The sequence below is a fragment of the Streptomyces sp. NPDC050085 genome (assembly GCF_044460595.1).
In the GTDB taxonomy this organism is placed as follows: Bacteria; Actinomycetota; Actinomycetes; order Streptomycetales; family Streptomycetaceae; genus Streptomyces.
Map to the genome: position 1 here is coordinate 1386828 of NZ_JBITJZ010000001.1, position 115343 is coordinate 1502170.

Annotated in this window: 91 protein-coding genes (1 of these 91 only partly in view); 50 read left to right on the forward strand and 41 right to left on the reverse strand. The window is 71.6% G+C overall.

Annotated elements, in window-relative coordinates; translation table 11 throughout:
• Positions 1-26 precede the first annotated feature (26 nt).
• The 6 genes from ACIBUY_RS06050 (at position 27) to ACIBUY_RS06075 (ending at position 5725) form a co-directional block, all read left to right on the forward strand.
• On the forward strand, positions 27-1007 hold the full coding sequence (locus ACIBUY_RS06050) for a helix-turn-helix domain-containing protein (RefSeq protein WP_399151900.1): 981 nt from the start codon (positions 27-29) through the stop codon (positions 1005-1007).
• Between the two features lie 69 nt (positions 1008-1076).
• The gene (locus tag ACIBUY_RS06055; RefSeq protein WP_399151901.1) at positions 1077-1559 is read left to right on the forward strand and encodes a DUF456 domain-containing protein; all 483 of its coding nucleotides are present in this window, start codon (positions 1077-1079) and stop codon (positions 1557-1559) included.
• 167 nt (positions 1560-1726) lie between these two features.
• Positions 1727-4036, forward strand: a complete 2310-nt coding sequence (locus ACIBUY_RS06060) for a glycosyl hydrolase family 95 catalytic domain-containing protein (RefSeq protein ID WP_399151902.1) — start codon at positions 1727-1729, stop codon at positions 4034-4036.
• Positions 4037-4205: 169 nt separating this feature from the next.
• Complete coding sequence (locus ACIBUY_RS06065; protein WP_399151903.1) at positions 4206-4892, forward strand: DedA family protein; 687 nt, start codon at positions 4206-4208, stop codon at positions 4890-4892.
• A 26-nt stretch (positions 4893-4918) separates the two neighbouring features.
• The gene (locus ACIBUY_RS06070) at positions 4919-5047 is read left to right on the forward strand and encodes a hypothetical protein (RefSeq protein ID WP_365567441.1); all 129 of its coding nucleotides are present in this window, start codon (positions 4919-4921) and stop codon (positions 5045-5047) included.
• 3 nt (positions 5048-5050) lie between these two features.
• On the forward strand, positions 5051-5725 hold the full coding sequence (locus ACIBUY_RS06075) for a 4'-phosphopantetheinyl transferase family protein (RefSeq protein ID WP_399151904.1): 675 nt from the start codon (positions 5051-5053) through the stop codon (positions 5723-5725).
• Positions 5726-5775: 50 nt separating this feature from the next.
• Here the strand turns inward: ACIBUY_RS06075 and ACIBUY_RS06080 are convergent, their stop codons facing one another.
• The 6 genes from ACIBUY_RS06080 to ACIBUY_RS06105 form a co-directional block, all read right to left on the reverse strand.
• Positions 5776-6258, reverse strand: a complete 483-nt coding sequence (locus ACIBUY_RS06080) for a methylated-DNA--[protein]-cysteine S-methyltransferase (RefSeq protein WP_399152162.1) — start codon at positions 6256-6258, stop codon at positions 5776-5778.
• A gap of 26 nt (positions 6259-6284) precedes the next feature.
• Positions 6285-7685, reverse strand: a complete 1401-nt coding sequence (locus tag ACIBUY_RS06085; RefSeq protein ID WP_399152163.1) for a DNA-3-methyladenine glycosylase 2 family protein — start codon at positions 7683-7685, stop codon at positions 6285-6287.
• Positions 7686-7950: 265 nt separating this feature from the next.
• On the reverse strand, positions 7951-9108 hold the full coding sequence (rsgA, locus tag ACIBUY_RS06090; RefSeq protein ID WP_399151905.1) for a ribosome small subunit-dependent GTPase A: 1158 nt from the start codon (positions 9106-9108) through the stop codon (positions 7951-7953).
• 313 nt (positions 9109-9421) lie between these two features.
• A complete protein-coding gene (locus ACIBUY_RS06095; RefSeq protein WP_399151906.1) occupies positions 9422-10549 on the reverse strand; it encodes a serine hydrolase domain-containing protein in 1128 nt (375 codons plus the stop codon).
• Positions 10550-10637: 88 nt separating this feature from the next.
• Positions 10638-12218, reverse strand: a complete 1581-nt coding sequence (locus tag ACIBUY_RS06100) for an alpha/beta hydrolase (RefSeq protein ID WP_399151907.1) — start codon at positions 12216-12218, stop codon at positions 10638-10640.
• Between the two features lie 101 nt (positions 12219-12319).
• The gene (locus ACIBUY_RS06105; RefSeq protein WP_399151908.1) at positions 12320-12673 is read right to left on the reverse strand and encodes a DUF4190 domain-containing protein; all 354 of its coding nucleotides are present in this window, start codon (positions 12671-12673) and stop codon (positions 12320-12322) included.
• Positions 12674-12819: 146 nt separating this feature from the next.
• Between ACIBUY_RS06105 and ACIBUY_RS06110 the strand changes: the two genes are divergently transcribed.
• Both ACIBUY_RS06110 and ACIBUY_RS06115 read left to right on the forward strand, forming a co-directional pair.
• Positions 12820-14094 carry a sensor histidine kinase gene (locus ACIBUY_RS06110; protein ID WP_399151909.1) on the forward strand — a complete coding sequence of 425 codons (1275 nt, stop codon included), beginning with the start codon at positions 12820-12822 and terminating at the stop codon, positions 14092-14094.
• A complete protein-coding gene (locus ACIBUY_RS06115; RefSeq protein WP_399151910.1) occupies positions 14091-14822 on the forward strand; it encodes a response regulator in 732 nt (243 codons plus the stop codon). The genes ACIBUY_RS06110 and ACIBUY_RS06115 overlap by 4 nt, the downstream gene beginning before the upstream one ends.
• A gap of 46 nt (positions 14823-14868) precedes the next feature.
• On the opposite strand, the gene ACIBUY_RS06120 is transcribed toward ACIBUY_RS06115, so the two are convergent.
• Positions 14869-15384 (reverse strand): hypothetical protein, encoded by a 516-nt coding sequence (locus tag ACIBUY_RS06120; RefSeq protein WP_399152164.1) that lies wholly within the window; start codon positions 15382-15384, stop codon positions 14869-14871.
• The gene (locus tag ACIBUY_RS06125) at positions 15384-17099 is read right to left on the reverse strand and encodes a PHP domain-containing protein (RefSeq protein WP_399151911.1); all 1716 of its coding nucleotides are present in this window, start codon (positions 17097-17099) and stop codon (positions 15384-15386) included. Before ACIBUY_RS06125 ends, ACIBUY_RS06120 begins: the two co-directional genes overlap by 1 nt.
• A gap of 236 nt (positions 17100-17335) precedes the next feature.
• Here ACIBUY_RS06125 and ACIBUY_RS06130 point away from each other — a divergent pair, with 236 nt between their 5' ends.
• The gene (locus ACIBUY_RS06130; protein WP_399151912.1) at positions 17336-18682 is read left to right on the forward strand and encodes a jacalin-like lectin; all 1347 of its coding nucleotides are present in this window, start codon (positions 17336-17338) and stop codon (positions 18680-18682) included.
• A 66-nt stretch (positions 18683-18748) separates the two neighbouring features.
• Positions 18749-18946 (forward strand): hypothetical protein, encoded by a 198-nt coding sequence (locus ACIBUY_RS06135; RefSeq protein WP_399151913.1) that lies wholly within the window; start codon positions 18749-18751, stop codon positions 18944-18946.
• 167 nt (positions 18947-19113) lie between these two features.
• Here ACIBUY_RS06135 and ACIBUY_RS06140 read toward each other — a convergent pair whose 3' ends face one another.
• On the reverse strand, positions 19114-20334 hold the full coding sequence (locus ACIBUY_RS06140; RefSeq protein ID WP_399151914.1) for a sensor histidine kinase: 1221 nt from the start codon (positions 20332-20334) through the stop codon (positions 19114-19116).
• Positions 20331-20993: a response regulator transcription factor gene (locus tag ACIBUY_RS06145; protein WP_399151915.1), complete on the reverse strand. Its 663-nt coding sequence runs from the start codon at positions 20991-20993 to the stop codon at positions 20331-20333. The genes ACIBUY_RS06140 and ACIBUY_RS06145 overlap by 4 nt, the downstream gene beginning before the upstream one ends.
• A gap of 148 nt (positions 20994-21141) precedes the next feature.
• Between ACIBUY_RS06145 and ACIBUY_RS06150 the strand changes: the two genes are divergently transcribed.
• From ACIBUY_RS06150 to ACIBUY_RS06160, 3 genes are all read left to right on the forward strand, one after another.
• Entirely contained in the window at positions 21142-22581 is a 1440-nt protein-coding gene (locus tag ACIBUY_RS06150) for an ABC transporter permease (protein ID WP_399151916.1), read from the forward strand.
• Between the two features lies 1 nt (position 22582).
• A complete protein-coding gene (locus ACIBUY_RS06155) occupies positions 22583-23269 on the forward strand; it encodes an ABC transporter ATP-binding protein (protein WP_399151917.1) in 687 nt (228 codons plus the stop codon).
• A gap of 241 nt (positions 23270-23510) precedes the next feature.
• A complete protein-coding gene (locus ACIBUY_RS06160) occupies positions 23511-26843 on the forward strand; it encodes a S8 family peptidase (protein ID WP_399151918.1) in 3333 nt (1110 codons plus the stop codon).
• Between the two features lie 48 nt (positions 26844-26891).
• On the opposite strand, the gene ACIBUY_RS06165 is transcribed toward ACIBUY_RS06160, so the two are convergent.
• Positions 26892-27341 carry an Lrp/AsnC family transcriptional regulator gene (locus tag ACIBUY_RS06165; RefSeq protein ID WP_399151919.1) on the reverse strand — a complete coding sequence of 150 codons (450 nt, stop codon included), beginning with the start codon at positions 27339-27341 and terminating at the stop codon, positions 26892-26894.
• A 146-nt stretch (positions 27342-27487) separates the two neighbouring features.
• Here ACIBUY_RS06165 and ACIBUY_RS06170 point away from each other — a divergent pair, with 146 nt between their 5' ends.
• Positions 27488-28516, forward strand: a complete 1029-nt coding sequence (locus tag ACIBUY_RS06170; RefSeq protein ID WP_365566868.1) for an asparaginase — start codon at positions 27488-27490, stop codon at positions 28514-28516.
• A gap of 171 nt (positions 28517-28687) precedes the next feature.
• Here ACIBUY_RS06170 and ACIBUY_RS06175 read toward each other — a convergent pair whose 3' ends face one another.
• From ACIBUY_RS06175 to ACIBUY_RS06190, 4 genes are all read right to left on the reverse strand, one after another.
• Positions 28688-30019: a radical SAM protein gene (locus ACIBUY_RS06175; RefSeq protein ID WP_365566869.1), complete on the reverse strand. Its 1332-nt coding sequence runs from the start codon at positions 30017-30019 to the stop codon at positions 28688-28690.
• A 76-nt stretch (positions 30020-30095) separates the two neighbouring features.
• Positions 30096-30776 (reverse strand): pyridoxamine 5'-phosphate oxidase family protein, encoded by a 681-nt coding sequence (locus ACIBUY_RS06180; protein ID WP_365566870.1) that lies wholly within the window; start codon positions 30774-30776, stop codon positions 30096-30098.
• Between the two features lie 36 nt (positions 30777-30812).
• Complete coding sequence (locus tag ACIBUY_RS06185; RefSeq protein WP_399151920.1) at positions 30813-32375, reverse strand: glycosyl hydrolase 53 family protein; 1563 nt, start codon at positions 32373-32375, stop codon at positions 30813-30815.
• A gap of 173 nt (positions 32376-32548) precedes the next feature.
• The gene (locus tag ACIBUY_RS06190; RefSeq protein WP_399151921.1) at positions 32549-34546 is read right to left on the reverse strand and encodes a beta-galactosidase; all 1998 of its coding nucleotides are present in this window, start codon (positions 34544-34546) and stop codon (positions 32549-32551) included.
• A gap of 201 nt (positions 34547-34747) precedes the next feature.
• Between ACIBUY_RS06190 and ACIBUY_RS06195 the strand changes: the two genes are divergently transcribed.
• From ACIBUY_RS06195 to ACIBUY_RS06210, 4 genes are read left to right on the forward strand one after another with little or no spacing between them, the layout of a single operon-like run.
• Positions 34748-36091, forward strand: coding sequence for an extracellular solute-binding protein (locus tag ACIBUY_RS06195; protein ID WP_365566873.1), 1344 nt, complete (start codon positions 34748-34750; stop codon positions 36089-36091).
• A complete protein-coding gene (locus ACIBUY_RS06200) occupies positions 36088-37014 on the forward strand; it encodes a sugar ABC transporter permease (protein WP_365566874.1) in 927 nt (308 codons plus the stop codon). The genes ACIBUY_RS06195 and ACIBUY_RS06200 overlap by 4 nt, the downstream gene beginning before the upstream one ends.
• Complete coding sequence (locus ACIBUY_RS06205; RefSeq protein WP_365566875.1) at positions 37011-37916, forward strand: carbohydrate ABC transporter permease; 906 nt, start codon at positions 37011-37013, stop codon at positions 37914-37916. Before ACIBUY_RS06200 ends, ACIBUY_RS06205 begins: the two co-directional genes overlap by 4 nt.
• Positions 37913-38971, forward strand: a complete 1059-nt coding sequence (locus tag ACIBUY_RS06210; protein WP_399151922.1) for a LacI family DNA-binding transcriptional regulator — start codon at positions 37913-37915, stop codon at positions 38969-38971. Before ACIBUY_RS06205 ends, ACIBUY_RS06210 begins: the two co-directional genes overlap by 4 nt.
• A gap of 166 nt (positions 38972-39137) precedes the next feature.
• On the opposite strand, the gene ACIBUY_RS06215 is transcribed toward ACIBUY_RS06210, so the two are convergent.
• Positions 39138-40367 (reverse strand): serine hydrolase domain-containing protein, encoded by a 1230-nt coding sequence (locus ACIBUY_RS06215; RefSeq protein ID WP_365566877.1) that lies wholly within the window; start codon positions 40365-40367, stop codon positions 39138-39140.
• Positions 40368-40665: 298 nt separating this feature from the next.
• Between ACIBUY_RS06215 and ACIBUY_RS06220 the strand changes: the two genes are divergently transcribed.
• Together ACIBUY_RS06220 and ACIBUY_RS06225 are read left to right on the forward strand one after the other, a co-directional pair.
• Complete coding sequence (locus ACIBUY_RS06220) at positions 40666-41925, forward strand: FAD-binding protein (RefSeq protein WP_399151923.1); 1260 nt, start codon at positions 40666-40668, stop codon at positions 41923-41925.
• A 159-nt stretch (positions 41926-42084) separates the two neighbouring features.
• A complete protein-coding gene (locus ACIBUY_RS06225; protein WP_399151924.1) occupies positions 42085-44913 on the forward strand; it encodes a glycoside hydrolase family 2 TIM barrel-domain containing protein in 2829 nt (942 codons plus the stop codon).
• On the opposite strand, the gene ACIBUY_RS06230 is transcribed toward ACIBUY_RS06225, so the two are convergent.
• The gene (locus ACIBUY_RS06230) at positions 44891-45622 is read right to left on the reverse strand and encodes a VWA domain-containing protein (protein WP_399151925.1); all 732 of its coding nucleotides are present in this window, start codon (positions 45620-45622) and stop codon (positions 44891-44893) included. The two genes, ACIBUY_RS06225 and ACIBUY_RS06230, sit on opposite strands and share 23 nt — an antisense overlap.
• A gap of 84 nt (positions 45623-45706) precedes the next feature.
• Between ACIBUY_RS06230 and ACIBUY_RS06235 the strand changes: the two genes are divergently transcribed.
• Positions 45707-46702: a phosphotransferase family protein gene (locus ACIBUY_RS06235; RefSeq protein ID WP_399151926.1), complete on the forward strand. Its 996-nt coding sequence runs from the start codon at positions 45707-45709 to the stop codon at positions 46700-46702.
• Positions 46703-46813: 111 nt separating this feature from the next.
• Here ACIBUY_RS06235 and ACIBUY_RS06240 read toward each other — a convergent pair whose 3' ends face one another.
• Positions 46814-47377, reverse strand: coding sequence for a CGNR zinc finger domain-containing protein (locus tag ACIBUY_RS06240; RefSeq protein ID WP_399151927.1), 564 nt, complete (start codon positions 47375-47377; stop codon positions 46814-46816).
• Between the two features lie 93 nt (positions 47378-47470).
• Between ACIBUY_RS06240 and ACIBUY_RS06245 the strand changes: the two genes are divergently transcribed.
• Positions 47471-48379, forward strand: a complete 909-nt coding sequence (locus tag ACIBUY_RS06245) for an alpha/beta fold hydrolase (RefSeq protein WP_399151928.1) — start codon at positions 47471-47473, stop codon at positions 48377-48379.
• Here ACIBUY_RS06245 and ACIBUY_RS06250 read toward each other — a convergent pair.
• The gene (locus tag ACIBUY_RS06250; RefSeq protein WP_399151929.1) at positions 48349-49446 is read right to left on the reverse strand and encodes a DUF4037 domain-containing protein; all 1098 of its coding nucleotides are present in this window, start codon (positions 49444-49446) and stop codon (positions 48349-48351) included. The genes ACIBUY_RS06245 and ACIBUY_RS06250 overlap by 31 nt on opposite strands.
• A 6-nt stretch (positions 49447-49452) precedes the next feature.
• Complete coding sequence (locus ACIBUY_RS06255; RefSeq protein ID WP_399151930.1) at positions 49453-50892, reverse strand: MFS transporter; 1440 nt, start codon at positions 50890-50892, stop codon at positions 49453-49455.
• Positions 50893-51008: 116 nt separating this feature from the next.
• Here ACIBUY_RS06255 and ACIBUY_RS06260 point away from each other — a divergent pair, with 116 nt between their 5' ends.
• The 3 genes from ACIBUY_RS06260 (at position 51009) to ACIBUY_RS06270 (ending at position 53849) form a co-directional block, all read left to right on the forward strand.
• The gene (locus ACIBUY_RS06260) at positions 51009-51575 is read left to right on the forward strand and encodes a TetR/AcrR family transcriptional regulator (protein ID WP_365567006.1); all 567 of its coding nucleotides are present in this window, start codon (positions 51009-51011) and stop codon (positions 51573-51575) included.
• Between the two features lie 91 nt (positions 51576-51666).
• Positions 51667-53712 (forward strand): NAD(+) synthase, encoded by a 2046-nt coding sequence (locus tag ACIBUY_RS06265; RefSeq protein WP_365566886.1) that lies wholly within the window; start codon positions 51667-51669, stop codon positions 53710-53712.
• Positions 53694-53849 carry a hypothetical protein gene (locus ACIBUY_RS06270; protein WP_399151931.1) on the forward strand — a complete coding sequence of 52 codons (156 nt, stop codon included), beginning with the start codon at positions 53694-53696 and terminating at the stop codon, positions 53847-53849. Before ACIBUY_RS06265 ends, ACIBUY_RS06270 begins: the two co-directional genes overlap by 19 nt.
• Here ACIBUY_RS06270 and ACIBUY_RS06275 read toward each other — a convergent pair whose 3' ends face one another.
• Positions 53850-54821, reverse strand: a complete 972-nt coding sequence (locus ACIBUY_RS06275) for a GlxA family transcriptional regulator (protein ID WP_399151932.1) — start codon at positions 54819-54821, stop codon at positions 53850-53852.
• 70 nt (positions 54822-54891) lie between these two features.
• Here ACIBUY_RS06275 and ACIBUY_RS06280 point away from each other — a divergent pair, with 70 nt between their 5' ends.
• Positions 54892-55842, forward strand: a complete 951-nt coding sequence (locus ACIBUY_RS06280) for an NADP-dependent oxidoreductase (protein WP_365566889.1) — start codon at positions 54892-54894, stop codon at positions 55840-55842.
• A gap of 50 nt (positions 55843-55892) precedes the next feature.
• Here ACIBUY_RS06280 and ACIBUY_RS06285 read toward each other — a convergent pair whose 3' ends face one another.
• Positions 55893-56501: a TetR/AcrR family transcriptional regulator gene (locus ACIBUY_RS06285; RefSeq protein WP_399151933.1), complete on the reverse strand. Its 609-nt coding sequence runs from the start codon at positions 56499-56501 to the stop codon at positions 55893-55895.
• A 156-nt stretch (positions 56502-56657) separates the two neighbouring features.
• Positions 56658-57866 carry a Cmx/CmrA family chloramphenicol efflux MFS transporter gene (locus tag ACIBUY_RS06290; protein WP_399151934.1) on the reverse strand — a complete coding sequence of 403 codons (1209 nt, stop codon included), beginning with the start codon at positions 57864-57866 and terminating at the stop codon, positions 56658-56660.
• Positions 57867-58101: 235 nt separating this feature from the next.
• Between ACIBUY_RS06290 and ACIBUY_RS06295 the strand changes: the two genes are divergently transcribed.
• The gene (locus ACIBUY_RS06295; protein WP_399151935.1) at positions 58102-59415 is read left to right on the forward strand and encodes a hypothetical protein; all 1314 of its coding nucleotides are present in this window, start codon (positions 58102-58104) and stop codon (positions 59413-59415) included.
• 38 nt (positions 59416-59453) lie between these two features.
• Positions 59454-60197 (forward strand): hypothetical protein, encoded by a 744-nt coding sequence (locus tag ACIBUY_RS06300; RefSeq protein WP_399151936.1) that lies wholly within the window; start codon positions 59454-59456, stop codon positions 60195-60197.
• A 13-nt stretch (positions 60198-60210) separates the two neighbouring features.
• On the opposite strand, the gene ACIBUY_RS06305 is transcribed toward ACIBUY_RS06300, so the two are convergent.
• Entirely contained in the window at positions 60211-60627 is a 417-nt protein-coding gene (locus ACIBUY_RS06305; protein ID WP_365566894.1) for an NUDIX hydrolase, read from the reverse strand.
• An 82-nt stretch (positions 60628-60709) separates the two neighbouring features.
• Positions 60710-61753 carry a rhamnogalacturonan acetylesterase gene (locus ACIBUY_RS06310; RefSeq protein ID WP_399151937.1) on the reverse strand — a complete coding sequence of 348 codons (1044 nt, stop codon included), beginning with the start codon at positions 61751-61753 and terminating at the stop codon, positions 60710-60712.
• A gap of 237 nt (positions 61754-61990) precedes the next feature.
• Between ACIBUY_RS06310 and ACIBUY_RS06315 the strand changes: the two genes are divergently transcribed.
• Positions 61991-63688 (forward strand): rhamnogalacturonan lyase B N-terminal domain-containing protein, encoded by a 1698-nt coding sequence (locus ACIBUY_RS06315; RefSeq protein ID WP_399151938.1) that lies wholly within the window; start codon positions 61991-61993, stop codon positions 63686-63688.
• Positions 63689-63701: 13 nt separating this feature from the next.
• On the opposite strand, the gene ACIBUY_RS06320 is transcribed toward ACIBUY_RS06315, so the two are convergent.
• The 3 genes from ACIBUY_RS06320 to ACIBUY_RS06330 form a co-directional block, all read right to left on the reverse strand.
• Positions 63702-65120: an RICIN domain-containing protein gene (locus ACIBUY_RS06320; protein WP_399151939.1), complete on the reverse strand. Its 1419-nt coding sequence runs from the start codon at positions 65118-65120 to the stop codon at positions 63702-63704.
• A gap of 106 nt (positions 65121-65226) precedes the next feature.
• On the reverse strand, positions 65227-66228 hold the full coding sequence (locus ACIBUY_RS06325) for a family 43 glycosylhydrolase (RefSeq protein ID WP_399151940.1): 1002 nt from the start codon (positions 66226-66228) through the stop codon (positions 65227-65229).
• Between the two features lie 140 nt (positions 66229-66368).
• Complete coding sequence (locus ACIBUY_RS06330) at positions 66369-67118, reverse strand: TioE family transcriptional regulator (RefSeq protein WP_399151941.1); 750 nt, start codon at positions 67116-67118, stop codon at positions 66369-66371.
• A gap of 68 nt (positions 67119-67186) precedes the next feature.
• Between ACIBUY_RS06330 and ACIBUY_RS06335 the strand changes: the two genes are divergently transcribed.
• The 3 genes from ACIBUY_RS06335 (at position 67187) to mmuM (ending at position 70051) form a co-directional block, all read left to right on the forward strand.
• Entirely contained in the window at positions 67187-68473 is a 1287-nt protein-coding gene (locus tag ACIBUY_RS06335; RefSeq protein WP_399151942.1) for an erythromycin esterase family protein, read from the forward strand.
• Positions 68474-68522: 49 nt separating this feature from the next.
• Complete coding sequence (locus ACIBUY_RS06340) at positions 68523-69050, forward strand: hypothetical protein (RefSeq protein WP_399151943.1); 528 nt, start codon at positions 68523-68525, stop codon at positions 69048-69050.
• Between the two features lie 77 nt (positions 69051-69127).
• On the forward strand, positions 69128-70051 hold the full coding sequence (mmuM, locus tag ACIBUY_RS06345; protein WP_399151944.1) for a homocysteine S-methyltransferase: 924 nt from the start codon (positions 69128-69130) through the stop codon (positions 70049-70051).
• Positions 70052-70120: 69 nt separating this feature from the next.
• Here mmuM and ACIBUY_RS06350 read toward each other — a convergent pair whose 3' ends face one another.
• Both ACIBUY_RS06350 and ACIBUY_RS06355 read right to left on the reverse strand, forming a co-directional pair.
• On the reverse strand, positions 70121-71197 hold the full coding sequence (locus ACIBUY_RS06350) for a LacI family DNA-binding transcriptional regulator (protein WP_365566903.1): 1077 nt from the start codon (positions 71195-71197) through the stop codon (positions 70121-70123).
• The gene (locus ACIBUY_RS06355) at positions 71194-75573 is read right to left on the reverse strand and encodes a glycoside hydrolase (protein ID WP_399151945.1); all 4380 of its coding nucleotides are present in this window, start codon (positions 75571-75573) and stop codon (positions 71194-71196) included. Before ACIBUY_RS06355 ends, ACIBUY_RS06350 begins: the two co-directional genes overlap by 4 nt.
• 216 nt (positions 75574-75789) lie before the next feature.
• On the opposite strand from ACIBUY_RS06355, the gene ACIBUY_RS06360 reads away from it, so the two are divergent.
• The 6 genes from ACIBUY_RS06360 (at position 75790) to ACIBUY_RS06385 (ending at position 85454) form a co-directional block, all read left to right on the forward strand.
• Positions 75790-77094, forward strand: coding sequence for an ABC transporter substrate-binding protein (locus ACIBUY_RS06360; RefSeq protein ID WP_399151946.1), 1305 nt, complete (start codon positions 75790-75792; stop codon positions 77092-77094).
• A 4-nt stretch (positions 77095-77098) separates the two neighbouring features.
• Positions 77099-78085, forward strand: a complete 987-nt coding sequence (locus ACIBUY_RS06365; protein ID WP_399151947.1) for a carbohydrate ABC transporter permease — start codon at positions 77099-77101, stop codon at positions 78083-78085.
• A gap of 41 nt (positions 78086-78126) precedes the next feature.
• Positions 78127-78984: a carbohydrate ABC transporter permease gene (locus ACIBUY_RS06370; protein WP_365567007.1), complete on the forward strand. Its 858-nt coding sequence runs from the start codon at positions 78127-78129 to the stop codon at positions 78982-78984.
• A 61-nt stretch (positions 78985-79045) separates the two neighbouring features.
• The gene (locus tag ACIBUY_RS06375) at positions 79046-80314 is read left to right on the forward strand and encodes a glycosyl hydrolase (RefSeq protein WP_399151948.1); all 1269 of its coding nucleotides are present in this window, start codon (positions 79046-79048) and stop codon (positions 80312-80314) included.
• 27 nt (positions 80315-80341) lie between these two features.
• On the forward strand, positions 80342-82369 hold the full coding sequence (locus ACIBUY_RS06380) for an endo-beta-N-acetylglucosaminidase (protein WP_399151949.1): 2028 nt from the start codon (positions 80342-80344) through the stop codon (positions 82367-82369).
• 61 nt (positions 82370-82430) lie between these two features.
• Complete coding sequence (locus ACIBUY_RS06385; protein WP_399151950.1) at positions 82431-85454, forward strand: alpha-mannosidase; 3024 nt, start codon at positions 82431-82433, stop codon at positions 85452-85454.
• Here the strand turns inward: ACIBUY_RS06385 and ACIBUY_RS06390 are convergent.
• Positions 85444-86097, reverse strand: coding sequence for a ThuA domain-containing protein (locus ACIBUY_RS06390; RefSeq protein WP_365566910.1), 654 nt, complete (start codon positions 86095-86097; stop codon positions 85444-85446). The genes ACIBUY_RS06385 and ACIBUY_RS06390 overlap by 11 nt on opposite strands.
• A 29-nt stretch (positions 86098-86126) precedes the next feature.
• Positions 86127-86786, reverse strand: a complete 660-nt coding sequence (locus ACIBUY_RS06395; RefSeq protein ID WP_365566911.1) for a DUF4389 domain-containing protein — start codon at positions 86784-86786, stop codon at positions 86127-86129.
• A gap of 98 nt (positions 86787-86884) precedes the next feature.
• On the opposite strand from ACIBUY_RS06395, the gene ACIBUY_RS06400 reads away from it, so the two are divergent.
• The gene (locus ACIBUY_RS06400) at positions 86885-87253 is read left to right on the forward strand and encodes a VOC family protein (protein ID WP_365566912.1); all 369 of its coding nucleotides are present in this window, start codon (positions 86885-86887) and stop codon (positions 87251-87253) included.
• Here ACIBUY_RS06400 and ACIBUY_RS06405 read toward each other — a convergent pair.
• The 5 genes from ACIBUY_RS06405 to ACIBUY_RS06425 form a co-directional block, all read right to left on the reverse strand.
• Positions 87232-87948, reverse strand: coding sequence for a DUF6250 domain-containing protein (locus ACIBUY_RS06405; protein WP_399151951.1), 717 nt, complete (start codon positions 87946-87948; stop codon positions 87232-87234). The two genes, ACIBUY_RS06400 and ACIBUY_RS06405, sit on opposite strands and share 22 nt — an antisense overlap.
• Positions 87945-89882: a hypothetical protein gene (locus ACIBUY_RS06410; protein WP_399151952.1), complete on the reverse strand. Its 1938-nt coding sequence runs from the start codon at positions 89880-89882 to the stop codon at positions 87945-87947. The genes ACIBUY_RS06405 and ACIBUY_RS06410 overlap by 4 nt, the downstream gene beginning before the upstream one ends.
• Positions 89879-90934: a GDSL-type esterase/lipase family protein gene (locus ACIBUY_RS06415; RefSeq protein ID WP_399151953.1), complete on the reverse strand. Its 1056-nt coding sequence runs from the start codon at positions 90932-90934 to the stop codon at positions 89879-89881. Before ACIBUY_RS06415 ends, ACIBUY_RS06410 begins: the two co-directional genes overlap by 4 nt.
• A gap of 236 nt (positions 90935-91170) precedes the next feature.
• The gene (locus tag ACIBUY_RS06420; protein WP_399151954.1) at positions 91171-91863 is read right to left on the reverse strand and encodes a helix-turn-helix domain-containing protein; all 693 of its coding nucleotides are present in this window, start codon (positions 91861-91863) and stop codon (positions 91171-91173) included.
• Positions 91860-92798, reverse strand: coding sequence for an AraC family transcriptional regulator (locus tag ACIBUY_RS06425; RefSeq protein WP_365566917.1), 939 nt, complete (start codon positions 92796-92798; stop codon positions 91860-91862). Before ACIBUY_RS06425 ends, ACIBUY_RS06420 begins: the two co-directional genes overlap by 4 nt.
• Before the next feature lie 80 nt (positions 92799-92878).
• Between ACIBUY_RS06425 and ACIBUY_RS06430 the strand changes: the two genes are divergently transcribed.
• Positions 92879-93796: an NAD(P)H-binding protein gene (locus ACIBUY_RS06430; protein ID WP_399151955.1), complete on the forward strand. Its 918-nt coding sequence runs from the start codon at positions 92879-92881 to the stop codon at positions 93794-93796.
• A gap of 55 nt (positions 93797-93851) precedes the next feature.
• On the opposite strand, the gene ACIBUY_RS06435 is transcribed toward ACIBUY_RS06430, so the two are convergent.
• The gene (locus ACIBUY_RS06435) at positions 93852-95003 is read right to left on the reverse strand and encodes a YihY/virulence factor BrkB family protein (protein ID WP_365566919.1); all 1152 of its coding nucleotides are present in this window, start codon (positions 95001-95003) and stop codon (positions 93852-93854) included.
• Between the two features lie 453 nt (positions 95004-95456).
• Between ACIBUY_RS06435 and ACIBUY_RS06440 the strand changes: the two genes are divergently transcribed.
• From ACIBUY_RS06440 to ACIBUY_RS06470, 7 genes are all read left to right on the forward strand, one after another.
• Complete coding sequence (locus ACIBUY_RS06440) at positions 95457-97862, forward strand: Pls/PosA family non-ribosomal peptide synthetase (protein ID WP_399151956.1); 2406 nt, start codon at positions 95457-95459, stop codon at positions 97860-97862.
• A gap of 4 nt (positions 97863-97866) precedes the next feature.
• Positions 97867-99930, forward strand: a complete 2064-nt coding sequence (locus ACIBUY_RS06445) for an amino acid adenylation domain-containing protein (RefSeq protein ID WP_399151957.1) — start codon at positions 97867-97869, stop codon at positions 99928-99930.
• A complete protein-coding gene (locus ACIBUY_RS06450) occupies positions 99927-100952 on the forward strand; it encodes a TauD/TfdA family dioxygenase (protein WP_399151958.1) in 1026 nt (341 codons plus the stop codon). Before ACIBUY_RS06445 ends, ACIBUY_RS06450 begins: the two co-directional genes overlap by 4 nt.
• On the forward strand, positions 100949-101986 hold the full coding sequence (sbnB, locus tag ACIBUY_RS06455) for a 2,3-diaminopropionate biosynthesis protein SbnB (protein WP_399151959.1): 1038 nt from the start codon (positions 100949-100951) through the stop codon (positions 101984-101986). Before ACIBUY_RS06450 ends, sbnB begins: the two co-directional genes overlap by 4 nt.
• Positions 101987-102038: 52 nt before the next feature.
• Positions 102039-103022: a 2,3-diaminopropionate biosynthesis protein SbnA gene (gene sbnA / locus ACIBUY_RS06460; protein WP_399151960.1), complete on the forward strand. Its 984-nt coding sequence runs from the start codon at positions 102039-102041 to the stop codon at positions 103020-103022.
• 51 nt (positions 103023-103073) lie between these two features.
• Positions 103074-104747 (forward strand): acyl-CoA dehydrogenase family protein, encoded by a 1674-nt coding sequence (locus ACIBUY_RS06465; protein ID WP_399151961.1) that lies wholly within the window; start codon positions 103074-103076, stop codon positions 104745-104747.
• A gap of 237 nt (positions 104748-104984) precedes the next feature.
• The gene (locus tag ACIBUY_RS06470; protein WP_365566926.1) at positions 104985-106271 is read left to right on the forward strand and encodes a GAF domain-containing protein; all 1287 of its coding nucleotides are present in this window, start codon (positions 104985-104987) and stop codon (positions 106269-106271) included.
• Positions 106272-106290: 19 nt separating this feature from the next.
• Here ACIBUY_RS06470 and ACIBUY_RS06475 read toward each other — a convergent pair whose 3' ends face one another.
• A complete protein-coding gene (locus tag ACIBUY_RS06475; protein ID WP_399151962.1) occupies positions 106291-107826 on the reverse strand; it encodes a right-handed parallel beta-helix repeat-containing protein in 1536 nt (511 codons plus the stop codon).
• 160 nt (positions 107827-107986) lie between these two features.
• Between ACIBUY_RS06475 and ACIBUY_RS06480 the strand changes: the two genes are divergently transcribed.
• Positions 107987-109366, forward strand: a complete 1380-nt coding sequence (locus ACIBUY_RS06480) for a hypothetical protein (RefSeq protein WP_365566928.1) — start codon at positions 107987-107989, stop codon at positions 109364-109366.
• A 98-nt stretch (positions 109367-109464) separates the two neighbouring features.
• Here ACIBUY_RS06480 and ACIBUY_RS06485 read toward each other — a convergent pair whose 3' ends face one another.
• Positions 109465-110496: a M4 family metallopeptidase gene (locus ACIBUY_RS06485; protein ID WP_365566929.1), complete on the reverse strand. Its 1032-nt coding sequence runs from the start codon at positions 110494-110496 to the stop codon at positions 109465-109467.
• 198 nt (positions 110497-110694) lie between these two features.
• Here ACIBUY_RS06485 and ACIBUY_RS06490 point away from each other — a divergent pair, with 198 nt between their 5' ends.
• Positions 110695-111282 carry a GNAT family N-acetyltransferase gene (locus ACIBUY_RS06490; RefSeq protein WP_365566930.1) on the forward strand — a complete coding sequence of 196 codons (588 nt, stop codon included), beginning with the start codon at positions 110695-110697 and terminating at the stop codon, positions 111280-111282.
• Here the strand turns inward: ACIBUY_RS06490 and ACIBUY_RS06495 are convergent.
• The gene (locus tag ACIBUY_RS06495) at positions 111242-114340 is read right to left on the reverse strand and encodes an NACHT domain-containing protein (protein WP_399151963.1); all 3099 of its coding nucleotides are present in this window, start codon (positions 114338-114340) and stop codon (positions 111242-111244) included. The two genes, ACIBUY_RS06490 and ACIBUY_RS06495, sit on opposite strands and share 41 nt — an antisense overlap.
• 413 nt (positions 114341-114753) lie before the next feature.
• Here ACIBUY_RS06495 and ACIBUY_RS06500 point away from each other — a divergent pair, with 413 nt between their 5' ends.
• Positions 114754-115343, forward strand: the 5' end (the start) of a protein-coding gene (locus ACIBUY_RS06500; protein WP_399151964.1) for a nitrite/sulfite reductase. 1108 nt of this gene lie beyond the right edge of the window; 590 of the gene's 1698 nt are visible here — the first part of the coding sequence; its start codon is at positions 114754-114756; its stop codon lies beyond the right edge, outside the window.

A 115343-nucleotide genomic window follows, 5' to 3' on the forward strand; every position in this document is an offset into this window, starting at 1 on the left:
TGCGGGACTGGGTGGAGGGGCGTCGCATGCTGGATGCGATAGGTCTGGACGAGGTGCACGAGTCGGCGTACCGCGCCCTGGTGTCGGTGGGCGCGGCCGACGTCTCCGATCTGGCGCGGCGGCTCACGCTCGCCGAGTACGACGCCGAGCGCACCCTGCGCCGCCTGGAGCGGCACGGACTCGCCGCCCAGTCGTCGGCGCGGCCGGGGCGCTGGGTGGCGGCCCCGCCGGGTGTCGCGCTCGGCGCGCTGCTCACCCAGCGGCGGCACGAGCTGGACCAGGCGGAGCTGGCGGCGGCGCTGCTCGCCGAGGAGTACCGGGCCCAGGCCGCCGAGCCCGCGGTGCACGACCTGGTCGAGGTGGTGACCGGGGCGGCGGCCGTCGCGCAGCGCTTCCTGCAGATCCAGCTGGGCGCGGCCGGTGAGGTGTGCGCCCTGGTCACCGGCAACCCGATCGCGGTGACGGGCCTGGAGAACGAGGCGGAGCCGCAGGCCGTGAGCCGCGGCGTCGCCTACCGCGTCGTCGTCGAGCGCGCGGTCCTCTCGCTGCCGACGGGCCTGACCGAGCTGTCCGCGGCGATCGGCCGGGACGAGCAGGTGCGGGTCATGGACAGCGTGCCCACGAAGATGGTGATCGCCGACGGCTCCATCGCGCTGGTGCCGCTGACCTCGCAGACATCCGAGCCCGCGGCGCTCGTCGTGCACGCCAGCGGCCTGCTCGAGTCGCTGACCGGGCTCTTCGAAGCGGTGTGGCGCCAGGCGCTGCCGCTGCGGCTCGGCGGGGGCGGGCAGGTGGAGGAGGCGGCCGGGGACGCCCCCGACGGCACCGACCTCGAGATCCTCTCGCTGCTGCTGGCCGGTCTGACCGACGTGAGCGTGGCCAAGCAGCTCGACCTGGGCCTTCGGACGGTGCAGCGGCGGGTGAAGCGGCTGATGGAGCTGGCCGGGGTGACGACGCGGCTGCAGCTCGGCTGGCACGCCTACGAGCGCGGCTGGGTCGCCCGCTGACGGACGGCGCCGCGTCTCGTTCGGTCCCGCTGATCTGCGCGTTCCGCGCGTCTGGGGGACCCTGGGCCAATGGGAGCGTGGGAACTCCTCCTGGTCGGGGCCGTTCTTGCCCTCGGCCTGTGCGGGGTACTGGTGCCGGGTGTGCCCGGGTCGTGGCTGGTGTGGGCGGCGGTCGCCGTCTGGGCGCTGCGCAGCACGGACGGCCTGGCCTGGGGCGTCCTCGTCGGCGCCACCGTCGTGCTGCTCGCTTCCCAGGTGCTGCGCTGGCAGCTGCCGCCGCGCCGCCTCCGGCAGGCCGGGGCGACCCGCAGGCTCGTGATCTGGGCGGGTGCGGGGGCGGTCCTCGGGTTCTGCGTGCTCCCGGTGATCGGCGCGATTCCCGGGTTCATCGGCGGGATCTACGTATCGGAGCGGCTGCGGCTCGGCCGCCACGGGGACGCGATGGCCTCGACGCGGACGGCGATGCGGGCCGGGGGCTCGAGCGTGCTGGTCGAGCTGTTCGCGTGCCTGCTGATCGCGGGGGCGTGGGCCGGAGCCGTGATCTGGGGCTGAGCCGCCACCCAACGTGGAGCATGCCAATCACGTCAATCACGTCAATCACGTCAATCCATCGGATCTTTGTCTTTCTATTGACGCGTCAGTGTCACATCTCTAGCTTTCAGCGCGGGATAGCTCCGATGAATCGGACTCTTGAAGCCGCTGAGCCGCCAGGAGGCGTGATGCCAAGCCCGTCCAGACGAACCGTGTTGGCCACCGGATCCGCGCTCGGCGGTGCGGCGCTCGTCGGCACCTTGCCCGTCCGGGCGAACGCGGCCACCCCTGCGATCACACCCGACGCGGACCCCTGGCGCACCGTCCTCGAAGACGCCGACCTCGTCTGGCGGAAGATGCCGACGACCTGGTACGAGGGCCCGTACCTGGGCAACGCCCACCTGGGCTCCGGCATCTACCAGGAGCCCGGCAAGAACGCGGTCCGCTTCAACATCCAGCACTCCGAGGTGCAGGACCACCGCCCCGAGTTCGGCTCGCTCTTCGGCCTGTGCCGACTGCCGATCGGCCACTTCACCCTCGAACCCGTGGGCACCATCACCGGCCTCGACTGGCGCCTGAAGCTGCGCGACGCCGAGCTGACCGGCACCCTCACCACCGACCGCGGCACCCTGACCCTGCGCGCCCAGGTCAACAACGCCCGCTCCGTGCTCGCCGTCGAGGTGACGCCGAGCGCGGGCGAGGCCGCCTTCCGCTGGGTGTTCCACCCTGCCGAGGCGATCAGCCCGCGGGCCGCGTTCAAGGAGCTGCCCGAGGGGTACACCGGCAATCCTCCGGCCGAGGTCGCCGCGTACGGCGGCGGGGTGTCCGCGTCCGTGCAGTCGCTGCTCTCCGGCGGCCAGCACGTCACGGCCTGGCGCGAGCGGACCCGCGGCACGAACCGCACGCTCTACGTCGACGTGGAGCACTCCTTCCCGAAGGCCACGGCCCGCGACAAGGCCCTCGCCACGGTCCGCGCCGTGTCGAACCTTTCGTACGACGCCCTCGCCGTGCCGCACCGCGCGTGGTGGCACGCGTACTACCGCAAGAGCTTCCTGTCGGTGCCCGACGCCCGCATCCAGCGCTTCTACTGGATCCAGCTCTACAAGATCGCCTCTGCCGCGCGCCGCGACGCCCCCGTGATGGCGACGAGCGGCCCCTGGATCGAGCCGACGCCGTGGCCCGCGACCTGGTGGAACCTGAACGTGCAGCTGGAGTACTGGCTGATCCACGGCTCGAACCACCTCGAACTCGACGCCGTGACACGGGCGTTGGGAGAGTTCCGCGACAACCTGACCGCCGAGATGGCACCCGCGTACAGGGCGGACTCGCTCGGCATCCCCCGCACCACCGACATCCACCTCGTCAACGGCGGCGCGACCAGCACCGCGCAGGGCTACGGCGTCGGCGTCCCCGGCCAGGACCCGCCCACCCCCGAGGTCGGCAACCTGACCTGGGCGCTGCACAACGTCTGGCTCAGCTACCGGCACACCATGGACGAGTCGATCCTGCGCGACGTCCTGTATCCGCTGCTGCGCAAGGCCATCACCTATTACCTGCACTTCCTGGAGCCGGGCGCGGACGGCAAGCTGCACCTGCCGGCGACCTTCTCGCCCGAGTACGGCGGCAACACCCGCGACTGCAACTACGACCTGATGCTGCTGAGCTGGGGCTGCCGGACCCTCCTGGAATCGGCCGAACTGCTCGGCATCGAGGACGAGTTGGCGCCGCGCTGGCGCGAGGTGCTCAGCAAGCGCGTCGCGTACCCGACCGACGCCAACGGTTTCATGATCGGCGCGGACATCCCCTTCGCGAAGTCCCACCGCCACTACTCGCACATGCTCGCCGTCTACCCGCTGTACGAGCTGACGGGCCGCACCGCGGACGAACGCGCCCTGATCGAGAGGTCGTTGGCCCACTGGGTCGGCTTCGAAGGAGCGCTCCAGGGCTATACGTTCACGGGCGCGGCCTCGATGTCGGCGCTGCTCGGCAAGGGCGAGGACGCCCTGAAGTACCTCGGCGAGCTGATGAGCCGCTTCATCCAGGCCAACACCATGTACAAGGAGTCGGGCCCGGTCATCGAGACGCCGCTCTCCGCGGCGCAGTCCCTGCACGACATGGTGTGCCAGTCCTGGGGCGGGATCATCCGCGTCTTCCCCGCGCTGCCCGCGGCCTGGGCGGACCTGACCGTCCACGACTTCCGTACGCAGGGCGCGTTCCTGCTGAGCGCCGTGCGCGAGAAGGGCGTCACGCGGTGGGTGCGGGTGGTCAGCGAGGCGGGTGCGCCCTGTGTGGTCCGTCACGGGATCGCGGGCGCGATCGAGGTCCGCGACGGACGCGGCCGGCGCCTCTCGTACGAGGACGCGGGCGACGGCGCGATCAAGATCGGGCTCCGCAAGGGCGAGTCCGCACTGGTCACGGCCGCGGGCGAGCGTCCCGACCTGGCGATCGCCCCGGTCACGCCGAACGCGGAGGCACCGCGCTGGGGCATGCCCGCGTAAGGACGAGGCGAGTCCCGAGGACCCTGCGGAAAACCGCGGGGTCCTCGGTGCGGATCACCGTACTTTGCCGAACGGTTACCCTCGTGGTGGCGCTGATCTGCGGTTTCTGGCCTGGGTGGAGTTCGGGCAGCAGCCTCGGACCCCGACCCGCCCACGCCTGGAGACCCGTATGCACCTCGTGACCCCGGCCGCCGCCCCGGCCGAGCCGACCGGCGGCATCGCGGGCTGGGCCGCGCACCTCGTCGACGTGCTCGGCGGCCCCGGCGCGGGCCTGGCGATCGCCCTCGAGAACCTCTTCCCGCCGCTGCCGAGCGAGGTCATCCTCCCGCTGACCGGTTTCGCGGCGGGCCAGGGAGCGATCACCCTCGTCTCGGCCCTGTTCTGGACGACGCTCGGCTCGGTCGTCGGCGCCGCGGCCCTGTACGGGATCGGCCGCGTCATCGGCCGCGACCGCATGTACGCGCTGTGGGCCCGCCTCCCCCTGGTCAAGGCCGGGGACCTGGAGCGGACGGAGGCCTGGTTCCTGCGGCACGGCACGAAAGCGGTGCTGCTCGGCCGGATGGTGCCGGTCTTCCGCAGCCTGATCTCGATCCCGGCGGGCGTCGAACGCATGCCGCTGCCCCGCTTCCTCGGCCTCACCGCGATCGGCTCGCTGATCTGGAACTCGGTGCTCGTGCTTGCCGGTTACTGGCTCGGCGACCAGTGGGACCTCGTCGAGACGTACGTCGGCGTGATCTCGAAGGTCGTGCTCGCGGCGGTCGTCGTAGCCGTGGCCGTCTGTGTCGTCGTACGGCTGCGGGGCCGCCGCAAGCACCGCGAGGCCGGCCGCCGTCCGACGGTGCGGCAGGGCCGGTAGGCTCGACGCCTGTGCAGGTGACGGGGGTGGGAACAGCGGTCGGCCGCAGGGCGCCCGGCGTTCTCCTCGGCTGCCTCACCGCGCTCGCCGGACTGCTGTACCCGGCGCTCGCAGGCACCGTCCTCGCCCCGTTCCTGCGCTGTCTGGAGGCCTGACTCATGGACCACGTACGGGAGTTGCCCCGGGCCGGAGCGGTCCGGGTGTGGCTGGTCGACACGGAGACGCCGTCCCGCATCGGGCCGATGGACGGGGCGGGTGTCCTCGACGCGGACGAACTGCGGCGGGCCGCGGCGTTCCGCTTCGACCGGGACCGGGAGCGGTACATGGCCGCGCACCTGGCGCTGCGCGGCATCCTCGGGGAGCAGCTCGGCCGCGCGCCCGGCGAGGTCCACTTCGTCCGTCAACCCTGCCCGGACTGCGGGAAGCCGCACGGCCGCCCGGCCCTCGCGGACGCCCCCCGGCTGCACTTCTCCCTGTCCCACAGCGGCGATCGGGCGCTGGTGGCGCTGGCCGCCGCGCCGGTCGGGGCGGACGTGGAGGAGGTGCCGAGCCGGACGATCGCCGAGGAGCTGGCGACCGTCCTGCACCCGCGCGAGCAGGCCGAACTCGCCTCCCTCGACGACCCGTTGGAGCGCCGCACCGCGGTGGCCCGCGTGTGGGTCCGCAAGGAGGCCTACCTCAAGGGCCTCGGCATCGGCCTCGCCCGCCGCACCGACCTCGACTACGTCGGCAGCGTGCCCGGCTCCCCCGTCGCCCCGGACGGCTGGACGGTGCACGACGTCCCGATGCCCGAGGGCTACGCGGCGGCGGTCGCGCTCAGCCCTCGGTCCTAGGGCGATCCACCTCCACCCGCGCACGGTCCACAGCCGGGCCCGGCGGAGCCCTACGCGCCCTCCAGCTCGAGCAGCGCGACCTTGCGCTCCAGGCCGCCGGCGTACCCGGTGAGGGAGCCGTCCGCGCCGATCACGCGGTGGCAGGGGCGCACGATGAGCAGCGGGTTGGCGCCGACGGCGCCGCCGACGGCCCGCACGGCCGCGCGGGAGGCGCCGATCCGGGCGGCGACGGCGCCGTACGTCGTGGTGGCGCCGTAGGGCACCTCGTCGAGCGCGTCCCACACCCGCCGCCGGAACTCGGTCCCCTCGGGCCTCAACTCCAGCTGGAACTCCTTGAGTTCACCGGCGAAGTAGGCGCCGAGCTGACGCGTGGCCGCGGCGAACCGCGCCGGATCGCGCACCCATCCCTCCTGGACCGTCCGCCCGCCCTTCTGCCCGGGGACGGACAGCGAGGTGAGGGCGCCGTCGGCGTCGGCGGTGAGCAGCAGTTCGCCGAGGGGGCTGTCGACGGTGGCGTAGTAGGTGGTGGGCATGGTGGGCGCGGTCTCGTTCAAGGGGCTCACAACTGTCCTTCTACGATGAGGTGTTGACGGGCGTACGACCTCCAGGGCCGCCACGCGTCCTCGGCGGCCGCGCCGTACGGATCGCCGGGTACGGCCACGTCCGGGTCGCCCAGGGCGCGCAGCCGGATCAGGGCGGCGGTGCGCGCGTCCATGCCGGGCAGCGCCCGCAGGGCCGCTTCGGCGTCGTCGCGGTCGGCGCCCGGGTCGAGGCGCAGCGAGCCGTCGGCGAGGGCGCGGGCGAGGGCGCCGACCGTGCCGGGTTCGTCGACGAGGGCGTCGGGCGCGGGGAACGTCCGGTCGAGGCCGCCGCACGGGGCGTCGAGCCGCGTGCCGTACCGCTCGACGAGCCGCACGGACCCGTCCGTCCCCGCGACGGTACGGACGGCCAGCTCGTCGGGGTCGGCGGCGCCGGGCGAGCGGAGGCCAGGACGGGCGGCGACCAGCGGGGCCAGACGCGGATCGGCGCCGAGCCGCTCGTCGATCGCGTACGGGTCGCTGTCCAGGTCGAACAGGCGGCGGAGCCGTCCGACGGCGGTGGTCAGGTCGCGCAGGTCGGTGAGGTGAATGCGGGCGTCGAGCCAGCCGCCGCGGTGCTCGGCCTGCGCGCCGGGCTGCTCGTGCCCGGCCTCGTCGACGGAGACGATGCCGGTGCCGTACGGCAGCCGCAGCGTGCGCCGGAACAGCCGCGTGCCGCGCTCGCCGGTCAACTCCTCCACCCCGTCGACCAGTTCACGTCCGATCAGGTCGAAGACGGGCCCCGCCTGATAGGCGCCGCGGTGGGCGAGGCGGAGCGGGATCCCGGCGGTGGCGGCGACGGCCTTCGTCGCGGCGGCCCGCCCTGGAGCGTCGCCGCGCAACTGCGTGGGCGTACGGGCGTACACCTCGCGGATCGTGTCGTTGAACTGCCGCACGCTCGCGAACCCGGCGGCGAACGCGATCTCCGTGACCGGCAGCGGCGTGGTCTGCAGCAGCACGCGCGCGGTGTGGGCGCGCTGGGCGCGGGCGAGCGCGACGGGCCCGGCGCCCACCTCCGCGGTGAGCTGGCGCTGCACCTGCCGCGCGCTGTACCCGAGCCGGGTCGCGAGCCCGCCGACGCCCTCCCGGTCGACGACGCCGTCGCCGATGAGCCGCATCGCACGGCCGACGACATCGGCCCGTACGTTCCACGCGGCGGACCCGGGCACGGCGTCAGGGCGGCACCGGCGGCAGGCCCGGAACCCGGAGGTCTGCGCGGCGGCGGCCGAGGCGTAGTACCGCACGTTCTGCCGCTTCGGGGTGACCGCGGGGCAGCTCGGGCGGCAGTAGATCCCGGTCGTCTCCACGGCGAAGAAGAACTCCCCGTCGAACCGGGCGTCCCTGCTCCGCACCGCTTGGTACCGCGTGTCCTCGTCGATCATCACGCTTCCCAGTGTGCGGTGCGCTCCGCGGTGGGGCTGGCGGAAATCGGACGCGGCGTTGCTTCGGGGGGTTCGTCGTCGGCTGCGGGCCGGTGGGGGCTGGTCGCGCCCCGCGGCGGAGCCGCTGGTGACACAGCCCCGCGCCCCTGAAGTGCAGGCGCTGCGCACCGCATTTCCCGATGAAGGCAAGCGGCGTGGCCGCAAGCCTTCAGGGGCGCGACCAGCCACGACGGCGCTGCAGTCGCCCACGCACCCCGAACCAGCCCTACCCGTGGCGGCCCCGCTTGGCCTCCATGGCCGCACGCCCCTGGGCGCCCCGCTGCTTCCAGACCTTGCGCATCTCGTCCCGGATCCGCGCGTCCGTCCGGGCGGCGAGCCGCCGGTTCTCCCGGAGCAGCTTCCGGTAGCTGTCGAGCCGCCGCTCGTGGAGTTCCCCGGAGGCCAGCGCGGCGAGCACCGCGCAGCCGGGTTCCACCGTGTGCGCACAGTCCTGGAAACGGCAGTCCTTCGCGAGCTCGGCGATCTCGGAGAACACCTGCTCGACACCACCTTCCGCGTCGTAGAGCCCGACCCCGCGCAGGCCGGGCGTGTCGATGAGCACTCCGCCCCCGGGCAGGGCGAACAGGTTCCGGGTGGTCGTGGTGTGCCGCCCCTTGCCGTCCATGTCGCGGACGGCCTGGACGTCCATCACGTCAGCGCCGTGCAGCGCGTTGGCGAGGGTCGACTTCCCGGCGCCGGACTGGCCGAGCAGCACGGACGTGCCACCGGCGACGACGGCCCGCAGGACGTCGGTGCCCTCGCCGTCGTGGGCGCTGACGGGCAGCACCTGGACGCCGGGGGCGCTGTTCTCCACGTCGGAGACCAGGTAGGACAGCGTGACCGGGTCGGGCACGAGGTCCGCCTTGGTGAGCACGACCAGCGGCTGGGCGCCGGACTCCCAGGCCAGTGCCGACGTATGCAGCAGTGCGTCACCGCTCGAACTCGCATGGGCGAGCGCGAGGAACCGCTCGATCCGACCAAGATCCAACTCGGCCGCGAGCGACACACAGATGATGACGTGATCGACATTGGTCGCAAGGACCTGACCCTCGGAACGCTTCGACGAGGTCGACCGCACGAAGGCACTCCGGCGCGGCAGCAGCGTCCGCACATACCGCGGATCAACGCCTTCAGGATCGACGGCGACCCAGTCCCCCGTGCAGACGACCTTCATGGGGTCACGGGGAACGACGAACTCGGTGTCAGCACGGACGACGCCCTCGGCAGTGACGACATCGCACTGCCCACGGTCGACCCGGACGACACGGCCGAGCAGGAGACCCTGCTCGGCGTACGGAGCGAACTCGGACTCCCAGTCCGCATCCCAGCCGTACGGGGCGAGCGGGTGCGACGAAGCCGAACTCGAAAGAGAAGAGGAAGACAAGGGGTGACCCTTCACATGGGTGGCCCCGGCGCCGCGCACACAGACGCGGAAGAAGAAGGTGAGGTCAGCCGGCGGCCACGGAGGTGGACTTGACGAACTTCCGGATGCGGGCAACGCCCATCGCAACGACAGTCATCGGTCAACACCTCCAACAGAGCACGTGACGGCCACGGCGACACGTGGCCGCCGAACGAACAAAGGAGACAGTAGTCACGCCGCCCAGCCACCGCCACTCAATTTTCGGAAGCACCGTCGCCGTGGAGACCGACGCCCGGCAGTCGGGTCGGCGCGCGCGTCGGCCGGCAGGTGCGCTTCAGCGGCACAGGGCCGATGCCACGGTCTTCTGGAGGTGTTGCACTGCTTCGTTCGTCGTGATGTCCCGGGTCATCGTGACGCTCGCGGCACGGCCGTCGTCGGTTGCCGCGCTCCAGGTCCCGTAGCCGGGGATGGATCCGCTGTGGGTCCAGGCGACGCGCTGGTGGCCCTGGGCGTCCTTGCACGGCAGCGGCATGGTGATCATGCCCAGACCGGCCTTGTGGTCGGGGTCGTCCTCGCTCATCGGCACGGTGGTGCGCATCGCGTCGAGTTCCGGCCTGTCGAGGAGACGGCCGCCCAGCAGGGCGGAGAAGAAGGTGTTCAGGTCGGAGTCGGTGGAGACCATCGCCCCTGCCGCCCAGGACGCGGACGGGTCGATCTCGGTGACGTCGCGCAGGGCGCCCGACCGGTCCTGGCGGTAGCCCTGGGGATGGCGTTCGCGGATGCTCGTCTCGCCGGGGGCAGGGAAGTAGGTGTGGCGCAACCCGATCTTCCGGATGACACGCCTGTCCACCACGTCGGCGAAGGGCCGCCCGGTGACCTTCTCCACGATCAGCCCCGCCAGCAGGTAGTTGGTGCTGCTGTAGTGGAACTCCGCCCCTGGGATGGAGACGGCCGGGTGCTTGAGGGCGATGTCCAGGGCGTCACGGGGAGAGACGTAGCGGCGCTTGAGGATGTCGTCCGTGACGTCCTCTTCGTACTCGGGAAGGCCACTGGTGTGCTGCAGGAGCTGACGCACCGTGATGTCACCTCCGTCGATCCCCTTCCCGTGGACGAGCCCCGGCAGGTAGTGGTCCACCGTGGCGTCCAGGCTGATCCTGCCCTCGCCGACCAACTGCAGCACGACCACCGCGGTGAACGTCTTGGTCACGCTGCCGATCCGCACCTGGCCGTCCCGGGGCACCTTCGCGTGCGTGTCACGGTCCCCCACCCCAGCGGTGTAGGTGCGGACGTGCCCGGCACGGTCACGCACGCTCGCCAGCGCGCCAGGTGCGCCGTCGGAGTGCACCAGTGTCTCCAGTCCCTGTCGCACGGGGTCCGGACCAGCGGCGATCGCCGGTGCCGCCGCTCCGGCAGCGACAGCGGTGGCCAGAGCAAGGGCGGTGAGGGTGAGGCGTTTACTCATTCAGGTTCCTCCGGATCAGGTCGACGGTCCGTGTCACCCATGCCGTGGTGACAAGATCAACTCTGCTGTTGGCGCTCGTTGTTGCCCATCAGTGATCACCCTGACCCGCCCCCGGCCCACCCCTTACGGGATTCCGCCGACTGCCGGCGGACGCTCGGCAGGTCAGGTCCCCGGCTGGGAGCCTGCCCGTGGTCAGGTAGAGCGTGGTGCTCCTGTCCGCGCAGGAGTTGGTGCCGTGGACGATGTGCCCCTCGCCTCCGGCGACGGTGACCATCCGGGAGCCGCGCAGGGCGCGGTGCATGGCCCGGGCACCGGCCAGGGGCGTCTGCGGGTCCCACTCGTTCTGCACGATCAGCGCGCTGCTGCTGTCGTCCACCGTGGTCGCGGGCTCGCTGCCCGGCGTCCAGAAGGCGCACGGCTTGATGGTGGACGCGAAGTCGCCGTACAGCGGATAGCGGGCCCTGTCGCGGATGGCGTCACCGCGGTACCGCTCGGGATCGCGCGGCCACGACGCGCGGGTGTCGGCGCACAGGACGGCCCAGGCGCTCGCGGCCTCGTTGTCCGGAGGAACGTCACGGGCGAACGCCGACGGGGCCGGGGCCGGCCGAGGCGTCCCGGACGGGTCCGGCTTGCCGCCCTCGGCCGTCCGCTTCAGCCCGGCGACCCGTTCGGCGGCCTCTCGGACGCGGAAGAACATGGCGCGCCCGGCACGGATGCCGTCCCCGGTGAGAGGAGTCCCGTTGTCGTCGATGGGCCTGCGGTCGGCCCGTGCGACCAGGTCCCAGAAGGTCTTCCGGACCTCGGCCGGGGTGCGGCCCAGGTGGTACGTCGCGTGTCGCCGGGCGGTCCACGTGCTCCACCGCGCGAAGGCGAGCTCGGTCGCCTGCGCCATGCTCCGGAACATGCCCCGCCCGTACGCCGCCGGGTCCGCCGCACTGTCCAGTACGAACCGATCGGCGCGCCGGGGGAACATCTGCGTGTAGACGGCGCCGAGGTAGGTGCCGTACGAGAAACCCAGGTAGGAGATCTTCTCCTCGCCCAGCATGGCACGGATGACGTCCATGTCGCGAGCGGTGTTGCGGGTGGTGAGGTGCCGCAGCCTGTCGCCCTCCCGGGCCCGGCACTTGGCGGCCACCGCGCGTGCCCGCCGTACGTCCTTCGCGAAGGTCCTGGCCCGGTACGCGGGCTCCGCGTCCTGCTCCTCGCGCGTCAGACCGCAGGCCACGGGAGAGCTCCGCCCGACACCCCTCGGGTCGAATCCGACGAGGTCGAAATGGCGCTTCACCGCCGGGGGAAGGCTCAGCTCCGGTCCGACCGGCAGATTCAGTCCCGGCCCGCCGGGGCCGCCGGGGTTGAGCAGCAGCACACCACGACGCTCCTTCACGCTGCCTGCCCTCAGCCGGGATATCGCGATGTCGGTCTTCCTGCCTCCGGGATCGCTGTAATCCAGCGGCACCTTGAGCGTCGCGCACTGATAGGCGGCGGGGTTCTTCGCATCGCAGCGCTCCCACCGTGGCGTCTGGTGCGTGTACTGCCACAGAGGGTCCCTGGCCGCGGAGGCCTCGGACACAGAAGTCGCCGTTGCAGAGGTAAGTGCCGAGCACAAGACCGAGAAGAAGGCTGCCACGGCGCCGATGCCCGTGAGAGATGCAATTCGCGTGTTTCGCACAGTGATACTGGTCCTTGCCGGGGAGGGCCGGCCGGCCCTTCCGCCCTTGTGTACGCGGGAGTTGGCGAAGCCATCGAGGACTTGACGGCGCCCGTCGCGGGTCAATTCCCGGTGAACTGCTGGCGGACGCACTGCGTGTACTGCTGGAAACTGTCGGGCTGGTAGCACTCCTGCGTCTTGTTCGCGTACCAGACGAAGAAGACGGCGACGAGGACGCACACCACCATCGCGATGGCCGAGGTCACCACACCGGTGAGGGCCTTGCCCCGGCCGATGCCGGTCCGCTTGGCCGTCGTCAGAGCGACGATGCCCAGGATCAGTCCGATGCCGCCGAACAGACCGCCGATGACGATGATCGACGTGCTCAGGCCGATGACGCCCAGCCCCATGGCGACCCCGGCCAGGCGGTTACTGCCGCCTGGCGGCTGCGCAATCTCTTGTCCTTGCGTGTTCATCAGCGGTCCTCCGGTCAACTGCTCACGTGTTCGGAGCACGATGCTGGCTTTCGGCGTCACGAATGCGCATCGCGGGAAGGCGGGAGAAAGTGCTCCCCCGATCGAGGGAGGCCATCGGTGAACTGCCCGGTCATACTGGGGCGATCATGATCAGGGGACTCCGGCCGCTGCTGCGCGGCTCCACGTATTCGGGCATGCTGTTCGCCTACTGCGGCGCGTTGGCGAGCCTTCCACTGGTGCCTTTCGCACTGCTGCCGACACTGGTGTGGCCATCCGCTCCCTATGGGGTGAAGGCCGTCCTGGTCCTCCTGGTCTGGGCAGCACTGATCGGCTCGGTCGGGCTGGCCCGCACCACGCGGCGGGCGCTGATCGCGTTCGCCCGCCACCTTCTGAAGGTGCCGTTGCCGGACCCTGTGACCCCGCGTCGGCCCGCGAGCTCCCGCGGCACCCGGTCGACTCCTGCCGTGCCGTCCGGCGCCGACCATTGGCGGACTCCCCTGTGGCTGCTGCTGCACGGAGCGCTGGGGTGGGCGGGGGCGCTGACGAGCGGTGTGCTGCTCCTCATGGGGATCGCCCTCCCCGGAGGATGGCTCGGTGCCGAGGCCGGGCTGAGTCTGTTCGGCTGGTCGCTGCGGTCCGGCGGCGGATGGCAGAGCTGGGTGGTGGCGCTGGGCTGCCTGTTGCTGGCGGCGGTCGTGTGCGTGGTGGTGACGGGCGTGCTGCGGTGGCTGGCGCCGAAGCTCCTGGGTCCTTCGTCAGCCGAGCAGTTGGCGCTGATGGCCGAGCGGGAGCAACGGCTGGCCGAACGCAACCGGCTGGCCCACGAACTGCACGACTCGATCGGGCACACGCTGACCGCGACCACGATCCAGGCGGCGGTAGCGGGCGAGGTGCTCTCCGCGGACCCGGTGGCGGCGCGGGCCGCGCTGCGCGGCATCGAGGAGTCGGCCAGGGCCGCGCTGGAGGACCTGGATTACGTACTGGGCGTACTGCGCGAGGAGAAGGCGGACACGGCACCGCACCGGACCCTGGCCGAACTGCCCGAGCTGCTCGACCGGTTGCGGCACGCGGGCGCGGTGCTGGAGGTGGAGCTGTCGGGTGAGCCGGCGCAGGTGCAGGGGACACTCTCGCGGGCCGCGTACCGGATTCTGCAGGAAGGGCTGACGAACGCGTTGCGGCACGGGACGGGCGGTCCGATCGGGGTCCGGGTAGCGGTCGCGCCGGACCGGCTCGAGCTCGGTGTGGTCAATGGGGCGAGCGCGGGCGCGCGTACGGGCGCGGGTGTCTTCCGGACGTCCGGGCACGGCCTGCCCGGCCTCGCCGAGCGCGTGCGGCTGCTGCACGGGGAGATCGAGGTCGGCCCGGACGGGCCGCAGCACTGGCGGTTGGCGGTCCGGCTGCCGGTACGGGTGTCGGCATGACCGACTCCGAGGCGGACGCAGCCGTCATGAGGGACGTCGGCTCCGGCCCCGCCACCACCGGTCCTGCCAGTGCCCCTGTCACACTCCTGATCGCGGACGACGACGCGGTGACCCGCAGCGGCCTGCGCACACTGCTCTCGGCGCAGCCGGGGATCACGGTGGCCGGGGAGGCCTCCGACGGCGTCGAGGCCGTCGAGCAGGTGCGGCGGCTGCGGCCGGACGTGGTCCTGATGGATGTGCGGATGCCGCGGTGCGACGGCATCGAGGCCACCCGGCGGCTGCTCGCCGAGGCGGCCGGACCGCCGAAGGTCGTGGTGATCACCACCTTCGAGAACGACGGCTACGTGACCGCCGCGCTCAGCGCCGGGGCCAGCGGGTTCGTGCTCAAGCGCCTTCCGGTCCCGCAGATCGCCGAGGCGGTACGGGTGGTGGCGGCAGGGGAGGCGATCCTCTTCCCGGCGGCCCTGCGCCGGATGGTCGCCGCCCGGCCGCTGGACGGTGCCGCAGCGCTGCCGAAGGCGGCGCTGACGGAGCGGGAGGAGGAGGTGCTGCGGTCGATGGCCAAGGGGCTATCCAACCCGGAGATCGCCCAGTCACTCATGGTGAGCCTGGAGACGGTGAAGACACACGTCGGGAACGTGCTGACCAAACTCGGGGCGCAGAACCGGACCCACGCGGTGGTGATCGCGTACGAATCAGGCCTGGTGGTGCCGGGGTTCACCGGCTGACGCGCATCCCCAGACCCGGGTCACACGTCAGCGCGGTGACCGGCGCTCAGTGGTCCGCGCAGCACGGCGTCGGGGCGGGCACCTCGAAGGGGGCGAGGGTGCCGCCCGCGGCCGGCATGGCGGTCAGGACGAGTTCGCCGTGCTGCCATTGCGGCCGTACGTGATCCCCTGTCACCAGGTGGGCCCGGGGGTCCGGCCGGCTCGGCGAACCCAGGACCGTCACGCGGTCGATCGCCGAGCGCGCCGGCACATCCCCCACCGTCAGCGTGCCCGTGAGCTCCGCCACCCCCGGGTAGAGCACCGCCCGGCCCACGGCGTCCGGAACTCCGGACGACACCTCGTATCCCTGCGCGGTGAGCTGCTCCCGGGCGGTGCGCAGGAGCGGATCCGTCGGGAGGGCGAGGGAGACGACGACCCGTGGGGCATCGTCGCGCACCAGGTGGGTGCAGCCGAACGTGCCCTCGGGCAGGGCGAGTTCGGCCGCCAGGGTGTGGAGCAGACGGTCGGCCGCACGGAGGTCCCGGAGGCCTGCGTCCACGGTCAGGGCGTACGGCGTCGGCATCATGAGGGCAGGACCCACACCGGGTTGGCGTAGAACCACAGGTCGCGCCACGGGTCTGCGTCGCCGACGACGTCGATCGCCGGACCGGCCGGGTCGACGGCGGCGCCCATCGCGCCGACCGCGGTGCGGTTGCCGTCGGTGCCGCGCAGGCGGACGTAGACGGGGCGGTCGACCCGGCCGAGGTCGTAGGTGAGGCGGACCGTGCCGGTCGACTTGCTCACGTCGTACGACTTCACCACCTTCGCCGTCGGCGCGGTGAACGTGTCCTTGTCCGCCACCGGTCCGGTCACCTCGCCCTGGATGACGTCCACGCGCGCCAACTGCGGTACGAAACCGGCCCAGTTGGGTCCGCCGGCCGGCGTCACGTCGACCGTCAGCGTGACCTTCGTGCCCTTCTTGACGTGCAGGGCGCCGCCGAGTGTGGCCCAGCGGCGGCCGCCGCTGACGCGGACGTCCAGGGCGTCGACGAGCCGGCCGTGGTCCACCCAGACGCGGCCCGCGCGGATGCCGTCCATGACGGCGGCGTAGGAGAAGCCGTCGGCGCCGACGTGCGTACGGCTGTACTGGCCGGGCCAGTAGTCGCCCTCGGTGAGGTCGATCTTGCCGCTGTAGACGGGGTCGGTGTGCTTGCCGTTCGCGGTGTAGTCGCTGTCCGGGCCGCCGCGCTTGGCGGTGTCCGTATAGACGTTGTGGGAGTCGGAGTTGGCGGTGATCCACCAGGGCTTGCCCTCGGCGAGGAGGCTGTCCCACAGGCCGCCCACGGTGGCGGTCATCCAGTCGAAGCCGCCCCAGGTGCGGTAGCTCTCCAGCGGGTATCCGGCGAAGGAGTTGGCGCCCGGGCTGCCGTCGTACAGACCGCGTGCCCGGCCCATGCCGACGGACTTCTCGATGCCGGCGGCCTGGTGGCCGGGCGCGCCCTCCATGCCGACCGCGATCCGGTGGCCCGCGGACGTGGCGTCGCGCCAGCCACGGATCTCGTGCGGCGAGTCGATGCCCTTGCGGGCGGGGTGGTTGGCGAGCATCAGGATGTCCTTGACCCTGCGCCGCTGCACCTGCTCCGCAAGGAAGTTGAGGCCGGCGATGGCGAGCGCCTCATTGGCCGGCGTCGAGTCGGTCGCCTTCTGCACGCCGCCGTCGTAGTCGGTCTCGAACTGCTTGAGTACGGAGACCTCGTTCTTGCCGGGGTGCACGAAGACCGTGCTGTGCTCGGCGGCCGGGATGTTCCACTCCAGGCCCTGGAAGACGAGGGTGTCCTCGTACGCGGCGCGGGCCTGCCGGATGTCCGGGTTCACCTTCTCGACGCCGATCTTCGCGTGCGTCTCGTTGCCGTGGTCGGTGATGACCATCCAGTCCAGACCGTGTCGCGCGCCCTGGCGGACCTGGTCGACGACGCGGTACTTGCCGTCGTTGCTGTACTGGGTGTGGATGTGGTGGTCACCGGCCAGCCACAGGAAGCCGCCGGTCCTGCGCCCGCCGGTGGAGGGGGCGGATGCGGCCGCCACGGTCGGGGCGACGACACTGCCGGCGGCCATCCCCGCGCCCAGTAGGCCCGCCCGGCGCAGCAGCGTGCGGCGCGACTGCTGCTCGGGGGTCAGGGCCTCGTCGGGCACGGAGGTGTCGAAGGCGGCGGGCAGGGCGGGCCCCGCCGTGGCATACGACGGGTCGTGATCGTGTCCGTGGTGGTGATGGTGCCCGTGCCCGTGTCCGTGGCCCATGAGTTCCTCCCGATGCCGCTGCCTGCTGCGGCCGTGTGCTGCGCCGTGCGTGGAGGCTCAAGGGTCAAGCCGAAACATGAACGTTGAACAAGCAACGAATGGCGGCCGGGCGCCCTGGACGTGGCAGATCGCCACATCAGGCACTGTTTCCCCAACTGCCCTTGTACGTCACCCTGGTTGGCGGGAAACCTGAACGGCGCTCATCTTCTACGTCACCCATCGGAGACGCCCCCACCATGAGAAGACTGATCGGCACCCTCGCGGCCGCAGCCATCGCCCTGACCGGCCTCGCCGCCACCGGCTCCACCTCGGCGGTCGCTGCTTCCGCCCCTGCGGCGGCCGCCGCCACGGGCACCTTCAACGTCCTCACCTACAACGTCGCAGGCCTTCCGGAAGGCCTGAGCTCCGGCCACCCGGAGACGAACACCCCGCTGATCTCGCCGCGCCTGGCGGCGTACGACATCGTGAACGTCCAGGAGGACTTCAACTACCACGCCGCCCTGTACGCGGGCGACAACCACCCGCACCGCACCGCGACCAGCGGCGGCGTGCCTTTCGGTGACGGCCTCAACACCCTCTCGGACTACGCCTTCGAAGACTTCGAGCGGGTGAAGTGGAACCAGTGCACCGGCACCAACTGCCTGACCCCGAAGGGTTTCTCGCTTGCCCGGGTCCGGCTCGCCGAGGGCGTCTTCGTGGACCTCTACAACGTCCACACCAACGCCGACGACTCGGACGACGCGTTGGCCGCCCGCCGCGCCAACGTCCAGCAGCTGTCGGACTTCATCCGGGCGAACTCGTCCGGCAACGCGGTCATCGTCATGGGCGACACCAACACCCGCTACACCCGCAGCGGCGACAACATCCGCACCCTCGCCGACAGCAACGGCCTGACGGACGCGTGGGTACAGCTGGTCAAGGGCGGCGTCCGGCCGACGCAGGGCGCGGACCCGCTGCTGTGCCCGACGACGGCTCCGCCGAACAGCTGCGAGGTCGTCGACAAGGTCCTCTACCGCGGCAGCAAGCTCCTGACGCTCGACGCCACCCGCTACCACAACGAGTGGGCGTCGTTCCTGGACTCCGCGGGCGGCAATCTGTCCGACCACTTCCCGCACACGGTCGACTTCTCCTACACCCTCAACTCCGCCCTGAGGGCAAGCGACTTCATCGGCGGCCCGCACGGCACCGCCTTCAACGACGCGGACGACCTGCCGACGTCGATGTCGATGGCTCCCCGCACCCTGACCCTGCGCGGCAGCTCCCGCCTGGACGCGGTGACCCTGACGCACGACGGCGGCACGCCCCTCACCCACGGCGGCACGGGCGGCACGGCGACGTCCCTGACGCTGGCCTCCGGCGAACACCTCACCGCCGTCGAGCTGACACAGGGTCAGAAGGACGGCCATACGCGGATCTTCTCGGCATCGTTCACCACGGACAAGGGCCGCACGCTGTCCGCCGGTACGGCGACGTCCGACACCAAGACCTTCACGGCACCGCCCGGCTGGCAGATCGTCGGCTTCGCAGGACGGGCCGACACCGAGATCGACAAGCTGGGGGTGCTGTACGCGCCGACAGGCTGATCACCGTCACCGTGACCGCCGTCAAGAGATTCCGTGCCGATGCCACTCGTTTCGACAAGCGGGCCCATGCGTCCCACGGCACGGAACCACCACCCGGTCCACGGCAGTCCAGGAAGCGCGACCACGCTTCCTCACCAGCCCAGGCGCCCTCAACCGGCAGCCGCGGCGGGCCGGATGATCGTGTGCGGCGACGACGCGCTCGCCGAGCGGCTCGCCCGGCGGGGCCTCGCCGAACTCCTGGGCAGCCACCAGCCGGTCCGCTGAGGAGCGGCACACCGGTCATCTGCGCCCATCATCAGGATGGGCTGCACCATGGGGGTCTGGGCCACCGCGCGGCATCGGTCATGGCGACCACGGTCGCCTCCGATCCGCGTAAGCCGGTCCTCGATGAGAGCGAGGCACAGTGCCCAGCTCCGCGCGGGCCCCCGTCACTACCGGCTCACCGGGACCTCGATCCGCACGGTGAGCCCGCCCGTGGGACGGGCGTGCGCGGTGACCACGCCGTGGTGGGCGGTGGTGATCGACCGGACGATCGCGAGGCCGAGACCGTGCCCGGTGCGGTCGCTGCCGACCCGGGAGCGGGCCCGGTAGAAGGGCTCGAAGAGGCGCTCGACCACGGCCTCGTCGACGTACGGGCCGGTGTTCTCCACCTCCACCACTACGGTCTGGCCCTCCTGGAAGACGGCGAGGTGGACCGATCCCCCTTCGGGGACGTTGTGGGTCAGGGCGTTGTCGAGGACGTTGAGCAGGAGGTGGCGCAGCAGGGTGGTGTTTCCCCTCACCTCGCAGCCGAGTTCGGCGTCCACGGCGAGCCGGATGCCGTGCTCCGCCGCTTGTGCCGTGCGGTCGGACGCGGCCTGCTCCGCCAGGTCGGCGAGGTCCACCGGGTCGGGGTCGAAGGCGGCCTGGTCCGCTGCGGCGAGGTCGAGCAGGGCCCGGACGACGCTGATGTTGCGCTCGTTGGTCTCCTGGAGCATGGGGACGAGCTCGGCGAACTCCTCGCCGGTGGGGTCGTCGGCGGCGACCTGGAGGACGGCCCGGGTGGTGGCCAGCGGGGTGAGGAGCTCGTGCGAGGCGTTCGCGGCGAACCGCTGATGGGCGGTGAAGGACTGCTCGAGGCGGGTCAGCATGGTGTCGTAGGTGTCGGCCAGCTGCTTGAGTTCGTCGCGCGGGCCCTGGGCGTTGATGCGTTCCGACAGATCGCCGTCCGCCGCCTTGGCCGCCGCCTCGCTGATGGTGTGCAGGGGCGCGAGCAGGCGCCGGGACAGCAGCCAGCCCGCGCCGAGGCCGAGGGCCATGACCGCGAGCACGCCGCCGATCGACACCAGCAGGACCGTGTGCCAGACGTCCTCCTTGCTGGAGATGCCGTCACCGGCCCTGACGCCCTTGGCCGGCTCGTACGTGACACCCGGGGACGGGCTGACTCCGGTGGTGGGGACCGGGGACGCGGGCCGCTGGGACGCGGACTGGTGGGACCCCTCCGGGACCACCACGGTCTGGCTGAAGTCGTACGTCGGCAGGAAGCGCATCCCGACGTAGATGATCACGACCATCAGGGCGCCGCAGACACCGAGCGCGCTGCCGAAGCCGAGGAAGAGGCGGGCGTGGATGCTCAGCGTCCGCTGCCGTGGACCGCGTCCGGGCCGCTTCATTCGGTCCCCAGGTAGTAGCCGGCGCCGATCGCGGTGTGCACGAGCTGCGGCTCCCCGAGCTTCTTGCGCAGCGTGTGCACGACCAGGCGTACGGCGTTGGTGAAGGGGTCGGCGTGCATGTCCCAGGCCTTGTCGAGGAGGTACTCGGCGCTCAGCACTCCGCCGTCGGCGCGCATCAGCAGCTCGAGGACGGAGAGTTCCTTCGGCGTGAGGCGGATCTCGGTGCCCGCACGGGTCACCCGGCGGCGGTGCGTGTCGAACGTGACGTCGGCGCAGGTGAGGACCGGGGAGTGGGCGACGGGGCTGCGGCGGTGCAACGCCCGCAGCCGGGCGACCAGTTCGGGGAAGTCGAACGGTTTGGCCAGATAGTCGTCGGCTCCCAGGCCGAGCCCCTCGACCTTGTCGCCGAGGCGTCCGGCAGCGGTCAGCATGAGGATGCGGCAGCCGAGGTCCATGGCCACGATCCGGCGGCACACCTCGTCGCCGTGCACCTCGGGCAGGTCCCGGTCGAGGACCACGGCGTCGTAGTCGTAGACGGTCAGCTGCTCCAGGGCGGCGGCTCCGTCATGGACGACGTCGACCGCGAACGCCTCCCGGCGCAGCCCGATCTCGAGGACCCGCGCCATGTATTGCTCGTCCTCGACCACCAGCACGCGCACGTACGACAACCTTTGCTTTTCATTGATTCATCGATTCAGGGGCAGTTACGTCTTACCAAATCCCGTCTTTGATTCGTGTATGAGACGTCCGGTGCGTGCCGCGGCGCACAAACATCGCTGAAAACCCCGCGCTTTTAGCGTGAGTTCCATGAACCTTTTCAAGCGGGCCTGGTGGCGGCTGTGCAGCCATCTGGGCAAGACGGTGATGCTCGTCGGGCTCTTCTTCGTCATCTGCGCCCTGGTCCTGTCCGGCTTCCTCATCCAGTCCGCCGCGGCCCGCGCCGCGGACTCGGCGAAGAACAGCGTGGGGGTGGTGGCCACCATGCAGCTGGATCTCAACGCCTACCTGGAGTCCGGGAAGGGGAAGCACAGTGACGGTGCGCAGCCGGGGATGATCGGGGCCGACGCCGATCTGCGCCGCAGTCTCGTGGACAAGATCTGCAGGTCGTCCGTCGTGGCCCAGTGCAATTACACGAAGGACGGGGTCGCCGCCCCCACGGATCAGGTCAAGCTGCATCAGCCGGTGCCCGCTCCGGCCGGGCAGGACACCGGCGGTGTCGACTTCTTCAAGGCCGACGGCGTACGGGACCTGAACTCGGTCAAGGACTTCCGCAACGGCGACTCGAAGCTCGTGGCCGGTTCCGGGATCACGCCGGACAGCAAGAGCGACATGGTCGTCATCGAGGAGCGGGTGGCCAAGGACAACCACCTGAAAGTCGGCGACAAGGTCAAGCTCAATGCCAATGTCCAGAATCCCGACGGGCGGCTGAGCACCAAGGAGGAGGAGTTCACCGTCGGCGGCATCTACCGCAGCAGCACCGCCGACCCGGGCACGTACGTCCCGCCGATGCAGGCGCCCTCGAACCAGATCTACGTCTCCCCGGACGGCGCGACCCGGCTCGACGGCAAGGACGTCGGTGCCGACGGCGGTGTCGTGAAGTCGGCGACCTTCACCCTGCACAGGCCGGACGACCTGGACCGGCTGAAGAAGGACGCCGAGGCCGCCGGGGTCGACCTGAAGATCTTCCCGTTGAGCGTCAACGACAAGCAGTACAAGACGCTGGTCGGGCCGATCAACAAGACCGCCGACTTCGCCTCGCTCACGGTCTGGCTGGTCGCGGTCGCGGGCACCGTCATCCTCGCCCTGATCATCGCCTCGAACATGCGGGAGCGCCGCAAGGAGATGGGCATTCTGCTCTCCCTCGGCGAGAAGAAGCCCAAGCTGCTCGGCCAGCACCTGGTCGAGGTCGTCGCCTGCGCGGTCCTCGCGATCGGCCTCGCCGCCGTCGGCAGCCAGGTCATCGCCCAGGCCATCGGCGACCGACTGCTGTCCGGTGAGGTCTCGTCCGCCCAGAACGCCGCCGACGACGAGGGCCCTCAGCAGGACCTCTCCGATCCCACGGGCGGCGCCAACAAGGAGGACACCCCGGCCGTCGACCCGATCGACTCGATCGACATCCGGCTCGGCGCGGGCGACATCGGCGCCGTCGGCGCCACGGGGCTCGGCATCGCGGCCCTGGCCACGATCGTTCCCGGCATCCGGATCCTGCGCCTGAACCCGCGCGACATCCTCACGAAGGGCGACTGACATGACGACCGACCAGGCCACCCCGATCCTGCGGCTCACGGGACTGTCCCGCACCTACCAGTCCGGCACCGGCCGGCGCACCGTCCTCAAGGACGTCGACTACTCCTTCGACGAGGGCCGCATGTACTCCGTCATCGGCCCCTCGGGCAGCGGCAAGACGACGCTGCTCTCGCTGGCCAGCGGGCTCGACTCCCCCACGCGGGGCAGTGTCCGCTTCCGCGGCGAGGACGTCGCCGAGATCGGTCTCGGCCGCTACCGCAACCGCCATGTGGCCACGGTGTTCCAGTCGTTGAACCTGCTCACCTACATGACGGCCGTGCAGAACATCACCTCCGCCATGGAGATCACCGGCGTGCAGGGCCGCAACAAGAAGAAGCGCGCCGTCGAACTCCTCACCCTGCTCGGCGTGGACGAGTCCGACCAGCACCGCCGCACGCTGCAGCTCTCCGGCGGCCAGCAGCAGCGCGTCGCCATCGCCCGCGCGCTGGCCTGCGAGGTCGACATCCTGTTCGCCGACGAGCCCACGGGCAGCCTCGACCAGGACACCGCCGCCGGAATCATCGAGGTGTTCCGGAAGCTGGCGCACGACGACGGCAAGTGCGTGATCCTGGTGACCCATTCACGCGAGGTGGCCGACGCCTCGGACGAGGTGGTCCGGCTCAAGCGGGGCAGACTGATGACGCTCTGAGCCCCTGGCCGGGGCCCTCGGCCCCGGCCGGAACTCCGCGAACTCCGCTGCGGCACGGGCACCTTGGACGCGACCGGGTTCTCCCGGAATCCTCCGGTCCGTCACCGCCCGCCTCGTATACCTTCCGGCGAACCAGGCCTTGTCTCGGGCGACGACCGCATGAATACTGCGCCTCGCACAGTTAGCGGTATACCACTGCAGGCCTACTGCAGGACCATCAGCAATCCCCCCAAGGATCGATGTGCCCAGACTCGCCAGAAGACACACCTTCATCGCCCTGGCCGCCACCGCGGTCGCGGCGATGACGACCGCCTCACTGCCGGCCACCGCCGACGTCGCGGCCGCTGCCCCCAAAGCGCCGAAGAGGCAATCCGCCGTGCACCGCGTGCAGTTGGTCACCGGCGACGTCGCCGAGGTGACCGACGGCCGCGTGAGCGGGTTCCGGCCCGCGCCGGGGCGCGAGAAGATACCCGTCCACATCGAGGACGACGGGAAGCGCTCGCTCGTCGTGCCGCTCGACGCCCAGCGGCTGATCACCGAAGGCCGCCTCGACGAGCGGCTCTTCGACATCAAGCAGCTCGACACGGCCGCCGCCCGCGCGGCGTACAAGAACGGGCTCAAGGTCATCGTCGGCTACCACGGCGCCGCCTCGACCGCCCGCGCCGAGGTCCGCGACGCCGGGGCCACCACGGTGCGCCACTCGCTGGGGGCCCTCAACGCGGAGGCCCTGACCACCCCGGGCAAGGACCTGTCCGCACTCTGGTCGTCCCTGACGCAGGCGGACAACGATGTCAGCAGGACCACCGCCCAGGGCGTCGACCACGTCTGGCTGGACGCCCCCGTCAAGGCCCAACTCGACGTCAGCGTCCCGCAGATCGGCGCCCCCGCGGCCTGGCAGGCGGGCTTCGACGGCAAGGGCGTGAAGGTCGCGGTCGTCGACACCGGCGTCTACGCCGACCACCCCGACCTGGCCGGCAAGGTGATCGCCGCGCAGAACTTCTCCACCTCGCCCGACAACGTGGACCACCAGGGTCACGGCACCCACGTCGCCTCCACGATCGCCGGGTCCGGCGCGAAGTCGGGCGGCAAGTACAAGGGCGTGGCCCCGGGCGCGAGCATCATCGCCGCGAAGGTCCTCGACGACACGGGCAGCGGCTCCGAGTCGGACATCATCAAGGGCATCGACTGGTCGGTCGCGCAGGGCGCCGACATCGTCAACATGAGCCTGGGCGGCCCCGATTCCGCGGACTCCGACCCGCTGGAGCAGACGGTCGACCACTACAGCGAGAGCAACGGCGTGCTCTTCGCCATCGCCGCGGGCAACGAGGGTCCCGGCGCGAGCACCGTCGGCTCCCCCGGTTCCGCGGACAGCGCGCTGACCGTCGGTGCCGTCGACAGCGCCGACAAGACGGCGAGCTTCTCCAGCCGCGGGCCGCGCATCGGCGACGGCGCCATCAAGCCGGACGTGACCGCGCCGGGCGTCGACATCACCGCCGCGTCCTCCCCCGGCAGCGTCATCGCCGGTGAGGTCGGTGAGAACCCCGAGGGCTACGTCACCATCTCCGGTACGTCCATGGCGACGCCCCATGTCGCGGGCTCCGCGGCCCTGTTGAAGCAGCAGCACCCGGACTGGAAGGCCGCCCAGCTCAAGGGTGTACTGACCGCGTCCACGAAGGACACCGGGTTCTCCGCGTTCGACCAGGGCTCGGGCCGCATCCAGGTCGACCACGCGATCAGGACGGGCGTGTACGCCGAGCAGACCTCGCTGAACTTCGGCACCGCCGCCTGGCCGCACGACGACGACCAGCCGCTCACCCAGAAGCTGACCTACCGCAACACGGGCACCGCCGACGTCACGCTGGACCTCGCCGCGAGCGGCACCGGCCCTGACGGCAAGGCCGCCCCGGCGGGCATGTTCACGGCCAGCCCGGCGAAGGTCACCGTGCCGGCGGGCGGGACCGCCGACGTCACCGTCAGTGCCGACACGAAGGTCGAGGGGGCCGACGGGCAGTACAGCGGCGCCGTCGTCGCGACCGGCGCGGACCAGGCGGTGCGCAGCGCGTTCGTCGTGCAGCGCGAAGTCGCCTCGTACCAGGTCGAGTTGAGCCACCTCGGACGGGACGGCAAGCCTGCCGCGCACTTCCAGACGTACGTGAAGGGACTGACCGGCCAGGCCACGGGCCAGGAGTTCGCGTTCGACGAGGACAGCGCCGCCACGTCCGTGCGGCTGCCGATCGGCGAGTACAGCGTGCAGGGCATGATCGTGAACGACCGCAACGACACCACCAAGGGCACGGACTGGATCGCCCAGCCCAAGCTGGTCGTCGACAAGGACCAGAAGGTCACCCTCGACGCCCGCACCGCGAAGCCGGTCGACATCACGGTGCCCGACCCCCAGGCCAAGGCGAAGCAGGCGTACATGGGCTTCGCGGTCAAGAAGGGCTACTCGTCCTATCAGTCGGCCTGGCAGCTCCCTTCGTACGAGAACGTGCGCGCCGCCCATCTCGGTCCCGAGCTCACCGACGGGTCGCTCCAGCAGGTGTGGGACGCGGACTTCACCGTCGGCGACGCCACTCAGTACTCCCTGGTCTACGGCGGCCCCGTCGAGCATCTCGCGACCGGGTTCACGCGGCACGAGACGAGCGAGGGGCTGGCCGAGGTGAAGGTGGGCCTCGGCGAGGCCGCGCCGGGCAAGGACGCGTACCTCGCGACGATCCCCACGCTGAAGAACTCCCTGATGGGCTACGCGGCGGGCCGGATGCCGCTGGCCGCGCCGAGCGAGCAGCGGCTGTACCTGTCCACGGCGGACGGGGCCCAGTGGAGCATCGCCATGGAGCAGCTCGGCGACTTCCTGCCCAACGGCTGGCAGTTGACCGACGCGCGGTACGGAGTCAGCTTCGTGACGTACCAGGCGGGGCGCACCTACCGGGAGGACTTCAACACCGGAGTCTTCGGACCGGCGATCGACGCGGCGGCCTCCAAGTCGCTGGTGCGTTCGGGGAACACGCTCTACGCGTTCGTCGGGCTCTTCGACGACGGCCAGGGCCACACCGGAACGGCCGAGGGAGAGGTGGGGCACACCAGCCTCGCCCAGGACGGCAAGGTGCTCGTCGAGAACGACGAACCGCTGTCGTACCAGTCCTTCCCGGTCCCGGCCGAGCAGCACGAGTACACCCTGAGCACCACGAGCTCGCGTGACCCGAAGCTCGGCACGGTCGGCTCGCGGATCGACGCGAGCTGGACCTTCCGCTCGAAGGACGGCGAGAAGAGCGTGCCGGCCTCCGTGGTCCGCTTCCACCCCGGCCTCGACCTGCAGTCGCAGGCCAGGGCGGGCAAGAAGCTCTCGCTGCCGGTGGAGGTACAGGGCGCCGCGGCCGGGGACAACCTCAAGTCCCTTGCCGTGCAGGCCTCGTACGACAACGGCGCGACCTGGCAGACGCTGAGCGTCAAGCACGGCAAGGCGTCCCTGAAGGCGCCCGCCAAGGGCAAGGGCGTCGCGCTGCGCGGCAAGGTCGTGGACCTGCAGGGCAACACGTCCACGGTGACCGTGTACAACGCGTTCCTCGGACGCTGACGCACCGACGACGGCCGGACGCCTCCGTGGCGTCCGGTCGTCCCGTGGTCAGACGGGCAGGCCCCTCGGCTCCTTCACGCGCTTCATGATGATCTGCGAGTTCACCTCGGTCACGCCGTCCAGCGTGGTGAGGCGCTCGATCCACAGGCGTTCGTACGCGGCCAGGTCCGCGACGGCGATGCGCAGGAGGCAGCCGGGGCTGCCGAACAGGCGGTAGGCCTCGATGACGTCGGGGATCTCCTGCAAGGCCTGCTCGAAGGCCTCGACGGAGGCGCGGTCGCGGCGCACCTCGATGGAGACGAGCACCTCGAAGCCGCGGCCGACGGCCTCCGGGTCGACGACCGCGCGGTAGCCCTGGATGACGCCGTCCTTCTCCAGCTGCCGGACGCGGCGCATGCACGGCGAGGGGCTCAGGCCCACGCGCTGGGCCAGCTCCTGATTACTGAGCCTGCCATCGGCCTGGAGCTCGCGCAAGATATTCACATCGATGCGGTCCATGACGCAATTGTGCGCTACAAAGAGCGCGATCATGGGCCAGGATTCGCAATCCGATTGCGCCCTTTCCGATTTATCCTTGCTGAAGATCGAACGTGCATGCGCCCGCGCGCAGGCGCCGCACCCGACCCCCTTGGCGAGGCAGCACCATGGAACGCATCCACGCGCCCAAGCGCATCACCCTCATCAGCACCGGTGGCACCATCGCCAGCCGCTGGCAGGGCACCGGTTACGCCGCCGACGCGGGCGGCGACACCGTCCTGGCCAGCGCCGCCGTGCCGGACGGCGTCGAGGTGAAGGTCGTCGATCTCTTCAACGTGAACAGTTCGAGCATGACCAGCGAGCGCCAGCTGATGCTGCTGCGCACCGTGCGCGAGGTGCTCGCGGACCCGGCCGTGGACGGCATCGTCGTCACACACGGCACGGACACCCTCGAGGAGTCCGCGTTCTTCGTCGACCTGCACCACGACGACCCGCGCCCGGTGGTGTTCACCGGTGCACAGAAGCCGCTGGGTGCCGCCGACGGCGACGGTCCGGGCAATATGTACGACGCGCTTCAAGTCGCCGCTTCCGTAAGGGACTTGGGCGTCCTGGTCGTGTTCGACGGCAAGGTGCACGCGGCGCGCGGCACGGTCAAGACGCAGACCCTCGCGCCGAACGCGTTCGCGGACCCCTCGGCCGAGCCGCTGGGCCGCCTCGGCTTCGGCCGCGTGGACATCCGCACCAGCCCGCAGCGCCCCGCCCCGCTGGAGATACCGGCCGACGGCGCGGCGATACCCCGCGTCGACGTCGTGATGCACCACAGCGACGCCGACCCGGCCCTGTTCGAGGCCGCGCTCGCCGCGGGTGCGCAGGGCATCGTGCTCGTCGCCACGGGCGCGGGCAACGCGACGCCCGCGTTCGTCGACGCGGTCGCCGCGGCCGTGCGCCGCGGGGTCCTGGTCGCGGTCAGCACCCGCGTCCCGGCCGGGCCGCTCGCCGAGATCTACACCGGCGGCGGCGCCGTCGACCTGGTGGCCGCGGGCGCCGTCCTGTCCGGCACGCTGCGCGCGGGCCAGACCCGGATCGCCGTCCTGTCCGCGCTCCTGTCCCAGGCGGCACCGGCGACCCGCACGGACCTGCTGCGCCGCCTGATCGCGGCACCGGCCGCACCGGCGAGCACGGAGCAGGCGGCCTAGGTCGTGTCTTCAAACTCCCGTCTGCCTCACGACGCCTGGCACGCACTCTCGCCGCACCGGGCGTAAGGCCAAGTACATCCAGTACGAGGCCTTGCACCCGGCACGCCGAGAGCACGCACCAGACGCCGCGCGGCCGCCCTGCGGGCGACGACGGGAGTTTGAAGACACGCCCTAGGCCTGCGGCGTCTCCACCGCTTCCGAGTTCGGGGCCAGGCTGTCCATGAAGGAGCTCACCGAGAAGACCGCGCGGCCCGCGCCCGCCGGGCCGTAGCCGGGAGGTGAGGAGAGGCCGAACTCGTCCATGGTCGAGCGGTAGGCCTCGAGGAGCCGGATGTGGTACTCGAGCGGCGCACCGTTCGGGTTCTCCTTGCCGAGCGGCGTCGTCGGCTCGGGGCACCACGTGGTGAAGCGCGGCGTGATGCCGTGCGACATGAAGAAGCGCAGGCCCTCGGTGGTGGAGGCGATGGCCTCGTCGACCGTCTTGAAGCCGAAGGGCTCGGCCATCTCGACGCCCGCGACGAAGTTCGGGATGACGTTGCGCGCGCCGAAGACCTCGGTCGAGTCGAGGATGCGCTTGTGCCACTCGTCGCGGCCGACGTAGCGCTCCTTGCCCGGGCAGTACATCTTGAACAGGTACTCGTCCCACACCTCGTAGTTGGGGTGGTAGATCTGCACGCCGTAGTCCTTGAAGCGCTGCACGTCGTCCTTGGGCAGCGCCTGGGCGACGACCTTGCCGATCCAGCGCCCCGGGAAGTGCTCCTCGATGGCCTTGGCGTAGCGCCCGTAGAAGTCCGCCTCGTCCAGGCCCTGGACCTTCGACGTGATCGCGCCGCCGGTGAGCGTGTACGCGGTCGACGCCTTCGCGGTGTCGTACTGGTCGATGATCGAGAGCGCTTCGAGGACCTCGTCGACGTCCTTCACACCCGTGTAGGGACGCCCGGCCGCCTTGTGCTGGCGCCAGTTGTGGTTGATGTCGCAGTACTGGCACTCCTCCTTGGCGCCGAAGTACTGGCAGACGCGGAAGGCCGTCAGGTAGATCAGGTAGCCCCACTGGATGGTGGGGGCCACCTCCATGACCGACTTCCCGTTGGAGAGCTTGTGGCGATAGTACTCGGGCATCGGCGGGACACCGACGTCCGAGATGCGCTTGCCGTCGAGGTACAGGCCGAGCATGCCGGAGTCGTCGGCCGCCACGCGGTACGGGGACGACGGGTTCACGCGGACCGAGACGACCGTGCGGCGCAGGTCGTAGGGGCCACCCGTGAGGACGATCTCCTCGGGCGGGCGGCGCAGCGCGGCCTCGCCGAGCTCGGGCAGCGTGCCGTGGTCGAAGGAGAAGATGAAGTACGACTTCGGCTTCACCTCGCCCGACTCGTTGTCGCTGAGCGCCGAGGGGTCGAAGGCCACACCGCCCCGGAGCAGGTCCTCCTTGAAGACGGCTTCCTTGGGAACGTGCGGGAAGCGCTCCATCAGGTCCTCTACCAGCGCCGTACGGCTCTGCATCCCGTGTCTCCTTGTTGCTGTGACGGTCCAGCGGCGTTCACTGTTCGACACCTCACGGTATGCCCCCGCTTGTCGCTCACCCCTGCCGGGTCCCCGCTCGGGCCACGATGTGCGCGGGCGCGGTGATGCCGGAGGGCAGCGCCGGGTCGGCGGTGGGGGCGCCCCAGCGGGCGGTCAGCGGGAGCGTGCCCGCCCAGCGGCCGAGCGCGGCGTCCGGGGAGTCGGCGTCGTCCGGCGGGCCCGCACTGATCTTGACGGAGGCCTCGTCGAGGGAGAGGGCGAGGACGGTGGTGGCCGCCAGTTCCTTGCGGTTCGGGCGGCGGGCGTAGTTCCACTGGCCCGGGGTCGCGTGCTCCGTGAGGATGCGCAGGCCCTCGGTCTTCTCCTCGTCGCCGGCGAGGGGGCGCGGGACGCCGTAGATCATCGCGCAGCGGTAGTTCACGCTGTGCTCGAAGACGGAGCGGGCGAGGACGAGGCCGTCGATGTGCGTGACGGTGACGCATATCTCCGCCTCCGGGTCGGCGGCCAGGCTGCGGCTGGCCACCGACCCGTGCACGTAGAGGTGCCGCTCGTCGCGTCCGTAGACGGTGGGGACGACCATGGGCGTCCCGTCGACGACCACTCCCATGTGACAGACGAACCCGGCGTCGAGGATCGCCTCGAGGTCGGCGCGGTCGAAGGACGCCTTCTCCTTCATGCGGCGCAGCCGCGTGCGGTCCGTGGGCGTGAGAGTGCGCGGCGGTTCGGTGTGCGTCATGCCCCGGAACAGTACTCCGGGGCGATCACACCCCTCTCACCGGTGCTTGAACCAGGCCTGTGCGTCCGTCGGTACGCCGTTGAAGTCGAACAGCGCCTGGTTCTCCCAGGCGTTGCCGCTGGACGGGTCGGTCGGGTCCCAGCCGTTGCCCGCGACGGCGGTCCAGGCGGCGTCCCACCAGAACGCACCGAGCCCGCGCCCGTTCGGCACGGCCTCCATGACGTTCAACAGGTCGCGGAACCAGGCGGATTGACCGGCCTCGGTGGCGGCGTACCCCGAGACCAGCTCGGAGTCCAGGTTGATCACGTTCTCCCAGGAGTCGCTGCCGCTCAGCGTGAACGGGTACGCGGTCTCGGCGACGTACAGCTGCTTGCCGTAGCGGGTGGCGAGGTCGTCGAGGTTGGCCTGGAGGTCGGAGAGCGGCCCGTGCCAGTAGCCGTAGAAGGACAGGCCGATGACGTCGAAGGGCACGCTGTGGGCCACGGCGTTGTCGAACCACGTGCGGTACAGGGAGTTGTCGCCGCCGTTGGCGAGGTGCAGGGCGACCTTGGTGGCGGAGGAGACGGCCTTGGCGGCGTTCGCCCCCGAGGTCAACAGCCCTGCCAGCTGTGCCCAGTTGGAGGTGGATCCGGCGGGCCAGAGCATGCCCGCGTTGAGCTCGTTGCCGATCTGCACCATGTCGGCGGTGGTGCCCTGGGCCTTGAGCGCGTTCAGGACGTCGTAGGTGTGGTTGTAGACGTCGGTCTTGAGCTGTGCGTACGTGTGTCCCGACCAGGCGGCGGGCACGGTCTGGGCGCCCGGGTCGGTCCAGGTGTCGGAGTAGTGGAAGTCGACGAGGAGCTTCATCCCGGCGGCCTTGATGCGCTTGGCCATGGTGAGGGTGCGGGCCTTGTTGCAGTAGCCGTCGACCGGGTTCACCCACACGCGCAGGCGGGCGTAGTTCATCCCGGCGGCGGCGAGCACGGCGACGGCGTCGGCGGTGCTCCCGGAGGCGTTCTTGTAGACGGCGCCCTTGTCCTCGTTCTTCTTCAGTGACGAGATGTCAGCACCCTTGATGGAAAGGCTCGTTGAGCCCGAGGCCAGGGTGATGTCGTCGAAGTTGGCCCAGTTCCCGGCGTTCGCGTCGGAGTAGAGCCGGACGGTGGCCGTGCCGTCGGTGACGGCGACGGAGGTGACGAGGCGGATCCAGGTGCCGTTCGGGGTCGGCGGCAGATCGGTGCGCTGCTCGCCGGCGGCGCTCTTCAACCCTATGTACGCGGAGTTCTGGCCGCCGCTGGAGCGGACCCAGGCGGTGAGGGTGTACGTGCCGTTGGCGAGGCCGGTCAGGTACTGGTACGTCTCGACCTTGTACGCCGACGCCGCGTAGTGGGCGAGCCGGTAGCCGCCGGAGCGGCCGCCCGCCTCGTAGTAGGACGCGGTGGTGGTGCCGTACGTGGACCAGCCGGTGACGCCGCTCTCGAAGCCGCCGTTCGTCAACGTGCTTGCTGCGCTTGCGCGTTGCGTGGGCAGGGCCAGGGTGGCCGCGCCTGCCAGGGCCGCGGCCAGGACGGCTCTGCGGCCGGTGGGGCGGGTGATGCCGTTGATTCCATTGCCGTGCATCGTCGATGTCCCTTCGACGTCGCTGTCTGTGGGCGTGTTGCACGTGGGGGGCGGTGACGCCGCGTGCGAAGGCCTGCGCGCGGCGTCACCGATACCCGGCGGGGCTTCCCCCACGGAGCCTCTGCCGGGGTCTTGGGGCGCGGATCCGCGCCGTTGTCGGTCGCCCTACGGGGCTATGCCTCGACCCTGACCACCCGCACCGCACCGGCCGGAACACACACCCGCCCCGACACCCGGTCCCCGGACAGCACGTCCACCCCCGGGTCCGCCAGCGGCACCTTCGCCTCGTCCGGCGTGTGGTTGATCACGAAGACGTACCGGCCGGTGGCGCCGGCCCGGGTCAACACCTCGACGTCCCGCGGGAGTTCGGGCCGGTCACCGACCCCGGCGTCGGCGAGCGCGGACGCCAGGACCGTGTCCAGGTCGGACGCGCCGAGCCGCGTCGAGACGTACCACGCCGTGCCCGCGCCGTAGGCGTGCCGGGTGATGGCGGGGCGACCGGCGGTGAGCCCGTCCTCGTAGGTCCAGACGGGCTCGGCCCCGCGCGGGACGACGAACTCGGTCCAGACGTCGCCCGTCACACGCGAGCCGTCCGGCCCGGACAGGCCCACCGACTCTCCCGCGAGCAGCGGCGACCACTCCTCCACGGTGAGCCCGAGGACGTCGCGGAAGGCCCCCGGGTAGGCCCCGGGATGCACCGCGTCGTGTTCGTCGACGATGCCGGAGAAGTAGGAGACGACGAGCGTGCCGCCGTTCTCGACGTACTCGCGCAGGTTGAGGGAGGCCGCCTCCGTCGCCAGGTACAGCGCGGGCACGACGACAAGGGGATAGGCCGACAAGTCGGCTTCGGGGTGGGCGAAGTCGACCGTGAGGTGACGGTCGTACAGGGCCTCGTAGAAGGAGTCGGCGCGCTCGCGCGCGTCGTGGTCCTCGGTGGGGCGCCACTCCAGGTTCTGCGCCCACCAGGACTGCCAGTCCCAGAGCATCGCCACGTCGGCGACGGTCCTGGTCCCTTCGATGCCCCCCAACTGTCCGATGGCGGAGCCCAGTTCGCACACCTCGCGCCAGACCCGCGAGTCCGTCCCGGCGTGCGGCACCATCGACGAGTGGAACTTCTCGGCGCCGCGTCGCGATTGCCGCCACTGGAAGAACATCGCGCCCTCGGAGCCGCGGGCGACGTGCCCGAGGGAGTTGCGCGCCATCTGCCCGGGGGCCTTGGCGGGGTTGCGGGCCTGCCAGTTGACGCCGGACGTGGAGTGTTCGAGGAGCAGCCAGGGGTCGCCGCCCGCGACCGAGCGCGTGAGGTCCGCGGCCATGGCCAGGTTCACGTGCGTACGGCGGCCGTCGGTGATCAGGTAGTGGTCGTTGGTGACGACGTCGACCTCGCGGCCCCAGGCCCAGTAGTCGACGGAGTCGCACTGGCTGAGGGCGGTCATGAAGTTCGTGGTGACCGGGATGCCGGGGGCGAGGCGGTGCAGGACGTCGCGTTCACGGACGAAGTTCTCGCGCATGGTGGCGTCGGCGAAGCGCTTGTAGTCGAGCTGCTGGGCGGGGTTGCCGACCGTCGGCGTCGTGCGCGGCGGGTCGATCTCGTCGAGGGACGCGTAGCGCTGGCCCCAAAAGGCGGTGCCCCAGACCTCGTTGACGGCTTCGACCGTCTCGTAGGTGGCCGCGAGCCAGCGGCGGAAGTGGGCCGCGCAGCCGTCGCAGTAGCAGGCGCTGACCGGGACGCCGTACTCGTTGTGGACGTGCCACATGACGACCGCCGGGTGCTTGCCGTAGCGACGGGCGAGCTGCTCGGTGATGCGGGTGGAGGCGTCGCGGTAGGCCTGGTTGCTGTGGCAGATGGCGCCGCGTGAGCCGAAGCCGAGGCGGGCGCCGTCGGCGGTGACCGGCAGGGCGTCGGGCCGCTGGTCGTAGAACCACTTGGGCGGCGCGACCGTGGGCGTACCGAGGTCGACGTCGATGCCGTTCTCGTGCAGCAGGTCGATCACGCGGTCGAGCCAGCCGAACTCGTAGGCGCCGGGCGCCGGTTCGAGCAGCGCCCAGGAGAAGATCCCGACGCTCACCGTCGTGACGCCGGCCTCGCGCATCAGCCGGACGTCCTCGTGCCAGACGGATTCCGGCCACTGCTCGGGGTTGTAGTCGCCGCCGAAGGCGAGCCGCGCCATGAGGTACCCCCAAGGGTGATCGAACAATTGGGAACGTGCACACACATCGGTCGGCGGCACAACGCCAACATAACCGCACAGCAACAACCATTGACAAGTGTCCAGGTCGTTTCCGTACTGTGAACGCTCACAGAGCCTGAACCATACGGCCATCGATCCAGTTCCCCGGTCAGGGACTTCGGTCAGGGAGACAAACCAGCCATGCCGTTCACCTCACGCACGCCCTTCACGCCGCGCCGCCGTCGCCTGGTGGCCACCGCCGCGACGCTGGTCGTGGGCGCATCGGCGCTCGCCGCCTGCGGATCCGACGACAGCGACAGCACACAGGACGCCTCGGGCCCGGCGAACCTGACGTACTGGACCTGGACCCCGAACATGGACAAGGTCGTCGATCTGTGGAACAAGGGTCCCGGAAAGACCCAGCAGATCCACGTCACGGTCAAGAAGCAGGCGTCCAGCGACACGCTCGTCACCAAGATCCTGACGGCACACAAGGCGAAGAAGGCCCCGGACCTGGTCCAGGCCGAGTACCAGGCGCTGCCGACCCTTGTCAGCAATGACGCGCTTGCCGACATTTCGGGCGAGACGGGCAAGCTGAAGAGCAAGTTCGCGGACGGCATCTGGCAGCAGGCCACGCTCGGCACGGACGCCGTGTACGCGGTGCCGCAGGACGCGGCGCCGATGATGTTCCTGTACCGCGAGGACCTGTTCAAGAAGTACGGGCTCGAGGTCCCCACCACGTGGGACGACTTCGCCAAGGTGGCCCGCGAGCTGAAGAAGAAGGCTCCGGACAAGGACCTCACCACGTTCTCCGCCAACGACGCCGGGCTCTTCGCGGGCCTCTCCCAGCAGGCCGGCGCCAAGTGGTGGACGGCCTCGGGCGACAAGTGGAACGTCGGCATCGACGACGCGGCGACGAAGAAGGTCGCCGACTTCTGGGGCGGCCTCGTCAAGGAGGGCGCCATCGACAACCAGCCGATGTACACCCCGGCCTGGAACAAGGCGATGAACGACGGCAAGCAGATCGCCTGGGTCTCCGCCGTGTGGGCGCCCGGCACGCTGACCACTGCCGCGCCCGACACCAAGGGCAAGTGGGCCATGGCCCCGCTCCCCCAGTGGGACGACACGTCGGACGTCACCGGCAGCTGGGGCGGCTCCTCGACCGCGGTGACGACCGACAGCGCGCACCAGTCGGCCGCCGCGAAGTTCGCCGCGTGGCTGAACACCGACCCGAAGGCGGTCGCCGCGCTCGCCAAGGAGAGCGGCATCTACCCGGCCGCCACGGACGCCCAGCTCAGCGGCGCGTTCCAGGAGCCGCCGGCGTACTTCTCGAACCAGGCCGACTTCTACACCGAGGCCTCGAAGATCGCCAAGACGACGGCGGCCCCCGCCTGGGGCCCGAACGTGAACGTCGCGTACGCCACGTTCAAGGACGCCTTCGCCGCCGCCGCGAAGAACAAGTCGGACTTCGGCGCCGCCCTGAAGAAGATGCAGGACGACACCGTCGCCGACATGAAGAAGCAGGGCTTCGAGGTCTCCGAGTGACCTCTCGCAAGGCCCGGCAGTCGTACGGGGTCAAGAGCGCCCCGTACGGCTTCCTTCTTCCCGCCGGGATCCTCTTCGTGCTCTTCTTCGCGCTGCCGATCGGGTACGCGCTCTGGCTCAGCCTCCACAAGGTGAAGGTCAGCGGCCTCGGCCTGGGCAAGAACGCCCGGCACGAGGTGTGGGCGGGCATCTCCAACTACACGGGCGCGCTCACCGACTCCGAGCTCCTGCACGGCGCGCTGCGCATCCTCGGGTACGGCGTGATCGTCGTCCCGGTGATGCTGGGCCTGGCCCTCCTCTTCGCGCTGATGCTGGACGCGGAGCGGGTGCGCCTCACGCCGTTCACGCGCCTGGCGATCTTCCTGCCGTACGCGATCCCTGGCGTCGTCGCGGCGCTGATGTGGGGCTTCCTGTACCTGCCCGACGTGAGCCCGTTCTACTTCGTCCTCGACAAGCTCAACCTGCCGCAGCCGAACCTCCTCGACGGCGGCCCCCTCTACCTCGCCATGTCGAACATCGCGGTCTGGGGCGGCACCGGCTTCAACATGATCGTGATCTATACGTCGCTGCGCTCGATCCCCGTCGAGGTCTACGAGGCCGCGCGGCTGGACGGCTGCTCGCAACTGCAGATCGCGCTGCGCATCAAGATCCCGATGGTGGCGCCCTCGCTGGTCCTCACGGCGTTCTTCTCGATCATCGCCACGCTGCAGGTCTTCAACGAGCCGACGACGCTGAAGCCGCTGACCAACGCCCTGTCCACGACGTGGAGTCCGCTGATGCAGGTCTACCAGGACGCGTTCGTGAAGGGCGACATCTACTCCGCGGCCGCGACCGCCGTGATCATCGCGGTCGTCACGCTCGTGCTCTCCTTCGGGTTCCTGCGCGCCGCCAACTCCCGGAACAAGCAGGAGGAAGCCCGATGAGCACCCTGGCCGTCCGCAAGGAGGCACCCGCCACGGGCACCACGCCCGGCACGGCGCAGGGCCCGCCGCTGCGCCACCGCATCGCCCTCGCCCCGACGGCGGTGCTGGTCCTCGGCGCGCTGTACTGTCTGCTGCCGGTCGCCTGGGTCGTGATCGCGTCGACGAAGTCGGGCAGCGAACTGTTCTCGACGTTCACGTTCTGGCCGGGCTCCGGTTTCACCGACAACGTCAAGGACCTGTCGGCGTACCGCGACGGCATCTACTGGAAGTGGATGGCGAACTCGGCGCTGTACGCGGGCCTCGGCGCCCTCCTGTCGACCGTCGTCTCGGCACTGAGCGGCTACGCGCTCGCCGTCTACCGCTTCCGCGGCCGCGAGTCGATCTTCAACGTCCTGATGGCGGGCGTCCTGATGCCGCCGGTCATCCTGGCGGTCCCGCAGTACCTGCTGCTCGCGAAGGCCGACCTGACCGACTCGTACGCGTCGGTGCTGCTGCCGCTGATCCTCTCCCCGTACGGGATCTACCTCGCCCGCATCTACGCGGCCGCGGCCGTACCGCCCGACGTCGTCGAGGCCGGCCGGATGGACGGCGCGGGCGAGTGGCGGATCTTCACGCGGGTCGCGCTGCCGATGATGGTGCCGGGCCTGGTGACGGTGTTCCTGTTCCAGTTCGTGGCCGTGTGGAACAACTTCCTGCTCCCCTACATCATGCTGAGCGACGACGAGAAGTTCCCCATCACGCTCGGCCTGTTCACGTTGCTCGAGCAGGGTGCGAACACCCCCGCGCTGTACACGCTGGTGATCACCGGCGCGCTGCTCGCGATCGTCCCGCTCATCGCGCTGTTCCTGGTGATTCAGCGCTTCTGGAGCCTTGACCTGCTGTCCGGGGCCGTAAAGTCATGACCATGAGCACAGCGGGGACCCAGGGGAGCCCGGGCGGCGGGCGGCGCAGGCCGCCGACGATCCACGACGTGGCGCGCGAGGCGGGCGTCTCGCGCGGCACCGTCTCCCGTGTCCTCAACGGCGGGCACTACGTGAGCCCGGCGGCGCAGGACGCGGTCAACGCGGCGATCCGCAAGACGGGTTACGTGGTGAACCGGCATGCACGCTCCCTCATCACGGGCCGCTCCGACTCGGTCGGTTTTCTGCTGACGGAGCCTCAGGAGCGGTTCTTCGAGGACCCCAACTTCAATGTGCTGCTTCGGGGTTGTACGCAGGCGCTGGCCGCGCACGACATCCCGCTGCTGCTGATGATCGCGGGGACGCCGGACGAGCGGCGGCGCATCACGCGGTACATCACGGCCGGGCACGTGGATGGCGTCCTGCTCGTCTCCTCCCACTCCGGTGACCCGGTCGCGGCCGAACTCCGGGACGCGGGCGTGCCGTTGGTGGCCTGCGGCAAGCCCATCGGGCAGGGCTCGGCATCCAAGGTCAGCTATGTCGCGGCCGACGACCGGGACGGGGCGCGGGACATGGTCCACCACCTCCTCTCGCTGGGCCGGCGGCGCATCGCCACGGTGACCGGACCGCTGGACACCCCCGGCGGTGTGGAGCGGCTCGCCGGGTACCGGGAGGTCCTGGCCGAGGCCGGTATCCCCGTCGACGACAACCTCATCGTGTCCGGCGACTACAGCCGGGCGGGCGGCGAGGCGGCCGCGGCCCAACTCCTCGCGCACGCACCGGACTTCGACGCCGTGTTCGTCGCGTCGGACCTCATGGCGCAGGGCGTCCTCGTCGCGCTCCGCGGGGCCGGACTGAAGGTGCCGGAGGACGTGGCCGTCGGCGGGTTCGACGACTCGCCCGCGGCGCTGGCGACGGAACCCGGGCTCACGACCATTCGGCAGCCATGGGATCGGATCAGTGCGGAGATGGTGCGGGTGCTGCTCGCGCAGATCGGCGGGGAGGATCCGGCCGCGGTGATACTGCCGACGGAGTTGGTGCGGCGGGGGTCTGCCTGAGCGGGTCGCCGGTGCCGGTTCGCCTTCTCGTCTGCCATGTGCTGTCTCGATGGCGGGTGCCGGCCTCGTCGTGGCTGGTCGCGCCCACGCGGCGGAGCCGCATATCGATACAGCCCCGCGCCCCTGAAGGCATGCGCTGCGCGCAGCCTTCAGGGGCGTATGGCCATCAGTCGTCCAGCGCCTGGTACAGGCTCGTCCAGAAGTCGTGCATCAGGTGGATCGGGTCCGGGACCGACGCGCCCACCTGGGTGAGGAGGATGCCGGTGAGGTCGTTGGCCGGGTCCGCGTAGGTGGACGTGCCGCTTCCGCCGTCCCAGCCGAACTGGCCGACAGGCGCGTAGTCACCCCGGTAGGTGCGCACCGCCATGCCGAAGCCCCAACCGCCGTGCTGGCCCTGGCCGAACGAGATGTGCACGTTGTCCGTGGCCAGGGCGGTGCGCGCGGCAAGCTGCTCGGCGTTGAGGCGGTTGGTGGTCATCAGCTCGACCGCGGGGCGGGACAGGATCCGCTCGCTGCCGTGCAGGCCGCCGCCCAGCAGCATCCGGAAGTAGGCGTGGTAGTCGTCGGCCGTGGAGTTCAGGCCGCCGCCACCGCCGGGGAACGCCGGAGGCGCGCTGTGGCGGCCGCCCTCGGCCTCGTCCCAGACGTGGAACTCGCCGGTCTCCGGGTCGGGGGCGTACAGCGGAGGCAACCGGTGCAGTTGGTCGGCCGGCACGTGGAAGCCGGTGTCCTTCATGCCCAGCGGCTCGAAGATCCGCTCGCGCAGGAACGACTCGTACGACTGGCCCGAGGCCCGCGCGACGAGTACGCCGACGAGGTCGCTGGCGATCTGGTACTGCCAGCGCTCACCGGGCTGGTACATCAGCGGCAGCTCGCCCAGGCGGCGCATCCACTCGTCCGGCTCGGGCATCGGCACCGGCAGGTTGGGCGTGATGCCCTGCTCGAAGAGCGCGCCCATGATCGGGGTGCCGATGACCGTCATATCCATGCCGAGCCCGAACGTGGAGGTCAGCACGTCCCGTACGGTGATCGGCCGCCTGGCGGGCACGGTCTCGTCGAGCGGGGCGTCGATCCGCTTGAGGACCTGGCGGTCGGCCAGTTCGGGCAGCCACTTCTCCACGGTGTCGTCGAGTCGGAGCCTGCACTCGTCGAGGAGGACCATCGCCGCCGCGATCGACACCGGCTTGGACGTCGAGGCCATCCGGAAGATCGTGTCGCGGCGCATCGGGTCACCGCCCTCGTGGCGCATCGTGCCGAGCGTCTCGACGTGCGTCTCCTCGCCCCGGCCGAACAGGGCGACGACCCCGGGAATCCGCCCGGAGTCGACGTGGCGTGCCAGCGTGTCGCGGACTCTGCTCAGGCCCGTCTTGGAAAAGCCGGCCGTGCCCTGGCCCATGGTGCATCCCCCTGCTGGTCGACAGCCCGCGTCGCGCGACGCGCTGCCTGAAGCTACATTGCGTTCACGATTCCATCAACGGTCGACCGAGGCTCAACTTGCCTGCGTTGTCGGCTTCTTGACGTATCGTTCAGCGCTGTTGCGCACCGCCTCCGCACCCTCCGCCCGACCCACGACCGCCGCGACAGCAAGCAGGCGGACCCGGGTGATGTGCGCTACCTGGCAGTACGCCTCGGCGGGCCCGCCCGGACGTGATCCAATCGGCGGGACGCCCGCACCCGCAGAGAGGCAGCCCGCCGTGACCGAAGTCCACCCCGCAGCTCCCACCAACTGGGCCCGCAACATCACCTTCTCCGCCGCCGCGGTCCAACGCCCTTCGTCCGTGGGTGAGTTGCGGGACATCGTCGCCAGGAGCGCACACGTACGCGTCCTGGGCAGCGGCCACTCCTTCAACCGGATCGCCGACGTGGACGCGGACCGGGCCGGTGCCCTCGTCTCGATCGCCGGGCTGCCGGGCGACATCGAGATAGATGCGCGGGCGGGCACCGTCCGGGTGGGCGGTGGCGTCCGGTACGCCGAGCTGGCCGCTGCCCTGCACGCGCACGGCCTGGCGCTGCCCAACATGGCGTCGCTGCCGCACATCTCGGTCGCCGGGTCGGTCGCCACCGGCACGCACGGGTCGGGCAACGGCAACCGCTCCCTGGCCGAGGCGGTCCGCGCGGTGGAGATCCTCACCGGGGACGGCGGGACGGTCACGCTGGCGCGCGGCGACGTGGGGTTCGAGGGCGCCGTCGTCTCGCTCGGCGCGCTCGGCGTCGTGCTGTCCCTCACTCTGGACACCGAGCCGGACTTCGAGGTCGCCCAGTCCGTCTTCGGTGAACTCCCTTTCCAGGAACTGGACTTCGAGGCCGCGTCCTCGGCGGCGTACAGCGTGAGTCTGTTCACGACGTGGCGCGCGGCTCACTTCGACCAGGTCTGGGTGAAGCAGCGCCATCCGCTGCCCGTCGCGTTCCCGTGGGCCGAGCCGGTCGCCGAGGCCCGCCACCCGGTGCCCGGCATGTCGCCCGTCCACTGCACGGAGCAGTTCGGTGTGCCGGGTCCGTGGCACGAGCGACTGCCGCACTTCCGGGCGGGGTTCACGCCGAGCAACGGCGACGAGCTGCAGTCGGAGTACCTGCTGCCGCGCGAGCACGCGGCCGCGGCGCTCGCCGCGCTGGACGCGGTCCGGGAGCGGATCGCGCCCGTGCTGCAGGTGTGCGAGGTGCGGACCGTCGCCGCCGACGCGCAGTGGATGAGTCCGGCGTACGGGCGGGACACCGTCGCCTTCCACTTCACGTGGATCGCGGACACGGCGCGCGTGCTGCCCATCGTCTCGCTGGTGGAGGACCGGCTGCGCGACCTTGACCCGCGGCCGCACTGGGGGAAGGTGTTCACGGCCTCGCCGGGGCGGGTGGCCGGCCGCTATCCGCACGCCGCCGAGTTCGCGAAGCTCGTCGAACGCCTGGACCCCGAGGGCAGGTTCAGCAACGCGTTCGTCCGGGCGCTGCTGGCCGGATAGACGCCTCGCGGCGAGGACTTTCGTGTTCCGGCTTGGACGCGTCACCAGGACTTTCGCGTCGATTGTTGGACTTTCGCCGGTCCTTCCGTCGACCTGTCGCAGATGCGGCGCAGCATGGAGGCAGCCCGCCCCTGCCGTGCTCTCGCCGCTAGGAGACCCATGTCCTTCGCATACGTAGATGACGTCCTGCCGGGTCACGGAAGCCTGCCGCCACGCGCCTGGTACGCCGCCTCGTCCGCCGGCTCCCTTTCCCTGAACGGGCAGTGGCGCTTCCGGCTGGCGCCCGCCGTGGACACGTACGACGAGTCCTTCGCCGCCGAGGGGTACGAGGCCGACGGCTGGTCCGAGGTGACCGTCCCCGGGCACTGGGTGCTGCAGGGCGACGGGGCCTTCGGCTCGCCCGCCTACACGAACCACCTCTATCCCTTCCCCGTCGATCCGCCGCACGTGCCGACCGAGAACCCGACCGGTGACCATCTGCGCACCTTCGACCTGCCGGACGAGTGGCCCGCGGACGGTGCGGCGACGCTGCGTTTCGACGGGGTGGAGTCGTGTGCGCGGGTGTGGCTGAACGGCACGGACATCGGGGAGTTCAAGGGCAGCCGCCTGCCGCACGAGTTCGCCGTCGGTCATCTGCTCAGGCCCGCCGGGAACGTGCTCGCGGTCCGCGTCCACCAGTGGTCGTCCGGCTCGTACCTGGAGGACCAGGACCAGTGGTGGCTGCCGGGCATCTTCCGCGACGTGACGCTGCTGCACCGGCCCGCCGACTGCGCGCTCGACTTCTTCGTGCACGCCGCGTACGACCACACGACGGGCACGGGCACACTGCGCGTGGACAGTGACGTCGACGGCCGGATCGCCGTGCCCGAGCTGGGAGTCGACGCGGCGACCGGGGACGCGGTGACGGTGCCCGTCGAGCCGTGGACGGCGGAGACGCCGCGCCTGTACGCGGGGACGCTGGACACCGGCGGCGAGCGGGTGCCGCTGCGGATCGGGTTCCGTACGGTGGTCCTCGACCCGGCGGACGGTCTGATCAAGGTCAACGGCACGCCGGTGCTCTTCAAGGGCGTCAACCGGCACGAGTGGCATCCGGAGCACGGCCGCGCCCTCGACCTCGAAACGATGCGCCGCGACGTGGAGTTGATGAAGGAGCACCACATCAACGCGGTCCGCACCTCGCACTATCCGCCGCACCCCGCCTTCCTCGACCTGTGCGACGAGTACGGGCTCTGGGTGATCGACGAGTGCGACCTGGAGACGCACGGCTTCATCGAACAGGGCTGGCGCGACAATCCCGCGGACGACGACCGCTGGACCCCGGCGCTCCTCGACCGGGCCGCGCGCATGGTCGAGCGCGACAAGAACCATCCGTCCGTCGTGCTGTGGTCGCTCGGCAACGAGGCGGGCACGGGCCGCGGCCTGACCGCAATGGCCGAGTGGATCCGCGGCCGCGACCCGGAGCGCCTCATCCACTACGAGGGCGACCTCAACTGCCGTGACACGGACGTCTATTCACGGATGTACGCGGACCACGCCGAGGTCGAGCGGGTCGGCCGGGGCCTGGACGGCGGCCCGGCCTCGCGGCGCGCGCTCCCCTTCATCCTGTGCGAGTACGCGCACGCGATGGGCAACGGTCCGGGCGGACTCGCCGACTACCAGCGGCTGTTCGAGACGTACGACCGGCTGCAGGGCGCGTTCGTCTGGGAGTGGATCGACCACGGCGTGAAGGACGAGGGGCGGTACGGATACGCGTACGGCGGCGACTTCGGCGAGGAGCTGCACGACGGCAACTTCGTCTGCGACGGTCTGCTCTTCCCCGACCGCACGCCGTCGCCCGGCCTGGTCGAGTTCGGGAAGGTGATCGAGCCGGTCCGCATCACGGTCGACGCAGCGGCGGGCACGGTGCGCGTGACCAACCGGTACGACTTCCGGGACCTGTCGCACCTCTCCTTCACGTGGTCGTACGAGGTCGAGGGCGAGGCCGTGGAGGCGGGCACGCTGTCCGTGCCGCGGCTGGGTCCGGGCGAGGCCGCCGAGGTGAAGCTGCCGCCGTCGCCGGACGGCGGGCAGTGGACGGTGCGCGCACGGGACGCGGACGGTCAGGAGGTGGCGTGGGGCCAGTCGGCCGCGCCTTCGCTTCCCGTGCAGCCGGAGCGATTCGAGGAGCGCCCGGTCCGCGCGGGGCGGCTGGTCACGCTCGGCCCGGCCGCGTTCGACGCCAGGACCGGGGCGCTGCGCACGGTCGGCGGTGTGGAGGTCGTCGCCCCGCGCCTGGACGTGTGGCGTGCACCGACCGACAACGACGAAGGGGGGAGCTGGCAGGGCCGCGAGCGCCTCGGCCTGCAGTGGCGCGAGTTCGGACTGCACCGCATGCAACACCGCCTGGACGGCGTCGAGTTGGGCGACGACGCACTCACGGTACGCACTCGGGTGGCCCCGGCGGGCCGCGACATCGGCCTGCGCACGGTCTACCGCTGGACCGCCGACGCCGAGCGGCTGCGGCTCACCGTCTCGGTCGCGCCCGAGGGCGACTGGCGGATTCCGCTGCCGCGCCTGGGCGTGCGCCTCGGACTGCCCGGCGGCGCGGACGCCGTGCGCTGGTTCGGCGGCGGTCCCGGCGAGGCGTACCCCGACACGAGGTCGGCCGCGCGGCTCGGCGTCTGGCGGTCGGACGTGGACGCGCTGCAGACGCCGTACGTGCGACCGCAGGAGAACGGGGCGCGGGCCGACGTCCGCTGGGCGGAACTCGGCGGTCTGCGCATCGACGGCGACCCGGAGTTCTGGTTCACGGCGCGCCGCTGGACGACCGAGCACCTCGACGCCGCCGCGCACCGCACGGATCTCGTCCCCGGCGACACGGTGTGGGTCAACCTGGACCACGCCCAGCAGGGCATCGGCTCCCAGTCGTGCGGCCCGGGCGTGCTGCCGCAGTACCGGCTGACACCCTCGCCCGCCCAATTCGCCTTCACCTTCCGGGTGTTGGCGTGACGGCCGGGTTCGGGCCGACGATCCCCGCGGCGGACGCCGCGCGCAGCCAGTCGGGAAATTCGCCCATCAGGCGGTCGTACAGCACACCGTCCGGGATCAGCTTCGGGTCCTTGCCCGCGGGGAAGAAGTTGGCGTTGTCGACGATCCGCCTGTCGGGGACGGCGAGGTCGTCGAGCCTGCGCAGGAAGTCGAACCGGTCGGCGCCGTAGCCGATGAACTGCCAGAACAGGGGAAGCCTCGCGGCCTTGCACAGGGTCTGTTCGGCGGCGCGGCGGGAGTCGGGCGAGCCGTCGGTCTGGAAGACGACGAAGGCGGGCGCCTCGGCTCCGCTGTCGAGGTAGTGGTCGATGACGGCGTCCATCGCGCCGGCGTAGTTGGTGGTGCCCATGTGCCCGTACGCCCGGTGGAGTTCGGCGACGCGGCCTGCGTAGTCGTCGAGGCCGATGTCGACCGCCTCGTGAGCCTCGGTGTCGAAGAAGACGGTGGGGACGACGCCGTCGTCGTCGAGGTTCGCGGACAGGCCGAGGACCTGCTCGGCGAGGTGCTGCATGCTGCCGTCCTTGTAGTAGCGGCGCATGCTCCCGGACCGGTCCAACACCAGGTAGACCGCGGCCCGTTGCCCTGCGAGTCCTTGCTTCTCCAGGGACACGGCCGCAGTCTTGGCGAGGCTGACGAGCCTGGTGGGAACCTTCTCGTAGTTGATCGGCACGGGACGTACTCCTTGCGTGGCGGTGGAGTGGTTGACGATCGGAGCGGCGCAATGGTTGCTCCACGAGCGGATGCGAGGAGCAGCATGGGCACTGCACGGGAGCGGCTCGTCGCGGCTCTTGCCGCGGCGGGCGTCGCGTGGGGCGAGGTGATCGCGCACGAGGAGCTGGACGGCGGCACCTTCAACACCGTGTTCCGTGTGCGCAGTTCGGCGGACCAGCGCCTCGTGGTCAAGCTGGCGCCGGAGGCGGACGTGCCCGTGCTGCGGTACGAGGAGGGGATCCTCGGGACCGAGGCGTGGTTCTACGAGGTGGTGCGGGACGGGGCGCCCGAGGTGCCCACCCCCGTCGCCCTGGCACCGCCCACGGCCGACAGCCTCGTCATGTCGGAGTGCGCGGGCAGACCGTGGTCCGAGCGCGCGAATGAGTTGCGTGAGGCTGAACGCCGCGGCATGCGCGGCGAGTTGGGGCATCACGTCGCCGCCCTGCACGCACTGAAGGGCGATGGCTTCGGGTATCCGGCCCGGCCCCTGCGGGACACCTGGCGGGAGGCCTTCCTCGGGATGGTCGACGCCGTCCTGCTGGACGCCGGACGGTTCGGCGTCCCGCTCCCCCGGCCCGCCGACGAGATCCGCGAACTCTTCGGCGGGCACGGGGCGTTGCTGGACCAGGTGACCGTGCCGAGGCTCGTCCACTTCGACCTCTGGGACGGGAACATCCTGGTCGAGGACGGACACGTCAGTGCGCTGATCGACGCCGAACGGGCCTTCTGGGGCGACCCGTTGGCAGACTTCGTGTCGCTCGCGCTGTTCGGGGACATCGAGCGGGACGAGGTGTTCCTGGCCGGGTACCGGGAGTCGGGCGGCCCGGCGGTCATCGATGCGGCCGGGCGGCAGCGGATCGCGCTCTACCAGGCGTACCTGTACCTGATCATGTGGGTCGAGGCGGTGCCGCGCCGGTACGACGCGGCGCGGGCCGACTGGCTCCGGCGGCGGGTGCTGGAGCCGTTGGGGACGATGCTGGACGGGTGGGCCGCAGCACCACGCCACCGCGCCCGCGCCGACCGCCCACCCCGGTGGTGAGCCTGCGTCCGGCCGAGGAAGAGCGAGCGGTGGGGGCGGACGATCACTCTCGTCGCGGCCTGCTTCGGGGTGGGGCTGCCGGCCGTCTGGCGGCTGTCAAGTGACCGGCGCTCAGTCCGACTTGTGCCGCTGGTAGTAGCGCGCCACTCGCGCCCGGTTCCCGCACCGGGTGGCCGAGCACCAGCGGCGGCGCGGGTGTGCGGGCAGGAACAGCAGGACGCAGTCGCCCGCCTCGCACTCCTTGATCTTCGCCGCGGACGGGCTCGTGAGGAGGTCGGTGGCGGCCTCCGCGAAGACGGCGGCGAGCACCGTGCCGGGTGAGCCGGTGCGCCGCGGCGTCGCGGTCACCGCGCGGCCGTCCCAGGCGAGTTCGCGGATCGCGGGCGCCTCGCGCTGGGCGGCGCCGAGGCCGCGCAGCGCCCGGTTCGGCGGCGCCGCGCCGTCCAGGAGGGCGCGGATCGCCGCGTCGATGTCCGCCCGCACCGCATGGAGCGCCGCCAGGTCCGCCGGGCGGGGCGCGAGGCCGCGCGCCTCGATGGGCAGCCGGTCGGCCTGCAAGGTCAGCCAGTCCGTCAACTGGCGTGCCGTGCCGATCAGTTCACCGCCCGCGGGGCGGGTGTTGATCAGATCGAGGGCCAGTGGCTCGCCGGTCAGCAGTGTGCGCTCATCCACCATGTCGCTAACTCTACATCAGGCACTTGATGCATTAGCAGTGCGTCGTGTACACCTAAGGCCCTAACGCATCTTCGGTTCATGGAGGCATGTGACATGTCGGTCCAGACGCGCTCGCTCCTCGCACTGCCCGCCCGAACTGCCCACCGTCGCGTCCGCGTTGACGGCGTCGACGTCTTCTACCGCGAGTCCCTGCCCGACCGCGCCGACGCTCCCGTCCTCCTGCTGCTGCACGGATTCCCGTCCGCCTCCCACCAGTTCAGGCGGCTCATCGACACCCTGGGGCGGCACTACCGCCTGATCGCGCCCGACTACCCGGGCTTCGGCCACACCCGCGCGCCCGAGGACTTCACGTACACCTTCGACCGGCTCGCGGACGTCGTGGACGGGTTCACCGACGCCCTCGGACTCACTCAATACGCCCTGTACGTCTTCGACTTCGGGGCTCCCATCGGCTTCCGGCACGCGCTGCGTCACCCGGATCGGATCACGGGCCTGGTCGTGCAGAACGGCAACGCCTACGAGGAGGGACTGTCCGAGGCGGCCCGCGACTTCACCGCGCTCACCCCGGACACGCCCGGCGCCGAGGAGGCGGTTCTCGGCCTGCTCACGCTCGACGGGACCCGCTCGCAGTACGAGACCGGGACCGCCGACCCCGAGCTGCTCGCTCCCGAGGGCTGGCTCCTGGACCAGCACTTCCTCGAGCTGCCCGGCCGCAAGCGGGCCCAACTCGCCCTCGCCTACGACTACAAGAGCAACGTGGCGGCGTACCCAACCTGGCAGGCGTGGCTGCGCGAGCACCGGCCGCCGACGCTGATCACGTGGGGCACCGGCGACCCGTTCTTCCCCGAGCCGGGCGCCCGCGCGTATCTGCGCGACGTCCCCGACGCCGCGCTCCACCTCTTCCCCACCGGCCACTTCGCCCTGGAGGACCACCTGCCGGAGATCGCCCCGTTGATCGCGGACTTCCTCGATCAGCTGCCCGGCGCGGAGCGCGTCAAGTAGTCCGTACTGTCCGCCCATTGGTCGACCGCCCCGGTCAGCGGACGGTCGCGCAGGGCCGGGTCCGTGAGCGTACGGGCGAGTGCCTGCGCGAAGCGTTCCGCGTGCAGGACCTGGAACGGGCGGCCGTGGTACGGGCGTCGGGCCGGGTCCACCGGCTCCGCGAGACCGCTGTCGTTCTGCAGCCGCGCCACCGTCTCGTACGCGTCGCACAGATGACGCTCCCGGTCCGCGTAGTGCGTCGCGGCGAGCGCGCCGCGCAGGGACGGGGTGAGCCGCTCGGCGATCGGGAGGCGCGCGAAGACGCTGCCGAGCCATTTGCTGTACGGGGCATAGGTACGGGACAGCAGCAGGCACAGGCGCATCAGGTCCCGCACCAGCCGTGCCGCGACCACCGCGGAGCCGAGGTCGTCGCCGACCTCGGCGCAGCGCCCGACGAACGCCTCCTCCTGCGAGAGGCGCTGCCACTGGCAGGCCAGCAGGTACCGCCAGACCTCGTCCGGGTACCAGGCGAGGCGGGCGCGGGCCGCGGTGAGCGTGCCCGCGTCGTCGCGGAAGACCGCGCCCGCCGTCACCTCGACGAGCCGCTGCTGCGGGAGTGCCAGCCACTGCGCCGGGCTCAACTCGGCGTTCTCGTCGCCCACTTGACGCTTCAGCCAGGCCCCGGCTCCGTCCACCGAGACGCGGTGGTCGACCGGTCCCTGCGTCCGCGTCATGTGTCCCGACACCGGGTCGAGCGGGTTGCCGGTGTCGCGGCGGAAGTGGGTGGACCAGCCGCGTACGTGCTTCGGCAGGCGCCGCGCCAGCACGTCGTGGATCTCGTCCGCGAGGGCGTCGACAGCGGCGTCCGCGTCCGCATCGGCCAGGAAGAGGTTCAGGCGCGGGCCCCACTCGTGGTCCGCCGAGCGCGGCGTGTCGAGGCCGAGCACCTCCGAGCCCGAACCGACGCGTGCGGCTGCGTAGTCGAGGCCCGGAAAGGCGTCCGCGAGCACCGGGCGGACCCCCTCTTCGTACAGGATCCGGGAGAGTTCGAGGCCGGGGAGGAAGGCGGGGGTCCGCTCGGTGCTCATGGCCGATCACTCTGGCCGAACCGCCTCGGCGAGGCCAGTCGATTTCGCCTCTGCGGGGCGTCCCTGCGGGGCGGGTGCCGGTGCCGGACCCGACGTGACCAGCCAAAGGCCGGTGAACACGGCCCCCGCCAGGGTGACGATGCCCGCCACGACGAAGGCGCTGTCGAGGCCCGCCTCGAAGGAGGCGCCGCCGGACTGCCGGGACCGGACCACGGCCCCGAGCAGCGCCACGCCGAGCACCGCGCCGATCTGCCGGGTGGTGCTGCTGACCCCGGAGGCGAGGCCGCCCTCCTGCGGGCTGACCGCCAGGACGGCGGCGCCGGTCAGCGGGGACAGGGTCAGGGCGAAGCCGACGCCGACCGCCGTGAGGCGCCACCACACGTTCGCGTAGCCGGTGTCGGCGTGCACCACGCCGAGGGTGAGCAGCCCGAGCCCGGCCAGCGCGAGGCCGCCGGCGACGACGGCCCGGAAGCCGTACCGGGCGGCGAGCCGGCCCGCGAACGGGCTGACGACCACCATCGCGAGCGACATCGGCAGGGTCCGCAGTCCGGCTTGCAGCAGCGAGGTGCCCTGGACGTACACGAAGAACTGGGAGAAGAAGAACGACGACCCCATGAGCGCGAAGCCCACCGCGACCATCGCGGTGTTGGAGACGGTGAACAGCCGCTGCCGGAACAGCCGCAGCGGCAGCATCGGGGCGGGGCTGCGGCTCTCGACGACGACGAACGCGGCAAGGAGCGCGGCCGAGACGGCGAAGCCGCCCAGGATCACGGGCGAGGTCCAGCCGCGCGCGCCGCCCTCGATCAGCGCGTACGTCAAGGTCCCCACCGCCAGGACGGACAGCACCGTCCCCGGGATGTCGAGGGCGGATGCCTCCGGGTTGCGGGACTCGGTCAGGACCCGGCGGCCCATCAGCAGCAGCACCAGGCCGACGGGCACGTTGACCAGGAAGATCGCGGGCCAGCCGAAGGTGTCCGCCAGGATCCCGCCCGCCACGGGCCCGGCGGCCATGCCGATGCCGCTGAACCCGGCCCACAGCCCGATCGCCTTGACCCGTTCCTGCGGTACGGGATACGCGGCCACCAGCAGCGCGAGCGAGGCGGGGCTCAGCGCGGCGGCCCCGATCCCCTGCAGCACGCGGCCCGCCACCAGCCAGCCGACCGAGGGCGCGACGCTGCACACCACGGAGGCGGCGGTGAACACCGCGACGCCGGTCAGGTACACGCGCTTGCGGCCGAAGCGGTCGGCGAAGACGCCGCCGGACAGCAGCAGCATGGCGACCAGCAGCACGTACGCGTCAACGATCCACTGCAGACCGGTCAGTTGGGTGTGCAGCCGGTGCTGCATGTCGGGCAGCGCGGCGCCCACGATCGTGTTGTCGAGCAACACCATGAACTGCCCCAGGCAGGTCACCGCGAGCAAGGTCGCCCGGTTCGGCGTGTCCAATGAAGCCCCCTCTTCGGCTAAACGCAGCGATTGACTGCGTTAGCGGGAACCATAGACGGCCCCACCCCGTAAACGCAACTACTAACTGCGTTAAGGTGGAGGGCATGGCGGAGAGCATGAACGAGGAACAGCGAACCCGGCGCCCCGGCGGACGCAGCGCGCGCATCGGAGCGGCAGTGCACCAGGCCGTCACCGAACTGGTCGGCGAGCGCGGCTACGGCGGCTTCACCGTGGGCGAGCTCGCGGCCCGCGCGGGCGTGGCCGACACCACCGTCTACCGGCGCTGGGGCAGCCTGGAGGCGCTGCTCGCCGAGGTGACGCTCACCCGCCTCAACACGCGGTCACCGATGCCCGACACCGGAAGCCTCACCGGCGACCTGCACACCTACGCGGCCAACGTGGCCCGGGAGATCACCGGCCCCGACGGTCTGGCCCTGCTCCGCCTGACCGTCGCCCTGTCCGGCAACGGCCCGCAGGGTCTGCAGGCGCGCGACGACCTCCTGGCGGAACGCCGGCGCCAGTTCGACTCCATGCTCGACCGCTCCCGCGCCCGCGGTGAACAACCGCCCGACGCCCAGGAGTTCTTCGACCACGTCATGGCCCCGATGTACATCCGCGTCCTGTTCGGCGTGGGCGAGCTCACCCCGGAGTACGTGGACGGGCTGGTCGACCGGCTGCTGTGACCCCGGCCGCCTTCCGGGTTCCGGGCAGGTCGCGTGACGGCCGCCCGGGTCCCGGCGCGCACCGGTCAGGCGCGGTTGACATGATGGAGCGGTGAACTTCCGGTCGATCTATGCCCAAGGGTTCGCGCGGGTCGCCGCGTGCACCGGCCACGCCGCCATCGCGGACCCGTCCGCCAACGCCGAGGCGATCCTGCGCCAGGCCCGCCAGTGCGCCGAGGAGGGCGTCGCGGTCGCGCTCTTCCCCGAGCTCGGCCTGTGCGGTTACTCCATCGAGGACCTCGTCCTGCAGGACGCCCTGCTCGACGACGTCGAGAGCGCCCTGGCGACCGTCGTCGCCGGCTCCGCCGAGCTGCTGCCCGTGCTCGTCGTCGGCGCCCCGCTGCGCCATCGCAACCGGATCTACAACTGCGCGGTCGTCGTGCACCGCGGCCGGATCCTCGGCGTCGCCCCGAAGTCGTACCCGCCGAACTACCGCGAGTTCTACGAGCCCCGGCAGCTCGCCGCGGGTGACGACGAGCGCGGCGGCACGATCCGCGTCGGCGGCACGGACGTCCCGTTCGGCGTGGACCTGCTGTTCGCCGCCGATGACGTACCCGGGCTCGTACTGCACGCCGAGGTGTGCGAGGACATGTGGGTGCCGGTGCCGCCGAGCGCCGAGGCCGCGCTCGCCGGGGCGACGGTGCTGCTCAACCTGTCGGGCAGCCCGATCACCGTCGGCCGCGCCGAGGACCGCAAGCTGCTGTGCCGCTCGGCGTCCCAGCGCTATCTGGGCGCGTACGTCTACGCGGCGGCCGGGCTCGGGGAGTCGACCACCGATCTGTCCTGGGACGGACAGACCATGATCTACGAGAACGGGGTACTGCTCGCCGAGACCGACCGCTTCCCGCTCGGCGAGCAGTCCGCGGTCGCCGACGTCGACCTGGACCTGCTGCGCCAGGAGCGCCAGCGGATGGGCACGTTCGACCAGAACCGCCGCACGCACGCCGCGCGCACCGGCGACTTCCGCACCGTCTCCTTCGAGCTGGCCCCGCCGACCGGCACGGACCTGGGCCTTCGCCGCCGCGTCGAGCGCTTCCCCTTCGTGCCCGCGGACGCCGAGCGCCTCGCCCAGGACTGCTACGAGGCGTACAACATCCAGGTCTCGGGCCTCGTGCAGCGGCTCGGCGCAATCGGCGGCCCGAAGGTTGTCATCGGCGTGTCCGGCGGTCTCGACTCGACGCACGCGCTGATCGTCGCCGCACGGGCCATGGACCGGGCGGGCCGGCCGCGCAGCGACATCCTGGCGTTCACCATGCCGGGGTTCGCGACCGGCGAGCACACCAAGTCCAACGCGCACGCGCTGATGAAGTCCCTCGGGGTCACCGCCGCCGAGCTGGACATCACCGACACGGCGCGGCTGATGCTGAAGGAGATGGACCACCCGTTCGCGAACGGTGAGCCGGCGTACGACGTCACCTTCGAGAACGTGCAGGCCGGTCTGCGCACCGACTACCTGTTCCGGCTCGCCAACCAGCGCGGCGGCATCGTCCTCGGCACCGGCGACCTGTCCGAGCTGGCGCTCGGCTGGTGCACGTACGGCGTCGGCGACCAGATGAGCCACTACAACGTGAACAGCGGCGTCCCGAAGACGTTCATCCAGCACCTCATCCGGTGGGTGGTCAGCAGCGGGCAGTTCGGGGACGAGGCCGGGAAGATCCTCACCGCGATCCTCGACACCGAGATCAGCCCCGAGCTGGTGCCGGGCGAGGAACTGCAGTCGACCGAGTCGAAGATCGGCCCGTACGCGCTGCACGACTTCACGCTCTTCTACGTGCTGCGCTACGGCCTGCGCCCCTCGAAGATCGCCTTCCTGGCGTGGCACGCGTGGCGGGAGAAGGACGCGGGTGCCTGGCCGCCCGGTTTCCCGGAGGCCGACCGGAACGCGTACGGCCTGGCGGAGATCCACAAGTGGCTGGAGTACTTCTGCCGCCGCTTCTTCGCCTTCGCCCAGTTCAAGCGCTCGGCGATGCCGAACGGCCCGAAGGTGTCGGCCGGCGGATCGCTCTCCCCGCGCGGCGACTGGCGCGCACCGTCCGACGGCAACGCGCGGGCGTGGCTGAAGGATCTGGAGCGGTGGGAGTGGCCGGACGGCGTGTAGACGTCCGCGGCAACTACGACCGGGCCGCGGCGGACGGCCTCGTGGCGGACAACGCGAAGGGCGATGCCCGGTACGCGCTCGCGAAGCAACTCCTCGCCGACGGCGTGCCGTTGAACGGGATCAACATCCAAGCGTGATCAACGCGTGACCTGGAACGTCTGCCGGTAGGCCCGGGGCGAGACGCCGATCGCGGCGTGCAGGTGCTGGCGCAGCGACGTGCCCGTGGCGAAGCCGACCTCCGCCGCGATGCGGTCGACCGGCAGATCGGTGGCCTCCAGGAGGTGACGGGCCCGGTGCACCCGCTGCTGGATCAGCCAGCGGCCGGGGCTCGTGCCCGTCTCCTCCTGGAAGCGGCGGGCGAACGTGCGCGGGCTCATCCGGGCGTGCGCCGCCAGCTCCCGCAGGGCGAGCGGCTGGTCGAGGCGCTCCAGGGCCCAGGTGCGGGTGGCGGCCGTGCCGGTGTCGCCCTCGTCGGGCACGGGCTGCTCGATGAACTGGGCCTGCCCGCCGTCGCGCCAGGGCGGCACGACGCAGTGCCGGGCGACCCGGTTGGCGACCGCGCTGCCGTGGTCGGAGCGCACCACGTGCAGGCACACGTCGATGCCGGACGCGGCGCCCGCCGAGGTCAGCACGTCGCCGTCGTCGATGAACAGCACGTCGGGGTCCAGGGGGACGCGGGGGAACCGGCGTCGGAAGAGGTCCGCGACCGCCCAGTGCGTCGTGGCGGGCCGCCCGTCGAGCAGTCCGGCCGCGGCGAGGGCGAACGCGCCGGAGCAGATGGAGACGATGCGGGTGCCGGGCCTGATCCGGGCGAGGGCGGCGCGCACCGGCGGCGCCAGTTCCTCGGCGATGAGCCGCAGGTCGTACGGCGGGACGATCACCGTGTCGGCGCTGTCCAGCGCCTCGGGCCCGTGCCCCAGGGTGATCGTGAAGTCGGCGTCGGTCCGCACCGTGCGGTCGTCCGTCGCCGCGCAGGTCACCACTTCGTAGCCCCCGGGGACCAGGGGGAAGACCCGGTTCGGGATGCCCAGCTCGAAGGGGTAGACGCCGTCGAGCGCGAGCACGACCACCCGGTGGGGGCGGTCGGCGAGGAAGTCCATCGAGGCCATGGCACGATTCTATCGCTCCTTGACCATCTTGCCATTGCCCAGGTCAGGACCCTGACGGCAGGCTTGATCCATGACCAAGCACACGATGACCACGCTCACGCAGGACACCCTCGGCGGCCCCGAGGTCCTCCACGCGGCGGAGGCGGCCCGCCCGGAGCCGGGCGTCGGCCAGATCCTCGTCGCCGTCCACGCGGCGGGGGTGAACCCCACGGACTGGAAGCACCGCCAGGCCGGCATCTTCCTGGGCGAGCCCCCGTTCACGCTCGGCTGGGACGTCTCCGGCACCGTCGAGGCGGTCGGCCTGGGCGTCTCGCTCCTCGCGCCCGGCGACGAGGTGTTCGGCATGCTGCCCTACCCGTACGGCGCGGGCTCGCACGCCGAGTACGTGACGGGCCCGGCCCGCGCCTTCGTCCGCAAGCCCGCGGAGCTCACCCACGTCGAGGCGGGCGCCCTGCCGCTGGCGGCCCTCACCGCCTGGCAGGCGCTGGTCGACAACGCTCAAGTGCAGCCCGGGCAGCGGGTGTTGGTGCATGCGGCGGCGGGCGGCGTCGGCCACCTCGCGGTACAGATCGCCAAGGCGCGCGGCGCGTACGTCATCGGCACGGCCAGCGCCCCCAAGCACGACTTCGTCCGCGGTCTGGGCGCGGACGAGGTGATCGACTACCGCACCACCGACTTCGCGGCCGAACTCAAGGACGTCGACGTGGTGCTGGACTCCCTGGGCCTCGAGAACAGCCTGCGCTCCCTCGGGGTGCTCAGGCCGGGCGGCATCCTGGTGTCGATCCTCCCCGACGGCGTGTCCGACCTCACCGCGCGGGCCTCGGAGTTGGGGGTGCGCGCCAGGTTCATGCTGGTGGAGCACGACCAGGCGGGCATGACGGCCATCGCCAACCTCGCGGCTTCAGGAAAGCTGCGCGCACACGTCTCGGCCACGTACCCGCTCGCCGACGCCGCGAAGGCGCACGCGGAGGGCGAGACGGGCCGGGTCACGGGCAAGCTGGTCCTCACGGTCCGCCCGTAGGCGGCCGATGGCTGCGCGCCCCCTGACGGCAGCGGCGAAACCGCACGCCTTCAGGGGGCCGGGGCCGCACCCTGCGACCGCAGCCCCACAAGGGCCCCCCGCACAGCGCCGCGCAACGCCGCACGCCCCTGGACCCGCCCCAGCACCCGCAGCCCGTAATAGGAGCTCTGCACCTGCCGCGCGAGCGTCCGCGCGTCGCTGTCCGTGCGGATCTCCCCGGCCTCCTGCCCCTCGGCGACCACGGCCCGGATCGCGTCCTCGACCAGGTCGAAGGTGCGCCGCACGACCTTCTTGACGTCGCCGTCGAGGGCCGCACTCTCGACCGCGGCGTTCACGGCGAAGCAGCCGTGCGGGTCCTCCTCCCGCGCGCCCAGATCGGTGTCGACGGCGTCCAGCATCAGGGCGCGCAGCCGCTGCTCGGCGGTGCCGGGCGCGGCCAGGATCTCCAGCTGCCGGGCGGTGGCGGTGGCGTGGTAGCGCTCGAGGGCGCGCAGGTACAACTGCCGTTTGCCGCCGAAGGTGTTGTAGAGGCTGGAGGGGCCGAGCCCCGTGCTGTCGCACAGGTCACGGGTGGACGTCGCCTCGTACCCCTGCCGCCAGAAGGTGTCCATGGCCGCGCCGATGACGCGGTCCTCGTCGAACTGCCGTGGCCTGGCCATGCTGCCACCCTATGGGTTTTGGAACATCGCTACAAAACCCCGGGGCGGCGCCTCCGGCGCAACCTCGGACGGCCCGCGTCTCCGCCAGGGCTCCGACAGCTCCCTGCGGCGGGCGCTCGGCTCGGGCGCCTGGGACGAGGCGTTCGGCCACCTGCGCTACAGGCCGACGTACGACGGATCGCTCGTCCTGCTGCGTTCCACACCCTGACGGGCCGCCCGTTCGAGGCGTGCCGCCCACGCCACCGCCGCACACCCGGCGGCGGCCAGGCCCGCGCCCACCCAGGCCACGGACGGGTAGCCGAGGCCCGCGTCGATGGCGAGACCGCCGAGCAGCGGGGCGAGGGTGTTGCCGACGTTGAAGGCGGCGGTGCTGCCCGCGCCGACGAGGGTGGGCGCGTCCGGCGCGAGCGTGAACACCCGGGACTGGAGCGCCGGGTTGGTGACGTACCCGGCGACGCCGAGGAGCAGGACGAGGCCAATGACCGCGGCGGTGCTGCGGGCCGCCGTCGCGAGCAGTGCGGACACGACGGCGAGCGCGGCCAGCCCCCAGGCGAGGGTGGCGAGCGGCCGGGCGTGTGCGGTGCGGCCGCCGACGGCGAGGCCGAGCAGTCCCCCGGCGCCGAACAGGGCGAGCAGCGCGGGCACCCAGGCCTCGGGCACTCCTGTCACCTCGGTGAGCAGCGGGGCGAGATAGCTGAAGGTGACGATGACCGCGCCGAAGGCCAGGGCGGTGACGGCGTACGAGAGCCAGAGCCGGGGGCGGGCCATGCCGCGCAGTTCGGCGCGGACGGCGTCGGGTCCGTGCGCGGCGCCCGCGTGCCGCCCGGCGGGGACGGCGAGCACCGTGCACACGAGGCTGACCAGCGTCGCCCCCGCGACGGCCCAGAACGCGGCACGCCAACTGGCGTGCTGGCTCAGGACGGTGCCGGCGGGCACCCCGACGATGGTGGCGAGGGTGAGCCCGCTCGCGACCACGGCGACGGCGCGGCTCTTGGCCTGCGGGGGGACGGCCGCGACGGCACTCGCCACGGCCACGGCCCAGAACCCGGCGTAGGCGAGGGCGCCGAGCACCCGGGTCGCGAACAGGAGGCCGTAGCCGGGCGCGAGGGCACCGACGACATGGGCGGCGACGAAGACGGCCTGGAGCGCGACGAGCGTGGTGCGGCGGGGCAGGCGCAGGGTGGCGACGGCGAGCAGCGGCGCGCCGACGACCATGCCGAGTGCGAAGGCCGACACCAGCAGGCCCGCGTCGGGGATCGAGACCCCGAGGTCGGCGGCCATGCCGGGGAGCAGCCCGGAGAGCATGAACTCCGAGGTGCCCTGCGTGAAGATGCCGAGGCCAAGGACGTACACGGCGAGCGGCACGATTCCCTCCCGTTCGGTTGCGGTGGCGGGTCGGTTGCGGTGGCGGGCGCGCCAGGTTTTGGAGCGAGTGCTTCAAAAGACGGCCGGGTCGGGACGTTAGCACGTTTTGGAGCGACTGCTTCATAATCGGCTCCGCCCTCGGCGTACCTCCTGCCACCTCCGCGAACGCGCCGTAGACTGAAGGCACTTGAGTCGCGCGTGACCCACGTGGAGCTCTGGAGGGAGGGAGCCCACCGTGTCGCAGCAGCAGCGCCTGGTGGGCTGGCTGGGCGGATTCGGCTCGCTGGCCGCCGCGTACACCGTGTTCCAGTCGCTGTACGGGTTGCTGCCGAGCGGCCTCGGCGGCGATGCCGCGCGGTACTCGGTGGCCGTGACCGCCGGGCTCGGCGCGGGCGTCGCGGTGTGGCTCGCCGCCGCCCTGGTGCGCTCGCGCCAGGCCGAACAGGCGGCGCGGACCCGTCAGTCGGGCCCGCGACCGACGGACCCCGGGCGGCTGACGGAGCTGACGTCGGCCACGTACGCCGCACTCACCGCCCAGCTGTGCACCCTGGACGATCCGGCCACCGGCGCACGCCTGACCGGCTGGACCCACTCGCTCGGCGAGCCCGGCTGGAGACGGCCCACCGCGACGGGCACCGCGTACGGCCTGCATCTCACGCTGGACCTGGGCGCCGCCGACGGGCGGCTCAGCAGCGGAGAGCTGGTGCGCACGCTGTGGGCGCTGCGACTGCCGGACGGCGGCTGGTCGGCGCGCTCGCAGGGCACGCAGGCCAGACCCGAGGTGACCGCCCTGGTACTCGGCGCGCTGGCCCGCGCGGGCGCGGACCCGGACCGCGTCGCGGCCGAGGCCGATCGGTGCGCGGCCGCCTTCACCCGCGAACTCGACCGTACGGGCCACGAGTTGACCCATGTCGTGACGACCGTGCTGCGCGGAATGCTGCGGGCGGCGCCCCACGAGCGGGACCGGCTGCGCACCCTGCGCGACGTCCTGGTCGCCGGGGTCGTGCCGGATCCCGCACGCGCCGAACTCCCCCGCTGGGGCTACCGGTTGGCCGCACCGCAGGGCCCGTCGTCCGCCCTGCACACCGCGCAGGCCGTGGTGGCCCTCGACCGCACGGCCCGGGTGCTCGGCGAGGAGAGCGACGCGGCGCGCGCGGCCCGCGAGGGCGGGGTGCGCTGGCTGCTCGCCTGCCCGGAGGCACCCCACGACCGATGCCTCGACCTGGAGAACCTGCGCGAGGAGGTGCGCCGCCCGCGCACGGACGAACCGGACCGCGAGGAAGTCCTGAACGTTCGCCATTTCACGGCGAGTTGGCTGGTGCGGGCGCTGCTGACGCCGGGCGCGCAGGAGGTCGTTCGGGTGCGGGGTGCGCGGGCCGTCTGGGAGGAGCAGCTGACCGGTGCGGCGGCCGCGGTGTGGCGCGGTCAGACGGACGGGATCTGGACCTGGGTGCGCGACGACATCGGTGAGCTGCGGCGGCCGATGTGGATGACCTATCAAGGTCTTTCCGCGCTGCGCGCGCATGCCCTATGGATGTATCAGCCATAGGAAGCGTGGGGGCCGGGCGGTTCGGGGAGGACGTGGGCATGGGTGGTCGACAGGTGGCTTCGGCGCGGCGGCTGCTCGCCGACGCCCTGGACGTGACGGCGTCCGAGGCGGATCTCGGCAGGGCGGCGCACGACGTCGTCGCCCGCCTCGGCGCGCCGGACGCGCTGGCGGAACTGGTGCAGGACCTCGCCGCGGGCGGCGGCGACCCGGCGGGCTGCGCGGGGCTCTCGTACCGGCACGTCCTCGGCTTCGACAAGCTGCTGCTCGTCGACGGCGGCCCGCACCACATGCTGCGCGCCCACATCTGGCATCCGGGGGCGCACTCCCCCGAGGACATCCACAACCACCGCTCCCCGCTGGCCTCGCACATCGTGCGCGGATCGCTGCGGATGGAGCTGTACGCAGACGACGCGGACGACGCCGACGACGCGGGCGGCGGCGAGGAGGCGGCCCGCTACCAGGAGTCCCTGGCGCGGAACTCGGCCGACTGGCTGCTCGTCCCCGCGGGCCCGGCGCGCCTGCGCCTCACACAGGTCGCCGAGTACGCGGCGGGCAGCAGCTACGCGCTCCCGGCGCACACGCTGCACCGGGCGTGGAGCACGGCGGCGGGCCCGACGGTGACGCTGTTCCTGGAGACGGGGGCGCGGCGGCGCCGGCACACGGACGTGTTCCTCGGTGCGGACGCGGCGGAACACGCGCCGGCCGTGCCGAAGGCGCCGCTCGACGTGAAGGAGTACCTGGGTGAACTGGAGGCGCTGGCACGGATGTTGACCGAAGAATGACGCCTGCCGGGCATCAGAGGTACGGGAGCGCCTGCGTCACGATGTCGCGGTTGTAGTCGTCGATCTCGACCGTGTCGAGCTCGGTGGGCAGCAGCCACTTCGCGGCCTGGTCGCCGTGCGGCAGCACGATGTGCGTGCTGATGGGGCGCACCAGGTAGTTGTCCTGCCAGTTCTTGACCTCGCGGCCGCGGTACTCGCTGACGAAGGAGGACTCGCCGACCCGCATCTCCACGGAACCGAGCAGCCCGGTCTCTTCCTTCAGCTCCCGCAGCACCCCGTCCGACGGACTCTCGCCCGGCTCGAGCTTTCCGCAGGGCACGCCCCACACGCGGGGCAGGAAACGCTCGGTCTCACTGCGCCTGACCAGCAGAACGCGCCCGCCGAGCGCGACGACGGCCGCGGCGAGCCGGTTCTCCGGAGGGAAGTCCACGTGTCCAAGGTAGCGCGGGACACGCACGACGGCATCCGGACACAACGTGCCTTTCGCCACGGAGAGTTGACCGGCTTCCGGGTCAGCGGATCAACTTGCCCTTGACGAGGCCCTGTTCGCGGAGCGCGTCGCGGACGAACCCGGCGTACTCCGTGGCACCCCGCACGGAGGTGTGCGTGTTGTCCTTCTTCTCGTTGTAGAGGTAGAGGGCCTTGGAGCCCTCCACGCCCAGCTCCTCCACCCGGGCCTTCGTGCGGGCCGTCAGGTCGATCAGCGGTACGCCCTCGGTGGCGGCCAACTCCCGGATGACCGCGGGGTGGTTGACGCCCAGACCGTTGACGAGCAGGGCGGTGCCGTTGTTCAGGGTGCCGTCCGCGTTGAACCAGCGGCGCACGATCGGCGTGACCAGGACCGGGCGGCCGCCGCGTGCCCTGACCCGGTCGACCAGCGTCTTCAGGTTGGCGCGGTAGGTCGCCCCGTCGGTCGTCTTGTCGTTGTGGGCGAGCTGGATGAGGGCCAGGTCGCCGGGGTGGATCAGCGGCTCGACCGTCACGAAGAGCGCCGGGTTCTCCAGATACGTCACCGAACTCTCCCCGGAGTCCGCGTAGTTGGCGACGGAGACGCCCCGCTTGAGGAACTGCGGCAGCTCCTGGCCCCAGCCGGTGTACGGCTCGCCCGGCTGGTCGCAGACCGTGGAGTCGCCGATGAGGAACACCTGCGGGGTGCGGGCCCGCGCGGGGCTGACCTGAATCGATGCAAGCTCGGGGGCCGATCCGGCGAAGCTGAGGTCGAGCCCTTCGGTCCCCGCGGCGCCGGTCGGTTCGCCTTCCGGGGTGCGGACATTCACCGTGAAGGACCGCTGGACGGTGCGACCGGCGGGCGTCGCCGTCTCCACGAGCAGCGCACGCCGGGTCTCGCCGCTGACCGACGTGCTGCCGGCCGCGTCGCCGCCGAGCGCGACGCGTACGTCGTAGGTTCCGGGCGCCACGTCGAAGTGGCAGGTCACGGGCGCGGTTCCGGTGCAGTGTGCGAGCCCGTGCGGGGTGCGAGCGGCCTGCGCCGGGGTGGCGGCTCCGGCGGCTCCGGCGGCGGCGACAACGAGGGCCACGGCGGCGGCACGTCTCATGACGGGGTGCTCCTCAGGGTGGACGGCGGGGCGGGTGCGGTCGAGTGCGGTCGAGTGCACGCGACGGCGCAGGACCCTAGCCGAGCGGGCAAGCGCTTTCTAGTCCCCTTGCAACGATTCAAAGAAACGGGTGACATTCTTAAGTCGCTTTTGTTTCAAGGGGTTTCGCGAACGCCGTTCGACTGTCACGCTGCCGAGTCATCCGCACCTCCACCCCATCCTCAGGACGGCACCCCCATGCCCGAAAGCACCCCCAACCTCCTCAAGCGGCGCACGCTGCTCGCGGCGACGGCCGCCACCGCCGCGGTCGTGGGCCCGCTCTCCGCGACCGCAACGGCGTCTGCGTCGTCTGCGTCGTCTGCGTCGTCTGCGTTCGGCTACCGCGACGACGGCTCGAACTACGTCGTCGACACCGGCGCGAGCCTCGTCTTCAAGGTCAGCAAGACCAACGGCGACCTGACGTCCCTGGTCTACAAGGGCACCGAGTACCAGGGCTACGGCGGCAAGAACTCGCACGTCGAGTCGGGTCTCGGCACCTCCACCGTGACCATCGCCCAGTCCGGTTCGACGATCCTGATCTCGGTCGCGTACGGCACGCTGAAGCTGTACTACGCGGCCCGCAGCGGCGAGAACAACGTCTATGTGTGGACGAACAAGGCCGACACGTCGGTGAGCGCCACGCGCTACATCGTGCGCGTCAAGGCAGGCCTGTTCCTCAACGACGAGCCGGACTCCTACACGTACACGACGAGCACGATCGAGGCGTCGGACGTCTTCGCGAAGTCCGACGGCCAGACCCGCTCGAAGCACTACTCCAAGGTGCGCGTCATCGACTACGACTACGTGGGCTGGACGACGGGCAGCGTCGGCCTGTACGTGGTCCGTTCCAACCACGAGAAGGCGTCCGGCGGCCCCTTCTACCGCTCGCTGCTGCGCCACCAGAGCGCGGACGGCGGCGGCCTGTACGAGATCCTCTACTACGGCGAGAACCAGACGGAGGCCCAGCGCTTCGGCCTCCAGGGGCCGTACGTCATCGCGTTCACGGACGGCGGCGCGCCCTCGTCCGCCCTGTACCACGGGAACATCAGCACGCCCTGGGCGGACTCGCTCGGCATCTCCGGGTACGTCGCGGCCAGCGGCCGCGGCAGGGTCGCGGGCGTCGGCATCACGGGCCGCGACACGGCGTACGCGTACACGGTCGGGATCGCCAACTCGGCGGCCCAGTACTGGGGTTCGGCGCGCGCGTCGGACGGCTACTTCTCGATCCCGAACGCACTCCCCGGCACGTACGCGCTCACCGTCTTCAAGGGCGAACTCGCCGTCCACACCAGCTCGGTGACGGTCACGGCCGGCGCGACGACGACCCTGAACACGATCGCGATCCCGTCGACGAACGACCCCTCCAACGCGACGGCGATCTGGCGCATCAACAACTGGGACGGCACGCCCGGCGGCTTCAAGAACGCGGACCTGATGACGTACGCGCACCCGTCCGACGTGCGCGCCGCGTCCTGGACCGGCAACGTCGTCATCGGCAGCGGCACGGAGACGTCGGCCTTCCCGTGCTACCTCTGGAAGGACGTCAACAGCGGCATCACCGTCTACTTCAAGCTGACGGCAGCCCAGTCGGCGGCGGCGCACACGCTCCGCATAGGCGTGACGACCGCGTACGCGAACGGCCGGCCGCAGATCGTCGTGAACGACACCTACACCTCCGCGGTCCCGTCCCCACCGGCCCAGCCCAGCACACGCTCCCTGACGGTCGGCTCGTACCGGGGCAACAACTACACGTTCACGTACAGCATTCCGGCGTCCGCCTGGCAGACGGACGCCGGGACGTACAACACGCTGAAGATCTACGTGGCGAGCGGCTCGGGCACGACGTCGTACCTCAGCGCGGGGACGTCGATCGACGCGATCGATCTGCTCGCCTAGGTGTCGGCTCCCGTCAACTGCCGCGCGTCCACTGCTGATTGGCGCCACCGTTGCAGGCGTACGTGATGATCGCCGCGGAGTCGGCCGTGGACGCCCCGTTCACGTCGAGGCACTCGCCGGTGGTGCGGGCCTTGATGGTCCAGTAGCCGCCGGAGGCCGTGGCCGTCCACTGCTGGCCACTCGCGCCGGTGCAGTCCTCTTGGGTCACGTTCGTGGCGTTCTCCGTCAGACACAGGGAGCTGCCCCGGCCGACGAGTGCGTAGGAGCCGCCGCCGAGGTCCTTGAACCAGAACTTCTGGTTGGCGCCGCCGTTGCAGGTGTACTGGGTGACGGCGACGCCTTCGAGGAGCGACTGGTCGGGGACGTCGGCGCACTTGGCGCTGTGCCGGGCGACGAGCGTGCTGTACGTGGCAGTCGTCCCGGTGACGGTGCCCGCGGCCGTGTCCACGGTGATCTCCGGGGACCAACTCATGCTCATGGTCGTGGAGTTCGGGAAGGTCAACGGGAGCCAGACGTACCGCGAGCCGTTGACGTTGCTGCCGAAGGAGTTGCCCCACCGGTCACCCATGTAGAGGTAACCGGTCCCCGAACTCCCCTGCACGGGAAGGACGTACGCCGTCTGCGAGCCGTACGTCGTCGAGTCGCCGACGTTCCGCATGGCGCTCCACGGGCCCGCGAGGGAGGTCGCGGTGGCGTACTGCTGCTGGTTGGGGCTCCAGCCGGTGGCGCCGGAGGTGAGCATGAAGTAGACGCTGCCGCGCTTGAACAGGGCGGGGGCTTCGCGGTGGCCGCCGGGCCAGGGGTTGGCGACGAGGCTCGCGATGCCGGTGTAGTCGGCGGTGAGCCGGTAGAGGTGCAGGTCGTAGTTCTCGTTCGCGGCCGAGGCCATGTAGCCGGTGCCGTCGGTGTCCGTGAAGACGGTGATGTCACGGGACATGTGCTGGCCGAGCGGCCGGAAGCTGCCCTGGTAGGCGTAGGTGCCGTCGACCGTGTCGGAGACGGCGACGGCGGCGCGCGCCTCGCTGTAGTCGGTGGCGCTCTCCTTGTGCATCCACATCACGAACTTGCCGGTGGCCGCGTTGTACATGACCTTCGGGCGTTCGATGTTGGCGGAGGCGAGCTCGGCGGCGCTCGACCGGGTCAGGACGTGGTTTCTGAACTCCCAGTTCTTCAGGTCGGTGGAGCGGTACGCGTCCACGTACTGGAAGGTGTTGTCGTCGGCGCGGTGCTCGCCGAACCAGTAGTAGTAGCTGCCGACCTTGATGACTCCGCCGCCGTGCGCGTGCACGGGGTCTCCCGAAGTCGCCGTGAACTGCGTGCCGTTGGGGATCGTGAGGGGTGCCGCCTGGGCCGGGGCCGCGGTGAGGAACGCGGCGGCGAGGGCGCAGCACAGGGCGAGCAGCATCGCGTACGTACGTCGCGCGTGGCGCATGTCGGGCGCTCTCCTTCGGATGAGGGACTCACGTGAGGGACTCATGTGACGGACTCATGTGACGGACTCATGTGACGGACTCGAATACAGCGCTGTCGACTGTCGGTCATACGGCGCTGTCGGCGACCGGGACACCGAAGTCGGGGGTGCCGTCCTTGTGCCAGCCGAGCCGTTGGACGCGGGTGTGCCGGTTGGGGTCGTTCAGGGGGTCGCCCTCGATCTCCTTGTACGCGCGGGCGTGGTAGACGAGGACGTCGGTGCGGCCGTCCTCGGCGACGGTGAAGCAGTTGTGGCCCGGGCCGTACTGCCCGGTCGCGTCGCTGCTGGTGAAGACGGGCTCGGGGGACTTGGTCCAGGACGCCGGGTCCATGAGGTCGCTGTCGGCGTCCGCGGTGAGCAGGCCGAGGCAGTAGTGGTGGTCGGTGGCGCTGGCCGAGTAGGAGAGGAAGACGCGGCCGTGGCGGCGGATCACCGAAGGGCCCTCGTTGACCTTGTAGCCGATGCACTCCCAGTCGAACTCCGGCGTGGTGAGCCGGACTTGGGGACCGGTGAGGGTCCACGGGTTCGCCATCCGCGAGAGCCATACGGCCGTGTTGTTGTCCATGTCGGGCTCGTGCTGCGCCCAGGCGAGGTAGCGCGCGCCGCGGTGCGTGAAGGTGGTCGCGTCGAGCGAGAAGGTCTCCCAGGCGGTCCGGATCTGCCCCTTCTCCGCCCAGGTGCCCTTGAAGGGGTCGGGGTTGGTGTTCTCCAGAACCCATATCCGGATGTCCCACACGCTCTCTGCGGGCGCGGACGCGAAGTAGATGTACCAGGCGCCGTCGATGTGGTGGATCTCCGGCGCCCAGATGTGCGCGCCCATGGCTCCGGTGGCGTGCTTGCGCCAGATCACCGATTCGCCGGCGGTTCCGATGCCCTGCAGCGTGCGGGAGCGGCGCAGGATGATGCGGTCGTACTCGGGGGCCGTGGCGGTGAAGTAGTAGTGGCCGTCGGTGTGGCGGTGGATGTGCGGGTCGGCGCGCTGTTCGACGAGCGGGTTGCGGTACCGGGAGGCCGCGGCGTGGGCCGTGCCCGGCAGTGCGGCGAGCGCCCCGGCAGCGGCGGCGGTCATCAACAGGCTCCTGCGAGAGGGGGGTTGGAGCTCGGGGACGTGCATGCGGGTGGCCCTTCCTCGCGTTCCCTGCCGTTCGGTATGTCGTACGGCATCTGTCATGACGAACATCGAGAAGGTAAGGGCGTGGTACGGGGAGGTCAACGGGACGGGAGGGACCGCTTCCGCAGATACGCGTCCAGCTCGGCGGCGCCGCTCAGCATGGCCCGTGCGCGGGCGGCCAGTCGGGCGTGCCAGTCGTGCAGTGCGGCCTCCAGGGGTTCGAGGCCGCCGGCCGTGCGCACCTGGGTGAGCAGCGGGGCGATCTGCTCCAACAGGTAGCCCCCGCGCCGGAGTTGGTGGACGAGGCGGGCGTCGCGCACGGCGGCCTCGTCGTAGACGCGGTACCCGGTGCGCGGGTCGCGGCGCGGGAGGACCAGGCCCGCGGCCTCCCATTTGCGCAGCGTGGCGGGTTTGATGCCGAGGCTCTGCGCCAGGGGCCCGACGAACGTGCCGCCGGGTTCGCCGCGCTGCGGGGCGGGGGCCAGGTCACGCAGGGCGTTCTCCACGGCCCGGAGGGTGCGCCGGTCCTCGAGGAGCTGGGCGTGGCTCTCGTCGATGAGGCGGAACGCATCCTCGACCACGCCATCGGCCGCGCCCTCGTTCACGGCCCGCATGATCGCGGTCGCCGTCCGGTGACCGTGGCCGGGGACCAGCGCGAGGAAGGCGGTCAGGGCCTGCGCGTGCAGCGGCGTATAGGTGCGGTAGCCGTGGGGAGTGCGGTCGGCGGTGGGGAGGATGCCGGCCTCCTCGTAGTTCCTGACCGCCTGCGTGGAAAGACCGTGTGCCCGCGCCAGGTCCACCGGCCTGAGCCCGCCGACCCGCTCCCGGCTTTTAAGGTTTTTCCCCATAACCCCAAGGGTATCGCGTGACATCGCGGAGAAGTTTCCACCGAAAGTTCAACGATAGCGTTGAAGGCATGACTCCCGAGATGATCAACAAGATCAACGTGGCCAACAGGGCCAACAGGGCCAAGAGGAGCGACAGGGCCAACAGGAGCGACACCATCGCCATCCAGGACTCCGCCCGCGCGGTCTCGGCGGCCGCCGTCCTGCGGCTGCTCCCCGCCCGGCCCCGCCTGCTCGCCCTCGGCGAGCCCACGCACGGCGAGGACACGCTGCTCGACCTCCGCAACAAGGTCTTCCGCGAACTCGTCGAGGAGGAGGGCTACCGGACGATCGCGGTGGAGAGCGACTGCCTGAAGGGTCTCCTCGTGGACGACCACGTCACCTCGGGCGCGGGCACGCTCGACGAGGTCATGGAGCACGGCTTCAGCCACGGATGGGGCGCCTTCGCGGGCAACCGGGAGCTCGTGCGGTGGATGCGCGCGCACAACGCGGCCCGTCCCGCGTCCGAACACGTCCGCTTCGCCGGGTTCGACGGCCCCCTGGAGATCACCGGCGCCGAGAGCCCCCGGCACGCCCTCAGCGCCCTGTACGACCACCTCGCCGCCCACGTGGACGCGGACCTGCTCCCCTGCACCGCCCGGACGCTCGACAGCCTGCTCGGACCCGACGGCCGCTGGACCGAGTCCGCCGCGATGACGGACCCGGCGCGGTCGGTGGGCCGGTCGCCGCAGGCACGTGAACTGCGCCTGCTGGCCGACGACTTGACGACCCTGCTCGATACGCAATGGCCGCACCTGGTCGCGTCGGCCTCCCGGGACGAGCTCGACCGCGCGCGCCTGTACGCGCGTACCGCGAGCGGCCTGCTGCGCTACCACTCCGCCATGGCCGACCCCGCACCGAACCGCATGACGCACCTCGTCGCCCTGCGGGACCGGATGATGGCCGAGAACCTCCTCGCCGTCGCCGAACGCGACCCGGTCCTGGTGTACGCCCACAACTCCCACCTCCAGAGGGAGCCGAGCACGATGCGCATGTGGGACCAGCCCCTGGTGACGTGGTGGAGCGCGGGCGCGCTCGCGAGCGCCCGCCTGGGCGAGGCGTACGCCTTCGTGGCCACGGCCCTCGGCACGATCCGCCACCAGGGCGTGGACACTCCGCCGCCGGACACCCTCGAAGGCCACCTGTACGCACTCCCGCAGGACCCCTGCCTTCTCGACCCCGCCGACCTGGCCGCTTCCCTCGGCGACCCGCTGCCCGCGGCCCGGGTGTCCCCGTGGTTCGGCTACGCACCGTTCGACCCGGCCCAACTCGCGGGCAGCGACGGCCTGGTGTTCGTGCGGGACGTGGCGCGGAGCTAGTGCGCCCTCCGTGCATGGGCGGCCCATGGATCTGGGAAGACTGTTCGACATGGTCGACTCAGCTCTGTGGATCTCCTCCCTGACGGCGGGGACAGCCGTGCTCGCCAGTTGGGTGACGAGCCGCGGGACCGCCAGGGCGGCGCAGATACAAGCCGCCGCGACCGAGCGGACGCAGCGCGTGGTGCGGGTCAGCGAGGCGCGCCGTGCCGCCTATGTCAGCCTGATCGAACAGGCCCACAAAATGGCCGAGTTGTACTGGTCGGCCTCCGACATCTACGCGTCGGGCAGCCCGCGGGTCGAGCAGTTGCCGCAGCTGAAGGAGGTCCGGGCCTCGCTGCGGGAGGAGTACGGGAAGCTTCGGCACCACATCTGGGTCATCGCACTGGAAGGCCCCGACAACGTCGCCGCGGCGGCGGAGGCCCTGCGGCTCGCGACCCGGCCGCCCTACCGGGCCCTGGTGGCGTCGATCGACGGGGATCCGGACGCCGCCGACACGTTCGACGAGTGCTACGACCCGTTCTGGAACTCCGTCCTCAGCTTCGTCTCGGCCGCGCGAACCGCCGTTCATGGGGTGTGACGCGCCCGGCCTCCCCGGCAGGGCAAGCTTGGGCGCGAGGGACGTCCGTCCCCCGCGCTCACGAGAGGAACCACCCGATGACCCGGCACTCCCCCGCCCCGCTCGGCGGCGCCCTGGCCCGTGGTGCCCCCCTCGTCCTCGACGGCGGGATGTCGAACCAGCTGGAGGCCGCCGGGCACGATCTCGGGGACGAGCTGTGGTCCGCGCGGCTGCTCGCCGAGGAGCCGGGGGCCGTGGTCGCGGCGCATCGCGCGTACTACGAGGCGGGGGCGGACGTCGCCATCACCGCCAGCTACCAGGCGACGTTCGAGGGGTTCGGGAAGCGGGGCATCGGGCGCGAGCGCACCGCTGAACTCCTGGCGCTGAGCGTGGAGTTGGGGCGGGACGCGGCGCGGCAGGCGGGCGGTGGGCGGCCGTTGTGGGTGGCCGCTTCCGTCGGGCCGTACGGGGCCATGCTCGCGGACGGGTCCGAGTACCGGGGGCGGTACGGGCTGAGCGTCGACGCGTTGGAACGCTTCCACCGGCCGCGGCTCGAAGCGCTGGCCGCGGCCGGGCCCGACGTACTCGCCCTGGAGACCGTGCCCGACGCCGACGAGGCGCGGGCGCTGCTGAGGGCGGTGCGCGGACTCGGCGTTCCGGCGTGGCTGTCGTTCAGCGCCGAGGGGAAGCGGACGCGGGCCGGGCAGCCGCTGGAGGAGGCGTTCGCCCTCGCCGCGGACGCCGACGAGGTGATCGCGGTCGGCGTCAACTGCTGTGCGCCGCAAGACGTGTTGTCCGCGGTCGAGACGGCGGCGCGGGTCACCGGCAAGCCCGTCGTGGCCTATCCGAACAGCGGGGAGGAGTGGGACGCCGGGGCACGCGCCTGGCGGGGGCGCTCCACGTTCACCCCGGAGCAGGTGACCGCGTGGCAGCGGGCCGGGGCACGGCTCATCGGGGGCTGCTGCCGGGTCGGTCCGAAGGCGGTGGCGGACATCGCGGCGGCCGTACGGGCAGGCACCTGAAGCCCTTCGGTCACCGTGGCGCTCAGGCCGGCTCAGGTCGGGCCCAGGCGCCCCGCACAGACAGGCCTGTCACTGCCCCCGCGGCGGCGGCCCCGTGCTCTCCCGTGGTTCCAGGTGCGGGAGTTCGGCCTGGAGGCTGCGGACCGGGCCGCCGTCGAGGCGGTCGAGGAGTTCCTGCGCGGCGAGGCGGCCGAAGCCCGAGGTGTCGCGGACCAGCGCGGTCAGCGGCGGGTGCATGAGGCGGCACAGGGCCGAGTCGTCCCAGGCGACGAGCGAGAGGTCCCGCGGCACCTGGATGCCGCGCTCGGCGGCGACGGAGGCGCCCGCGACGGCCATCACGTCGTTGTCGAACACGATGGCCGTCGGCGGGTGCTCCCCGTCGAGGATGCGCCGGGTCGCCTCGGCCCCCTCCGCGTCGGAGTAGTCGGTGGTCACCGAGCGGACGTCGGTGAGGCCGAGCCGCCCGGCCTCGGTGCGCAGGGAGCGGATGCGGCGCTCTGTGTGGGCGAGCCCCGGCAGGCCCGCGACGTGGACGATGCGGCGGTGGCCGAGGCCGTGCAGGTGCGCGAGGACGGACGCCATCGCGGCCGAGTCGTCGGCCCACACGGTCGACACGTGCGGGGCGTCGGCGCCGAGGGCCGGTGCGCCGATGGCGACGGTGGGCAGGCCGAGTCCGCCGAGGAGTTCGGGCCGCGGGTCGTCGGTGCGGGGGTCGACGACGAGGAGTCCGTCGACGCGGTTCTCGGCCCACCAGCGCCGGTACACGTCGCACTCGGCGTCGATGTCCTCGACGACCTGGAACAGCAGGGCCACCTTGCGGGCGGCGAGCACTTCCTGGACGCCGGAGACGAGCTGGAGGAAGAACGACTCGACGCCGAGGGTGTGCGCGGGCCGCGCGAGGACCAGGCCGACGCAGCCGGAGCGCTCGCCGGACAGGGCGCGGGCGGCGCTGTTGGGCTGCCAGCCCAGCTCCCTGGCGACGCGGTGCACGCGGTCGCGGGTGCCCTCGGAGACGCCGGGCCTGCCGTTGAGGGCGAAGGAGACGGCGCTCTCCGACACCCCCGCTCTGCGGGCGATGTCCTTGATCGTGGGCCGGCGGGCGGGAGTCGTCCGCGCGCCGTCGCCCTGCGGTGGCCGGAGTGTCATCGTGAGGTCCCCTCGTGAACTGCGTGCGGTGCGGCGCCGCCCCTGACGGTGACGGCGACGGCTGGCCCGTAGGCGATACGCCCCTGGCACACGGCCTTGATCACCATCCAGTAGACACCGGGCGGGGTGTCCGCCGGGGGCTTGACGCCGAACACGATCTCCGTCTCGCCACGGGCCGGTACCCGCAGCGGGACGGCCCGCTGATCCGTCATCCCCCAACTGCCGTACGGGGAGGCGACGACGGCCTCGCCGTGCAGGGAGCTGTGCAGAGTGTTGCGCACGCGGGCCCGCACCTCGGCGGCGCCCCCGGCCGTCACCCGTACGTCCGTGGTGACGAGGTCGACGGACAGTCCGGGCGGCGGTTCCTCGGCGCCGGGCACGGTCACGGTGAGGCAGTCCTCGATCGGCCCCGCGGCGACCTTGACGAGATGGTCGCCGGGCGCCGCGTGCCCGGGGACGTCGACGACGAGCGGCAGGCGGACGTGCCCGCCGTCCGCGAGCCGCACCACGTCCTCGGTCCAGGAGACGCCCCACCCCTCGGGCGGCGTCACGGTGAGGGCGTGCTCGGTGGCGCCCGGCCCGGCAGGCACGTTGGAGGTCAGCACGGCCACGGTGTGCAGCGGCCCCGGTGGCCCGGCGGTGAGCGCCGCCGGGGTCACCGTCAGGGAGTGCGGGGCGCCGCCGAGCGGGGCGGTGCCGGTGTTGTGCAGCCAGTAGCGGCTGAATCCCGGCCGTACCTGCTCGGACCGCTCCTGCGTGTCCGGCAGCGGATCCGTCTCCAGGCGGACGGTGGTGTACGCGTTCGGGCGCAGCGCCAGTGGCCGCGGGTCGGGCCGTTCGGCGTCCAGCAGGTCGGCGGCGGTGACGCCGTGCACGGGCACGGCGGTGACGACCGCGGCTTCCGCGCCACGCCCGTGGGTCTCGCTCAACCGCACGGACAGCGCCTGCCCGTCGGCGCGCTGCACGGTCTCGACGAGGACCCGGTCCGCGGGTTCGACGCTCAGCAGGCTGCGGGTGCCGGGCGCCGAACCCGCGTGCGGAGTACCGGTCACGGCGGTCAGCGGCTGGTTGAACTCCCGTCCCCTGCGCACGAGATCGGCCGCGCGCCAGTCGCCGGGCGAGGCGACGAGGGCGTGCTCGAACACATGGGTCCAGTGCTGCAGTTGGAAGGAGCTCCCGTCGGGCGCGGTGCGCCGCGGCGGGTCCATCCACTCCCCCGACGGGCGCCCGGTGCACGACCGCATCAGCGAACTGTGCAGCCGCCCTCGGGTGTCGACGGCGAACCCGGGGGTGCCGCGCACGAGCAGCGCGATGGTCCGGTCCTCGAAGGGCTCCGCCGCGCAGGCCCGGGGCGCCGGGTCGAGGGCGTCGACGCGCCCGTCCCGTACGACGGCGGCGGCGAGCGCGGCCACGCCGGCCGGCAGGTCGGCACCGGTGACGACGGCCACCGGCAGGTCGCGGGCGCCGGTCAGGTCGCACCCCGGCTGCCACACCTCGCGCAGCCCGGCCCGCGCGGGCACCCACACGACGGGGGTACGCGCGGCGCGTACGGCTTCGGCGTACGCGGGACCGGCGTCGGCGAGCACCGCGGCCGTGAAGGAGTTGGCGTCGGGCCCGCCGAGGGCGATCCGGAAGTCGGGCAGGCTGCTGTCGACGGCGAGGTCGCCCCAGCGGGGGCCGCGGGCCCGGGTGGGTGTGCTGGTGACGCCGCGGTGGACGAGGGCGGTGACGAGGTCGCGCAGCGGGTCGCCGGTGCCGCTGTCGTCGGGGACTCCGTACCCGGGCAGCCCGGCGTCGGGCAGGACGATCTCCCCCGCCCCCAGGGCCCGTTCGCCCGCCGCGGCTCCGTCGGGGCCGGTCAGGGCGGCGCGGAGCGTCGAGGACAGGGCGAACCAGTTCAGGCACGGGGTGTCGAGGGTCCAGGGTGCCCTCGTGTGGTCGGTGCCGGTGTCCGTGTCGGGGAAGGCGAAACCGCGGGCCACCGGGGCGGTCGCGGTCTGGGCGACGGGCAGGGCGCCGGGCACGTTCGCCGGGACGCGCAGGCGCAGGAGCTGGTCGCTGCCGGTGAACTCGTCGATGCGGGTGGTCAGTTCGACGCGGTCGAGGCCGTGCCAGAGCGTGGTCGTGCGGGTCCAGCGGGCCGGGCCGGTGCGGCCGGTGGCGATGATCCGGGCGCCGAGCGGACCCTGTTCGACGCGGAAGCCGTCGGCGGGCGCGGCGCCCGAACCGGTGCCGGGGCCCTTGGGCAGCAGGTGCCAGGGACCCTCCTCGAAGAAGGGGTGCGCCGCGTACTCGTCCTGCACGACGAGCTCGTCCACCTCGCCCGGCGTGAGCAGCTCCTGTCCCGTACGCAGATCGGTGACGCGGCACAGACCGCCGCCGCGCGCGGGGTCGGCCTCGACCCTCAACAGCCCGTTGGCCAGGGCCGGTTCGGCGGCGTCACGCGGTTCCCAGCCGCCGGAGAGAGGCGCGTCGGCCTCCACCAGCCACCATGTGCGGTGCCCGAGCGGCGGGACGTCGGCGGCGAGGAAGGCGAGGTGCAGGGTGCCGTCCGGCTCGGCGTGCTCCACGAGGACCGGCGAGAGAACCGGTGCGTCGCCGCCCGTCTCGTCCCGTACGGCGATGCGCGTGACGTCCGTGACGCCGAGGGCCTGCCGTGAGACCCGGGTGCGCACGACGTCCGTCCGCGTCCACGACACGGGGTTGAAGACCGTGACGGCGACCGCCGCGGGCCCCCTGGTGTCGGCCACCGAGGTGAGCGCGGCCAACGCCGACTCCCGTACGTCTGCGGCCAGTTGGTGCGCCTCGCGCCAGGTCGGCAGCAGGTCCAGGTACACCTGGTCGGAGAACGTGCCGGTGACCCCGTCGTGGTGCGCGGCGTGCAGCAGGTGCCGCCAGGCCTTGTCCAGGGCGTCGCCCGGATGCGCCACGAGTCCCAGGCCGTGGGCGAGGGCGGCGAAGGTCTCCGCTTCCTGGACCAGGTTCTCGGCGGCCCGGTGCGCCTGCTTCACGTCGGCGTACGTCACGTCCTTGCCGGTGTAGACCGGGCCCATCTCCCGGGTGACGGGCAGCGGCCGCTCGCCGCGCGCGGCCAGCTCGGCGCGCACGGCGGCGAAGTGCTCGCGCGGCCCGGAGTGTTCCATGCGGGGCCAGGTGTAGCGCCGGTTCCAGGCGTGCTGGACGTCGAGGGCCCACGGGTGCGGCCAGGAGAAGTCGGTGCCCATGGGGATCAGGACGTTGCGCGTGGCGGCGCCCTGGCGGAGCAACTCATAGAGGGAGAGCAGCTGTTCGGCGGCGGCCTGCGCGGACGGCGCCTGGTGGGAGAACCAGCCGGCCGAGTAGTGCGCGGGCAGATAGTGCAGCAGCAGGCCCGTCCCGTCCGGGCCCAACCAGTCGTATTCGGCGGGGAGTTGCATGGCCGTCGGCGGGCGCAGGGCGGCGCCCCAGGTGTCCATCATCGGGCCCCACTGGTGGTGCGGGCCGCGCGCGAGCACCGCCGAGTCGAGCCCCGCGCCCCGCATCAGCGCGGGGAACGCGGGGTCGTGCCCGAACACGTCCAGCTGCCAGGCGGTGCGCGGCTGCGCCCCGAGGACCCCGCGGTGGAAGCCGAGCCCGTGCACGGCGCTGCGCACGGTCGTCTCGGCGGAGGTCAGGTTGGTGGAGGGTTCGTTGTAGGTGCCGCCGACGATCTCCAGACGGCCCTCGGCGATCAACTGCCGTATCTCGTCGCGGTGTTCGGGGTGCGTGTCCCAGAAGGGCTTCAGATAGTCGAGTTCGGAGAGGACGAAGCGGTACGCCGGGTCGTCGTGCGCCTGTTGCAGGTGCAGCGGGACGAGCGTGAAGGCGGGGACGCCGGTGTACTCCCAGCCCTTCGCCGGCTCGCCCGGCCGCGCCGGGGTGTCCCACAGGGCGGTGTAGGCGGCCTGCGTGTTCCACCACATGGGGTCGTAGTGGAAGTGCGGGACGAGGCGCACGGTCCAGCCGGGTTCGGCGACGGTGAGCGTGAAGTCGCAGGTGGACAGCGGGCGGCCGTCCGGCGTCGCGATCACGGCCCGGGCCGGCAGCCGCGCGCCCGGCGCCGCGCCGCGTACGCGCACCGCCGCTTCGACGACGGACTCGAGCGCCGACTCCCGCTGTCCGCCCGGGAGTTCGGCCCTGGCGTCGACTCCGGCGTACGCCTCGACGGTGTCGGCGCGCACCAGCCGGGGCCGCGGGGTGGCGAGCGAAGGACCGGTGACGAAGAGCGTGAACGGGCCGACCGGGCGGGTGCGGCGCACCGTCACGCGGACGACCTGCAGCGGGTCGTCCGCCGGCCCCGTGAAGAGGGCGGGCGTGGTGACGCCGACGGCCCGTATGCCGGAATCCTGCACGTCCACAGCACTGTCCATTCTGTGCGACCGACCCTGCACTAAAGCGCAATAGTACGCACAGCTTTACGGGCGGTCTCGATGCCTGTCAAACCCCTCACCTGGGCCGGGAGTTCCGCTCTGACCTGCTGCAACATCAAAGTTTCACCGAACCATTGACACGAACTAAAACGCATTAGTACCGTCAGCGCCGCAATATTCGGTCCGCGCAAAGGAGCCCCGGCCATGCGAATATCTCGCCCTGCCCGTCGTAGAGCCACCATCACCGCGCTCGCGGTCAGTTCGGCCCTCGTCATGACGGCCTGCGGGGGATCGGACTCGGGCTCCGGCAGCGGCGACGCGTCCGGCAAGGTCGAGGGCACGGTCACGTTCCAGACCTGGAACCTGAAGACCAACTTCAAGGGCTACTTCGACGGCGTCATCGCGTCCTTCGAGAAGAAGTACCCGGACGTCAAGGTCAAGTGGGTCGACCAGCCGGCCGAGGGCTACGCGGACAAGCTCAGCGCGCAGGCCGCGGGCAACACCCTGCCCGACGTCGTGAACGTCTCGCCCGACCTCGCGACCCCGCTCGCCAAGGCCGGACTCGCGCTCAACCTCGACGAGGCCGCCGCGAAGTACAAGGGCGAGTACCTCGACGGCGCCTGGAAGAGCCACGCGATGCCGGGCAAGGAGGGCACGTACGCCTTCCCGTGGTACCTGAACACGGGCCCGATGTTCTACAACAAGAAGCTCTTCAAGGACGCGGGGCTCGACGCGGAGAAGCCGCCGACGACGTACGACCAGCTGTTCAAGGACTCGCTGCAGATGGCGAAGAACAGCAACGGCAGGATAGCGATGCTGGCGAACGCGCCGGCCGTCGAGGACTTCGGCCGCTACGGCGTGAAGCTGATGAACGACGACATGTCGAAGTTCACCTTCAACGAGTCCAAGGGCGTCGAACTCGTCGAGAAGTACAAGGAGTTGTACGACGCGAAGGCGCTCGACTCGCAGGCGCTGACCTCGGTCGCCGAGTCCGCGGGCCGCAAGTTCCAGCAGCAGTCGATCGCCATGAACCCGGGCGGCGCGGGCGACCTGGCGAAGTACAAGAAGGAAGCACCGAGCCTCTACAAGAACATCGGCATCACGCCCGCGGTGAACAACACGGGCAAGGACAACATGTACGTCCAGGGCCTGATGGTGAACGCGCAGTCCAAGGTCAAGCCCGCCGCGGTGGCGCTCGCGCACTGGGTGACGGACGCCGAGAACCAGATGAAGTTCGCCCACGAGGTCGCGATCTTCCCCTCGACCAAGGGCAGCCTCGACGACACGTACTTCACCGAGGACGGCGGCACCGACGAGGGCCGCGTCCGCGTCGCCGCCGCGAAGGCGCTGAAGACGGCGGTGAACTACACCCCGGCGGTCTTCACCGAGCAGATGAAGACGGTCCTGAAGAACGAGGTCGCGAAGGCGATGCAGGGCAAGAAGTCCGCCAAGCAGGCCATGGACGACGCCGTCGCCGAGTGCGACAAGCTGCTGCAGCAGGCCGGCTGACCTGATGTCGGCAACGTCGAGGGCGGGGAGCGGTGACGTGGTCGCCGCCTCCCCGGCCACACCCCGCAAGGATCACGACCGCCGAGGCGCCCGCACCTCCACCGGCGGGCGGCGCAAGGGGATCAGGACCCATCTGCCCGCCACGCCCTGGCTGTTCCTGCTGCCCGGGCTGCTGGTCAACGGCGCCTTCGTGCTCTACCCGTTCCTCACGACGGTGACGAACTCGTTCACCGACCGGCGCACGCTCATCGGCGGCGACTGGATCGGCGGCGCGAACTACCAGGAGCTGTTCCACGACGAGCGGTTCTGGACGGCGCTGCGCAACAGCGTCCTCTACATGGTCGGCGTCGTGCCGCTCCTGGTGATCCTGCCGCTGCTGCTCGCGATCCTGGTGCAGCGGTACCTGCCCGGCATCACGTTCTTCCGCTCGGCGTTCTACACGCCCGTCGTCGCCTCCGTCGTCGTGGTCGGCCTGATCTGGGTGTGGATGCTCGACGACCGCGGCCTGGTCAACGCGGTGCTCGGCGCCCTCGGCATCGGGCCCGTGCACTTCCTGAGCGACCAGTGGCTGCTGCTGATCAGCGCGATGCTGGTGACGGTCTGGAAGGGCCTCGGCTACTACATGATCGTTTACATGGCCGCGCTCGGGAACGTGCCGCGCGAGCTGCACGAGGCCGCCGCCGTGGACGGTGCGGGCGCGGTGCGCCGGTTCCTGACCGTCACCGTGCCGGCCGTGCGCCCCACCATGGTGCTGGTCGCCGCGCTCTCCTCCGTCAACGCCTTCAAGGTGTTCTCCGAGGTCTATCTGATGGCGGGCCCCACCGGCGGCCCGGGCGGCGAGGACACCACGCTCGTCATGCTGATCCAGCAGGTCGGCACGGGCCTTTCGGGCCGCGTCGGGTACGCCTCGGCGATCTCGGTGGTCGTCTTCGTGATCACCCTCGTGCTGATGCTGCTCGTGCTGCGGGCCGATCGAAAGGAAGACGCGTGAGCACCGAGTCACCCGCCGAGCCCCGCACCAAGAGCTCCCGGATCAGCGAGAGGTTCGTCGCCGACGGCGGACGGCGCCCGCCCGGCTGGCAGCTCGTGCTCCGCTACCTGCTGCTGCTCGCGGTGTTCGCCGTGCTCGTCGGCCCGTTCCTGTGGCAGCTGTCGACGTCGCTGAAGGGCAGCGGCGAGGACATCTACACGTATCCGCCGAAGCTGCTGCCGTCGCACCCGACGCTGCACAACTTCGAGAAGGTCGCCGACCTCATCCCCGTCTGGGACTTCGCGCTCAACTCGCTCAAGGTCGCGGTCGCCAACGTCCTCACCAACTGCGTGGGCGCGGCGCTCGCCGGATATGCCCTGGCGCGCCTCCGCTTCGGCGGGCGCAAGCTGACCGCCGTCGCCTTCGTGATGGCGATGCTGGTGCCGGTCGAGTCGATCATCATCGCGCAGTTCCTGACGATGCGGGACCTGGAGCTCAACAACACCCTGATCGCCGTGGTGCTGCCGGGCTGCGTCGGCGCCCTGAACGTGCTGCTGATGCGCAACGCCTTCGCCAACCTCCCGTACGAGATCGAGGAGGCGGCCTACTGCGACGGCGCCAACGCCTGGCAGCGCTTCACCCGGATCGCACTGCCCGCGGTCAAGGGCACCCTCGCGGTCGTCGCGATCTTCTCCTTCATGGGGGCGTGGGACGACTTCCTGTGGCCGCTGATCGTCCTGAGCGACCAGTCGAACTTCACGCTCACCATCGGCCTGAACTACCTGCACGGCACCTTCGCCAACGACCAGCGCCTGGTCGCCGCCGGCACCGTCATCGCCGTGGCGCCGCTGATCGTGCTGTTCGCGTGCCTGCAGCGCTACTTCTTCCGCGGGGTCGGCGAGGGCGCGGTCAAGGGCTGAGCCCGTACCGCACCCGGTTCACCACGCCCGCCCCCCACGTACGTACTCCGAGGAACTCTGCATGCCCGACGCGTCCAAGACCGTCCGTCCGCTGCGCTTCGGCGCCAACTACACGCCCACGCGGGGCTGGTTCCACCACTGGCTCGACTTCGACCTCGACGCGGTGCGCGCCGACCTGGACTCGATCGCCGCGCTCGGCCTCGACCACGTGCGGGTCTTCCCGCTGTGGCCGCTGTTCCAGCCGAACCGGACGCTGATCCGGCCGCGCGCCGTCGAGCAGCTGGTGGCCCTCGCGGACGCCGCCGCCGAGCGCGGCCTCGACGTCAACGTGGACGGTCTGCAGGGGCACTTGTCGAGCTTCGACTTCCTGCCCGCGTGGACGCAGACCTGGCACCGGCGCAACATCTTCGCCGACCCCGACGTGATCGCGGGCCAGGAGGAGTACCTGCGCACGCTCGCCGCCGCGCTCGCCGACCGGCCGAACTTCCTCGGCATGACCATCGGCAACGAGATCAACCAGTTCTCGGGCGACCCGCACCCCGACCCGGACCGCATCTCCCATGACCAGGCGGCGAGTTGGCTGGAGCGGATGCTCGCCGCGTGCGAGGCGGGGGCGCCGGGGAAGTTCCATCTGCACGCCGAGTACGACGCCGCGTGGTATCTCGACGCGCACCCGTTCACGCCCGCGCAGGCCGCCCGGCTCGGCGGCGCGACCGCCGTGCACTCGTGGGTGTTCAACGGCACCGCCCAGCGTCACGGCCGGACGGGAGTGGCGACCGAGCACCACGCCGCGTACATGATCGAGCTGGCCCGCGCCTGGCACACCGACCCCGAGCGGCCGGTCTGGCTGCAGGAGGTCGGCGCGCCCGCCCCGCACATCCCGGCCGAGCACGCCGCGCACTTCACCGAGGCGACCATCGCGAACGCGCTGGACTGCGAGAACATCTGGGGCGTCACGTGGTGGTGCTCCCACGACGTCTCCCGCGAGCTGGCCGACTTCCCCGAACTCGAGTACAGCCTCGGCCTGTTGACCAATGAGCGCGAGGTCAAGCCCGCGGGCGCGGCCATCGCGCGGGTCGTCGAGCAGTGGCGCGGGCGCGCTCACGAGCCCGCGCCGCGCACGACCGCCCTCGTCGTCGACACCGGCGACACCGTCGCCTCCCCGCACCGCGTCACGTGCGGTCCCGGCGGCGCCTTCTTCGAGGCCTGGCACCGTCTGACGGCTCAGGGCGTACGCCCCGCCGTGGTCCTGGCCGAGCACGCGCACGACAAGGAGCACCTGGCCGCCCGCGGCATCACCGCGGTGGTCACCCCCGCAGAGGTCGACTGACTCCCCCGTCCAAGGAGCCCTTCAGCAATGACCCGTACGCCCCGCACGCACCCCACCCGCCGGACCGTCGTCCTGGGCTCGGCCGCCACGGCCGCCGCCCTGCTGGCGCCGTCGACGCCCGCCACGGCCGCGACCGCCGCCGCCGCGAACCTCCAGCCGTACGCCTCGTACTGGTTCCCGGACTCGCTGCCCAGCGGGTCGCCCGGCGCCGGCATCACCTGGCGGTCCCTGAAGTCGTGGACGGCGGCGGGCGACGCCGATCTGGCCTTCAACCGGTCGGCGGTGCCGCTCGCGCCGCGCTTCACGCCGGTCCCGGTGAACACGACGGCCCGCACCGACCAGGCCCGCATCACCTCCCTGGTCTCCTTCGACCCGACGGCGGGGAACCCCTCGCAGGGCGGCCCGACCGCCTCCTACTACGCGCTGACGCACTGGGCGTACATCGACGAGCTCGTCTTCTGGGGCGGCTCGTCCGGCGAGGGCATCGTCCTCGCGCCCAACGCGCCGGTCGTGGACGCGGCCCACCGGCACGGCGTCACCGTCCTCGGCAACATCTTCCTGCCGCCCGCCGCGTACGGCGGCCAGCTGCAGTGGACCCGCGACCTCGTGCAGAAGGCCGCGGACGGGTCGTTCCCGATCGCGCAGAAGCTGGTGGACGTGGCCGTCGCACACGGCTTCGACGGCTGGTTCGTGAACGCCGAGACGTCCGGCGGCGACGCGGCGCTCGCCACGCAGATGCAGGCGTTCCTCGCCGAGCTCAAGCGGCTCGGGACGCCCCACGGGCTGCGCATCGACTGGTACGACTCGATGGTGAAGTCGGGTGCGGTGTCCTGGCAGAACCAGCTCAACGCCCAGAACCAGGACTTCTTCAGCCGGTCCGACACCTTCTTCGTCAACTTCAACTGGACGGCGTCCGGGCTGGGTTCGTCGGCCGCGCTCGCCGAGTCGCTCGGCCGCAGCCGCTACGACCTGTGGGCCGGCATCGACGTCGAGTCCAACGGCTGGAACACGTCGGTGAACTGGGACGCCGTGCTCCCGGCGAGCGGCGCGCACACCACGTCGTACGGCTTCTACCGGCCGGAGTGGACGTACAAGCACCTGCCCGCGGGCAGCACGCCCGGCCAGTTCCACGCCGCGGACGACCAGTTCTGGACCGGTACGTCGCTCGACCCGTCGCGGGCGTCGACCGGTTCCTGGCGGGCCGCCGCGACCACCGTCGCCGACCGGTCGACCGTCTCGGCGCTGCCCTTCGGGTGCAGCTTCAACACCGGGCACGGACTTGCCTGGTACGACGGCGGGACGGCCCGCTCGAGTGCCGCCTGGAACCAGCTCGGCGTCCAGGACCGCCTCCCCGGCCGCCGCTGGGTGACCCGCACCACCGGCACCCGCCCCTCGGTGACCCTGGACTTCGCCGACGCCTGGCACGGCGGGTCCAGCCTGCTGGTCGACGGCACCCTGAACGCGCCGGTCGTCGTCGAACTGCACGGCACCCGGCTCCCGTTGAGCGCCGCGACGACGGTGACGCTCGCCCAGCGCGCGGCCGCCGGATCCGTCACGGTCGAGGTCGGCGTGGCGCTTCAGGAGCCCGACCACCCGGGTGACCCGCTGACGTACTCCTTCCTGCCCGCGGGGACGGCCGGCAGCGGCTGGGCGGAGGCGACCGTCCGGCTCTCGTCCCTCGGCACCGGCACCATCCACGGCCTGGCGGTCCGGCTCACCGGCACCGGCGCCGTGCAGTACCGGCTCGGCGCGCTCCTGGTGAAGGACGCCGACGAGCAGGTGGCGGCGCCGGGCGCGGTCAAGGTCGACAAGGCGTCCGGCGACGGGCAGTTCCGCCTGTCGTGGGCGGCCGCCTCCGGTCCCGTACGCCACTACGAGCTGTACCGGGTCCTCAAGGACGGCACCCGCCGCTTCCTCACCGGGACCTGCGCGAACGCCGCGTACGTGAAGGGCCTGGCCGCCGAGCAGGGCGAGAGTGCCGTCACCTTCGAACTGCGTGCCGTCGGCGAGCTGTACGCGGCATCGGCACCGGTTACCGTCGCTGCACCCTGGTAACACCCGCACTACTGGCAACACCTGCACCACTGGCAACACCACGAGAAGTTGGAGCCCCTCCATGCATGACGACCGCGCCCTCGTAGAGGCCCGCCTCAAGCGCGTACTGGACGAGCGGATACGCCCCGCCGTGTATCCCGTGTCGGTGCCGCTGACGGTCGAGGCCTGGACCGCGCCCGGCGAGCCGGTGCCGGTCGAGGAGGGCCTGGCCGCGACGCACGCGCCGGTCGCGGTCGGTGATGCGTGGGGGGCTCCGTGGGCGACGACCTGGTTCAAGGTGACCGGTGAGGTCCCCGCGGAGTGGGCGGGCAGGACCGTCGAGGCCGTGCTCGACCTCGGCTTCGACGAGCGGATGCCCGGCTTCCAGTGCGAGGCGCTCGTCTACACGCCGACCGGTGAACCCCTCAAGGCGGTCAACCCGCGCAACCAGTGGGTGCGGGTCGGCGACCCGGTCGCCGGCGGTGAACGGGTGGAATGGCATCTGGAGGCGGCGTCCAACCCGGTGCTGCTCGGCGACGACCCGTTCCGGCCGACCGACCTCGGCGACAAGGAGACCGCGGGCGACGAGCCCCAGTACCGCCTGGAGCGCATGGACCTCGCGGTCTTCGACCGTGACGTGTGGGAGCTGGTCGCCGATCTGGAGGTCGTCGGCGAGCTGATGGAGCAGCTGCCCGTCGAGGGCGGGCGCCGCTGGGAGCTGCTGCGCGCGGTGAGCCGCTGCCTCGACGCGGTGGACCTCCAGGACGTCAACGGCACGGCTGCCGCTGCCCGTTCGCACCTCGCGGGTGTGCTGTCGGCGCCCGCGGACGCCTCCGCGCACCGCATCAGCGCGGTCGGGCACGCGCACATCGACTCGGCGTGGCTGTGGCCGCTGCGCGAGACCGTCCGCAAGGTCGCGCGCACGACGTCGAACATGACGAACCTCCTCGAGACCGAGGACGACTTCGTCTACACCATGTCCCAGGCCCAGCAGTACGCCTGGATCAAGGAGCACCGCCCCGAGGTCTACGCGAAGGTCAAGAAGGCCGTGGCCGAGGGCCGCTTCGTGCCGGCCGGCGGCATGTGGGTCGAGTCGGACACGAACATGCCGGGCTCGGAGGCGATGGCCCGTCAGTTCGTGCACGGCAAGCGGTTCTTCCTCGACGAGTTCGGCGTCGAGAACGAGGAGGCGTGGCTGCCCGACACCTTCGGCTTCGCGGCCGGACTCCCGCAGATCATCAAGGCGGCGGGCTCCAAGTGGCTGCTGACGCAGAAGATCTCGTGGTCGCAGATCAACAAGTTCCCGCACCACACCTTCCACTGGGAGGGCATCGACGGGACCCGCATCTTCACGCACTTCCCGCCGGTCGACACCTACAACTGCTCGATGCTGGGCCGTGAAATCGCCCATGCGGCAAGCAACTTCAAGGACAAGGGCGTCGCCAGGCACTCCCTCGCGCCGACCGGCTGGGGCGACGGCGGTGGCGGCACGACGCGCGAGATGATCGCCAAGGCGAAGCGCATGAAGTCCCTGGAGGGCTCGGCGCACGTCACGTGGGAGACGCCGCGGGAGTTCTTCGAGAAGGCCGAGGCCGAGTACGCCGAACCGCCCGTCTGGGTCGGCGAGTTGTACCTCGAACTGCACCGTGCGACGCTCACCAGCCAGGCGAGGACGAAGCAGGGCAACCGCCGCTCGGAGCACCTGCTGCGCGAGGCCGAACTGTGGGCGGCGACGGCCGCGGTCCGGGCCGGATTCCCCTACCCGTACGAGGAGTTGGACCGGATCTGGAAGACGGTCCTGCTGCACCAGTTCCACGACATCCTGCCGGGTTCGTCGATCGCCTGGGTGCACCGCGAGGCGGAGAAGACGTACGCGGCGGTGGCCGCGGAACTGAACGGGATCATCGACGCGGCGCAGCGCGCGCTCGCGGGCGAGGGCACCCAGGAGCTCGTCTTCAACGCGGCGGCGCACGACCGCACCGGGATCGCGGCGGGCGGCGCGGGCGTCCCCGTCGTCACCGGCACGGTCACGGTGGCCGACCGCACGGGCGGCGGCCACGTCCTCGACAACGGCCTGCTGCGCGTGGAGATCGACGCCCGCGGCCTGGTCGTGTCGGCGTACGACATCGAGGCGGGCCGCGAGACGGTCGCCCCCGGCGCGGCGGCGAACCTGCTCCAGATCCACCCGGACTTCCCCAACATGTGGGATGCGTGGGACGTCGACGAGTTCTACCGCAACGTGGTCACGGACCTGACCGACGTGGACACGGTGACGGTGGTCTCGGCGACGCCCCACGAGGTGGCGGTCGAGGTGGTGCGCTCCTTCGGCGCCTCCCGCGCCACACAGGTGCTGACGCTGGCGGCGGGCGAGAAGCGGCTCGACATCGACACCGAGGTCGACTGGCACGAGACGGAGAAGTTCCTCAAGGCGGCCTTCCCGGTGGACATCCATGCGGACCGGTACGCGGCGGAGACCCAGTTCGGCCACCTGTACCGGCCCACCCACACCAACACGAGCTGGGAGGCCGCCAAGTTCGAGGCCTGCAACCACCGCTTCGTGCACCTGGCGGAGCCCGGCTTCGGCGTGGCCCTCGTCAACGACTCGACGTACGGCCACGACGTGACGCGGGCGGTGCGCCCGTCCGACTCCGGCACGACGACCACGGTCCGGCTGTCCCTGCTGCGCGCCCCGCGCTTCCCGGACCCGCGGACCGACCAGGGCGTGCACCGCTTCCGGTACGCGCTCGCGCCGGGCGCGACGGTGGTCGACGCGGTCCGCGAGGGGTACCGCATCAACGTGCCGGAGCGCCGGGTGACCGGTTCCGGTGCGGTGGCGCCGCTGTGCACGGCCGGTTCCGACGCGGTGGCCGTGAGCGCGGTGAAGCTGGCGGACGACGGCTCGGGCGACGTGGTGGTCCGGCTGTACGAGGCCGGGGGCGGCCGCGCCCGCACCTCGCTGGCGCTCGGCTTCGAGGCGACGTCGGTCGTCGCCACCGACCTGCTGGAGCGCCCGCTCGCGGACGCGCCCGCCTACACGGTCGAGGAGGGTGAAGTCGCCCTGTCCCTGCGGCCTTTCGAGCTGGTGACGCTGCGGTTCACGCGCTAGCCCAGCGCACTCCCCCGGCCACATGGGCCCGGAACGCCGGGTCCGCGTAGGCCTCCGGGGCATGGCCGAGGGCCGTGTAGAAGACACGGCCCTCGCCCTGGGGGCGGCACCAGACCAGCGGGTGGGTGCCGCCCATCTCGGCTCCCTCGTACGAGGATTCGTCGGCGCGGGCCAGCACCCGCACCGCCGGATCCTCGCTCGGGTCGGACCGGAAGTCGTACCACTCGTCGGTGAACTCCCAGGCGCCGGGCAGGTGTTGGGTCGCCGGGTGGTCCGCGTCCGTGACCAGCACCCGGCCCGGCTGGTACGCCGGGTGGCGTGCGAAACGGGCGCCGAGCAGCCGGCCGTAGTACGGCCAGCTCTCCTCCGCGCACGTGGCGGCGTGCACCCCGACGAATCCGCCGCCCCCGTCGACGTACGCCGCGAGCCGCTCGCGCGCGCCGGGCGTCAGGACGTCACCGGCCGTGGACAGGAAGACGACCGCCGCGGGGCGCTCGCGCTCAAGGCGTCGCTCCAGCTCCTCGGGATCCTCGGTGTGCACCACGGTGAAACCGAGTTCGCGCAGCGCCCGGACGCCGTACGGGATCGAGTCGTGCCGGTAGCCGGTGGTGCGGGTGTACACGAGGAGGTCGCCCTGGGTCATGGGGCGAGCCTAGTGGGCGCGCTCGGATGTCAGACGAGGGACGGTTCCCGCTCCCCCTGGTCGAGGCGGAACGGCGGATAGCTGTCCGTCATCAGGGCCGCGTACGCGGTGACGCGGGCGGCCCAGCGGTGGGCGCCCACGTTCAGGTCGAACATGCCCCGCGGGTAGTGGGCGGTGAAGAGCAGGGCGACGGCCGCGAACAGGGTGAGCAGACCGGCCAGCCCGCCCGCCGTGGTGGTCCCGCCGACCAGCGTCGACACGATCAGCCACTGCGGCAGCGCCAGCAGCCAGCTCTTGACGAAGATCAGGCCGCGCGAGAGCCGCTCGGGGTAGGCGATGTCGAGGCGCGCCGGGTAGTCGGGGGCGGCGCCGAGGGTGAAGGGCGGGTAGCGGTCGGTGCCGAGGGTGCCGTACGCGTAGTAGGTCACGCGCCAACTCCAGCGCAGCACACCGAGGTTGAAGTTGAACAGGGCGCGCGGATAGCGGGCCGTGAACAGGATCGCGAACCAGGCGATCACCGAGACGACGGCGAACGCGAGGAACAGGAAGACCAGGATCAGGTAGTGCGGCACGGCGAGCAGCCATTTCACGAGCCAGAGCCAGCGCGAGAGGGCGGGGTCGTGATCCGCCTCAAGGGTGACCGGACTCGCCGGCTGTGCCGTCGCTACGGACGTCGCGGCAGTGGTCATACCTCCCCGTTTAAGACCGGGGTGGGCGGCCCGCAAGGAGAGTGACGGCGTCCGTTTCGTACAAGACGTCCGACCTGCGGCGCCCCTACGGTGAAGCCATGAACGACATCCCCGTCCGTATGGACGCCATCGGCATCGCCGCCTCCGACCTGGCCGCCTCGCTGGCCTTCTACCGGCTCCTCGGCCTCACCTTCCCCGAGGGCGCCGAGCAACTGCCGCACGTCGAGGCGGAGTTGCCCGGCGGGATCCGGCTGATGTTCGACCCGGACGACAGCGGGGAGGACCGCGGCCGCGGCCGGCTGGCGCTCGCCTTCCACTGCGGCGACGCGGCCGGGGTCGACGCGACGTACGCGGCGCTGACCGACGCCGGGCACCACGGCGAGGCCAAGCCGTGGGACGCGGTGTGGGGGCAGCGGTACGCCGTCGTGCACGACCCCGACGGGAATCAGGTGGACCTGTTCGCCTGACGGACCTCGAAGTCGCGGATCCGGAAGTGGCTCCACGTCGTACGGAACGCGAAGTGGCCGGCCGCGTACGGGGCCGGGTCCCGGTAGTCGAAGACGAGCCGTCCGTTGTTCCACCACTGGACGACCGCGCCGTCGGAGACGATCCGGACCCGGTTCGGCGCGTTCGGGACGAGCAGCGGCTCGGTGTAGTCGTGGATCAGCGGGCGGTTGCCGCTCTCGCCGACGTAACGGCGCAGCCGTGTCGTGGTGTTGGTGTTGGCGCCGTAGCCGACGTAGTACGTGGTGAGGAAGTCGTACTCGGCGAGGGCGCCGCCCCGCCGGGTGGCGAAGAGGTCGTGCGGGGAGCGCACGTCGGTGGCGTTCCAGAAGTTGTTGAGGTCGGAGACCCGGTCGAAGGCGCCGCCCGCGGAGACCGCGGTGGCCGTGTAGGTCAGCTCGTACGGTCCGCGCAGCCGTTCCTTGAACCAGACGGTCGCTCCGGCCGGTACGTCGATGTCGAGGACGCCGCGCGAGGCGGTGACGCTGCCGCCCTGCTCCAGTTCGACGGCCCACTTGCCGAGGCCGTGCCGGAAGTCATCGCGGGCGATGAGCCGTCCGCGGCGCGAACCGGGGTGTGCGGAGGCGGAGTTGGGCAGGGCTGCGGTGAGCGCGGCGCCCGCGGCGAGCGCGCCGAAGGCTCTGCGGGAGGTCGTCATGAGGTGCGGCTCCAGTCGGTCGTCGTGTGCGTCGTGTGCGTCGTGTGCGTCGTGTGCGTCGTGTGCGTCGTGATGTTCGGGCGGGGTGCGCGGCGGGTCCCGGTGCCGAGGTAGTAGTCCGTGTACGTGGACTGGAGGTAGCCGCGGACGGTCCATCCGAGGCGGTACTCGGGGTTCTGCGCGAGGGTGTAGAGGCGGGTGCGGGTCGGCTCGTTCGTGGAGTAGAGGCGCAGCGCCTTGTGGTCGGCGGTCTCGGCGAGGATCTCCTCGCGCCAGTCGCCGACGAGGTCGCCGTAGAAGGGCGTCGCGTTGCGGGCCCCGGAGACGACGCCCGCCGGGTCGAAGATCCTCGCGGAGGTCTCGGTGGCCGGGTCCCACTTCTCGACGTGCGTGGAGTCGAGGAGTTCGGCGCCGGTGTCACCGTCCCACCAGATGCGGAAGTTGACGCTGGGCGTGGTCGTGGAGACCTTGCCGTCCTGGACGTTGAAGACGCCGGCGCCGGGCCGGGTGACGTCGGCGGTCGACGTCCAGTACTCGAGCCCCCGGTGTCCTGGGTCGATGTCGGCGGCGGTGCCGCGGCCGACGTCGAGGTCCGCGTCGCTGACCGGGTCGGCGGGGTGCGCTCCGGTGACGAGGCGCTCGCCGGTGTCGGCGTCGTAGTAGTACCAGGGGAAGCGGGAGACGACGCCGAGTTCGGACTGCTGGATGGCGAAGCCCTCGAGGCCGGGGCGGTCCGGGTCGAGGTCGGCGACGGCGAACCGGTCGCCGTGGCCCGCGCCGTCGACGACGTAGCGCAGGGTGCCGTCGCTGTTGACGACGTAGTTGCCGTCGGCGATGTCGTCCTTGCCGTCCTGGTCGACGTCGACGACGCGGATCTGGTGGAAGCTGGTGGCGCCCGAGTCGGCGGGGACGGCGTACTTCCAGCGCCGGGTCAGGTCCGTGCCGTCGAAGTCCCAGGTCTGGAAGAGGATGCGGAAGGCGCCGCGCTTGGCGCCGACGCGGGTGACCAGCTTCGTGACCAGGCTGGGGTGTTGGCCGTCGAGGTAGGCGATGCCGAAGTGGCCGCCGGAGGGGCCGTCGGCGGCGAGGTCGTCGGGCAGGGGCTGCCGGGTGCGTTCGGTGCCGGTGCGGCCGTCGATCACGGAGACGAACTGGTTCGCGGGCGAGGCGGCGGCGAGCTGCGCACCGTCGGCGAACGTGGTGCCGTCGGCGGTGTGGACGAGGACTTCGGCCCGGCCGTCGCCGTCGAGGTCGTAGACGGTGACGTTGTCGTCGTTGCGGTAGCCGCCGATGGCCGTGGAGCCCGAAATCGCGGCGGGGGCAGGGTCGTTGGCGCCGTTGCCGGCGACCTGGGCGAGCGATCCAGGACCCATGTCGACGCGCCACAGCCGCTGCCCGGTGAGGGTGTAGGCCTCCAGGAGGTCGGGGGCGGAGCGGTCGGTGGACAGCCGGGAGACGACGAGTTCGTAGCGGCCGTCGCCGTCGAGGTCGCCCGGCCACGCGTGCTGCACGGTGTAGCCGTCGGCGGTGGCGAGCGGGATCTCGGCGTAGCCGTCGGCGGTGAGGTCGAGGGCGGCCGAACTCGGCTTCTGTTCCTTGCCGTTGACGACGGCGCGGACGGTGTACGTGCCGGTGCCCGAGGTGGTGTCCGTGTACGTGGTGGAGCGTGCGACCGGGGTCCGGTTGAGGCGCTTGCGGCCCTTGTAGACGTTGAAGGCGACGGCGTCGCCGTGCTGCGCGTACTCGGTGCCGAGGAGCCGCCAGCTGAGGAAGGTGCCCGTGCCGTCCTTGGCGGGGACGGCGACGAGGCCGCGGTCCAGGTTCTCCATGACGCGCCGGGCGGGCGAGGCGGCGGCCGGTGCGGGGGCGGTGGCGAGACCGGCCAGGAGGACGGTGGCGGCGCCGAGGGCAGCGCCGAGTCTTCGGGGGTTCACGATGAGCCGATCCTGTTTCTGTCGCGAGGGTGGCGAGGGTCCTGGAGGAGGGGGACGAGGTGGTCGGCCACCTTGCGGTGGCCCTGGGTGTTCGGGTGGACGGTCCCGTTGAAGTCGCCGTCGGCCAGGGAGGTCCAGCCGCTGGTATCGACGAACTCCGTTCGGGAGTCGGCCAGTTGGGCCACGACGGCCTCGATGTCGGTCGCGTGCTCGCCGTTGAGGGGGCGCAGGGCGAGGATGCGGGCATGCGGGGCCGCGGCCCTGATCTGTTGCAGGTAGGTGAGATAGGCGGCGCGGAAGGTTGCGGCGGGGAACGCGGCGTCGTTCGTGCCCTGGTTGACGACGACGGCGTCCGCCGTGCGGTCGGGCGCGGCGGGCGAGCCCGCGTAGTTGGAGCCGTACGCGTCCGGGGCCGCCGGCACTCCCCCGTTGCCGGTCTGGAGCACGCCCTGGCGCCCGAATCCGACCTGGGTGAGCCGCGCGTGCAGGGCGTCGGCCACGAGCGTCGGGTAGGCGGCGGTGCCGTCGGCGCAGTCGGAGGTGTTGACGTCGCACAGGGCCATGACGCCCTGGGTGATGGAGTCGCCGTAGAAGGCCAACTCCATTCGCTTGCGGGGTGGTTGGGGCAGGAGGCGAGCGCCGTCCGCCAGCCGGAGCCCGGTGAGCGCGACCCCTGTCCGCAAGGGGGGCGTCCAGCGTTCCGCGCGGGAGTTCACGTCCTTCACGGAGAGCCGCACGGTGTGCGGGCCCGGCCCGGCCGCAATGACGGTCACCTCGTCGCGGTCGACGGCGTACAGCCGCTCCTCACCGCCGTCGACCGACACGTACAGCTGCGCGGGGACGGCGACGGTGGAGACGTCGAAGAGCAGACGCACGGTCCCACCGGTGACCCGGAACGCCAGCCGTGAGCCGGAGTTGACGGTGGTCGCGACTTCGGAGGTGCGGCCCCAGTGGCCTTCGTAGGCGAGGCGGCGGTCGTCGGGGCGGACGACGTTCGAGGTTTCGGACGCAAAGACGGGCGGGGCGGCACCGGCCAGTACGGCGGCGGTCACCCCGGCCGACAGGACGGCACGAGTGCCACGGGGGCCACGAGTGGCGGGTCTGATGGCGGCGCTCCTCACGAGGTCGGCCCAGCAGCGGCGGGGCGGGGGCAACACTGCGGCAGAGCAGGGCAGTGATCTTGCTGCTTCACCGTGCCCGTTGAAGCGCTTCGACGCCAGATGTTCCGGGCTGTCGCCATGAGTTCGCAACACCCCGCACACAAACCCACAGGTCCACTCGCGCGCGCTCAGACCAGACGGGTCAGGGTCAGCCCCGTCAAGTCCCGTACGTCACGGGCGAGATGGGCCTGGTCGGTGAATCCGGCGCGGGCCGCCGTCTCGGCGAACGGGACGCCCGCGCGGGCCAGGGCGAGGGCCCGCTGGAGGCGCAGGACGCGGGCCAGCGTCTTGGGTCCGTAGCCGAACGCGGCCAGGGAACGCCGGTGCAGCGCACGGGCGTTGAGCCCAGCCGCCTCGGCCGTCTCGCGTACGCTGCGGCCCGCGTCCAGGGCCGCCACGACGTGGGCGAGCAGGGGGTCGGGGGGTGGAGCGGCGCCCGCGATACGGACGGCGGCCGCCTCCAGTTCGGCCGCCGGGTCGACGGCCGCGTCGATGCGCTCGGTGAGGCGACGCGCGTCGACGCCGCGCCACAGGTCCGTCAACTCGACCCGCCGGTCGCGCAGTTCGTGGGCCGGGACGCCGAGGTAGGCGGGCGCGGTGCCGGGTGCGAAGCGGATGCCCGCGAAGCGTCGCCCCCGGTCGACGCCGGTGTGGTGGGCGAGGGTGTCGGGCCCGGCGACGAACAACCGGCCCTCGCTCCAGATCAGGTCCATGCAGCCGTCGGGCAGAACGGGCCGCCCGGGGCCCCCGGGGTCGGGCGAGCTGGTCCAGAGCACCGCCCCCGGCACCCGGCTCGCCCACTCCTGGTACGTGTCGCTCACGCCGCCCGTCCCCGGTGCTCCTGCGGGCTCACCCCGTACACCCGCTTGAACGCGCTGGACAGGGCGAACGCACTGCCGTAGCCGATCTGCCGCGCTATGGCCGCGACCGTGAGCTCGCTGTCGCGCAGCAGGTCCGCGGCGAGCGCGAGGCGCCAGTTCGTCAGGTACGTCATCGGGGGCTCGCCCACGAGGTCGGTGAAGCGGCGGGCGAGCGCGGCCCGGGAGACCCCGGCCTTGTCCGCGATCTCGGTGACGCTCCACGCATGGGCCGGGTCGTCCTGGATCAGGCGCAGCGCCTGGCCGACGACCGGGTCGCCCATCGCCCGGTACCAGGCGGGCGCGTCCGCCTCGGGCCGCGAGAACCAGGCCCGCAGCGACGCGATGAGCAGCAGGTCGAGGAGGCGGTCGAGGACGACGTCCTGCCCCGGCTCGTCCTTCACGACCTCCTCGGCGACGAGCGGGGTCAGCGGGCAGTCCCACACCTCGGTGGGCAGCACGAGCAGCGCGGGCAGCGCGTCGAGGAGCCGGGCGGTGAGTTCGCCGCGCATCTGGTAGGTGCCGATCAGCATCTGCGCGGGACCGTCCGGGGTCTCGCCCCACTCGCGCACCCCGAACTCCCGGTAGCGGCCCACGTGCGCGGCGCCCAGCGGGCGGCACACCTGGCCGGGGCCGATCTCGGCACGGGGCGCGGTGGAGGGGTCGTCGCAGCAGACGTACGCGTCGGGGCCGCGGGCGATCGCCACGTCGCCGGGGCGGATGCGCTGCGCCGGGCCGTCCCCGTCGGGCAGCAGCCACGCGTCGCCCTTGACCATGATCATGACGGTGAGCGGGGCCTCGTCGGCGATCCGCACGGCCCACGGCAGTTCGAACGAGGCCCGGATCATAAAGGCGCCACGCGCGCGTGGTCCCTCCAAAAGACCTGCGAGTACGTCCATGTGTGCAGCGTAGACGGACGCTTATGGCAGTGAGCGGCTCAGCGATGTTTCCGTTCGCCGGGCGGCAGTTGAGTAGAGGCATGACAGAAAACGAGAACACGCAGAACACGCAGAGCACGCAGAGCACGCAGAACACGGCGAACACGGCGAACACGGCGAACACACAGCAGCAGACGACGACCGTGCTGGTGACCGGGGCGACCGGTCGGACGGGACGGCGGGTCGCCGAGGCGGCGCGCGCCGCGGGGCTCACCGTGCGGGCCGCCTCGCGGTCGGGCGCGGTGCGCTTCGACTGGGCGGACCCGGCGACGTGGGACGAGGCGCTGCGCGGCGCCGACGGGGCGTACCTCGCGTTCCCCTCGGACATCGGGGCGCCGGACGCGGCGGGTGCGGTGGGCGCGCTCGCGCGGCGGGCGGTCGGGCTCGGCGTGCGCCGGCTCGTGCTGCTTTCGGCGCGCGGCGAGGACCAGGCACGCCCCGCCGAGGAGGCGCTGACGGCGTCGGGCGCGGAGTGGACGATCCTGCGCTGCGCATGGTTCCAGCAGAACTTCAGCGAGGGCGTCCTGCTCGACCAGGTGCGCGGCCCGGAGCTGGCGTTCGCGGCGCCGGACGGGCTGCGCGAGCCGTTCATCGACGTACGGGACATCGCGGAGGTCGCGGTGGCGGTGTTGCGCGACGCCTCCGGGCGGTACGCGCGCCAGGCCCTGGACCTGACCGGTCCCGACCTGCTCACGTGGGGCGAGGCGCTGACCGCGGTGGCCGACGCCGCGGGCACGGCGAAGCGTTACGTGGCGGTACCGGTGGGCGACTACGGGGCGGCGCTGCGCGGGTTCGGGGTGCCCGATGAGGAGGTGGAATTCCTGGTGGAGCTGTTCACCGTGCTGCTCGACGGGCGCAACGCGTCGCTGACGGGTGACGTGGCACGGGTGCTGGGACGCGGGCCGCGCTCTTTCGGGGCGTACGCGGTGGAGGCGGCGGCTGCGGGCACGTGGAAGTGACGCTCCGGCCGGGGCGGGGGGGGGACAGCCGGACAGCCCCCTCGCCCCGGTCCGGCTACTCCTCCCCGTCCCCGGGCGGCACCTCGCCGCGCCGCGCGTGGGTGCGCAGGCGGGACGTCACGTCCTCCGGGGGCAGGAACTTCGACCAGCGTTCGGGGAACTCCGAGGGCATGTCGGGGTCGTCGGGGTCATCGGGGTCGTTGGGCTCGCGGGTCTGCGCCGCCGCCCTCGCCACGAGCTGCGCGGCGGCGGCCGTGCGGACCCGGTCGTTCGCCGCGCGGGCCGCGGACGTGGCGACCGAGGGCCAGACGCGGTCGATCGCGGCGTTCACGGCGGCGCCGACGAGCACGGCGAACGCGGAGACGCCGATCCACAGCAGCACCGCGACGGGGGCCGCGAGGGAGCCGTAGATCGTGGGGCCCTCGATGGTGTTGGTCAGGTACAGGCGCAGCAGGAAGCTGCCGGGGATCCACATCGCGAGGGCGACCAGGGACCCGGGCACGTCCTCGATCCAGGGCGAGCGCACCGGGACGGACACGTGGTAGAGCGTCGTCAGGAAGGCGACGGACAGGACGAGGACGACCGGCCAGTACAGGACCTGCACGACCGTCGTCGACCACGGCACGAGGGCGATCACCGCGTCCGGGCCCGCGATCATCAGCGGCAGCGCCACCGAGCCGACGACGAGCCCGACGAGGAAGAGCAGGAAGGCGAGCAGCCGCGTCTTCACGATGCCGCGCACGCCGTCGAGGCCGTACATGACGGTCACGGTGTCCACGAACGTCGACACCGCCCGCGAGCCGGACCACAGCGAGATCAGGAAGCCGATGGAGATGACGTCGGGGCGGCCGCCCTTGATGACGTCGTCCAGGATCGGCTCCACGATCTCCTTGACTCCCTGGTCGGTGAGGACGGTGCGGGAGGCCTCGAGGATGTTGTCGCGCACGCCCGCGATCGTGTCGGCCCCGGTCCACGTGTCGACGTACGCGAGCAGGCCGACCAGGGCGAGCAGCAGCGGCGGCACGGACAGCAGGGTGAAGAACGCCGCCTCGGCCGCCAGGCCCAGGATGCGGTACTCCATGCACGAGTTGACGGTGTCCTTGAGCAGCAGCCAGGCGGTCCTGCGCTTGGAGACGTTCTGGTAGAGAACGCGGGCCCGGTGGAGACGGCCGGACGACGGTGGAGGCGATTCACTTGCTGGCTGCACGCCCTAAAGGTATCCGTCACACGGTGCGGCACCCATCCCCTGGTGGCCCTGCCTGCGGGTCCGGCGCCGGCGGGCCTGTCATGAGCGTGTTGGCCGAATAACGTGGCGCTGCGAAACGGAGAGTCTTCCGGCAATTACGCGGCCCTTTCGGTGAGTTCCCCGGCGGGGCGTCCACGACACTCGTAGAACCGGCATGACCACGCCATGAATCAGCCGTCGGAAATCGCCAAAGACATCAACCCCTCTTGATTCGTTCATGAATCAACGGAAGGATTCCCGATCGTATTCAATGCGCCCGGAGGAAAATGATCGGCGCGCACTGCACGGGGGGACGTCCGGGGGGACATCCAAGGTCAGCAAGCACGGCCTTGCTCAACCGCATTGCTCCTCATGCCTTTCCAGCTGCCATTCGAGAATTAGCGCGAAACATGCGTCACAGCACGAGGAGCTCATGTGCCGAACGGCACCGAACGTGTTCTTGCCGAAGTCCTGGCCGGTGTCGTCCGCGTGGACCACGTACCTCCCGACAGTCATTTCTTCGATGATTTGTGCGCCAACTCATTGGTGATGGCGCACTTCTGCGCCCGGGTACGCAAGCGCGACGACCTGCCGGCCGTGTCCATGAAGGACGTCTACGGCCATCCGACCATCCGCCGTCTGGCCGCCGCCCTCGACGAGGCACCGGCGCCGCCACCGGCCCGTACCGAGGCTCCCCCGCCGCCCGGCAGCACGCCCCGCTATCTCCTGTGCGGGGCGCTGCAGTTCCTGGCCTTCGCCGTGTACTGCGCGCTCGCCGGGGTGGTCACCGCCCACGGCTACGCCTGGGTCACCGAGGGCTCCGGGCTCGTCGACGCGTATCTGCGCTCGGCGCTGTTCGGCGGCGCGGTCGTGCTCGGCGCGAGCGCCCTGCCGATCGCCGCGAAGTGGCTGCTGGTCGGCCGCTGGCGGGAGACCGAGTTCCCGGTGTGGAGCCTCGCCTACGTCCGCTTCTGGCTGGTGAAGGCGCTGCTGCACGCGAACCCACTGGCCCTGTTCGTCGGCAGCCCGGTGTACGTGCTGTATCTGCGGCTGCTCGGCGCCCGCATCGGCCCCGGGGTGACGATCCTGTCCCGCTCGCTGCCGGTCGCGACCGACCTGCTGACGATCGGCGCGGGCACGGTGATCCGCAAGGAGTGCCACTTCCTCGGCTACCGGGCGCACGCCGGACGCATCCGCACCGGCCCCGTCACACTCGGCCGGGACGTGTTCGTCGGCGAGAAGACGCTGCTCGACATCGGCACGTCGATGGGGGACGGCGCCCAACTCGGCCATGCGTCCGCCCTGTACGACGGCGCGGCCGTCCCCGCGGGGGCGCACTGGCACGGCTCCCCCGCGCAGCCGACGGACGTCGACTACGTCCGCGTGCCCGAGGCGCGGTGCTCGACCGCGCGCCGGGCCGCGTTCGGCATCGGCGGCGTCCTGCAACTGCTGCTCGTCCTCGTGCCGCTCGCGGTCGGCGGCAGCGATCTGCTGGTGTCCCGGCTGCCCGTGCTCGACACGCTGTTCGCGCCCGACTCGCACGACCTGGCGTCGCCCGCGTTCTACGCCGAGGCGCTCGGCCTGTCGATCGCGGTGTTCGTGGCGTTCGTCGTCATCGGGCTCGCCTCGGTGGCCCTCGTGCCACGCCTGCTGAAGCCGCTGCTGCGCCCCGACCGCACGTATCCGCTGTACGGGCCGCACTACTCGGTGCAGCGGGCCATCGCCCGGCTGACCAACATCAAGTTCTTCAAGTGGCTGTGCGGCGACAGCTCGTACATCGTCCCCTACCTGCGTTCCATCGGGTACGACCTGTCGCAGGTGGAGCAGACGGGATCGAACTTCGGCACGGAGGTGCAGCACGAGACGCCGTACCTGGCGAAGGTCGGCAGCGGCACGATGGTCGCCGACGGCCTGTCGATCCTGAACGCCGAGTTCTCCGCGACCTCGTTCCGCGTGCGCCGCACCGAGATCGGGCCGCACAACTTCCTCGGCAACCACATCGCCTACCCGGCCGGCGGCCGCACCGGCGCGAACTGTCTGCTCGCCACGAAGGTGATGGTCCCGCTGGACGGTCCTGTCCGCGAGGGCGTGGGGCTGCTCGGCTCGCCCGCCTTCGAGATCCCGCGCACCGTCGAGCGCGACACCCGCTTCGACCACCTGCGCGAGGGCGACGAACTGCGCCGCCGGCTCGCCGCGAAGAACCGCTACAACCTGCGCTCGATGGGCCTGTTCCTGTTCGTGCGCTGGCTGCACTGGTTCGCGCTCACGGTCATCGCGTTCGCCGCGGTCGACCAGTACGACCGGGCCGGCGGGCTCCTCGTCGGGGCGTCGCTGGTGGTCGGGCTCGCGTTCAGCACCGGCTACTACGTCCTCGTGGAGCGGCTGATCTGCCGGTTCCGGCCGCTGCGGCCGCAGCTGTGCTCGATCTACGACCCGTACTTCCGCTGGCACGAGCGGCTGTGGAAGGTGCCGGACAACCACCTGGTGGTGTTCAACGGGACGCCGTTCAAGAACGTGGTGTGGCGCCTGCTCGGCGTCCGCGTCGGGCAGCGGGTCCTCGACGACGGCTGCTCCATCACCGAGCGGACGCTGGTGACGATCGGCGACGACGCCACCCTGGCCGCGCACACCAAGGTGCAGGCCCACTCGCAGGAGGACGGCACCTTCAAGTCCGACCGGATCGCGATCGGCGCGGGCTGCACGCTCGGCACCGGCGCGCTGGTGCACTACGGCGTCACGCTGGGCGCCGCCGCGGTGCTCGCCCCCGACTCCTTCCTGATGAAGGGCGAGCAAGTTCCTCCGGGGGCCGGCTGGGGCGGCAACCCGGCGGTGGGGAGGTAGGACGATGACGACGATCCCGAACAACACCGCCGAATACGCGATGTGTGAACTGCCGCTCCCCGAGGGCCTGTTGGTGACCGAGGGCGCGCTGGCCGCCGCCCACGACCGGGTGCTCGCCGCCCTGTCCGCCGTACGCGACGACACCGCCCTGCACGTACGCGCCGACGGCCGGACCCTGCGCCTTCGGTACCGCACCGACGTGCACGACGCCGAGGCCGCCGCCCGCATCGCCGGATACCACCTGACCGCGCTCGTCTCACCGCAGCGCCGCAGCCTGCTCTCCGAGGAGGAACTCCGCTTCCAGCTCGAGGAGTTGGCGGGGCCGCACCGGAAGCTGCCCGACCGTCGTGTCCACGAGCTCTTCGAGGAGCGGGCGGCCGCGCACCCCGACGCGGTGGCCGTCGTCGCGGAGGGCGGGCGGCTGACGTACGGGGAGCTCAACTCCCGTGCCAATCAGGTCGGCCGGGAGCTCCTGGCGCGCGACCTGCGGCCCGAGGACGTGGTCGCGGTGCGGATGGAGCGCTGCCTGGACTGGCCCGCGGCCGTCCTCGGCGTTCTCAAGGCGGGCGGCTGCTACCTGCCGATCGAGCCGCACTTCCCGGCCGCACGGATCGCGGCGACGCTCGCACGGGCGGGCTGCGAGCGGGTCGTCGCCGAGGAGGGCGGCACCTTCTCGGTACCGGATGCGTGCGCGCAGGGCCACGCGGACGGGAACCTCGGCGTGCGGGTCGACCCCGGCCGACTCGCGTACATCTACTTCACGTCGGGCTCCACCGGCGAGCCCAAGGGCGCGATGTGCGAGCACGCCGGATTCCTCAACCACGTGTACGCCAAGCTCGACGACCTCGGCATCGGGGCCGGGGACGTGGTCGCGCAGACCGCGCCGCAGTGCTTCGACATCTCCCTGTGGCAGTTGCTCGCCGCGCTGCTCGTGGGCGGGCGCACGCACCTGGTGGCGCAGGGGGCGATCCTGGACGTGCCGCGGTTCGTGGAGACGATCGCGGACGGGCGGGTCACGGTGCTCCAGGTCGTGCCCTCGTACCTGGAGGCGGTGCTCGCGGAGTTGGCCGCGCGCCCGCGCCGACTGCCCGATCTGCGCTGCGTGTCGGTGACCGGCGAGGCGGTGAAGAAGGAGCTCGTGCGACGCTGGTTCGCCGCGCGGCCCGGGGTCCGGCTCGTCAACGCGTACGGCCTGACGGAGACGTCGGACGACACCAACCACGAGGTCATGGACCGGGTGCCGGACGAGGACCGGGTCCCCCTGGGCCGCGCCGTCGCCAACGTACGGATCTACGTCGTCGACGAGGACCTGGTGCCCGTACCGCTCGGCGCGCCCGGAGAGATCGTCTTCTCCGGGGTGTGCGTCGGACGCGGCTACGTCAACGATCCGGAGCGCACGAAGGCCGCGTTCGGCGCGGACCCGTACCGGCCGGGCGAGCGGCTCTACCGCAGCGGGGACCACGGCCGCTGGCTGCCCGACGGCAAACTGGAGTTCCTGGGCCGCCGGGACGGACAGGTGAAGATCCGCGGCTTCCGCGTCGAACTCGGCGAGATCGAGAACGCGCTGCTGCGGGTCGACGGCGTCCGTGACGGCGCGGTCGTCGTGGTGCGGGGCACTCAACTGGCCGCGTTCTGCACGGGACTTGAACCTGTGTCCGCGGAAACCGTCCGGACTCGTCTGGGCGTCTCACTCCCTGCCTACATGGTGCCGTCCGTCGTGCACTGGCGCGAGCGGCTGCCGCTGACGGCCAACGGCAAGACGGACCGCCGTGCGCTCACCGCACTCGCCGAACAGCTCGCCCCCTCAACTGCCGCTCCCCTTACGGAGCTCGAGGAGCGCCTGGCCGCTCTCTGGGCCGACGTGCTCGGCATCCCCGCCGCCCGCATCGGCCGCCACGACCACTTCTTCGACCTCGGCGGCAGCTCGCTGTCGGCCGTGAAGCTCGTCATCGCCCTCGACCGGGCCGTCGCCCTCAAGGACGTCATCCAGCATCCGGTCCTCGCGGAACTCGCGGGACTGCTCGACCGGACGACCGCTCAGCGCCATGGAAAGGACTCCCGCTCATGACCGGCTCCATGCCGTTCCCGTCCCCGTCCCCGTCCCCGCTTCCCGACGATCTGGTGCTCGATCCCGGCAGTCCGCCGCTGTTACCGGCCGCCGACGGCGGTGACCCGGAGGCGTGGGCGGCCGCGCACCGCGGCGCCCTGCGGGGCGCCGTCGCCGCGCAGGGCAGCCTGCTCGTCCGCGGTCTCGGCCTCGCCGAACCTGCCGCGATGGCCGCCGTGTTCCGGCAGCTGGCCGACACATTGATGCCCGACCGGGAGCCGTTCGCGCCCCGGCGCCGCTACGCCGACGGCGTGTACTCGTCGTCCAAGTGGCCGCCGAACCAGCAGATGTGCATGCACCACGAGATGAGCTACGCCCTGGAGTTCCCCGGCCTGATGATGTTCGCCTGCCTGGAGGCGCCCGCGTCCGGCGGCGCCACCGGGCTCGCGGACTCGGGGGCCGTCCTCGACGCGCTGCCCGCCGCCGTGACCAAGCGGTTCGAGCAGGAGGGCTGGGTGCTGGCGCGGACGTACCACGACGAGATCGGGGCGTCGGCCGCCGAGGCGTTCGGCACCGACGACCGCGCCGCCGTCGACCGGTACTGCCGCGCCCACGCCATCGACGCCGAGTGGCGGCCCGACGGCTCGCTCCACACCCGCCAGCACCGCGCCGCCGTCGTCCACCACCCGGTCACCGGGCGCCGGCTGTGGTTCAACCAGATCGCGTTCCTCAGCGAGTGGACGATGGAGCCCGAGGTGCGCGAGTACCTCGTCGACGTGTACGGGCCCGACGGGCTGCCCTTCACCACCCGCTACGGCAACGGCGAGCCGATCGGCGAGGACGTCGTCCGCGCGATCAACGAGGCGTACGACGCCCACACCGTCCGCACGCCGTGGCAGGTCGGCGACCTGCTGCTCATCGACAACGTGCGCACCGCGCACAGCCGGGAGCCCTTCGACGGACCGCGCGAAGTGCTCGCCGCGCTCGCCGACCCGGTCGGGCTCGCCGCGTGCGCGCCCACGGTCGAGGTGGGTGCCCGATGACCCGCACCACCGCACCGGCCTTCTCCGTGATCTCCGGCCACCAGGTCCAACAGGTCCTGGATGGACGCGAGTTGGAGATCCTCGAACTGATCGAGGCCGTGTACCGGCTGCACGGCGCGGGCGGCACCGTGAACCCGCCGTCGTTCTTCCTGCGCTTCCCCGACCGCCCGTCGGCCCGGATCATCGGGCTGCCGGCCTCGCTCGGCGGACCGCTGCGGGTCGACGGGCTGAAGTGGATCTCCAGCTTCCCGGAGAACACGGCCTCGGGGCTGCCCCGGGCGTCGGCGGTCCTGATCCTCAACGACCCCGACACCGGATACCCGTACGCCTGCCTGGAGAGCTCGGTGATCAGCGCCACCCGCACCGCGTCGTCGGCGGCGCTCGCGGCCGACCGGCTCAGCCGGGGCCGGGTCCGCCCCGCCCGCGTCGGCTTCGTCGGCACCGGCCTGATCGCGCGCTACGTGCACGCCCATCTCGCCGCCACCGGCTGGGAGTTCGAGGAGACCGGGGTGCACGACCTGTCGCCGGACAGCGCGCAGGGGTTCCGCGGCTATCTGGAGCGGTCCGGCACCAAGGGGCGGATCGCGGTCCACGACAGTGCCGAATCGCTCATCAGGGCAAGCGAGTTGGTGGTGTTCGCCACGGTCGCCGGCGAGCCGCACGTGCACGACGCGTCCTGGTTCGGCCACCACCCGCTGGTGCTGCACCTGTCGCTGCGCGACCTCGCGCCGTCGATCCTGCTGGATGCCGAAACCGCCAACTTCGTCGACGACGTCGAGCACTGCCTGAAGGCGAACACCTCGCCGCACCTGGCCGAACAGGCCACCGGTTCACGGGAGTTCATCGACGGCACGCTCGAGGACGTCCTGACCGGGCGGGTCGCCGCGCCCGCGGACCGGACCGTGGTGTTCTCGCCGTTCGGGCTCGGGGTGCTCGACCTGGCGGTCGGACGATACGTGCACGACGAGGTGGCGCGGAGGGGCGCGCTGCACGTCGTGGACGGGTTCTTCCACGAGCTGAGCCGGTACGGCTGACGGCACGCTCGTGGTGCACATGGGGGACACGGGGGACACAAGAGGGGGAACCATGCCTGTCATTTCCGATCCAGTGAGGTTCAACGAGGAACAGCTCTACGTCGACCTGCGCGGCTCACTGGGGCTGCCGCTGTACCTGAAGTGCGAGGGATTCAACTTCGCCGGGTCGATCAAACTGAAGGCCGCCACCGCGATGGTGGACGCCGCCGAGCGCGAGGGCCGGCTGCGGCCCGGCTCGGTGCTCGTCGAGTCGTCGTCGGGGAACCTGGGGGTGGCGCTCAGCGTCATCGCGGCCAGCCGGGGTCTGCGCTTCCTGTGCGTGACCGACAACCGCTGCAACCGGTCGACGATCCGCCTCATGGAGGCGCTCGGCACCCGGGTGCACGTCATCGAGGAACCGGCCGTCCACGGCGGGCTGCTCGCCGCACGCCGGTCCTACGTACGGTCGCTGTGCACGTCCGACGACCGCTATCTCTGGCTGGACCAGTACCACAACGACAACAACTGGAAGGCGCACTACCGCACCACGGCCCCGGCCATCGCCGAGCACTTCCCGCGCCTTGACGTGCTGTTCGTCGGGGCCGGCACGACCGGCACGCTGATGGGCTGCGCCCGCTGGTTCTGGCAGTGGCGGCGCCGGGTGCGCATCGTCGCCGTCGACAGCGTCGGCTCGGTGAGCTTCGGCGGGGCGCCGGGCCGCAGGCTGATCCCCGGACTCGGCACGAGCGTGCCGCCGCCGATGCTCGACACCTCGTACGTCGATGACGTCGTGCACGTCGAGGAGGCCGAAACCGTCCGCGCCTGCCGGGACCTGGCGAGCCGGGGCTTCCTCTTCGGCGGCTCGACCGGCACCGTCGTCAGCGGCGCCGGGCAGTGGCTGGAGCGGCACGGCCGCAGGGGTCTGACGTCGGTGGCGATCGCCCCGGACCTCGGCGAGCGCTACCTCGACACGGTCTACCGGCCCGGCTGGCTGCCGGAGGCCGAGACCCGGACGGGCCACGGGGAGGTGACCGCGCTGACGCGGCTGGCCAGTTGATGCGGGGCGGGGCGCTCGCCGGGTCCGGCACCGCGCCGGTAGGTTCGCGGCATGTCAGGCAGTACGAGCAACACAAGCAACACAGGCAATACGAGCAACACAAGCAGTACGCACACCGTGACCAATCAGGCCCCACCCCTCGCGGGTCACGACGTCTTCGCCACCGACCGGGTCCTCGTCGAGGGCCTGGAGCGGCATCTGGACCCCGCCCTCCTGGACGAGGCGCGGGGTGAGCTGAGCGTGCTCGGGCAGGCCGCCGGGTCCGCGCAGGCCCAGGAGTGGGGGCGGCTCGCGAACGAGCACCCGCCGGCCCTGCGCACCCACGACCGCTACGGCCACCGGATCGACGAGGTCGAGTTCCATCCGGCCTGGCACCGGCTGCTGGGCAAGGGCGTCTCCGCGGGCCTGACGTCGGCGTGGACGCGGCCCGGCGGGCACCTGCGGCGCGCCGCCGCGTTCCTGGTGTGGTCGCAGGTCGAGGCGGGCCATCTGTGCCCGCTGTCGATGACCCACGCGGCGGTCCCCGCCCTGCGCGCTCAGCCGGAGCTCGCCGCGGTGTGGGAGCCCCGACTGGCCTCCACCGTCTACGAGTTCGGGCTGCGGCCCGCGGGCCTCAAGGCCGGGGCGCTGCTCGGCATGGGGATGACGGAGAAGCAGGGCGGCAGCGACGTACGGGCGAACACGACGCGTGCGGAGCCGACCGGGGACGGGGACGGGGCGTACGCGCTCACGGGACACAAGTGGTTCTGCAGCGCGCCCATGTCGGACGGGTTCCTGGTGCTCGCGCAGGCCCCGGACGGGCTGACGTGCTTCCTCGTGCCGCGGGTCCTCGAGGACGGGGCGCGCAATCCGTTCGCGATCCAGCGGCTCAAGGACAAGCTCGGCAACCGGTCGAACGCGTCGGCCGAGGTCGAGTTCGCCGGGACCCGGGCGCACCGCGTCGGCGACGAGGGGCGCGGCGTGCGCACCATCATCGACATGGTCGCGGCGACCCGGCTCGACTGCGTGCTCGGTTCGGCGGCCCTGATGCGCCAGGCGGTCGCGCAGGCGGTCCACCACTGCACGTACCGCGAGGCGTTCGGCGCACCGCTGGTCGACCAGGCGCTGATGCGCAACGTCCTGGCCGACCTGGCCCTGGAGTCGGAGGCGGCGACGACGCTCGCGCTGCGGCTCGCGGCCGCGTACGACGCCGGTGAGGAGCCGTTCCTGCGGCTCGCCGTCCCGGCCGCCAAGTACTGGGTGACCAAACGCTGTACGCCCCTGGTCGCCGAGGCCCTCGAATGCCTCGGCGGCAACGGGTACGTGGAGGAGTCGGGGATGCCGCGCCTGCTGCGCGAGGCTCCCCTGAACTCGATCTGGGAGGGCGCGGGCAACGTTCAGGCCCTCGACGTGCTGCGGGCGCTGCAGCGGGAGCCGGGGGCCCTGAACGCGTTCCTGGTGGAGATCGGCCGGACCCGGGGCGCCGACCACCGCCTGGACGCGGCCGTCAAGGACCTGCTGACCGAACTCGGCGATCTGGACGGCATCGAGGCGCGGGCCCGCCGTCTCGCGGAGCGGATCACGCTGGTGCTGCAGGGTTCGCTGCTCGTGCGGTACGCGCCGCCCGAGGTCGCGGACGCGTTCTGTGCGTCGCGGCTCGGTGGCGACCACGGCGGCGCGTTCGGGACGCTGCCGCACACGCTGGCGCTCGCCGAGATCGTGGAGCGGGCGCGCCCGGTGTCCTGAGCGGGTCGGACGAACCGAGCGCGGGGATGGTGCTGCGCCGACACGGCACCATCCCCGCATTTCAGGCCCCTGAAGGAGCTTGAACGCCGCCTGGGCGGCGTTGGTCCCAGTTTCAATCGCCGTACGGTTGTTCGCCAGGGTTGCAGGGGGTTGCAAGGTTCCTGTGCAAGAGCCCACCCTTGCCGTGGCTCGGAGGTGCACGATAGGCGTAACTCCCCGCATACCGAGGATTCAGGCATGAACAAGGACTCGACGATCGATCTGGCGCGGCTGTCCGCGATGGACGTGGCACTCGCGTCGCGGCTGCTCAAGGGCGTACGCGAGGCGACGCTCTCCGGCCAGCGGCCGAGGGTCATGCCCCGGCCGGAGATCGGCGAGTCCTGGGGGCGGATGCTGCGCGGCGGCGTCGACCCGGACCACGACGTCCGCCGCGGCCTCCTGGGCGTCGACGAGGTGGAGGAGCGGCGCCAGGCCTCGCCCCTCCTCGACGTCCTGCCGGTGCTGCGCGAGGCGCTGGTGACGGTGGCCGAAGCGGCGCAGCACATCATGGTGATCAGCGACGCCGACGGCCGGATCCTGTGGCGCGAGGGACATCCGGGAGTGCTGCGCAAGGGCGACCGGCTCGGCTTCGAGATAGGCGCGCACTGGGCGGAGGACGTCGTCGGGACGAACGGGGTGGGCACGCCGCTGGTCACGCGCCGGCCCGTCCAGGTGTTCTCCGCCGAGCACTTCGTGCAGTCGCACCACCCGTGGACGTGCACGGGTGCGCCGGTGACGGACCCGCGCGACGGGCGGCTGCTCGGCGTGGTGGACGTCAGCGGCCCGCTGGAGACGATGCATCCGGCGACGCTGTCGTGGGTGCGGTCGGTGGCACAGCTCGCGGAGGCGCGGCTTCGCGAGCGGCACGTGGGCAGCCTGGAGCGGCTGCGGGCCGTGGCGGCGCCGGTCCTCGCGCGGATCGGCGGCCGGGCCGTGGCCGTCGACGGGCACGGCTGGACGGCGGCGGTCACCGGGATGCCGCTGCTCGACCGGATCGCCCTGCCCAAGTCCCTGACGGAGGGCGCCTGTTGGCTGCCCTCGATCGGCGCGTGTCAGGCGACCCCGCTGCCCGGCGGCTGGCTGATCCTGGTCGACGACGCGCCCGAGCCGCTCACGGCGACGCGGATCGCCCTGGACGTGAGCCGGTCGCGCCGCTGGTCGGTGGAGGTGTCGGGCCCGGCCGGTGCCTGGAGTCACGAACTGAGCCCGCGGCACGCCGAGTTGCTGTACCTGCTGGCCCACCACCGGGGCGGCCGCAGCGCGTCGGGCCTGGCCGAGGACCTGTTCGGGGACCCGGGGCGCACGGTGACGGTGCGCGCGGAGATGTCCCGGGTGCGCCGCTACCTGGGCGGCCTGCTCGCGCACCGCCCGTACCGCTTCCTGGAGGACGTCGACGTGGAGGTGCTGCTGCCGCAGGACCCGCGCGACCTGCTGCCGCACTCGACGGCTCCGGCGGTGGTCAGGGCCCGCTGCCCCGGGGTGTGAGCCCTGACCTCTGCGGGCGTCAACGGCCGTTGAGTGCACCGATGTTGACGGCCGCACCGGGCTCCACCCGCTGACCGGCGAAGTCCCGCGTCCCCGCGTCGGCGAGGGGCAGTCCGGCGCCGAGGGCGGGCGAACCCGGCCGCAGTGCGTAGGCGGCACGCGCGTCGGCGATCCCGGTCGCGGTGCCGGGGGCGGCGAGCAGCGGATCGGCGCCGGTGCCACCGGGGTTGTCGGGCAGGGAGCCGATCCCGTACAGCGCGTTGTGCGACAGGGAGACGCCCCCGGAACGCAGCACGAACGAAGCGCTGCCCGAACCGGCCTTGTGGACAAGGTTGTTGGCGTACGCGATCTCGTGCCGCGCGGTGGTGTTCTCGTTCACGACGGTCTGGGCGACGCCGTCACCGACGTGGATCGTGTTGTGCAGGAAGCGCACGTCGGTGAAGGATCCGCGGCAGGTCTCGATGCCGCGGTAGTGGTCGTTCTGGCTGACGTTGAAGCGGATGACGGCGTCGGAGAGGGTGCCGTCGGCGGTGCAGACGAGGAAGAAGCCGCCCGCGTTGTCGTGGCTGTAGTTGTACTGGAAGACGGTGCCGAAGGTCCCCTCGTCGACGTCGTACGCCATGCCGTCGCGGGTGGTCTCCCCGCCGGAGGTGTCGTTGTACTGGAAGACGGTGCCGTCGGCGTTGTACGGCCACATGCCGGCGTTGTATCCGGCGGAGCGGCGCTGGAAGCCGCGCAGGGTGTTGTGCTCGACGAGCGCGCCCTTGGTCACGGTCATGACGATGCCGTCGCCGCCGAGGTCGGAGAGGGTGTTGTTCCGTACGACGACCCGCGTGGAGGGGGTCCACGCCGGGCCCGCCGGGTCGTAACCGCCCACCGCGGACCGGCTGTTCCAGCTCGACGCGAAGAAGATGCCCTCCCGGTCGATGGAGTCGAGGGTGTTGCCGGCGACGACCACGTCGTCGTAGCGGGTGGGCACGGCGGATCCGGTGACGGAGAACAGGATGCCCGCGGAGCCGTCGTTGTCCTTGGTGTCGTCGCCGCGGATGTCGTGGACGGTGAGGTTCGTGAGGCGATAGTGGGTGCCGGTGCCGTAGTCGTCGAGCAGGACGCGGACGCCGCGGCGCTTGGTGCCGGGGTGCGCGGCGTTGGTGATGTCGAGGTCGGAGACCTCGATCCACTGGGTGTTGCGCAGGAGAACGGTGTCGATCGCCCCGTTCCCGTCGACGACGGGCTTGGCGGCGTCGCGGTTCCCGTACGCCCCGATCCGGACCGGGCTGCCGGGCCGGCCCGCGCCGTCGGGAGCGAGGGTGCCGGTGCAGCGGCTGCCGCGCTTGAGCAGCACGGAGTCCCCCGGGTTCAGGTGCCGCGCGTTCACCGCCGCGAGGCTTCGCCAGGGCGCCTCGGCCGTGCCTCGCTCCGCGCCGGGCGGTGCCTGGCAGTCGACGTGGTGGACGCGGGAGGCCCGGGGTGCCGCGTCGGCGGCGGGCGCGGTGGAGAGCAGCGCGGCCGCACAGCCGGCGGCGGCGAGCGCAGCGGTCATCGTCCGTCTCATGCGCCACAGGGTCGCGTGCGCTCGCCTCCGGCGACATGGACAAATGTCTCCGGTGCCTGGACATCTTCGAGGGCGGTCGAGAAGTGGACGCGCCCTTGCCGGGGCCTACGCTCAACACGGCATCGCCACAGTGATGCCGACCACCACAGGAGGACGAACCTTGCAGCACTCACGCACGAGACCTTGGCGCAGGATACGCACCGCCCTGATAGCGGGCGCCGCGCTCCTTGCGACCGGCTTGTCGTCCGCACCGGCACAGGCCGCCGCCGGCGACAATCCCGGCGCGCTGACCCCGCTCACCTCCTCCGCCGAGCTCGCCAAGCTCCAGTTGCAGGAGCATCGGGTCCCCGAGACCTCTCTCGACAACCTGGCCGCGCAGATGGGTACTTCGGTCGGCGTCGACACCGTCCTCAAGAGCGCCAACCACCCGATGCGCAACAGGGCCGCCTGTGCCTCCACCGAGAGCGCCGCCCTCCCGGTGAGCCCGGCCGCCACGGACGCGTACTGCTGGGACACCGGCGACGCGACGACGCAGAGCTGGCTGCCGCAGTCGGTGACCACGTCCGGCGACGCCGACGACGACGGCATGTGGGGCACCAACAAGGTGATCCTCGCGGGCTGGACGCACAACGACAGCAAGGAGGGCGAGCCGGCCGCCGACGACCATCTGGCGCGCGTCGCGTTCATCGACGCCAACGACCCCGCCAACCTGAAGTACCGCTGGGTCCTGCTCGTCATCCCGATCGACGGCGGCACGAACTACAAGAAGCTGGAATCGCACCTGGGCGGCATGGTCTGGTACCAGGACAAGCTGATCGTGACCGCGCGCAACGGCGCCGACAACAACAACGCGCTCTACATCTACGACATGAGCCGCATCCTCCAGGCCAACGTCAACAGCAGTGCCATCGGCAAGGTGTCCGGCGGCTGGTCGGCCCACGGCTACCAGTACGTGATGCCGGCGATCGGCTCGTACAGCACGACGGGCGGCGCCTGCACGGACACGAGCGACAACGCCGTGCCCTGCTTCGCCTCCATCTCGCTGGACCGCACCACGACGCCGGACAGCCTGGTGGCCACGGAGTGGTTCACGTCCAGCGGCAGCAAGGGTCCGGCGCGCGTGTGGCGCTACTACTTCTCGACGGCCGCCGACCGCCCCGGCTACCTGGGCATCAACAGCAGCGACGTCGCGAACGTCGACGAGGCGTACGAGACGAAGGCGGTCGGCCTGCAGGGCGTCCTGTCCCACAACGGCAACTGGTACGTGGACGACGCCCGCGGCGGCGTGGGACAGCACGGCATCCTCTGGCGGCAGAACACCTCAGGCGCGATGGCCGCGGCGAACTGCGGCACCGACCAGACGTACGCCTGCTGGGGCAAGCACACCGAGTCGATGTCGTACTGGCAGAGCACCGGCAAGGTGTGGACGCTGACCGAGTGGGCGGCGAACGCCGCCGGGGAGTGGAAGGATCCGGCGGTCCCGGAGCGGGTGCTGTTCGCGACGCCCCTGTCGTCGATCGACAGCACGCTGCACAGCTGACGCTCCAGTGCGGGGGCGAGGGGGCCGCCCCCGTCGACCGATGGACAGCTCCGTCGACCGATGGACGGCTCCGTCGACCGGGGACGGCCCCCCTCACCTCACACCCCCGGAATCCCCCGGTCGGCGAACGCCGCCCGGACCGCCTTCGCCGCGGCGGACCCGTACATCTGCTGCGCCGTCGCGATCGTCTTCGTGGCGGCGGCGGAGAAGCTCGTGTCCGGTGCGAAGCCGAACTGGGCGTTCACGATGATCCGGTCGGCGACCCGCGCACCCAGCGCACCCCGGATGTCGAAGAGCGCCCGCGACCAGATCTCGCCGTCGGCGTGCACCTCCCCCACCTTGTCCGCGTACGTCTTGTCGGTGTCGACCCGCCGCAGGCAGTGGGGAGTCGTGTTCGTGTACGCGACCGAGTCCCAGTCGGCGACGCACGCCAGGTCCGTCTTCACCGGCCAGCCGTACTTGGCGTCGGCGGCCGAGCCGACCTCCACCGCGAGATAGTCACCGAACGCCTCGCCGATCGCCCCGGCCTCGGGCGACGTGCCGAATCCGGGGACCTGGGCGTTGTGCACGGCGTGGCCGTACTCGTGGACGATGACCTCCGCGTCCTCCGCGTCGTCGACGCCGCCCTTGCCGAAGCGGATCTCGGCCTTCTTGTCGGTGAAGAAGGAGTTGTCGGCGCCCCACTGGTTGATGCGGACGGGCTGGGCGCGGTCGTTGGCACCCGGCAGTTCGGTGCCGAAGCCGAGCGACTGCAGGTACTCCTGCGCCTCGTTGACCCAGAAGTACGCCATGACCTGCTCGAACTGGTCGTCGTGGCGGGTGTACGCACCGACGTCCGCGACCTTCGCGGAGGCGCCGGTGTCGGATCTGATGTACGCCCATGTGCCGGTCAGACCGCCACTGGCGTCGAGGTTGCGCAGGGCGGCGCGGGTGTACTGGGAGTCCGGGACCGCGGCCGCCGCGTCCTTGGCGTCGGTGAGGCTCTGGTCACCGGACGACTGGACCGGATTGACCATGAAGATCCGGGCCTGCGGATCGGCGGGGGCGGCCAGGGCCGGGGACGCGAGGGTGGCCAGGGCCACGGTGAGGGTGGCCGCGGCAAGCAGACCGCGAGGTGTGCGGCGTGACATCAGGAACATCCTCCGGATGGGTCGGATGCGGGGGGTGGCGTGGCGCTGCGGGATCTTCCCGCATCACGGGCCGCCTTGACCAGAGCGCGTCACACCGGTCCTGTTCAGCGGTCCTGTTCAGCGGTCCTGTTCAGCGGTCGTGTTCGCCCTCTCCGAACAGCTCTGGTCACCGGCGGCGGCCCGTGATGCGATGGCCGCATGAGCAACAGCAACACCGTCACGGTCACCACCTGGTCCCTCGAGCAGACCTCCCCCTCCGACCTGCGCCCCGCCGCCGCCCCCGAGGGCGACGACCTGCGCATCGTGCGCGCCGAGGTGCCCTCGCCCGAGTTCAGCCGCTTCCTGTACGCGTCCGTGGGCGGCGACATCAAGTGGATCGACCGGCTGGCGTGGACGTACGCACAGTGGGAGGAGCAGCTCGGCAGGGTGGGGGCCGAGACCTGGGTCGCGTACGAGAAGGGGACTCCGGCCGGGTACGTCGAGCTGGACGCGCAGGACGACGGCGTCGTGGAGATCGTCTACTTCGGCCTGATCCCGGCCTTCCGGGGGCGGCGGATCGGCGGGCACCTGCTGTCGTACGGCATCGCGCGCGCCTGGGACCTGGCCGAGCGGTGGCCCGAGCGGACCCCGACCAAGCGGGTGTGGCTGCACACGTGCAGCCTCGACGGGGAGCACGCGATGGCGAACTACGAGCGGCGCGGATTCCGGCTGTTCAGGACGGAGACGGGCGAGGAGCCGGACGTGGTCACTCCGGGGCCGTGGCCGGGGGCGCTGCCCGGTCGGTGAGGTCGGGCTCCAACTGGCGGACCAGCTGGGCCAGTTGGACGGTGTCGACCCCGGAGCGCCGCATGGCGTGGGCGAAGAACGGGACCATGACGGCCAGCGTCGCCGCGCCGCCCAGCGCCGCGGGAACGAAGCCGAAGGCACCCAGGAGGAGACCGAAGACGTTCAGGGGCGCACTCAGACCCCAGGACCACTCGACAAGCCGTGCGAGGCCGCCCCTCCGCCTGATCCTGCCGAAGGGCGCGTCCATCACGCCGAACATCATGCCCACCGCGAAGAAGCCGGCCCCCGCCCCGGCAAGGACGCGCTGAACGGCGTCCGGCCAGGTACCGACGAGGTCCATGATGCCCCGCGTCACGACGGTGAGCAGCCCGCAGGCGACCAGCCCGGGGAACAGTCGGCCGCGCAGCGTGCGGGCCCGTTCGGCGGCGGGTTCGGGCACCGCGTGCTCCCAGTCCTGGCGCGTGAGGATGCCGGTCCCGGCCAGCAGTTGGTTGACCCGGCAGCACATGTCCGGGGGCAGCCAGCCGAGCAGGGTCAGCCGCGTCGCGTCGAGCCCGGCGGCGGCCAGGAGCCGGCGGCCGAGGTCGGCCCGTTCCGCCTCGCCGGGCGGGTCCAGGTCGGCGTTGAACCCGCGCCGTGGCACCAGGCCGTCGATCACGAAGGAGAGCATGCTGTCGGTCAGCTGCCGGGGGTCGTTCCACTGCATGAAGGTCCCGACCTCGGCCAGCAGCCCCGCGTCCACCTGTCGCCCCTCCACGGTCAGCCACCGCCCCTGCCTCGCCTGCGGGTCCACCACGCACAGGGCCGCCACGATCCGCGGGTCGGGCCGGACGCCGGGCGGCGGGACCGCGCCGTACTCAGCGGCCGTGAGCAGCCGGCCGGCGATGTGGGACGCCACTGTGGGCAGGTAACCGTGGTCCTCCCCGGCGAACGGCTGCCACACCCACAGATGCCGCGGCACCGTCCTCTCCACGAGGTCCGGCACCTCGCGCAGAGCTTCCTCGATCTCCGGCTCTCGCAGCAGGTCGGCGAGGTAGAAGGCGCCGTCGGCGTTCGTGTCGTCCAGCTTGACCGCGTACAGCAGCCGCTCCGCCGCCCTGGGAGTACGGACCCGCCACAGCACCTCCTGCACCTGCGCGAAGCGCGGGAGGTGATGGGGGGACATGGGCAGCGGGCCCACCGCCAGGTCCCCCATGGACGTCAACGCCCCGACGCTGCCCGGGAGTTCACCGAGCTGCTCCGCGAGCAGCCGGGCCGCCCGGGGCAGGTTCGTGGCGGCGAGCGCGCGGACGGCGGCGGACGCGCGGCGCCGGTCGGGGTCGGTCGCCTCCGCGGCCAGCAGGTCGAACACGCGCGTGCCGCGGGCCCTGCGGTCGGCCGCGACGATGCCGAACGCGGCCTCCACGTCCGCCTGTTGGAACTCTCCGGACGGCTCGCCGAGCAGGCCCAGGAAGCGGATCAGGATCTCCTCGGCCAGAGCGTCGTCCACCACCTGTGCGTCGGCCAGGCACTGGAACGCGAGCAGCGGGTCGTCGGCGAGGATCGCGCGGACGACCGCCGAACAGTCCCGGGCCTCCGCCCCGCACCACAGGCGCACGGTCTCCCGCCACACCTGGGGGTCACGCCGGTAGTGGGCGAGGAGTTCGTCCGCGCGGCCCGCGAGTGCGACGGCCGCCAGGTACTCCTGGAGCGAGAGGTGGGCGAACTGGTAGCGCTCCCCGTGCTGCACGGGCAGGAGCATGCCGTTGCGCTCGACGATCTCGGCCAGCACCTCGGGTGCCGCCTCCGCGTCGCGCCCGAGCCGCTCCAGGGTCAGCCGGACCTCGTCGAGCACCTGCTCCTGCGGCATCGCGAGCCGGTCGTAGGTGTGGGACGGCACGCACTGCCCGGCGAGCGCGAGCCGTTCGAGCACCGCCTTCTTCGTGGCCTGCGGGAAGCGGGCGGTACGCCGCCGGTCGCGCAGCAGGCTGACGACGACCTCGTCGTAGAAGTCGGCGCGGCTGTGCGGCAGGGCCTGCCCGGTCTCCGCGTACTCGTAGCTGTAGAGGTACGCGATCATCGTCAGGAGCAGCGGATTGCGAGCCAGCGGCAGCAGCTGTGGGGTGTCGCGCAGCGCTTCGAGGAGCTGCTCGACGGTGTCGTCGACCGCGAGACTCCCGGGCCAGGGCCAGCCGTGCAGGAAGCGGTGCATGAGCCGGTCGTCGAAATCCTGGACGCGCAGGATGCGCAGGTGGTCCTCGTTGAACTCGCCGTCGTAGACGGCGATCCGGCAGGTGATCACGGCCCGGCAGCGGTGGTGGACGTCGAGGAACTTCCGGATGGCGGCCACGACGTCGGGGCGCTGCGCCGTGGGCACCTCGTCGAGTCCGTCGAAGTAGAGGGCGAGCCTGCCCTCCGCCAGGGCCCGCTCGACCCAGCGGCCCGCGCGGGGGAAGTCGTGGTCGGCGAAGTGCCGCACGATGTGCCCGGCGAGATCGGCGCTCGCCAGGTCGACCGAGTGCAGCTGCAGCAGGACGGGGACGTCCGTGATCCGGCCCGGCCCGCCGAGGTCGATGCGCTGCCGCCTGCACGGGTCGTACCAGGTGCGCCGCGGGCGCTCGGGATCGTAGCGGCGTCGCGCCCAGTCGAGGGCGGTGTGCCGCAGCAGCATCGTCTTGCCGGCCCCCGGCCGGCCGAGGACGACGGCCTGCCGCACCTCCCGCAGGGTCGTGTCCGCCTCCCGCCCCGGTGCGCCCGTGCCGGAGCCGGAGCCGACGACGGTACGCAGGGGTACGTAGACCGAGGCCATGTCCATCGACTGCGATTCGTCCGTGCGGAAGGAGACGGCGAATCGGCGGTGGCGTTCGTAGACGGCCGCCGTGTAGCGGCGCAGCCCGGTGCGTGCGAGCAGCGCGCTGCCCGCGAGGCGCTGGTAGAGGGCGGCGGCCACCTTGTCGACGAGCTTCTTCAGCCCTTCCCTGAGCTTGGGGAGGAGGACGCCCCCTATGACGAAGGCACCGATCGCGGGCAGCCACTTGTCGACGTCGTCCCACATGAGCGCCCCCTCGTGCCCCCTCATGAGTCCCCTCATGCTCAGGCACAGCAGAATAGAAGCGCGGCGGCCACGGTGACGCCTGGCCGAACGGCCCTTTCAGGGCTCCATCAGCGCCCTTTCGCGGCAATCCGGACGTCCCGTCGTGACGCGGACCACATTGGTCCGGATGGTGAGACATTCTCGTCCGAATCTTGGACGATGGTGGACCGGGCCCAAAGTCCCATGACACGCTTCCGTCATGTCTACAGCTGGAATCGCCTTGGTGAGTCGACGGCACGTCGACTTCGGCCGCATGTCCAGCGCCATCTGTCCGGCGCGCTGATCGAACCAGCACTCGCCGACTTCCCGTTTCACCGATCTCCCTGCGCACCGCCGCGCCTCCGCGCGAAGTGTGCTGGTCAGAGCCGCTCAAGCCTGCTTGTTAAGGACGTACATCCATGGCTGCCACCCCGGAAAAGCCCGCTGCCGCCGCGCCCCGCCGCAAGGTGAGCCGTCACCGTGGCGAGGGCCAGTGGGCCGTCGGTCACTTCACCCCCCTCAACGGCAACGAGCAGTTCAAGAAGGACGACGACGGTCTCAATGTGCGGACACGCATTGAGACGGTCTACTCCAAGCGCGGCTTCGACTCCATCGACCCCAACGACCTGCGCGGACGCATGCGCTGGTGGGGTCTGTACACCCAGCGCCGGCCCGGGATCGACGGCGGCAAGACCGCGATCCTGGAGCCCGAGGAGCTGGACGACGAGTACTTCATGCTGCGCGTCCGCATCGACGGCGGCCGGCTCACCACCGAGCAGCTGCGCGTCATCGGCGAGATCTCGCAGGAGTTCGCGCGCGGCACGGCGGACATCACCGACCGGCAGAACATCCAGTACCACTGGATCCGGATCGAGGACGTGCCCGAGATCTGGGAGCGGCTCGAGGCCGTCGGGCTCTCGACGACCGAGGCCTGCGGTGACACGCCCCGCGTCATCCTCGGCTCGCCGGTCGCCGGCATCGCCGCCGACGAGATCATCGACGGCACGCC

Bases quoted from the DNA above. Each gene is read 5' to 3' on its own strand.
- ACIBUY_RS06050 (WP_399151900.1), top strand. From the start codon at position 27: ATGCTGGATGCGATAGGTCTGGACGAGGTGCACGAGTCGGCGTACCGC.
- ACIBUY_RS06055 (WP_399151901.1), top strand. From the start codon at position 1,077: ATGGGAGCGTGGGAACTCCTCCTGGTCGGGGCCGTTCTTGCCCTCGGC.
- ACIBUY_RS06060 (WP_399151902.1), top strand. From the start codon at position 1,727: ATGCCAAGCCCGTCCAGACGAACCGTGTTGGCCACCGGATCCGCGCTC.
- ACIBUY_RS06065 (WP_399151903.1), top strand. From the start codon at position 4,206: ATGCACCTCGTGACCCCGGCCGCCGCCCCGGCCGAGCCGACCGGCGGC.
- ACIBUY_RS06075 (WP_399151904.1), top strand. From the start codon at position 5,051: ATGGACCACGTACGGGAGTTGCCCCGGGCCGGAGCGGTCCGGGTGTGG.
- ACIBUY_RS06080 (WP_399152162.1), bottom strand. From the start codon at position 6,258: ATGCCCACCACCTACTACGCCACCGTCGACAGCCCCCTCGGCGAACTG.
- ACIBUY_RS06085 (WP_399152163.1), bottom strand. From the start codon at position 7,685: ATGATCGACGAGGACACGCGGTACCAAGCGGTGCGGAGCAGGGACGCC.
- ACIBUY_RS06095 (WP_399151906.1), bottom strand. From the start codon at position 10,549: ATGAGTAAACGCCTCACCCTCACCGCCCTTGCTCTGGCCACCGCTGTC.
- ACIBUY_RS06105 (WP_399151908.1), bottom strand. From the start codon at position 12,673: ATGAACACGCAAGGACAAGAGATTGCGCAGCCGCCAGGCGGCAGTAAC.
- ACIBUY_RS06110 (WP_399151909.1), top strand. From the start codon at position 12,820: ATGATCAGGGGACTCCGGCCGCTGCTGCGCGGCTCCACGTATTCGGGC.
- ACIBUY_RS06115 (WP_399151910.1), top strand. From the start codon at position 14,091: ATGACCGACTCCGAGGCGGACGCAGCCGTCATGAGGGACGTCGGCTCC.
- ACIBUY_RS06120 (WP_399152164.1), bottom strand. From the start codon at position 15,384: ATGCCGACGCCGTACGCCCTGACCGTGGACGCAGGCCTCCGGGACCTC.
- ACIBUY_RS06125 (WP_399151911.1), bottom strand. From the start codon at position 17,099: ATGGGCCACGGACACGGGCACGGGCACCATCACCACCACGGACACGAT.
- ACIBUY_RS06130 (WP_399151912.1), top strand. From the start codon at position 17,336: ATGAGAAGACTGATCGGCACCCTCGCGGCCGCAGCCATCGCCCTGACC.
- ACIBUY_RS06135 (WP_399151913.1), top strand. From the start codon at position 18,749: ATGCGTCCCACGGCACGGAACCACCACCCGGTCCACGGCAGTCCAGGA.
- ACIBUY_RS06140 (WP_399151914.1), bottom strand. From the start codon at position 20,334: ATGAAGCGGCCCGGACGCGGTCCACGGCAGCGGACGCTGAGCATCCAC.
- ACIBUY_RS06150 (WP_399151916.1), top strand. From the start codon at position 21,142: ATGAACCTTTTCAAGCGGGCCTGGTGGCGGCTGTGCAGCCATCTGGGC.
- ACIBUY_RS06155 (WP_399151917.1), top strand. From the start codon at position 22,583: ATGACGACCGACCAGGCCACCCCGATCCTGCGGCTCACGGGACTGTCC.
- ACIBUY_RS06165 (WP_399151919.1), bottom strand. From the start codon at position 27,341: ATGGACCGCATCGATGTGAATATCTTGCGCGAGCTCCAGGCCGATGGC.
- ACIBUY_RS06170 (WP_365566868.1), top strand. From the start codon at position 27,488: ATGGAACGCATCCACGCGCCCAAGCGCATCACCCTCATCAGCACCGGT.
- ACIBUY_RS06175 (WP_365566869.1), bottom strand. From the start codon at position 30,019: ATGCAGAGCCGTACGGCGCTGGTAGAGGACCTGATGGAGCGCTTCCCG.
- ACIBUY_RS06180 (WP_365566870.1), bottom strand. From the start codon at position 30,776: ATGACGCACACCGAACCGCCGCGCACTCTCACGCCCACGGACCGCACG.
- ACIBUY_RS06185 (WP_399151920.1), bottom strand. From the start codon at position 32,375: ATGCACGGCAATGGAATCAACGGCATCACCCGCCCCACCGGCCGCAGA.
- ACIBUY_RS06190 (WP_399151921.1), bottom strand. From the start codon at position 34,546: ATGGCGCGGCTCGCCTTCGGCGGCGACTACAACCCCGAGCAGTGGCCG.
- ACIBUY_RS06195 (WP_365566873.1), top strand. From the start codon at position 34,748: ATGCCGTTCACCTCACGCACGCCCTTCACGCCGCGCCGCCGTCGCCTG.
- ACIBUY_RS06205 (WP_365566875.1), top strand. From the start codon at position 37,011: ATGAGCACCCTGGCCGTCCGCAAGGAGGCACCCGCCACGGGCACCACG.
- ACIBUY_RS06210 (WP_399151922.1), top strand. From the start codon at position 37,913: ATGACCATGAGCACAGCGGGGACCCAGGGGAGCCCGGGCGGCGGGCGG.
- ACIBUY_RS06215 (WP_365566877.1), bottom strand. From the start codon at position 40,367: ATGGGCCAGGGCACGGCCGGCTTTTCCAAGACGGGCCTGAGCAGAGTC.
- ACIBUY_RS06225 (WP_399151924.1), top strand. From the start codon at position 42,085: ATGTCCTTCGCATACGTAGATGACGTCCTGCCGGGTCACGGAAGCCTG.
- ACIBUY_RS06235 (WP_399151926.1), top strand. From the start codon at position 45,707: ATGGGCACTGCACGGGAGCGGCTCGTCGCGGCTCTTGCCGCGGCGGGC.
- ACIBUY_RS06240 (WP_399151927.1), bottom strand. From the start codon at position 47,377: ATGGTGGATGAGCGCACACTGCTGACCGGCGAGCCACTGGCCCTCGAT.
- ACIBUY_RS06245 (WP_399151928.1), top strand. From the start codon at position 47,471: ATGTCGGTCCAGACGCGCTCGCTCCTCGCACTGCCCGCCCGAACTGCC.
- ACIBUY_RS06250 (WP_399151929.1), bottom strand. From the start codon at position 49,446: ATGAGCACCGAGCGGACCCCCGCCTTCCTCCCCGGCCTCGAACTCTCC.
- ACIBUY_RS06260 (WP_365567006.1), top strand. From the start codon at position 51,009: ATGAACGAGGAACAGCGAACCCGGCGCCCCGGCGGACGCAGCGCGCGC.
- ACIBUY_RS06275 (WP_399151932.1), bottom strand. From the start codon at position 54,821: ATGGCCTCGATGGACTTCCTCGCCGACCGCCCCCACCGGGTGGTCGTG.
- ACIBUY_RS06280 (WP_365566889.1), top strand. From the start codon at position 54,892: ATGACCAAGCACACGATGACCACGCTCACGCAGGACACCCTCGGCGGC.
- ACIBUY_RS06285 (WP_399151933.1), bottom strand. From the start codon at position 56,501: ATGGCCAGGCCACGGCAGTTCGACGAGGACCGCGTCATCGGCGCGGCC.
- ACIBUY_RS06300 (WP_399151936.1), top strand. From the start codon at position 59,454: ATGGGTGGTCGACAGGTGGCTTCGGCGCGGCGGCTGCTCGCCGACGCC.
- ACIBUY_RS06310 (WP_399151937.1), bottom strand. From the start codon at position 61,753: ATGAGACGTGCCGCCGCCGTGGCCCTCGTTGTCGCCGCCGCCGGAGCC.
- ACIBUY_RS06315 (WP_399151938.1), top strand. From the start codon at position 61,991: ATGCCCGAAAGCACCCCCAACCTCCTCAAGCGGCGCACGCTGCTCGCG.
- ACIBUY_RS06320 (WP_399151939.1), bottom strand. From the start codon at position 65,120: ATGCGCCACGCGCGACGTACGTACGCGATGCTGCTCGCCCTGTGCTGC.
- ACIBUY_RS06325 (WP_399151940.1), bottom strand. From the start codon at position 66,228: ATGACCGCCGCCGCTGCCGGGGCGCTCGCCGCACTGCCGGGCACGGCC.
- ACIBUY_RS06330 (WP_399151941.1), bottom strand. From the start codon at position 67,118: ATGGGGAAAAACCTTAAAAGCCGGGAGCGGGTCGGCGGGCTCAGGCCG.
- ACIBUY_RS06335 (WP_399151942.1), top strand. From the start codon at position 67,187: ATGACTCCCGAGATGATCAACAAGATCAACGTGGCCAACAGGGCCAAC.
- ACIBUY_RS06340 (WP_399151943.1), top strand. From the start codon at position 68,523: ATGGTCGACTCAGCTCTGTGGATCTCCTCCCTGACGGCGGGGACAGCC.
- mmuM (WP_399151944.1), top strand. From the start codon at position 69,128: ATGACCCGGCACTCCCCCGCCCCGCTCGGCGGCGCCCTGGCCCGTGGT.
- ACIBUY_RS06350 (WP_365566903.1), bottom strand. From the start codon at position 71,197: ATGACACTCCGGCCACCGCAGGGCGACGGCGCGCGGACGACTCCCGCC.
- ACIBUY_RS06360 (WP_399151946.1), top strand. From the start codon at position 75,790: ATGCGAATATCTCGCCCTGCCCGTCGTAGAGCCACCATCACCGCGCTC.
- ACIBUY_RS06365 (WP_399151947.1), top strand. From the start codon at position 77,099: ATGTCGGCAACGTCGAGGGCGGGGAGCGGTGACGTGGTCGCCGCCTCC.
- ACIBUY_RS06375 (WP_399151948.1), top strand. From the start codon at position 79,046: ATGCCCGACGCGTCCAAGACCGTCCGTCCGCTGCGCTTCGGCGCCAAC.
- ACIBUY_RS06380 (WP_399151949.1), top strand. From the start codon at position 80,342: ATGACCCGTACGCCCCGCACGCACCCCACCCGCCGGACCGTCGTCCTG.
- ACIBUY_RS06385 (WP_399151950.1), top strand. From the start codon at position 82,431: ATGCATGACGACCGCGCCCTCGTAGAGGCCCGCCTCAAGCGCGTACTG.
- ACIBUY_RS06390 (WP_365566910.1), bottom strand. From the start codon at position 86,097: ATGACCCAGGGCGACCTCCTCGTGTACACCCGCACCACCGGCTACCGG.
- ACIBUY_RS06395 (WP_365566911.1), bottom strand. From the start codon at position 86,786: ATGACCACTGCCGCGACGTCCGTAGCGACGGCACAGCCGGCGAGTCCG.
- ACIBUY_RS06400 (WP_365566912.1), top strand. From the start codon at position 86,885: ATGAACGACATCCCCGTCCGTATGGACGCCATCGGCATCGCCGCCTCC.
- ACIBUY_RS06405 (WP_399151951.1), bottom strand. From the start codon at position 87,948: ATGACGACCTCCCGCAGAGCCTTCGGCGCGCTCGCCGCGGGCGCCGCG.
- ACIBUY_RS06425 (WP_365566917.1), bottom strand. From the start codon at position 92,798: ATGGACGTACTCGCAGGTCTTTTGGAGGGACCACGCGCGCGTGGCGCC.
- ACIBUY_RS06430 (WP_399151955.1), top strand. From the start codon at position 92,879: ATGACAGAAAACGAGAACACGCAGAACACGCAGAGCACGCAGAGCACG.
- ACIBUY_RS06445 (WP_399151957.1), top strand. From the start codon at position 97,867: ATGACGACGATCCCGAACAACACCGCCGAATACGCGATGTGTGAACTG.
- ACIBUY_RS06450 (WP_399151958.1), top strand. From the start codon at position 99,927: ATGACCGGCTCCATGCCGTTCCCGTCCCCGTCCCCGTCCCCGCTTCCC.
- sbnB (WP_399151959.1), top strand. From the start codon at position 100,949: ATGACCCGCACCACCGCACCGGCCTTCTCCGTGATCTCCGGCCACCAG.
- sbnA (WP_399151960.1), top strand. From the start codon at position 102,039: ATGCCTGTCATTTCCGATCCAGTGAGGTTCAACGAGGAACAGCTCTAC.
- ACIBUY_RS06465 (WP_399151961.1), top strand. From the start codon at position 103,074: ATGTCAGGCAGTACGAGCAACACAAGCAACACAGGCAATACGAGCAAC.
- ACIBUY_RS06470 (WP_365566926.1), top strand. From the start codon at position 104,985: ATGAACAAGGACTCGACGATCGATCTGGCGCGGCTGTCCGCGATGGAC.
- ACIBUY_RS06475 (WP_399151962.1), bottom strand. From the start codon at position 107,826: ATGAGACGGACGATGACCGCTGCGCTCGCCGCCGCCGGCTGTGCGGCC.
- ACIBUY_RS06485 (WP_365566929.1), bottom strand. From the start codon at position 110,496: ATGTCACGCCGCACACCTCGCGGTCTGCTTGCCGCGGCCACCCTCACC.
- ACIBUY_RS06490 (WP_365566930.1), top strand. From the start codon at position 110,695: ATGAGCAACAGCAACACCGTCACGGTCACCACCTGGTCCCTCGAGCAG.
- ACIBUY_RS06495 (WP_399151963.1), bottom strand. From the start codon at position 114,340: ATGAGGGGGCACGAGGGGGCGCTCATGTGGGACGACGTCGACAAGTGG.